The sequence below is a fragment of the Streptomyces sp. NPDC051738 genome (assembly GCF_044453205.1).
In the GTDB taxonomy this organism is placed as follows: domain Bacteria; phylum Actinomycetota; class Actinomycetes; order Streptomycetales; family Streptomycetaceae; genus Streptomyces.
The window spans coordinates 271,925-360,979 of sequence record NZ_JBITCM010000004.1; the positions used below are offsets into that span (position 1 = coordinate 271,925).

General features: G+C 71.2%; 78 protein-coding genes and 2 pseudogenes (1 of these 80 running past the window's edge). 27 read left to right on the forward strand and 53 right to left on the reverse strand.

The annotated features are described in order from the left end of the window. On the forward strand, positions 1-1,295 hold the 3' portion of the coding sequence (locus ACIA8X_RS11915) for an ABC1 kinase family protein (protein WP_393448432.1). Its footprint begins 76 nt before the window's first position; only the last 1,295 of its 1,371 coding nucleotides appear in the window; the start codon falls outside the window, past its left edge; it ends in the stop codon at positions 1,293-1,295. Between the two features lie 6 nt (positions 1,296-1,301). Here ACIA8X_RS11915 and ACIA8X_RS11920 read toward each other — a convergent pair whose 3' ends face one another. The 5 genes from ACIA8X_RS11920 to ACIA8X_RS11940 form a co-directional block, all read right to left on the reverse strand. Then, on the reverse strand, positions 1,302-1,511 hold the full coding sequence (locus ACIA8X_RS11920) for a hypothetical protein (protein ID WP_393448430.1): 210 nt from the start codon (positions 1,509-1,511) through the stop codon (positions 1,302-1,304). A 136-nt stretch (positions 1,512-1,647) separates the two neighbouring features. Next, complete coding sequence (locus ACIA8X_RS11925) at positions 1,648-1,971, reverse strand: hypothetical protein (protein WP_393448428.1); 324 nt, start codon at positions 1,969-1,971, stop codon at positions 1,648-1,650. Beyond that, positions 1,968-2,336 carry a WhiB family transcriptional regulator gene (locus ACIA8X_RS11930; RefSeq protein WP_093906735.1) on the reverse strand — a complete coding sequence of 123 codons (369 nt, stop codon included), beginning with the start codon at positions 2,334-2,336 and terminating at the stop codon, positions 1,968-1,970. The genes ACIA8X_RS11925 and ACIA8X_RS11930 overlap by 4 nt, the downstream gene beginning before the upstream one ends. Positions 2,337-2,510: 174 nt before the next feature. After that, the gene (locus ACIA8X_RS11935) at positions 2,511-2,837 is read right to left on the reverse strand and encodes a hypothetical protein (RefSeq protein ID WP_393448426.1); all 327 of its coding nucleotides are present in this window, start codon (positions 2,835-2,837) and stop codon (positions 2,511-2,513) included. 165 nt (positions 2,838-3,002) lie between these two features. Beyond that, entirely contained in the window at positions 3,003-5,201 is a 2,199-nt protein-coding gene (locus ACIA8X_RS11940) for an ATP-dependent DNA helicase UvrD2 (protein WP_393448424.1), read from the reverse strand. Between the two features lie 187 nt (positions 5,202-5,388). On the opposite strand from ACIA8X_RS11940, the gene ACIA8X_RS11945 reads away from it, so the two are divergent. After that, on the forward strand, positions 5,389-5,631 hold the full coding sequence (locus tag ACIA8X_RS11945; RefSeq protein WP_093906738.1) for a mycoredoxin: 243 nt from the start codon (positions 5,389-5,391) through the stop codon (positions 5,629-5,631). A gap of 44 nt (positions 5,632-5,675) precedes the next feature. Here ACIA8X_RS11945 and ACIA8X_RS11950 read toward each other — a convergent pair whose 3' ends face one another. The 6 genes from ACIA8X_RS11950 to ACIA8X_RS11975 form a co-directional block, all read right to left on the reverse strand. Next, positions 5,676-6,314 carry a class I SAM-dependent methyltransferase gene (locus ACIA8X_RS11950; protein ID WP_399458249.1) on the reverse strand — a complete coding sequence of 213 codons (639 nt, stop codon included), beginning with the start codon at positions 6,312-6,314 and terminating at the stop codon, positions 5,676-5,678. Positions 6,315-6,324: 10 nt separating this feature from the next. Next, positions 6,325-7,269, reverse strand: coding sequence for an NAD(+) diphosphatase (gene nudC / locus ACIA8X_RS11955; RefSeq protein WP_393448420.1), 945 nt, complete (start codon positions 7,267-7,269; stop codon positions 6,325-6,327). Between the two features lie 156 nt (positions 7,270-7,425). Further along, on the reverse strand, positions 7,426-8,829 hold the full coding sequence (locus tag ACIA8X_RS11960) for a dipeptidase (RefSeq protein ID WP_393448418.1): 1,404 nt from the start codon (positions 8,827-8,829) through the stop codon (positions 7,426-7,428). Positions 8,830-8,839: 10 nt separating this feature from the next. Continuing rightward, complete coding sequence (locus ACIA8X_RS11965) at positions 8,840-12,340, reverse strand: UvrD-helicase domain-containing protein (protein WP_393448416.1); 3,501 nt, start codon at positions 12,338-12,340, stop codon at positions 8,840-8,842. A 114-nt stretch (positions 12,341-12,454) separates the two neighbouring features. Further along, the gene (locus ACIA8X_RS11970; protein ID WP_393448414.1) at positions 12,455-15,826 is read right to left on the reverse strand and encodes an ATP-dependent helicase; all 3,372 of its coding nucleotides are present in this window, start codon (positions 15,824-15,826) and stop codon (positions 12,455-12,457) included. Between the two features lie 257 nt (positions 15,827-16,083). Then, positions 16,084-16,491, reverse strand: coding sequence for an MGMT family protein (locus ACIA8X_RS11975; protein ID WP_393448412.1), 408 nt, complete (start codon positions 16,489-16,491; stop codon positions 16,084-16,086). Between the two features lie 186 nt (positions 16,492-16,677). On the opposite strand from ACIA8X_RS11975, the gene ACIA8X_RS11980 reads away from it, so the two are divergent. From ACIA8X_RS11980 to ACIA8X_RS11990, 3 genes are all read left to right on the forward strand, one after another. Then, on the forward strand, positions 16,678-19,467 hold the full coding sequence (locus ACIA8X_RS11980; protein ID WP_393448410.1) for a lysylphosphatidylglycerol synthase domain-containing protein: 2,790 nt from the start codon (positions 16,678-16,680) through the stop codon (positions 19,465-19,467). Positions 19,468-19,592: 125 nt separating this feature from the next. Then, positions 19,593-21,140 carry an alpha/beta hydrolase gene (locus tag ACIA8X_RS11985; RefSeq protein ID WP_393448408.1) on the forward strand — a complete coding sequence of 516 codons (1,548 nt, stop codon included), beginning with the start codon at positions 19,593-19,595 and terminating at the stop codon, positions 21,138-21,140. 134 nt (positions 21,141-21,274) lie between these two features. Continuing rightward, entirely contained in the window at positions 21,275-22,822 is a 1,548-nt protein-coding gene (locus ACIA8X_RS11990; RefSeq protein WP_393448406.1) for an alpha/beta hydrolase, read from the forward strand. Positions 22,823-22,905: 83 nt separating this feature from the next. Here ACIA8X_RS11990 and moeZ read toward each other — a convergent pair whose 3' ends face one another. The 12 genes from moeZ to ACIA8X_RS12050 form a co-directional block, all read right to left on the reverse strand. After that, the gene (gene moeZ, locus ACIA8X_RS11995) at positions 22,906-24,084 is read right to left on the reverse strand and encodes an adenylyltransferase/sulfurtransferase MoeZ (RefSeq protein ID WP_399458250.1); all 1,179 of its coding nucleotides are present in this window, start codon (positions 24,082-24,084) and stop codon (positions 22,906-22,908) included. A gap of 63 nt (positions 24,085-24,147) precedes the next feature. Further along, complete coding sequence (locus ACIA8X_RS12000; protein WP_393448402.1) at positions 24,148-24,936, reverse strand: spherulation-specific family 4 protein; 789 nt, start codon at positions 24,934-24,936, stop codon at positions 24,148-24,150. Then, entirely contained in the window at positions 24,924-25,919 is a 996-nt protein-coding gene (locus tag ACIA8X_RS12005) for an NAD-dependent epimerase/dehydratase family protein (RefSeq protein ID WP_393448401.1), read from the reverse strand. The genes ACIA8X_RS12000 and ACIA8X_RS12005 overlap by 13 nt, the downstream gene beginning before the upstream one ends. A gap of 225 nt (positions 25,920-26,144) precedes the next feature. Continuing rightward, positions 26,145-27,494: a hypothetical protein gene (locus ACIA8X_RS12010; protein ID WP_399458251.1), complete on the reverse strand. Its 1,350-nt coding sequence runs from the start codon at positions 27,492-27,494 to the stop codon at positions 26,145-26,147. Next, on the reverse strand, positions 27,491-29,209 hold the full coding sequence (locus ACIA8X_RS12015; protein WP_399458252.1) for a DUF3492 domain-containing protein: 1,719 nt from the start codon (positions 29,207-29,209) through the stop codon (positions 27,491-27,493). The genes ACIA8X_RS12010 and ACIA8X_RS12015 overlap by 4 nt, the downstream gene beginning before the upstream one ends. Positions 29,210-29,448: 239 nt before the next feature. Further along, positions 29,449-31,152: a dipeptide ABC transporter ATP-binding protein gene (locus tag ACIA8X_RS12020; protein ID WP_399458253.1), complete on the reverse strand. Its 1,704-nt coding sequence runs from the start codon at positions 31,150-31,152 to the stop codon at positions 29,449-29,451. After that, complete coding sequence (locus ACIA8X_RS12025; protein ID WP_399458254.1) at positions 31,149-32,138, reverse strand: ABC transporter permease; 990 nt, start codon at positions 32,136-32,138, stop codon at positions 31,149-31,151. The genes ACIA8X_RS12020 and ACIA8X_RS12025 overlap by 4 nt, the downstream gene beginning before the upstream one ends. Continuing rightward, a complete protein-coding gene (locus tag ACIA8X_RS12030) occupies positions 32,135-33,121 on the reverse strand; it encodes an ABC transporter permease (RefSeq protein ID WP_393448391.1) in 987 nt (328 codons plus the stop codon). The genes ACIA8X_RS12025 and ACIA8X_RS12030 overlap by 4 nt, the downstream gene beginning before the upstream one ends. Before the next feature lie 4 nt (positions 33,122-33,125). After that, positions 33,126-34,844: an ABC transporter substrate-binding protein gene (locus ACIA8X_RS12035; RefSeq protein WP_393448389.1), complete on the reverse strand. Its 1,719-nt coding sequence runs from the start codon at positions 34,842-34,844 to the stop codon at positions 33,126-33,128. 194 nt (positions 34,845-35,038) lie between these two features. Next, complete coding sequence (locus tag ACIA8X_RS12040) at positions 35,039-35,131, reverse strand: Ms4533A family Cys-rich leader peptide (protein ID WP_323377644.1); 93 nt, start codon at positions 35,129-35,131, stop codon at positions 35,039-35,041. 56 nt (positions 35,132-35,187) lie between these two features. Then, the gene (locus ACIA8X_RS12045; protein WP_399458255.1) at positions 35,188-37,008 is read right to left on the reverse strand and encodes a DUF3152 domain-containing protein; all 1,821 of its coding nucleotides are present in this window, start codon (positions 37,006-37,008) and stop codon (positions 35,188-35,190) included. 8 nt (positions 37,009-37,016) lie between these two features. Then, positions 37,017-38,054 carry an alpha/beta fold hydrolase gene (locus ACIA8X_RS12050; protein ID WP_393448385.1) on the reverse strand — a complete coding sequence of 346 codons (1,038 nt, stop codon included), beginning with the start codon at positions 38,052-38,054 and terminating at the stop codon, positions 37,017-37,019. A gap of 271 nt (positions 38,055-38,325) precedes the next feature. Here ACIA8X_RS12050 and ACIA8X_RS12055 point away from each other — a divergent pair, with 271 nt between their 5' ends. The 4 genes from ACIA8X_RS12055 to ACIA8X_RS12070 all read left to right on the forward strand — a co-directional run bounded on the left by ACIA8X_RS12055 (position 38,326) and on the right by ACIA8X_RS12070 (position 40,264). After that, positions 38,326-38,550 carry a hypothetical protein gene (locus tag ACIA8X_RS12055; protein WP_393448383.1) on the forward strand — a complete coding sequence of 75 codons (225 nt, stop codon included), beginning with the start codon at positions 38,326-38,328 and terminating at the stop codon, positions 38,548-38,550. 232 nt (positions 38,551-38,782) lie between these two features. Then, complete coding sequence (locus ACIA8X_RS12060; RefSeq protein WP_393448381.1) at positions 38,783-39,424, forward strand: TetR/AcrR family transcriptional regulator; 642 nt, start codon at positions 38,783-38,785, stop codon at positions 39,422-39,424. Between the two features lie 136 nt (positions 39,425-39,560). Further along, complete coding sequence (locus tag ACIA8X_RS12065; protein ID WP_019754243.1) at positions 39,561-39,788, forward strand: DUF3107 domain-containing protein; 228 nt, start codon at positions 39,561-39,563, stop codon at positions 39,786-39,788. Between the two features lie 206 nt (positions 39,789-39,994). Further along, positions 39,995-40,264, forward strand: coding sequence for a hypothetical protein (locus ACIA8X_RS12070; RefSeq protein WP_093906757.1), 270 nt, complete (start codon positions 39,995-39,997; stop codon positions 40,262-40,264). 200 nt (positions 40,265-40,464) lie between these two features. On the opposite strand, the gene ACIA8X_RS12075 is transcribed toward ACIA8X_RS12070, so the two are convergent. Continuing rightward, positions 40,465-41,220 (reverse strand): ferritin-like fold-containing protein, encoded by a 756-nt coding sequence (locus tag ACIA8X_RS12075; protein WP_393448378.1) that lies wholly within the window; start codon positions 41,218-41,220, stop codon positions 40,465-40,467. A gap of 309 nt (positions 41,221-41,529) precedes the next feature. Between ACIA8X_RS12075 and ACIA8X_RS12080 the strand changes: the two genes are divergently transcribed. Both ACIA8X_RS12080 and ACIA8X_RS12085 read left to right on the forward strand, forming a co-directional pair. Further along, entirely contained in the window at positions 41,530-44,283 is a 2,754-nt protein-coding gene (locus ACIA8X_RS12080; protein WP_393448376.1) for a DEAD/DEAH box helicase, read from the forward strand. Between the two features lie 222 nt (positions 44,284-44,505). Next, the gene (locus tag ACIA8X_RS12085; RefSeq protein WP_393461931.1) at positions 44,506-45,411 is read left to right on the forward strand and encodes an alpha/beta fold hydrolase; all 906 of its coding nucleotides are present in this window, start codon (positions 44,506-44,508) and stop codon (positions 45,409-45,411) included. Positions 45,412-45,497: 86 nt separating this feature from the next. On the opposite strand, the gene ACIA8X_RS12090 is transcribed toward ACIA8X_RS12085, so the two are convergent. Then, complete coding sequence (locus ACIA8X_RS12090; RefSeq protein ID WP_393461929.1) at positions 45,498-46,391, reverse strand: NYN domain-containing protein; 894 nt, start codon at positions 46,389-46,391, stop codon at positions 45,498-45,500. Between the two features lie 219 nt (positions 46,392-46,610). Here ACIA8X_RS12090 and ACIA8X_RS12095 point away from each other — a divergent pair, with 219 nt between their 5' ends. Then, positions 46,611-46,763, forward strand: a complete 153-nt coding sequence (locus tag ACIA8X_RS12095; RefSeq protein ID WP_393461927.1) for a hypothetical protein — start codon at positions 46,611-46,613, stop codon at positions 46,761-46,763. A 77-nt stretch (positions 46,764-46,840) separates the two neighbouring features. On the opposite strand, the gene ACIA8X_RS12100 is transcribed toward ACIA8X_RS12095, so the two are convergent. From ACIA8X_RS12100 to ACIA8X_RS12110, 3 genes are all read right to left on the reverse strand, one after another. Next, the gene (locus ACIA8X_RS12100) at positions 46,841-47,446 is read right to left on the reverse strand and encodes a MarC family protein (RefSeq protein ID WP_393461925.1); all 606 of its coding nucleotides are present in this window, start codon (positions 47,444-47,446) and stop codon (positions 46,841-46,843) included. An 84-nt stretch (positions 47,447-47,530) separates the two neighbouring features. Beyond that, positions 47,531-48,388: a PHP domain-containing protein gene (locus ACIA8X_RS12105; protein WP_393461923.1), complete on the reverse strand. Its 858-nt coding sequence runs from the start codon at positions 48,386-48,388 to the stop codon at positions 47,531-47,533. A gap of 191 nt (positions 48,389-48,579) precedes the next feature. Beyond that, the gene (locus tag ACIA8X_RS12110; RefSeq protein ID WP_393461921.1) at positions 48,580-49,221 is read right to left on the reverse strand and encodes a DUF6758 family protein; all 642 of its coding nucleotides are present in this window, start codon (positions 49,219-49,221) and stop codon (positions 48,580-48,582) included. A 124-nt stretch (positions 49,222-49,345) separates the two neighbouring features. Here ACIA8X_RS12110 and ACIA8X_RS12115 point away from each other — a divergent pair, with 124 nt between their 5' ends. After that, positions 49,346-50,590 (forward strand): MFS transporter, encoded by a 1,245-nt coding sequence (locus tag ACIA8X_RS12115; protein ID WP_399458256.1) that lies wholly within the window; start codon positions 49,346-49,348, stop codon positions 50,588-50,590. Between the two features lie 41 nt (positions 50,591-50,631). Here the strand turns inward: ACIA8X_RS12115 and ACIA8X_RS12120 are convergent, their stop codons facing one another. Next, entirely contained in the window at positions 50,632-51,216 is a 585-nt protein-coding gene (locus ACIA8X_RS12120) for a suppressor of fused domain protein (RefSeq protein WP_393461917.1), read from the reverse strand. 507 nt (positions 51,217-51,723) lie between these two features. On the opposite strand from ACIA8X_RS12120, the gene ACIA8X_RS12125 reads away from it, so the two are divergent. Beyond that, complete coding sequence (locus tag ACIA8X_RS12125; protein WP_393461915.1) at positions 51,724-52,839, forward strand: magnesium and cobalt transport protein CorA; 1,116 nt, start codon at positions 51,724-51,726, stop codon at positions 52,837-52,839. Positions 52,840-52,862: 23 nt separating this feature from the next. Continuing rightward, positions 52,863-53,375 (forward strand): hypothetical protein, encoded by a 513-nt coding sequence (locus ACIA8X_RS12130; RefSeq protein ID WP_399458257.1) that lies wholly within the window; start codon positions 52,863-52,865, stop codon positions 53,373-53,375. Between the two features lie 36 nt (positions 53,376-53,411). On the opposite strand, the gene ACIA8X_RS12135 is transcribed toward ACIA8X_RS12130, so the two are convergent. Continuing rightward, the gene (locus ACIA8X_RS12135; RefSeq protein WP_393461911.1) at positions 53,412-54,164 is read right to left on the reverse strand and encodes a hypothetical protein; all 753 of its coding nucleotides are present in this window, start codon (positions 54,162-54,164) and stop codon (positions 53,412-53,414) included. Positions 54,165-54,410: 246 nt separating this feature from the next. Here ACIA8X_RS12135 and ACIA8X_RS12140 point away from each other — a divergent pair, with 246 nt between their 5' ends. From ACIA8X_RS12140 to ACIA8X_RS12150, 3 genes are read left to right on the forward strand one after another with little or no spacing between them, the layout of a single operon-like run. After that, a complete protein-coding gene (locus ACIA8X_RS12140) occupies positions 54,411-55,706 on the forward strand; it encodes a magnesium transporter MgtE N-terminal domain-containing protein (RefSeq protein WP_393461909.1) in 1,296 nt (431 codons plus the stop codon). Next, complete coding sequence (locus tag ACIA8X_RS12145) at positions 55,696-56,292, forward strand: DUF1003 domain-containing protein (RefSeq protein WP_399458258.1); 597 nt, start codon at positions 55,696-55,698, stop codon at positions 56,290-56,292. Before ACIA8X_RS12140 ends, ACIA8X_RS12145 begins: the two co-directional genes overlap by 11 nt. Positions 56,293-56,335: 43 nt before the next feature. Further along, positions 56,336-57,469: an Mrp/NBP35 family ATP-binding protein gene (locus ACIA8X_RS12150; RefSeq protein WP_393461905.1), complete on the forward strand. Its 1,134-nt coding sequence runs from the start codon at positions 56,336-56,338 to the stop codon at positions 57,467-57,469. Between the two features lie 94 nt (positions 57,470-57,563). On the opposite strand, the gene ACIA8X_RS12155 is transcribed toward ACIA8X_RS12150, so the two are convergent. The 5 genes from ACIA8X_RS12155 to sigE form a co-directional block, all read right to left on the reverse strand. Next, positions 57,564-58,232 carry a hypothetical protein gene (locus tag ACIA8X_RS12155; RefSeq protein WP_393461903.1) on the reverse strand — a complete coding sequence of 223 codons (669 nt, stop codon included), beginning with the start codon at positions 58,230-58,232 and terminating at the stop codon, positions 57,564-57,566. A 248-nt stretch (positions 58,233-58,480) separates the two neighbouring features. Next, complete coding sequence (locus ACIA8X_RS12160) at positions 58,481-58,930, reverse strand: sec-independent translocase (RefSeq protein WP_393461901.1); 450 nt, start codon at positions 58,928-58,930, stop codon at positions 58,481-58,483. A 269-nt stretch (positions 58,931-59,199) separates the two neighbouring features. Further along, positions 59,200-61,014, reverse strand: coding sequence for a trypsin-like peptidase domain-containing protein (locus ACIA8X_RS12165; protein WP_393461937.1), 1,815 nt, complete (start codon positions 61,012-61,014; stop codon positions 59,200-59,202). Between the two features lie 883 nt (positions 61,015-61,897). Then, a complete protein-coding gene (locus ACIA8X_RS12170) occupies positions 61,898-62,884 on the reverse strand; it encodes an anti-sigma factor family protein (RefSeq protein ID WP_393461899.1) in 987 nt (328 codons plus the stop codon). Beyond that, positions 62,881-63,579, reverse strand: coding sequence for an RNA polymerase sigma factor SigE (sigE, locus tag ACIA8X_RS12175; RefSeq protein ID WP_093906778.1), 699 nt, complete (start codon positions 63,577-63,579; stop codon positions 62,881-62,883). Before sigE ends, ACIA8X_RS12170 begins: the two co-directional genes overlap by 4 nt. Before the next feature lie 235 nt (positions 63,580-63,814). On the opposite strand from sigE, the gene ACIA8X_RS12180 reads away from it, so the two are divergent. Next, positions 63,815-64,513, forward strand: a complete 699-nt coding sequence (locus tag ACIA8X_RS12180; RefSeq protein WP_393461935.1) for an O-methyltransferase — start codon at positions 63,815-63,817, stop codon at positions 64,511-64,513. Positions 64,514-64,593: 80 nt separating this feature from the next. Here ACIA8X_RS12180 and ACIA8X_RS12185 read toward each other — a convergent pair whose 3' ends face one another. Beyond that, entirely contained in the window at positions 64,594-64,761 is a 168-nt protein-coding gene (locus tag ACIA8X_RS12185; protein ID WP_003966491.1) for a DUF3117 domain-containing protein, read from the reverse strand. Between the two features lie 377 nt (positions 64,762-65,138). On the opposite strand from ACIA8X_RS12185, the gene ACIA8X_RS12190 reads away from it, so the two are divergent. Further along, positions 65,139-65,942 (forward strand): enoyl-CoA hydratase/isomerase family protein, encoded by an 804-nt coding sequence (locus ACIA8X_RS12190; protein WP_393461897.1) that lies wholly within the window; start codon positions 65,139-65,141, stop codon positions 65,940-65,942. A gap of 92 nt (positions 65,943-66,034) precedes the next feature. Here ACIA8X_RS12190 and ACIA8X_RS12195 read toward each other — a convergent pair whose 3' ends face one another. Beyond that, entirely contained in the window at positions 66,035-66,622 is a 588-nt protein-coding gene (locus tag ACIA8X_RS12195; RefSeq protein WP_393461895.1) for a DNA-3-methyladenine glycosylase I, read from the reverse strand. Continuing rightward, on the reverse strand, positions 66,619-66,972 hold the full coding sequence (locus tag ACIA8X_RS12200) for a DivIVA domain-containing protein (RefSeq protein ID WP_393461933.1): 354 nt from the start codon (positions 66,970-66,972) through the stop codon (positions 66,619-66,621). Before ACIA8X_RS12200 ends, ACIA8X_RS12195 begins: the two co-directional genes overlap by 4 nt. 145 nt (positions 66,973-67,117) lie before the next feature. On the opposite strand from ACIA8X_RS12200, the gene folP reads away from it, so the two are divergent. Continuing rightward, positions 67,118-67,978, forward strand: coding sequence for a dihydropteroate synthase (gene folP, locus ACIA8X_RS12205; protein ID WP_393461893.1), 861 nt, complete (start codon positions 67,118-67,120; stop codon positions 67,976-67,978). 360 nt (positions 67,979-68,338) lie between these two features. Here folP and ACIA8X_RS12210 read toward each other — a convergent pair whose 3' ends face one another. Together ACIA8X_RS12210 and dapE are read right to left on the reverse strand one after the other, a co-directional pair. Beyond that, complete coding sequence (locus ACIA8X_RS12210) at positions 68,339-69,097, reverse strand: TIGR00730 family Rossman fold protein (protein WP_393461891.1); 759 nt, start codon at positions 69,095-69,097, stop codon at positions 68,339-68,341. Positions 69,098-69,231: 134 nt separating this feature from the next. Continuing rightward, complete coding sequence (gene dapE / locus ACIA8X_RS12215) at positions 69,232-70,311, reverse strand: succinyl-diaminopimelate desuccinylase (RefSeq protein ID WP_393461889.1); 1,080 nt, start codon at positions 70,309-70,311, stop codon at positions 69,232-69,234. A 116-nt stretch (positions 70,312-70,427) separates the two neighbouring features. Between dapE and ACIA8X_RS12220 the strand changes: the two genes are divergently transcribed. Both ACIA8X_RS12220 and ACIA8X_RS12225 read left to right on the forward strand, forming a co-directional pair. Beyond that, a complete protein-coding gene (locus ACIA8X_RS12220) occupies positions 70,428-71,411 on the forward strand; it encodes a heavy metal transporter (protein ID WP_393461887.1) in 984 nt (327 codons plus the stop codon). A gap of 346 nt (positions 71,412-71,757) precedes the next feature. Continuing rightward, on the forward strand, positions 71,758-72,243 hold the full coding sequence (locus tag ACIA8X_RS12225) for an ATP-binding protein (RefSeq protein ID WP_393461885.1): 486 nt from the start codon (positions 71,758-71,760) through the stop codon (positions 72,241-72,243). Positions 72,244-72,426: 183 nt separating this feature from the next. On the opposite strand, the gene ACIA8X_RS12230 is transcribed toward ACIA8X_RS12225, so the two are convergent. Beyond that, on the reverse strand, positions 72,427-73,521 hold the full coding sequence (locus tag ACIA8X_RS12230) for a bifunctional succinyldiaminopimelate transaminase/glutamate-prephenate aminotransferase (RefSeq protein WP_393461883.1): 1,095 nt from the start codon (positions 73,519-73,521) through the stop codon (positions 72,427-72,429). Positions 73,522-73,656: 135 nt separating this feature from the next. Continuing rightward, positions 73,657-73,977, reverse strand: a complete 321-nt coding sequence (fdxA, locus tag ACIA8X_RS12235) for a ferredoxin (RefSeq protein ID WP_019058397.1) — start codon at positions 73,975-73,977, stop codon at positions 73,657-73,659. 140 nt (positions 73,978-74,117) lie between these two features. On the opposite strand from fdxA, the gene ACIA8X_RS12240 reads away from it, so the two are divergent. Together ACIA8X_RS12240 and ACIA8X_RS12245 are read left to right on the forward strand one after the other, a co-directional pair. Then, positions 74,118-75,140, forward strand: coding sequence for a GNAT family N-acetyltransferase (locus tag ACIA8X_RS12240; RefSeq protein ID WP_393461881.1), 1,023 nt, complete (start codon positions 74,118-74,120; stop codon positions 75,138-75,140). A 32-nt stretch (positions 75,141-75,172) separates the two neighbouring features. After that, positions 75,173-76,024 carry a tetratricopeptide repeat protein gene (locus tag ACIA8X_RS12245; RefSeq protein WP_399458259.1) on the forward strand — a complete coding sequence of 284 codons (852 nt, stop codon included), beginning with the start codon at positions 75,173-75,175 and terminating at the stop codon, positions 76,022-76,024. 99 nt (positions 76,025-76,123) lie between these two features. On the opposite strand, the gene ACIA8X_RS12250 is transcribed toward ACIA8X_RS12245, so the two are convergent. The 9 genes and pseudogenes from ACIA8X_RS12250 to ACIA8X_RS12290 all read right to left on the reverse strand — a co-directional run bounded on the left by ACIA8X_RS12250 (position 76,124) and on the right by ACIA8X_RS12290 (position 84,004). Then, complete coding sequence (locus ACIA8X_RS12250) at positions 76,124-76,738, reverse strand: response regulator transcription factor (protein WP_393461877.1); 615 nt, start codon at positions 76,736-76,738, stop codon at positions 76,124-76,126. After that, positions 76,735-77,901 carry a sensor histidine kinase gene (locus ACIA8X_RS12255; RefSeq protein WP_399458260.1) on the reverse strand — a complete coding sequence of 389 codons (1,167 nt, stop codon included), beginning with the start codon at positions 77,899-77,901 and terminating at the stop codon, positions 76,735-76,737. Before ACIA8X_RS12255 ends, ACIA8X_RS12250 begins: the two co-directional genes overlap by 4 nt. After that, entirely contained in the window at positions 77,898-78,638 is a 741-nt protein-coding gene (locus ACIA8X_RS12260; RefSeq protein ID WP_399458261.1) for an ABC transporter permease, read from the reverse strand. The genes ACIA8X_RS12255 and ACIA8X_RS12260 overlap by 4 nt, the downstream gene beginning before the upstream one ends. Continuing rightward, positions 78,635-79,069 (reverse strand): hypothetical protein, encoded by a 435-nt coding sequence (locus ACIA8X_RS12265; RefSeq protein WP_399458262.1) that lies wholly within the window; start codon positions 79,067-79,069, stop codon positions 78,635-78,637. Before ACIA8X_RS12265 ends, ACIA8X_RS12260 begins: the two co-directional genes overlap by 4 nt. Positions 79,070-79,149: 80 nt before the next feature. After that, positions 79,150-79,521: pseudogene (locus ACIA8X_RS12270) on the reverse strand (ATP-binding cassette domain-containing protein); the annotation flags it as partial. 209 nt (positions 79,522-79,730) lie between these two features. After that, on the reverse strand, positions 79,731-82,256 hold the full coding sequence (locus ACIA8X_RS12275; protein WP_393461869.1) for a hypothetical protein: 2,526 nt from the start codon (positions 82,254-82,256) through the stop codon (positions 79,731-79,733). Positions 82,257-82,415: 159 nt separating this feature from the next. Then, complete coding sequence (locus ACIA8X_RS12280; protein ID WP_393461867.1) at positions 82,416-82,817, reverse strand: DUF6113 family protein; 402 nt, start codon at positions 82,815-82,817, stop codon at positions 82,416-82,418. Next, a complete protein-coding gene (mshB, locus tag ACIA8X_RS12285) occupies positions 82,814-83,764 on the reverse strand; it encodes an N-acetyl-1-D-myo-inositol-2-amino-2-deoxy-alpha-D-glucopyranoside deacetylase (RefSeq protein WP_393461865.1) in 951 nt (316 codons plus the stop codon). Before mshB ends, ACIA8X_RS12280 begins: the two co-directional genes overlap by 4 nt. Positions 83,765-83,809: 45 nt before the next feature. Beyond that, positions 83,810-84,004, reverse strand: a complete 195-nt coding sequence (locus tag ACIA8X_RS12290) for a hypothetical protein (protein WP_030048865.1) — start codon at positions 84,002-84,004, stop codon at positions 83,810-83,812. Positions 84,005-84,180: 176 nt separating this feature from the next. Here ACIA8X_RS12290 and ACIA8X_RS12295 point away from each other — a divergent pair, with 176 nt between their 5' ends. Continuing rightward, the gene (locus ACIA8X_RS12295; protein WP_399458263.1) at positions 84,181-86,298 is read left to right on the forward strand and encodes a prolyl oligopeptidase family serine peptidase; all 2,118 of its coding nucleotides are present in this window, start codon (positions 84,181-84,183) and stop codon (positions 86,296-86,298) included. Between the two features lie 148 nt (positions 86,299-86,446). On the opposite strand, the gene ACIA8X_RS12300 is transcribed toward ACIA8X_RS12295, so the two are convergent. Next, positions 86,447-87,499, reverse strand: coding sequence for an ABC transporter ATP-binding protein (locus tag ACIA8X_RS12300; protein WP_393461861.1), 1,053 nt, complete (start codon positions 87,497-87,499; stop codon positions 86,447-86,449). Continuing rightward, positions 87,492-88,466, reverse strand: a complete 975-nt coding sequence (locus ACIA8X_RS12305; RefSeq protein WP_399458264.1) for an ABC transporter ATP-binding protein — start codon at positions 88,464-88,466, stop codon at positions 87,492-87,494. Before ACIA8X_RS12305 ends, ACIA8X_RS12300 begins: the two co-directional genes overlap by 8 nt. Positions 88,467-88,783: 317 nt before the next feature. Between ACIA8X_RS12305 and ACIA8X_RS12310 the strand changes: the two are divergent. Then, positions 88,784-89,055 (forward strand): annotated as a pseudogene (locus ACIA8X_RS12310) (hypothetical protein); the annotation flags it as partial.

An 89,055-nucleotide genomic window follows, 5' to 3' on the forward strand; every position in this document is an offset into this window, starting at 1 on the left:
CGACCTGGGGGCTTGGCAAGCGGATCGTCGGCGAGTCCGCGGAGATCGTCGGCCGTGAGCTGCAGCAGCGCACCGCCGAGCAGATGTTCAAGGTGCTCGGCGAGCTCAAGGGTGGCGCGATGAAGTTCGGCCAGGCCCTTTCCGTGTTCGAGTCCGCCCTGCCCGAGGAGATCGCCGGCCCCTACCGCGCGGCGCTCACGAAGCTGCAGGAAGCGGCACCCCCGATGCCGACACGCACCGTGCACACGGTGCTGGCGGAGCGGCTCGGCGAGGACTGGCACGACCTGTTCCTGGAGTTCGAGGACAAGCCCGCCGCGGCGGCCTCGATCGGCCAGGTGCATCGCGGGGTGTGGCACGACGGCCGCGAGGTGGCGGTCAAGGTCCAGTACCCGGGAGCCGGCGAAGCCCTGCTGTCCGACCTGAACCAACTGAGCCGATTCGCCCGCCTGTTGGGCCCGTTGATCCCCGGCATGGACATCAAGCCGCTGATCGCGGAACTCAAGGACCGGGTCTCCGAGGAACTGGACTACGGCCTGGAGGCACAGGCCCAGCAGGCGCACGCGGAGGAGTTCGCCGACGACCCGGACGTCGTCGTGCCTGCGGTGGTCCACCATTGCGATCAGGTCCTGATCACGGAGTGGATCGAGGGCGTACCGCTCTCGGAGGTGATCTCGAACGGCACCCAGGAGCAGCGCGACCGCGCCGGCCAGCTCCTGGCCCGCTTCCTCTTCTCCGGCCCGGCCCGCACCGGCCTCCTGCACGCCGACCCGCACCCCGGCAACTTCCGCCTGCTGCCGGGTGGCCCGGACGGCGAGGACGACTGGCGGCTCGGCGTGCTGGACTTCGGCACGGTCGACCGCCTCCCGGGCGGCCTGCCGACTCCCATCGGTGACTCCCTGCGGATGACCCTGGACGGCGAGGCCGACACCGTCTACGAACTCCTGCGCACGGAGGGCTTCGTCAAGGAGTCAATAGACCTGAACCCCGACGCCGTCCTCGACTACCTCCTGCCGATCATCGAACCGGCTCAGGTCGACGAGTTCACCTTCACCCGCGGCTGGATGCGCAGCCAGGCCGCCCGGGTGGCCGACCCGCGCTCCCCCGCCTACCAACTGGGCAAGCAGCTCAACCTGCCCCCGGCGTACCTCCTCATCCACCGCGTGACGTTGAGCACAATCGGCGTGCTGTGCCAGCTGGGCGCGACGGTACGACTGCGCGAGGAACTTCAGGAGTGGCTGCCGGGGTTCGCACCGGAGGAGCTGACGGACGAGGAGGAGTCGGCGGCAGAGGCGTGAGCCTGGCTACCACCAGGCCGAGTCCAGTCGCCCCTCGATCGCTCTGAGGTTCTCTCGGGAGCAGGTGTCGCAGAAGTAGTGGCGGACGCCGTTCTCCACGGAGCAGGTCCAGGTGGGCTGCGGGACGTTGGCCCGGGTGCCGCACCCGGCGCACACGAGGGGCTGGGGCTCCGTGGAGGAACCGCCGTTGTCACTGCCTCCGGGAAGACTCGTCACCCGGCGACGATAGCGCCGCCACCGCCTGATCTGTGGGCACAACGCACCGCGGGGGCCGGTCCGTACAAACGGACCGGCCCCCGCGAGGAGCCACCGCCTCCCGGATCGGGAGGTCATCGTCTGGTGGTGTGGTCGGTTACTGCATGACCGCCTTGGCGAGTGCGCGGCGGGCGCGCATCGAGGCGCGCTCGGCCCGGCGCTGCATGCGGCGAGCGGTCACCACATGCCCGGCCCGGCGTTCCCGCTGGGCCTCCTGCTGTTGCTCGTGCATATGCGCACGTGCCAGGGCTTCTTGGATGAGTTGCATCTCTCGGTTCCTGTTCTGACGCGAGTCGTTCGCGCCACGTGTGGTGAAGTCTTCAGGCGCGGAGCCTGCGAGCTCGTGGGTGGACGGCTTCATCGGGGCCTGCTTCTGGGGGTCGTGCGTGAAAGGGCGGTCGATCGTTCCTGTGATGTTCATGCCGTGACCGGGTTCTTGCGCGGGCGGCCACGCGGCCGCTTCCGGGCGACGACAACTCCCTGGACGAACAGTTCGCCACCCCAGACGCCCCACGGCTCACGCCGCTCCTTGGCGCCGGCGAGGCAGGCCTCGACCAGCGGGCAGGTACGGCAGAGGGACTTGGCGTACTCGACGTCCGCCGGCGACTCGGCGAAGAAGACCTCCGGGTCGTAGGAACGGCAGGGGACGGGTACGCCGAGGTTCTCGATGGCGTCGTCGAGCGCGGTGAGCGCAGTGAGCGGAGTCAAGGTGGAGTCCTCCGTGAGGCCGGGCTTGGGGATCACGTCTGAAGGCGGTACGGACGGGGCGTGCGCTTCGAGTTGCACGGTTCGTCTTCCTCGTCTGTTCGTTCCGGTCCTGTAGGACCGGGTGGCGGTTGGTACCGGGTCTTTCCTTGCCCGAGGCGCCTTCGCTCCGTCATCCCCGTTGGGGGACAAACAGAAGGGCCGCGGATCCCGGATGGGGTTCCGCGGCCCTGAAGGCGCCGGCCTGATCGACTGTCAGGCTGGATCACTCCAGGGTTCTGGCCCACGGAAGGCCCACATCTGGTGGTGCTGCGTCGTCTGCTTCCGGAATCCGGCACCGGTCGCCGTGAAGGCATAGGCCTGCGCCTTTGCCTCTACTGCCGCTTCCAGTGCCTTGGTCGGTCGCTCATTGCGCTCACGGACGGGAAGGCCCGCGAGAGACAGGGAGGACGCCGGACGCACGGCACGGATGCCGGACAGACCGGTGCCCGGGTTGGAGGCGCCGAGCAGGCACAGCGAGGCGACGACCGAGCGATCGGTCATTTTGACGATGCTGATGGAGCTGCTGTTGATGCTGATCACTGGACTCGCCTCCTCTCGGCGTCTCGGGGGACTGGGGTGAACCAGTCCGACGGGTATGCAAGTAGAACACGGAATTGGGGCCTCCGAGAAGGCCTCCGTTCCCGTGGCTAAGAACCTATGGGGATTGCTGGGGCATGCGCAAACTATTTTTTCGACGAGTTCGAATCATTCCCCGTCGGCGCCCTCCTCAAGCTCCTGGCCTGCGCAGATGGCCAGGACATCGGCTCCGTAGCGCTCAAGCTTGCGGCTGAGGACACCGGGGATGCGGGAAAGCTCAACCGGACTGTTGGGCTCCGCCTCTGCGATGGCCATCAGGGTCCGGTCGGTGAAGACGCAGAAGTCCGGCTGCCCGCTGAGCCGCGCCTGGACCCCGCGCCACTCACGAAGGCGTTCGTAGAGACCCTCGTCCATGTCGGAGGGGCAGTCCTCGCAACGCATCAGCTTCATCTCACCGGCGTCGGTGAGGGTGCGCCCGCAGACGCGACAGCGGGCCGGTGTGCGCTGTGTCCGTCTCGGGGCGGCGTCCGGTCTGCTCGTGAAGCCGCGCTCGACGCCTCCGGCACTGCCGCCGGCGGCGGCTCGTCCGGCGGTGCCGGACGAGCCGGGGCGCAGGCCGTTGAGGAAGCGACTCGGACGGCGATTGGGCCGACCGCCGGGCGCGCGGGTGAGCGCCCAGGAGACATGGAGGTGCTGCCGGGCTCGGGTGACACCGACGTAGAGGAGGCGGCGTTCCTCCTCGATCTGCTCGTCCGTCTTCGCGTAGGTGATCGGCATCATGCCCTCGGCGACGCCGACCAGGAAGACGACGTCCCACTCCAGGCCCTTGGCCGAGTGCAGGGAGGCGAGGGTGACGCCCTGGACGGTCGGGGCATGCTGGGCGTTCGCCCGCTCGTCGAGTTCCGCGACGAGGTCGGCGAGGGTGGCGCCGGGTTTGGCGGCGGCGAAGTCCTGGGCGAGGTTCACCAAGGCGGCCAGCGACTCCCAGCGCTCTCTGACCGCGCCGGAACCGGCCGGTGGCTCGGTCGTCCAGCCCTCCCCCGACAGCACGGCACGAACCTGTGAGGGCAGGTCGACGGCGTCGTCGAGGAGCGAGTCGTTGCCGCCGAAGCGGGCCGCGCCGCGCAGGGCGATGCCCGCCTTGCGCACCTCTGGACGGTCGAAGAACCGCTCGGCGCCCCGCAGCTGATAGGGGACGCCCGCGTCGGCGAGGGCCTGCTCATAGGTCTCGGACTGGGAGTTCGTACGGAACAGGATGGCGATCTCGCTGGCCGGAACGCCGGCATCCATGAGTTCCCGAATGCGACGAGCGGCGCCCTCGGCCTCGGCGGGCTCGTCGGTGCACTCGGTGTAGAGGGGTTCGGGGCCGGGGGCACGCTGGGAGATCAGCTCCAGCCGATGGTCGGCGGCGCGACCCCGCGCCTGGGCCAACAGCCCGTTGGCGAGATGGACGACCTGGGGCGTGGAGCGGTAGTCGCGGACCAGCTTGACGACGGTGGCGCCGGGGTGGCGGGTGCGGAAGTCGAGCAGATGGTCGGGGGTTGCTCCTGTGAACGAGTAGATCGTCTGGCTGGCGTCGCCGACCACGCACAGGTTGTCCCGCTCACCGAGCCACAGCTCCAGCAGTCGCTGCTGGAGCGGGCTGACGTCCTGGTACTCGTCGACCACGAAGTGCTGGTACTGGGAGCGGACCTGGTCGGCGATGTCGTGCCGGTCCTGCAGGATGCCGACGGTGAGCAGCAGGACGTCCTCGAAGTCGATGACCGAGCGGTCCCGCTTGAGGTCCTCGTAGACGTTGTAGAGCTGGGCGATCTCGGCCGGGTCGCGGGGTGCTGTGCGGTCGGCCTTGGCGGTGGCGAGGGCGTAGTCGGCGGGGACGGTCTGGGTGACCTTGGACCACTCGATCTCGGCGGTGACGTCCCGCAGCTCGTTCCGGTCGAGGCGGATGTGGCAGGCGGCGGCCGCGTCTGCGACTAGCTGGATCTTGCGGTCGACGAGCCGGGGCATGGAGCCGCCGATCGCTTTCGGCCAGAAGTACTGGAGCTGACGCAGGGCGGCCGAGTGGAAGGTGCGGGCCTGCACTCCGCCGGCGCCCAGCTGGCGGAGCCGACCGCGCATCTCTCCGGCGGCACGGTTGGTGAAGGTGACGGCGAGCACGGTGGAGGGCTGGAGGATTCCGGCGCGCACCCCGTAGGCGATGCGGTGGGTGATCGCCCGGGTCTTGCCCGTACCGGCGCCCGCGAGCACGCACACCGGTCCGTGCAGGGCGGTGGCCACCTCGCGCTGCTCGGGGTCGAGCCCTTCGAGCACCGCGTCGGCAGAGTCCGGTGCCTGCGGGAAGAGGGTGGAGTGCGTTGCTGCTGTCACACCGCCATGCTGCCAGGTCGCCGGAGACGGCTGTGCCGGTTGTCCACAGGCAGGCACTGATAGTCGTACTAATGCGGCAGGCGTCACGTGCCGGGCATACCCCGGGTGGGAATGGCGCCCCGGTCGCGTACGTTCCCTGTCTGGACGACCTGTTCCCCCCCCGAGCCATCAGAGGAGCGCGCGAGACATGCAGGGCACTGTGACGATGTACAGCACCACGTGGTGCGGTTACTGCCAGCGGCTGAAGAAGCAGCTGGACCGCGAGGGCATCGCGTACACCGAGATCAACATCGAGCACGACCCCGAGTCCGCCGCGTTCGTCGAGAAGGCGAATGGCGGAAACCAGACGGTCCCGACGGTGCTCTTCGCGGACGGTTCGACGCTGACGAACCCGTCGCTGGCGCAGGTGAAGCAGAAGGTCGGCGCGTAACCGCACCGCGCGTGCGGTTCCCGGAAGGCGGTCCCTGAGGCGTTTCAGGGGCCGCCTTCCTGCTGTCCGCCCGGTGTGTCCGGGGCATCCGGCGCGTCCCACACCAGCGTGTAGCGCCACAGCAATCGGCGCCGGAAGCGGCAGCCGGGCAGCAGGCTGCGGGCGGCCCTGCGGGCCTCGCCCCAGTGCAGGGCCGAGCCCTCGACGGGCATGCCGGTCGGGCCCGATTTGCCACCGCGCAGCCACCTGGCCAGCAGGCTCGGAAGCACTCCGCAGCCACTGACCACCCAGTCCAGGGCGGTCTTGTTGTACGCCATCCCGACGATCACCAGTCGACCGCCCGGCACCAGCAGCCGCCGCAGGGCGCGGATCGCGTCCTCGAACGGCGCGTGGTGCACGACGGCTACGGCACTGACGAAGTCGTACTTGCCCTCGGGGAGGGTCGCCTCGTGGAGGTAGTCCGCCTCCAGGAACGTGACGTTCCCGGGCGTCTGCGCGCGTGCCTGCCGGATCATCTCCGGTGAGCGGTCCACGCCCGTCACGGACGCGGCCTTCGCCGCGAGCTTGCGGGCGAGCAGCCCGTCCCCGCACCCCACGTCCAGCGCCTCCCGGCAGCCGTCCGGGACGGCGTCGAGCACCACGGGGTGGTAGTGGACGTTGTGGTTCCAGTACGGGTCGGGCATGCCCGTCCTCTCAGACGAAGCTCCTCGTGGGCAACGGCTTGCCGTACCAGAGCTCGATCAGGCGGGCCGCGATCGAGATGCCGTACGGCGGCAGGACCTCGCCGGAGTCGAAGGCGGCGCGCAGTTCCTCGCGCGAGAACCAGCGGGCCTCGTGGATCTCGTCGCCGTCGACATTGACCTCGGTGGAGGTGGCGCGGGCCATGAAGCCCAGCATGAGGCTGGACGGGAAGGGCCAGGGCTGGCTGGCGACGTACTCGACCTGGCCGACGGTGATACCGGCCTCCTCGAAGACCTCGCGGCGCACCGTCTGCTCGATGGACTCGCCGGGCTCGACGAAGCCGGCGAGCGTCGAGAAGCGGCCCTCGGGCCAGTGGACCTGACGGCCGAGGAGGATGCGGTCGTCCTCGTCGGTGACGGCCATGATCACTGCGGGGTCGGTGCGCGGGTAGTGCTCGGCGCCGCAGGCGGGGCAGCGGCGGATGTGCCCGGCCGCGGCGATCACGGTGCGCTCGCCGCAGCGGGAGCAGAAGCGGTGGGTGCGCTGCCAGTTCTCCAGGCCGACGGCGTGCACCATCAGGCCCACGTCGCGCGGCGACAGCAGCAGACCCGCCTCGCGCAGGCCGGCCGCGCGCGCGGACTGGTCGATACGGCCGGGCAGCGCGTCCTTCTGGAGGGCGAAGTAGCTGACGCCGTCATCGTCGATGCCGAGGAAGTAGCGGTGCGCCTCGGTGAGGGGGGCCTCGAACGAGGGGGTCATGACGAGTTCGGTGCGCCCGTCCGCCGTCTCGTCGATGAGGACCTGGCCGCCGGAGACCACGAAGCAGCGGGTCGTGGGGTGGCTCCACGCCGCCGCGAGCCAGGCTTCGTCGAGCCGGTGGTGGGCAGCGCGGTCGATGCCGCTCGGGGCGGTGAGCGAGATGGGGCGGTCGGCGGTGTGGTCGGTCCAGGTGGTCACGGGTGCTTCCAACTCCCCCAGTGGAACGGTGTACTTCGGTGGGCGGATCGGCGGGACGTGGGACGGGAGACGACCGGGTGCGGCAGGGCTCGCCGGTGCGGGACGGCCTTCTCAGTGTGCCCCGCGCGCGATGCCGCTCCGGACGACTGCGGTGACTCAGGGCGCATGGCGCCAGTTGGCGGCGAGGTCGCCCCACAGGTATGCGCTGGTTTCGACGCCCTTGAGGAGGAGGTCCAGCTCGACCTTCTCGTTCGGGGCGTGCCAGCCGTCGGAGGGGACGGAGATGCCTAGGAAGAGCACGGGTGCGCCGAGGACGTCCTGAAGGTCGGCGGCGGGTCCCGAGCCGCCCTCGCGCGTGAAGCGGACGGGGCCCTCGAAGGCACGGCCCATGGCGCGTACGACGGACTGCAGGGCGGGGTGGTCCAGTGGCGTCAGACACGGGCGCGTGGCCCCGCTGAACGTGATCTCACAGCGGATCCCGGCGGGAACCTGGTCGGCCACCCACGCGCGGGCGGCCTTCTCGATGTGGTCGGGGTCCTGTCCCGCGACCAGCCGGAAGGAGAGCTTCACCATGGCGGAGGACGGGATGATCGTCTTGCTGCCGGGGCCCTGGTAGCCGCCGCCGATCCCGTTGACCTCGGCGGTGGGCCTGGCCCAGATGCGCTCCAGGGTGGTGTGCCCGGCCTCGCCATGGGTGGCGTAGGACTTGGCGGTGCGCAGCCAGCGCTGCTCGTCGAAGGGCAGCTCGGCGAAGAGTTCGCGCTCGCGGTCGGTCAGTTCCACGACGCCGTCGTAGAAGCCGGGGATCGCCACGCGCGCGTGCTCGTCGTGCAGGGCGGCGACCAGGCGGGCGGCGGCGGTGGCCGGGTTGGGGACGGCACCGCCGAAGGAGCCGGAGTGGATGTCCTGGTCGGGGCCGTAGAGGTGGATCTCACACTCGGCGAGGCCGCGCATGCCGGTGCACACGGTGGGGGTGTCCGCGGACCACATGCCGGTGTCGGACACGATCACGGCGTCGGCCGCGAGCCGCTCGGTGTGCGCTTCGACGAGCGTGCGGAAGTGCGGGGAGCCGGACTCCTCCTCACCCTCGATCAGCAGCTTCAGGTTGACGGCCGGGGCGGTACGGCCCGTGGCGGTGAGGTGGGCACGGACGCCGAGTGTGTGGAAGAACACCTGACCCTTGTCGTCGGCCGCCCCGCGCGCGTAGAGACGCCCTTCGCGGACCACGGGCTCGAAGGGCTCGCTGTCCCAGCCGTCCTCGCGGGCGGCGGGCTGCACGTCATGGTGGCCGTAGACAAGCACCGTGGGCGCCTCCGGGTCTCCGGAAGGCCACTCGGCGAAGACTGCGGGCGCACCCGGGGTCGGCCAGACCTCGGTGGTCGGGAAGCCCGTCTCCTTGAGCTTGGCGGCGAGCCAGTCGGCGCTGCGGCGTACATCGGGAGCGTGGTCGGGCTGGGCCGACACGGAGGGGATGCGCAGCCACTCGGCGAGCTCGTCGAGGAAGGCGGCACGGTGCTGCTCGATGTACGTGCGGACGGCGCTGTCCGGGGTCTGGCTCATGGTCACGAGCCTATCGGCCCGCACCGACATCCTGGTTGGGCGATTCCTCACAGTGCGCCTGTGCGTCCGGCTCCTCGGTGAGCAGCCGCTCCAGTGCGGCCCGGTCCGGGAGGTCGCCCGGGCGAACGGCCTCGCCGCCGCGGACGTACAGGAACACGGCGTCGACCGACTCCAGGGGAACGCCCTGCTGCTCGGCCCAGGCGAGCCGGTAGAGGGCGAGCTGGAGCGGGTCGGCGGTGCGGGTGCGGTTGGTCTTCCAGTCGACGATCTCGTACGTCGCCTCGTCGCCGTCGCCCTCCTTGTAGACGGCGTCGATACGGCCCCGTACGACGCGGCCGGCGATCGCCAGCTGGAACGGGGCCTCGACCCGGTACGGCGTGCGGTGCGCGTACTCGGTGCGCTCGAAGGCGTCCTTGAGGGCCTGTAGGTCGCGTTCGTCGGCGATCTCGGCCTCGCTGCCGGGCAGGTCCTCCGGCTCCAGCATGGGCAGCGTCAGCTCTTCGAAGCGGGACTCGACCCAGGCGTGGAACCGGGTGCCTCGACGTGCGGCGGGTTGTGGGGGGCGCGGCATGGGGCGCGCGAGTTCCTGCGCGAACCCGTCCGGGTCGGCGGCCAGCCGCAGCAGTTGGGACGCGGTCAGCGACGCGGGCAGGGGGACGTCCGTGACGCTCGCGCGGGCGCGCAGGAGCTCCCCGGTGAGGGCGTCGAGGTCGCGGTCCCAGGAGGCGATGGTTCTGGCCTCCTCGGGGGTGAGGGGTTCCGGTTCCGTTGGATGAGGGCGGGCGGGAGGCTCCGGGGGTGCGGCCTGGTGCGGGATGGCCGGGCGGTCCGGGCCGTCCGGGCGGTCGGTGGTCCAGGAGTCCCAGTTTTCGTCGTCTTCGAAGGGGGCGTCCTTGTCGGAGAAATCCTCGGGGAGTGGTTCGTCGTCCTCCGGCGGCGGGGGCCAGTCCGGGTCGTCGTACTCGTCCGGGTCGTGGGTCGCGGCGGCGGGGTGGCCGTCGTTGTGGGAGGCGAGGCTCTCCAGGTGCGCCAGTACCGTCTCCGCGGCCGCGCGGCGCCGGGCCAGGGCGGCCTCATCGAGGGGCAGGGGCCACACCTGGTCGGCGGTCTGCTGATGCAGGACCGGGTTTTCCTCGTCCTCGGCGGGCTCGTCTGCCCAGGCCTCGATCTCGCCGTACCCGGCGGCGCAGTGGTCGTACAGGGCCTGCAGGAAGTCGGAGGGGCCGCGGGGCTTCTTCTGGGTCGCGCCCCACCAGTGGCCGGACCCGAGGAGCAGGGAACGGGGGCGGGTGAAGGTGACGTAGCCGAGGCGGAGTTCCTCGGTGTGCTGGTGGTCCTTCATGGCCTCCTGGAAGGCCTTCAGCCCGCGGGAGTCCCAGGAGAGGACGTCGGGGAGGGTGTCGGTGTCGCCGCGCAGCTCGTGCGGCAGCACCTTGCCCTGGGCGGTCCACTTCTCGCGCCCCTTGGTGCTGGGGAAGGTGCCGGTGACCAGGCCGGGGACGGCCACGACGTCCCACTCCAGGCCCTTGGACTTGTGCGCTGTGAGCACCTTGACGGTGTTCTCGCCGCCGGGGAGGGCGTTGTCGAGCCCCTTCTCGTACTGGGCCGCGGTGCGCAGGAAGCCGAGGAAGGCGAGCAGGGTCGCCTCGTTGTCGCCCGCCGCGAACGAGGCGGCGACGTCGAGGAAGTTGAACAGGGTCTCGCGGCGGCGGGCGGCCAGGGCGTGCGGGGACGCCGAGAGCTCCACCTCCAGGCCGGTGACGGCGAGGACACGATGCAGGACGTCCATCAGCGGGTCGGACAGGGAGCGGCGCAGGTCGCGCAGTTCGGTGGCCAGGCGGGCGAACCGCACGCGCGCGTCCGGCGAGAAGGGCAGCCCGTCCTCGTCCCCGCCGCCCTCCAGGGGCGTCTCCAGGAACGTGTCGAGGGCGTCCGCGAGCGAGATCACCTCGGCGGGGTCGACCCCCTCGACGGCCTCGGCGAGCCGGCGGTCCGGGTCGTCGTCGCCGTCCACGCGCGCGTGGGACACCAGCCGCCGTGCGCGGCGCCCCAGGAGGGCGAGGTCGCGCGGGCCGATGCGCCAGCGCGGGCCGGTCAGCAGACGGACCAGGGAGGCGTTGGCGCCGGGGTCCTGGAGGACCTCGCACACGGCGACCAGGTCGGCGACCTCGGGGAGGTGGAGCAGCCCCGACAGGCCGACCACCTCCACGGGCACGTCCCGGGCGACGAGCGCACCCTGGATCTCGGCGAAGTCGGTCGCCGTACGGCACAGGACGGCGATCTCGCCGGGCGCCTTCCCTGTGTGCACGAGGTGGGCGATGGAGTCGGCGATCCAGTCCATCTCCTCGGCATGAGTGGGCAGCAGTGCGCAGCGCACCGTGCCGTCGCGCTCGGCGCCGGGGGCCGGGCGGAGGGCCTCCACGCCCGCGTGCATGGCTCGCAGGGGCTCCGCGAGGCCGTTGGCGAGGTCGAGGAGGCGCCCGCCGCTGCGGCGGTTCTCGCTGAGCGCCTGACGGTCGGCGGGGCGGCCGTCGGTGTGGGCGAAGTGCTCGGGGAAGTCGTCGAGGTTGGCGACGGAGGCGCCGCGCCAGCCGTAGATCGCCTGGCAGGGGTCGCCGACGGCGGTCACGGGGTGGCCGGTGCCGTCCCCGAACAGGCCTGCCAGGAGGACGCGTTGGGCGACGGACGTGTCCTGGTACTCGTCCAGGAGGACCACCCGGAACTCGTCACGCAGGACGCGGCCCACCTCGGGGATCCGGGCGAGCTGTGCCGAGAGCGCGATCTGGTCGCCGAAGTCGAGGAGGTCGCGCTCTCGCTTGGCGGCCCGGTAGCGGACCACCAGCTCGGCCAGTTCGCGGCGTGCTGCGGCCGTCTCGGGGACCTTGCGCAGATCGGCGTTGCTGAGCTTGGCGCCTTGGAGGGTGAGCAGCAGCTCGGCGTCGTACGCGCGCAGTGCCTCGGGCCGTACGAGGTGCTCGGAGAGCTCGGCGTCGAGGGCGAGGAGGTCGCTGACCAGGTCGGCGAACGAGCGGGTGAGGGCCGGATACGTGCCCGGGGCCTCGCGCAGCACGCGCGCGGCGAGCTGGTAGCGGGTGGCGTCGGCGAGCAGCCGGGAGGTGGGTTCGAGGCCGATGCGCAGGCCGTGGTCGGTCAGCAGGCGGCCGGCGAAGGCGTGGTACGTCGAGATCACCGGCTCGCCCGGCGGGTTGTCCGGGTCGATGACGTCGGGGTCGGTGACACCGGCCTTGATGAGCGCCTTGCGGACGCGCTCGGCGAGTTCGCCGGCGGCCTTGTTGGTGAAGGTCAGGCCGAGGACCTGTTCGGGAGCGACCTGGCCGGTGCCGACCAGCCACACCACGCGTGCCGCCATCACCGTCGTCTTGCCCGATCCGGCTCCGGCCACGATCACCTGCGGGGCGGGCGGCGCGATGATGCAGGCCGTCTGCTCCGGAGTGAACGGGATGCCGAGGAGCTCCTTGAGCTGCTCGGGATCGGTGATACGGGCGGGCACATCGGAGAGGCTAGCGGCGGGCACTGACAGTGGATGCCGGATCACCTTGCGGGCCGGAAGAAGCGCAGGTCAGCACGGGTGGTGCGATCGGTCACTCCGGTTACGGACGATGCGTTACTCAATCACGTGCCGTCCCTCGGGCCGCGCGCTGCACGACGCCCGGAACGAGCAGTGTGTGCAGTGCTGGCCCGCGGTGGGTGCGAACCGTTCGTCGAGGACCTTGCCCGCCGCCGTGGCCAGCAGGTCGCCGACCCACTCCCCCTCCGGGCCGTCCAGGGACGCCTGCCCCTGCACCTTGGGCAGCGTCTCGCCGCCGTCCCGTTTGGCGGCGCCCTGACGGAGCTGGACGAGTTCGGCGCCGCCCGGCTCGGGTCGTACGCCGTCGAAGGCCTCGTCGACGGCACCCTCGCGGACAGCCAGCTGGTAGACGGCGAGCTGCGGGTGGCGGGCCACCTCGGCGGAGCTGGGTGCCTGCTTGCCGGTCTTGAAGTCGACGACGTAGGCGCGTCCTTCGCCGTCCGTCTCGACGCGGTCCATCTGGCCGCGGATACGCACCTCGACGTCACCCGCTTCGAGGGTGACGTCGAAGTCGTGCTCGCTGGTCACCGGTGTGCGCCCCGCGCGGTCCATCACGTGCCACTTCAGGAAGCGTTCGAGCGCCACGCGCGCGTTGTCCTTCTCCTGCGCGGACTTCCACGGCGCGTCGAAGGCGAGCGCGTTCCACACGGAGTCGAGGCGTTCCATTAGGACGGCGAGGTCGGCCGGGGTGTGCCCGGAGGCGACCTCGTCGGCGAGGACGTGCACCACGTTGCCGAAGCCCTGGGCGGCGGTGGCGGGCGCGTCGGCCTTCACCTCGCGGCCCAGGAACCACTGCAGGGCGCAGGTGTTGGCGAGCTGGTCGAGGGCGCTGCCGGAGAGCACGACAGGCTGGTCGCGACTGCGCAGCGGCACCTTGGACTCGGTCGGCTCGAACATGCCCCACCAGCGGTAGGGGTGTGCGGACGGGACCAGCGGACGGCCGTCCTCGTCGGCGAGTGAGGCGAGCCGGGCCAGTCGGCGGGCGGCGGCCTCCCTGAGGGTGTCCGACACACGTGGGTCGACCGTCGTGGCCCGCAGTTCGGCGACGAGCGCGGCGACGGACAGCGGGCGGCGCGGGCGGCCCGTCACGTCCTTCGGCTCCGTGCCGAGTTCGGTCAGGAAGCGGGAGGGCTGGTCGCCGTCGTCGGCCGGGGCCTTCACGGCCGTGACGACGAGGCGTTCACGCGCGCGTGTGGCCGCGACGTAGAACAGGCGACGCTCCTCCGCCAGCAGCGCCCCCGGGGTGAGCGGTTCGGCGAGTCCGTCGCGGCCGATACGGTCGGCCTCCAGGAGGGAGCCGCGGCGGCGCAGGTCCGGCCACAGGCCCTCCTGGACGCCCGCCACGACCACGAGGCGCCATTCCAGGCCCTTGGATCGGTGCGCGGTCATCAGGCACACGGCGTCCGGGCGTACGGCACGCCGCGTGAGGGTGTCGGCTGCGATGTCCTCGGCCTCGATCTCCGCCAGGAAGTTCAGGGTGCCCCGGCCGCCGGTGCGCTCCTCCGCGCGGGCCGCCGTCGCGAACAGCGCGCATACGGCGTCCAGGTCGCGGTCGGCGTTGCGGCCCGCCGCGCCGCCACGGCGAGCGGTCCGCTCCAGGCGCGCGGGCCACGGCGTGCCCTCCCACAGGTCCCACATCGCCTCCTCGGCCGTGCCGCCGCCCGCGAGGCGTTCACGGGCCTTGCGGAGCAGCGCCCCGAGGCGCTGGGCGCCACGCGCGTACGTGGGGTCGTGCACGGCGAGCCGCTCCGGCTCGGCCAGTGCCCGCGCGAGCAGCTCGTCCGAGGGCGGCGGCAAGGGGTTGCCCCCGGCCCGCTCCTCGTCACGCAGGGCCCGTCCGAGGCGACGCAGGTCGGCGGCGTCCATGCCGGCGAGGGGCGAGGCGAGCAGGGTCAGGGCGGTCTCGGTGTCGAGCCAGGAGGTGGCGGGCTCGTCCGTTGAGTCGTCGCCGGGGTCGCCGTCCTGCGGCTGTACGTCGTCCCCCTCGGGTTCGCGCCGTACGCCCCCGTCGGCCACCTCGGCCGTGGCCACCGCCCGCAGTGCCGTCAGCAGTGGCGCCACCGCCGGCTCATGCCTCAATGGCAGGTCGTCGCCGTCGATGTCGAGGGGCACGCCGGCCGCCGTGAGCGCCCGGCGCACGGTCGGGATCGTGCGCGACCCGGCACGCACGAGCACGGCCATCTCGCCCCACGGAACGCCGTCCTCCAGGTGCGCCCTGCGCAGGATGTCGGCGATGTTGTCCAGTTCGGTGCCGGGCGTCGGGTAGGTGAAGACCTCGACGCGGCCGCCCTCGCGGACCGGGGCGAGCTCTCGGTGGGCCCGTACCTTCTCCGCGGGGAGCCGGGTCAGCGGCATGCGCTGGGCCAGCAGCCGGGTCGCAGTGAGCAGGGCGGCGCCGGAGCGGCGGGAGGTGCGCAGGACCTCGACGGGCGCGGGACGGCCGTCCGCGCGCGGGAAGGCCTGCGGGAACTCCAGGATGCCGTTCACGTCGGCGCCCCGGAACGCGTAGATCGACTGGTCGGGGTCGCCGAAGGCGACGAGGGTGCGGCCCTCGCCGGCGAGCGCGTGCAGCAGCCGTACCTGGGCCGGATCGGTGTCCTGGTACTCGTCGACGTACACGGCGTCGTACTGCGCCGAGAGCCGCTGGGCGGTCCCCGGGTGGCGGGCGAGGAGCACCGCGCGGTGGACCAGTTCGGCGTAGTCGAGCACGCCCTGCATGTCGAGCACGTCGAGGTACTCGGCGAGGAACGAGGCCGCAGCGCGCCAGTCCGGGCGGCCGATGCGGCGGGCGAAGGCGTCCAGGGCGTCGGGGGCGAGGCCGAGCTCGCGGCTGCGGGCGAGGACCGCGCGGACCTCGTCGGCGAAGCCGCGGGTGGTCAGGCAGGCGCGCAGGTCGTCCGGCCAGCGGACGTGCGCGAGGCCGAGCCTTTCCAGGTCGGGCTGGCCCGCGAGGAGTTCCCGCACGGTCACGTCCTGCTCGGGGCCGGACAGCAGCCGCAGCGGCTCCACGAACAGGTCGCTGTCCTGGTGGGCGCGGACCAGGGCGTAGCAGAAGGAGTGGAACGTGGTCGCCTGGGGCGCGCGTGCCGCCCCTATGCGCAGTGCCATGCGGTCGCGCAGCTCCACGGCGGCCTTACGGCTGAAGGTCAGCACCAGGATGCGCTCGGGGTCGCCGCCGCGGGCGATGCGCGCCGCCACGGACTCGACGAGCGTGGTGGTCTTTCCGGTGCCCGGGCCTGCGAGAACGAGCAAAGGGCCGGCCGCGTGGTCAACCACCGAACGTTGTGCGGCGTCCAGACGAGGGGGAGCCACCTGAACCGGAGGGGTACGCACCAGCCGGTAAGCGCCACGGGTCCCCTGTCGCACCTGGGGGTGCGACAGGCGCCTGGTGGAGGAAGAGGAGCTCACGTGGTTCGCCGGTCCTGGTGGGTGTGCTGATGGGTCGCCCTACGCCCGTGGAGGGCGGTGGCCGCGGGGTGAAGGCGACGCGCGCAGCCGACGCTACGCCGATGGATGGTGCGGAAGCAGGGCTTCCGGTTCATCCCTCGGGGCACTCGTGCCACGTGCGTCCCTCACCTCACGAACGTACGTCATGTCACGGACGTGCCCCGTTTCCCCCGTACGGATCACAGGTCACACCGAGGGCCGTCGGATGGCGGAAGCTGTCAGGTGTGACCTTGTGCGCGTTCGCCGCCGTCCCACCGCGCCCGCCTCATGTCGAGGCGCGGCAGGTGGCCCTCGGCGGTCCTGCTCGCCTCCTTCAGGGGCGTGCCCTCCGCGCGGTAGTGCTCCAGCGCTCTCAGCTCGTGGCCCGGCAGCAGGACCCCGTCCGCGCGGACCACCCGCCACCACGGCACGGCTCCCCCGTAGAGGGCCATCACCCGGCCGACCTGGCGGGGTCCGCCCTCCTCCAGCCACTCCGCGACGTCCCCGTACGTCATGACGCGCCCCGGCGGGATCAGTTCGGCGACCTCCAGGGCCCGCTCGGCGTACTCCGGCAGCGCGTCCGCGTGCGCCGGATGGGCGTCGTCGTACTCCGGGCGGGTGTCGTCCGGAAGGCTCTCCTCGCTCATCCGGCCCATCCTGCCCCACCCCACCGACAATGTGACGCGCTCGCCACTGTGCGTATGCCTCGCCCCGCGGCGGCGCTTCGGGCAGACTGTGCGCCCCCGCATTTGCACCCTGATGCCCCCGTGTGTCGGTGGGGCATGCCACCATCGTGCGGGCGGTGACTGGTGATACGAGATCAAGAAGAGACGATGAAGCAGCAGGGTGTGCACCCGGAGGACGCGGAAGGCACCTCTGACGCTTCGTCGCGCCCTGACACCGCGAACGCCGACAAGTTGGACACCGGCGACAGCGACGACGGCAAGAAGGACGAGGCCGCGAAGGGCGCCGGCACGGGCGACGCCGGCCGGAAGGCCGTCGAGGGCAAGGCCGGGTACGACCTGGACGAGGCGCAGGTCGACGAGGTCGAGGGCGACGAACCGCTGCTCCCCGCGCGCGTGCACCGTCCGTCCGACCTGATGCGGCTCCTGGTGGGCGTGCTGGGCATCGCCCTGCTGCTCGCGATCGCCGCGTTCGCGCACGGCACCACCTCGGGGCTCGAGCAGGACATCAACAAGGGCACCGGACAGGCGCCCGACGTGTTCAGCAAGATGGCCGGGCTGGTGTCCAGCATCGCGATCCTCCTGGTGCCGGTCGCCTTCGCGATCGAGCGGCTGATCAAGCGGGACGGGCTGCGCATCGCCGACGGCGTCCTCGCGGCGGTCCTCGCGCACGGTGTGACCCTCGCCACGGACCTGTGGGTCGCGCGTGCCGCCCCGGAGTCCATCCGGGACGCGCTGACCCAGCCCTCACCCGGCGACATCGGATCCCTCACCGACCCGGTGCACGGCTATCTCGCCCCGGTCATCGCGTACATGACCGCCGTGGGCATGTCCCGCAGACCCCGCTGGCGTGCGGTCCTGTGGGCGGTCCTGGTCCTGTACGCCTTCTCCATGCTGGTCACCGGCTACACCACGCCGTTCTCGATCGTGCTGACGCTGCTGATCGGCTGGACCGTCGCCTACGGCACCCTGTACGCGGTCGGCTCGCCCAACGTCCGGCCCACGGGGCGCACGCTGATGGCGGGCCTCAGGCACGTCGGCTTCCGCCCGGTGAGCGCGGCCCGCGAAGAGCTCTCGGAGGAGAGCAGCGACCGCGGCCGGCGCTACTTCGTCACCCTCGAGGAGGGTCCCCCGCTCGATGTGACGGTGGTCGACCGGGAGCAGCAGGCACAGGGCTTCTTCTATCGCGCGTGGCGCAATCTGACCCTGCGCGGCTTCGCCACCCGCAGCAGCCTCCAGTCACTGCGGCAGGCCCTGGAGCAGGAGGCGCTGCTCGCCTACGCGGCCATCGCGGCCGGCGCGAACGCTCCCAAGCTGATCGCCACCTCCGAGCTCGGCCCGGACGCCGTGATGCTCGTCTACGAGCACACCGGCGGACACACCCTGGACTCGCTGCCGGAGGAGGAGATCACCGACGATCTGCTGCGCGGCACCTGGCACCAGGTCAAGGCGCTGCAGTCCCGGCGCATCGCGCACCGCAGGCTGGTGGGTGACGCGATTCTGGTGGATCGTTCCGGCAAGGTGATCATCACAGATCTGCGCATCGGTGAGATCGCGGCCAACAATCTGCTGCTGCGCATGGACATCTCCCAGCTGCTGGTGACGCTCGGCCTGCGGGTCGGCGCCGAGCGCGCGGTGGCCACGGCGGTGAGTGTGCTCGGACCCGACGCGGTGGCCGACTGTCTGCCGATGCTGCAGCCGATCGCGCTGAGCCGCTCCACGCGCGCGACGCTGCGCAGACTCGCCCGGGAGCGCGCCGAGCGCGAGCGCGAGGCGGTGCTGGAGGCCTCCCGGCACGCCAAGCAGGCCCGCAGCGAGGAGGCCACGGGCGACGCCGGGGGCGCACTCGACAAGCCGGACAAGAAGACCGTACGGGCACAGGCGCGGGCCGATAAGCGAGCCATCGACGAGGCCCTGGACGAAGCCCGCGAGGAGGACCTGCTCACACAGATCCGCCATGAGGTGCTGCGGATCAGGCCGCAGGCGCCCGTCGAGCCGGCCCGGCTGGAGCGGGTGCGGCCGCGCACACTGATCAGCTTCATCGCCGGCGCCATCGCCGCGTACTTCCTGCTGACGCAGCTCACACACATCGAGTTCGGCCCGCTCATCTCCAACGCCCAGTGGGGCTGGGTGGCCGCGGCCGTGCTGTTCTCGGCCGCCAGCTACGTCGCGGCGGCGATGGCGCTGCTGGGGTTCGTGCCCGAGCGGGTGCCGTTCCGGCGGACCGTCGCGGCGCAGGTCGCCGGGTCGTTCGTGAAGATCGTCGCGCCGGCCGCGGTCGGTGGCGTCGCCCTCAACACGCGCTTCCTGCAGCGCTCGGGAGTGCGGCCGGGGCTCGCGGTGGCGAGCGTCGGCGCGTCGCAGCTCTTCGGGCTCGGCTGCCACATCCTGATGCTGCTGGCCTTCGGCTATCTCACCGGCACCGAGAAGACGCCGTCGCTGTCGCCGTCCCGGACCGTGATCGCGGGCCTGCTGACGGTGGCGGTGCTGGTACTCGTGGTGACCTCGGTGCCGTTCCTGCGGAAATTCGTCGTCACGCGCGTGAGGTCGCTGTTCGCGGGCGTCGTGCCGCGCATGCTCGATGTGCTCCAGCGTCCGCAGAAGCTGATCACCGGCATCGGCGGCATGCTGCTGCTGACCGCCTGCTTCGTGATGTGCCTGGACGCATCGATCCGGGCCTTCGGCAGCGGGGGGACCTCGCTCAGCCTCGCCAGCGTGGCCGTCGTCTTCCTCGCGGGCAACGCGCTCGGCTCGGCGGCCCCGACCCCGGGCGGCGTGGGCGCCGTGGACGTGACCCTGACCGTCGGTCTGATCGCCGTGGGCCTGCCCAGCGAGGTCGCCGCGCCCTCGGTGCTGCTGTTCCGAATGCTGACGCTGTGGCTGCCGGTACTGCCGGGCTGGCTGGCCTTCAACCACCTGACCCGCAAGGGCGCGCTGTAGGGCGGGGCGGCGTACGGGGAGCCCGGCGCCGTACGGTGTAAGGGCACGGAAGAGGTGAGGCTCGGCGGTACCTCGTACGGCCCACGCCCCGAGCGCCCCACCAGGTACGACCGCAGGATGGGAGCATGCCGAACCCGCCCCGGATGCGCGCCGCTGCCCTGACCGCCACCGCCCTGCTAGCGGCCTCCCTGCTGGCGGGCTGCAGCGACGACGACCCCGGGGACGAGGATCTGACGGCTCAGGAGCTGAGCTGGAAGGACTGCCCGGCCGCCTCCCAGGCGCAGGGCGGCGGGGGCAGTCCCTCTCCTCTGCCGGACGCCGGCACCTGGCAGTGCGCCACCATGAAGGCACCCCTCGACTGGTCCGAGCCCAAGGGCGACACGATCGGCATCGAGCTGATCCGCGTGAAGGCGAGCGGCGACCAGAACCGGCGCATCGGCTCACTGATCTTCAACTTCGGCGGGCCCGGCGCCTCGGGCGTCACCACGCTGCCCGCCGCCGGCGACGTGTACGAGAAGCTGCGCACCCGCTACGACCTGGTGAGTTTCGACCCGCGCGGGGTCGGCCGCAGCAAGCCCGTGCTGTGCGAGAGCGACCAGCAGCTCGACGCCTACTTCCAGCAGGACGCGACGCCGGACGACGCCGCCGAGCGGACCGAACTGCTGGACAGCACCCAGCAGTTCAACGAGGCGTGCGAGAAGAACTCCGAGGAGATGCTGCCGCATGTGCGCACCACGGACGCGGCTCGCGACCTGGATCTGATGCGCCAGGTCCTCGGCGACGACAAGCTGTACTACTTCGGCATCTCCTACGGCACCGAACTCGGCGGCGTCTACGCCCACTTGTTCCCCAAGAACGTGGGACGGGCCGTCTTCGACGCGGTCGTCGACCCCACGAAGAACCCCGAGCAGAGCTCGCTCGCGCAGGCCAAGGGCTTTCAGCTGGCCCTCGGCAACTTCGCCGCGGACTGCGCCTCAAAGGCCGAGGGCTGCCCGATCGGCGCCACCCCCCAGGGCGTCAAGGACCGCATCGCCAAGCTGCTGAAAGACCTTGACAGCAAACCGATCCAGGGCGTCTTCCCGCGCGAACTGACCCAGTCCGCCGCGACCTCCGGCATCGTGCAGGCCCTGTATTCGAAGACTCTCTGGGACTTCCTCACCCAGGCCCTGACGCAGGCGTACGACGGTGACGGCAGCTCCCTGATGCTGTTGGCCGACTCGAGCAGCGGCCGCAGTGAGAACGGCGAGTACAGCAATCTCGTCCCGGCCAATGTGTCGATCAACTGCGCCGACGACAAACCCCGCTACACAGCCGAGTACGTGGAGCGCAGACTGCCCGAGTTCCGGGCCGCCTCGAATCTGTTCGGCGACGCCCTGGCCTGGTCCATGCTCAGTTGCACCGACTGGTCCGTGGCGGGCGCCGCCGACCATCCCGACGTGAGCGCACCCGGCTCGGCGCCGATCCTCGTCGTGGGCAACACGGGCGACCCGGCCACGCCGTACGAGGGCACGCGGAGCATGGTGCAGGCGCTGGGCAAGGGGGTGGGAGTCGAGTTGACGCTCAAGGGGCAGGGACACGGGGCGTACAACAGCAAGAACAAGTGCGTGCAGGACGAGGTGAACGGCTATCTGCTGGACGGGAAGGTGCCGACGGCAGGCACGGTCTGCTCCTGAGGCATGCCGAAAGCCGAGCAAAGCAGCAGGTCAGAGAGTTATCCACAGGCTGTCACGGCTTTTTCGTGATCTGCCTACTATGGCCTGAACGCCATCCGCGGCATGGAGCGGAAGGCCTGCGAGGGGGAACTGACATGGCACGTTTCGTAGGGTGGACGGCCCTGACCGCCGCCGCCGCGCTGCTGGTGACGGGCTGTAGCGGCGGCTCGTCCGACGGCGACAAGTCCGGCGGGAGGGCGAACAGGCCGAGTGCATCGGCCACGTCCACCGACTCGACGACTCCCCTGCCCTCCTCACTGACCTCGCAGAAGCTCGACTGGGGGCGCTGCAAGGCGACCGGGGGCTCCCCCGCACCAGGCGGCGAGTGGCAGTGCGCGACGCTCAAGACCCCGCTTGACTGGGCGAAACCGGACGGCAGGACGATCGACCTCGCGCTGATCCGCGCCAAGGCCACCGGCGACGACCGCATCGGCTCGCTCCTGTTCAACTTCGGCGGCCCCGGCGGCTCAGGGGTCTCCACCCTGCCGTGGTACGCCTCCAGCGCGTCCGAACTGGGCGAGCGGTACGACCTGGTGAGCTGGGATCCGCGCGGGGTGGGCGCGAGCGAGGGCGTCCGCTGCCGCAGCGACAAGAAGATCGAGGCGTCCGAGTCCGTGGACATCACGCCGGACACCACGGCCGAGGAGACGGCGTACTTCCGGGACGCCGCCGACTTCGGCAAGGGCTGCCAGAAGTCCGCCGGCAAGCTGATGGCGCATGTGTCGACCACCGACACCGCCCGCGACATGGACCTGATGCGCCAGGTCCTCGGCGACCGGAGGACGCACTACTTCGGCATCTCCTACGGCACCGAACTCGGCGGTGTCTACGCCCACTTGTTCCCGAAGAACGTGGGGCGCCTCATCCTGGACGCGGTCGCCGACCCGAGCGCCGACGCGGAGGGGCACGCGGAGAACCAGGCCCGGGGCTTCCAGCGCGCGCTCGACAACTACCTCAAGTCCACCGGCCAGGACCCCGAAGAGGGCTCGCAGAAGATCGTGGACCTGCTGAAGCGGATCGACGCGAACCCGCTGCCGGCGTCCTCCAGTCGGAAGCTCACGGAGACACTCGCGCTCACCGGCATCATCAGGCCGCTGTACAGCGAGGCGAGCTGGCCGACGCTGACCAACGCCCTGGCGGCGGCGGAGCAAGGAGACGGCTCGGAACTCCTGGCACTCGCCGACGACTACAACGACCGCGACGCCTCGGGGCACTACACCACGGGGACCCACTCACAACGGGTCATATCGTGCCTGGACGACAAGCAGCGGCCGACGGTCGAGGAGACGAAGAAGCTGCTGCCGCGATTCGAGAAGGTCTCACCCGTGTTCGGACCCATGCTCGGCTGGGACACGGCCGGCTGGTGCCACGACTGGCCGGTGGCCGGGGAGTACGACACCCCGGAGGTGAGCGCGCCGGGTGCGGCACCGATCCTGCTGGTCGGCAACACGGGCGACCCGGCGACGCCCTACGAGGGCACCCGGAGGATGGCGGACGAACTGGGCAAGGGCGTCGGCGTGATGATCACTTGGAAGGGCGAGGGCCACTCCGCGTACGGGAAGGGCAGCGACTGCGTCGACTCCACTGTGAACGCGTATCTGCTGCGGGGGACGGTCCCGAAGGACGGCAAGGTCTGCTCATGACGACGGCGGGGGCCTCGGGCACCCATGGTGCGCGAAGCCCCCGCCGCCGGAGCGAGGCCCGCCTCACGGGCGGGGCCGGCTGCTCAGTAGACCGGCTTGTCCGGCTCGATCTGGTTGACCCAGCCGATCACACCGCCGCCGACGTGCACGGCGTCGGCGAAGCCCGCGGACTTCAGGACCGCGAGAACCTCCGCACTGCGGACACCCGTCTTGCAGTGCAGGACGATCTTCTTGTCCTGGGGGAGGCTCTCCAGGGCGGTGCCCATGAGGAACTCGTTCTTGGGGATCAGCTTTGCGCCGGGGATCGAGACGATCTCGTACTCGTTGATCTCGCGGACGTCGATGATCTCGATGCTCTCGCCGTCGTCGATCCACTCCTTGAGCTGCTTGGGAGTGATCGTGGAGCCGGCGGCCGCCTCCTGGGCCTCCTCGGAGACGACGCCGCAGAAGGCCTCGTAGTCGATGAGCTCGGTGACGGTCGGGTTCTCGCCGCAGACCGCGCAGTTCGGGTCCTTGCGGACCTTGACCTGGCGGTACTGCATCTCCAGGGCGTCGTAGATCATCAGGCGGCCGACCAGCGGCTCGCCGGTGCCGGTGAGGACCTTGATGGCCTCGGTGACCTGGATGGAGCCGATGGACGCGCACAGCACGCCCAGCACGCCGCCCTCGGCGCAGGAGGGGACCATGCCCGGCGGCGGGGGCTCCGGGTAGAGGCAGCGGTAGCAGGGGCCGTGCTCGGACCAGAAGACGGAGGCCTGACCGTCGAAGCGGTAGATCGAGCCCCACACGTACGGCTTGTTCAGCAGCACGCAGGCGTCGTTCACCAGGTAGCGGGTCGCGAAGTTGTCCGTGCCGTCGACGATCAGGTCGTACTGGCTGAAGATGTCCATCACGTTGTCGGCCTCGAGCCGCTCCTCGTGAAGGACCACGTTCACGTACGGGTTGATGCCCAGGACGGAGTCGCGGGCGGACTCGGCCTTGGAGCGGCCGATGTCGGCCTGGCTGTGGATGATCTGGCGCTGCAGGTTCGACTCGTCGACCTCGTCGAACTCCACGATGCCGAGCGTGCCTACGCCCGCGGCGGCCAGGTACATCAGCGCCGGCGAGCCCAGGCCGCCGGCGCCCACAGCCAGCACCTTGGCGTTCTTCAGCCGCTTCTGCCCGTCCATCCCTACATCGGGGATGATCAGGTGGCGGGAGTACCTGCGAACCTCGTCTACGGTGAGCTCGGGGGCGGGCTCGACCAGGGGTGGCAGCGACACGGGGACTCCGTTGGTCGGTCGATCACTACATTTGTTCTCTCCGTAACAGTGCCATGGGCTTTTTCATTCCGAGACACCTGTTCCGATCCGCGAGACGATTTCGTCCCAGTAGCCGGGCAGCGTCTCCCACGGGTCGCTGCGGCCACCGCGGTCCGTGCGGTCGGTGAACCAGATCGTCGAGGCGCCCTGCCAGCGGGCGATGCGCAGTGCCTCGTCGAGGTGGCCGAGGGGCACACCGTGGACGAAGTGGCAGAAGCGGTCGGGCGGGTAGTCAGCCGTCCACTCCGCCACCTGCGACCAGCGGTAGTCGCTCCAGGAGCCCCGGAAGGTGACCAGTTGGTCGGCGCACTCGGCGTAGCCGGGGTGCGGGTGGGTGCCATGGCCGAGGACGATGTGGGCCTTGTCACGCAGCGCGCGGAGCGAGGTGGCCGTGCGGCGGATCTCGGGCAGCGCGGCGCTGTCGGTCGGGCAGCGGTCCAGGAGGAAGCCTTCGACCCGGTACCAGTCGAGGTACCGGTGCGCCTCGGAGATCACCTCCCCGAAGGCACGCGCGCCCGCGGCCGTGCCGACATGCGCCGTGCCGAGGCGGGCCGTGTCGAGATGGCCGAGGACACGGACTCCCGCGGTGCGGAGCCGTTCGACGGCCTGCAGACAGTGCGGGTCGGGGCGGGCACCGGGGCCGTCGGCGACGTTCAGAACGACCCACTGCACCGGAGTGCCGGGGCGGGTGAGTTCGCCCCATTCGGTGGGGGCGAGAAGGGGGTGTGCGTAGCCGGGGATGCCCAGGCCGGTGCGGAGGTCTGTGCTCGATGTGGTCGGTGTGATCGGTGTGGTGCCGGTCAGATACGGCATGCCGCCTCCATCCAGATGTCACCGAGGGACTCTTCGAGGTTGATGCGGGGGCGCCAGCCGAGCCGGTCGCGTGCGGTGCGCACATCGGCCTGCTGCCAGCTGCCGCAGCCGTCCGGGTACGGGTACGCGGCCGGGGAGGCATGTCCCGGATGGGCCGCGTGTCCCACGTGGGACATGTGGTCCGAGTCACCGCGCGGGTGGCCGATGGTGGGCCGCAACGGGCCGGGCGGGCCGTCGAGTTCATGGAGGGCGCCGCCGTATCCGGCCACCCGGGCGAGGACCGCGGCGGCGTCGCGGAGGCGGACGGCGCGGCCGGAGCCGATGTTGATGACGCCCTGCGCCGCGGAGAGGGAGGCGGCGTGGACGGCGCGGGCCACATCTCGGACGTCGATGAAGTCGCGCTGGGCGCCGAGGCCGGTGAGTTTGAGCTCGCCGTCGCCGGACTGCATGGCACGGCGCATGGCCTCGGCGAGGCGGCCGAGAGGGGAGCCGGCGGGGGTGCCGGGACCCGCGGGTGAGAAGACCCTCAGGACGACGGCGTCCAGGCCGGAGCCCAGGACCAGTTCGGTGGCGGCGAGTTTGCTGACGCCGTACGGGCCGCCGGGGCGGGGGACGGAGTCCTCGGCCGTGGAGGAACCGGGCTGGCTCGGGCCGTACTCGGCTCCGCAGCCGATCTGGACGAGGCGGGCGCCGCAGCCGCTGCGCCGCAGGGCCTCGCAGACGGTGGCGACGGCGACGGTGTTGTGGCGGGTGAGTTCGCGGGCGCCGCCTCGGGTGGCGCCGGCGCAGTTGATGACGACGCCGGGATGGACCGCGTCGAGGAAGCGCGTGAGGGCGCCGGGGCTGCCGGACGCGAGGTCGAAGCGGACGTCGGCGTCGTCACCACGGCCCAGCGCGGTGAGTTGGACCGCGGGGTCGGCGAGGAGGCGGTCGGCCACGAAGCGGCCGAGGTAGCCGTTGGCTCCGATCAGCAGAACTCTCATCGGCCGGCTCCCGTTGCCGAGCGGTGGTCGGGTCGGGAGGTGATCATTTGGGGTTCTCCTTCACAGGCTTCAGGGAGAGGGAATTCAGGAAGAGGACTTCAGGAAGGGGGACTTCGGCGGGTGTGTGGGCGCGTATGCCTGCGGCGGCCCGTGACGCCGACGGGACGTGCGCGTAGCGCCTGACGGCGTGATGGGGGTCGCGGCCCGATGGGGCCTGTCGGCGGGTCACCACGGCTGGTCCTGCGTTGCGTGTGCCGACGCCCTCGTGAGGGTGCGTGTGGCGTGGAGCAGGAGGGTCAGCGCGCCCGCGCCGCAGGCGATGGTGGGGACGGCGACCGGACCCCATGTGTCGATCAGCGCCTGTACGGGAGTCGCCAGCCAGGCGCACCCCGGGAGGCGGGCTGCGAAGAGGGCGGCCAGCGCCGTTGCCTCGGCTGAGGCCGCCGCCGTGAGGACGAGTGCGGGGGCGTGAGTGAAGCCGTGCGTGGTGAGGAGGCGGGCGAGGAACAGGAGGGCGCCCAGGGTGAGGGTCTGAGGGTAGGCGGCCGACTGGTCGAGGGCGGTGGTGGTCAGGGTCAACAGGGCTGTCAGGGCGCCGAGATAGAGCGCGACGGTGCCCAGGAGGAGGGGCTTTACGGAGGTGGCGAACTCCCCCAGGCCTCGGCTGGCCGAGAGTTTGCAGCGGGCCCGTACGGCGAGGAGGTGGGCGCACCAGGCCGCGGGGGCGCAGGAGAGGGTGAGGGCCAGGACGGGGACGGTGGCGAAGGGCCAGGAGCCGTCGGTAGTGCCGGTGGGCAGGGCGTCGGGGCCTCCGTTGGCGGCTGCTCGGAGGAGTCCGTCGCCCAGGAGGGCGTAGGCGATGAGCCAGGAGGTCCGGGTGGCCGTCGGGTTCGTGCGGTCCGTGGCGGCGAGCGGGCCTCGGGCCAGGGCCGCGCGCAGGGCGAGGGCCACGGCGAGGGCTCCTACAGCGGCCGCGATCAGGCGGGACTGGCCGTGGGTGAGGTGCAGAGCGGTCATCGCCGCCGCGCACGAGGCTCCGGGGAGGAGGGTGAGGAGAAGCCAGTCGGCGCGGGCGCGGGGAGTGGTCAGGGGCGGGACGCCGGTCGGTGTCTCGGCGTCCCGGGGCACTCGGGCGTACATCTCCTCCGCCAGCGAGAAGACGTCCCGGTGCAGGAAGCGTGCGGCGGTGCGGTCGGTGACGCCGTGGGCTTCCAGGCCCGCGGCGATCTCCAGGGGGTCCACCGCGCGTTCGCACAGCTCGCGGTGGCGATGCATCAGCGCCTTCACGGGGTCGGCGCCGGTGCGACGGGTGGCGGCCGGCCGAGAACCGGCGCCGGCCGGCTCAGTGGCGGTGGTGGAGCGCTTGTCGGCTCCGGCGACGGTTGGCTCCTTCGCAGTGAAGGCCCCGTCGGCTCCGGCGGCAGCGGCAGCGGCAGCGGCAGCGGCAGCGGCGTGCGTATCCGCTCCGTTTTCGCGTGTGTGCGGCTCTGCCCCGAGCCACTCCCCCGACCGTTCGTCCCATGCTCCGGGGCTGGTCGGGGCCCCTGGACGGTCCAGTCCTCCGAGGCCGCTCATCGCGCTCCCTCCGTCGCGGGCAGCGCCGTGGCGCGTACAGGACCTGCCGTCGGGCGGGCCGGGCCGCCGCGGGCCACCAGGCGAGCCGTGCGCTCGGTCCAGCGGCCGGGGACGTGGGCCTCGGCGGGGACGGCGAAGGGCAGGGGAGCTCCGGCATCGTCCAGGACGACTCGGCGGACCGGTGTGCGCGAGACGATCTCCAGGTAAATGCCGTGAAATGCCGTGACGTTCTGCTCGACGGTGAACAGTTCGAGCGCACGCGCGCGTGCGGCCGCGCCCAGGCGCTCACGGCGCTCGGGGTCGCGCAACAGCGCCACGCAGGCCTCGGCGAGCGCCCGTGGGTTGCGCGGCGGTACGACGAGACCGGTACCTCCGATGACCTCCACCACCGCGCCGACGTCGGTGGACACCGTCGCGCGACCGCAGAGCATGGTCTCGACCAGCCCGATCGGGAAACCCTCGACGACGCTGGACAGGACGGTCACGGCGCCCGAGGCGTAGGCGTCGGCGAGGGTCGGGATCTCCGGGCCGCCGATCTCCTCGAAGGAGACGGGGTTGTCGCCGACCCGGTGCGGGCCCTCCGCCTCGTCGGGGAAGAGCTGTGCGGCCAGCGCCTTGCAGTGGCCGAGGTAGGCGGCGCCTTCGGGGCCCGAGGGGCCGGCCGAAGTGCCGACGATCCGCAGGCGGGTCTTCGGCTCCTCCTTGCGGACCTCCGCGAAGGCGTGGAGCAGCGACACCAGGTCCTTGGCGGGTTCGACCCGGCCGACCCAGACGAGCGTGTCCGGGTCCGCGCACTCCGGAGCCTCGCCGACCTCCGCGAAGCGGGCGGCGTCCATGCCGGGGTAGACCGTGCGGAGTTTCTCGCGGTCGGCACCGCAGCGCTCCTGCCAGCGGCGGGCGTGGCCGTTGCCGGGGGTGATGAGGGTGGCCCGGGCGTAGGTCTCGGCGGCGAGCCTGCCGTGGAAGGCGGCGAGCAGGGCGCGCACGGCGGGCGAGGCCCCGTTGGCGGCCAGGTAGTGCGTGCGGAGCCGGACGCCGTACTCGGTCAGCAGCAGCGGTACGTCGCAGAAGTGGTGGGCGAGCAGGCCGGGCAGGGCCGCGGAGCCTCCGGACGCGGCGTGGCACAGGTCGACCGAGCCCAGGCCGTCGTCCTCGTACCAGTCGAGCGAGAGGGGGCGCAGGGCGCGTTCCACATGCGCGGTGACGGCCAGCAGATCGGGGACGCGCGCCTCGCGCGCCGCACTCAGCGCACCGCGCGCTCGACAGGCGCGCTCCAGGGCGCGTACGGCGGCTTCGGAGCGGAGCGCTCCCACCAACCCGCCTTCGTCGCGGGCAAGTTCGGCGAGTCCGTACAGCGCGTTGCCGAAACGGTCCGCCTCAGTGGCCGACGCGTCCTCGGAGGCCGCGGAACCACCCATGGCGCCGCCCGCGCAGAGCACGGCCACCAACTCGCCGTAGCACTCGGCGAACCGCCGGCGCGCACGCCGCCCGTACCCGACCCCGTCGTCCTCCGCCATCCACAGAGGCGCCGTACGCACCCTGCCGACCTGCGGTGGCAGCGGGACCCAGCCCTCGGTCTCCTGGCGCTCGCTGCGGCTGAGCGCGTAGATGTCGAACTCGTGCTGTGCGAGCCCGCGCACGAGCCGGTCGCACCAGAGCCTGGCGTCACCGCTCACATACGGATAGCCACCCTCCGCAATCAGTCCGATGCGCACGAGCACACCCCCGATCTCCCATAAGGGAGCCGCCGTTCCCCCGGCGGCTCACAGCGGGACGAACGTAAGCGGACAAGACGGTGGCGCGACGGACGGTTGTCCATCGCGCCACCAAAAGGGGTGAACGGTCGTAACTTTCCCGTGCGGGTCGCGTTCCGTCGCGCTAGGAGATCAAACGCGCACGGATCGTCACACATGAACGGCCGTCACACGCCGTCACATATGAACGCCCCGGACGGTCACACCACGGCCAACTCCCGTCGCGCGGCCCGCCGCTGGGCCGCGATCCGTGGGTCCAGTGCCGGTACGGCGGCCAGGAGCTGCTTGGTGTACGGGTCCTGCGGGTTGTCGTACACCTCGTCGGCGGGCCCTTCCTCGACGATCCGCCCGCGCCTCATCACCGCGACCCGGTCGCTGACCTGCCGTACGACGGCGAGGTCGTGCGCGACGAAGACGAGCGCGAGTCCGAGTTCGCGCTGCAACTCGCCGAGCAGGGCGACCACCTGGGCCTGCGTGGTGACGTCGAGCGCGGAGACGGGCTCGTCGCAGACGATGAGGCGCGGCTCGGCCGCGAGTGCCCGCGCAATGCCCACGCGCTGGCGCTGGCCTCCGCTGAACTCGTGCGGGTAGCGGTCGTAGTGCGCGGGTTCCAGCCCCACACGCTCCAGCAGTTCCCGCACCCGCCCCCGGATGCGCTCTTCGTCGCGATTCCCACGCGCGCGGAGCGGATCGGCGATCGACTCGCCCACGCTGCGGCGGGGGTTGAGGGAGGAGACGGGGTCCTGGAAGACCATCTGCACCGCGGGATTCACGCCCACGCGCGCGTGGCCGTCGTAACGGACCTCGCCCGCCGTCGGCTCCAGAAGGCCGACCAGCATGCGTCCCAGCGTCGTCTTGCCGCTGCCGCTCTCTCCGACGATCCCGAGGGTCTCGCCGCGGTGGATCGCCAGCGACACGTCGTCCACCGCCGCGAACGCCCGCTTCCCGCGCCCGAATTCACGCCGGAGGCCGCTCGCCTCCAGGACGACGTCCGCCGACGCCTCGCCCGGCCCGGAAACGTCGCGAGGCGCATCCACACGCGACACGTCCACGCGGGACACATCACCTCGCGACACGTCCGCACGCGACACATCGCCTCGCGGCACATCCACACGCGGGACCGCGCCGAGCAGTTCGCGCGTGTACGGCTGCGCGGGCGCCCCCAGTACGTCGGCGACCGGACCGTGCTCCACCGCCCGCCCGTGCCGCATCACCAGCACCTCGTCGACGCTCTCGGCGGCGACGCCGACGTCGTGCGTGACGAGGAGGAGCCCCATGCCGGTCTCCTCGCGCAGCCTGTGCAGCAGGTCGAGGATCTGGGCCTGGACGGTGACGTCGAGCGCGGTCGTCGGTTCGTCGGCGATCAGCAGGTCGGGCTCGCAGGCCAGCGCCATGGCGATGAGGGCACGCTGGCGCATGCCGCCGCTGAACTCGTGCGGGCGGGAACGGGATCGGCGTAGCGGGTCCGGAATTCCAACCCTGTCCAGCACTTCCACCACACGCGCGCGTGCCGCTCGTCGCGAGGCACGCGTGTGCACGCGATACACCTCGGCGATCTGGTCCCCGATCGCGTAGTACGGGTCGAGGGACGACAGCGGGTCCTGGAAGACCATCGCCGCCTTGCCGCCGCGCAGCCGCCGCAGCGAGTCCTCCGGCGCCTGCTGTACGTCCACGCCGGCCACCTCGATCGAGCCGCCGACCCGCGCGCCCGTGCCGCGGTGCAGCCCGAGCAGGGCCGAGGCGACCGTGGACTTGCCGGAGCCGGACTCACCGACGAGCGCGAGGGCGGCGCCCCGCTCCAGCCGGAAGGAGAGCCCGTCGACGGCGCGCAGGTCTCCGAAGTCGACCGTCAGGTCGGTCACTTCGACGAGGCTCCCGGCGGGAGCCTTCCTGTCGTCACTCATGCCAGCACCACCCGTCGGTCGGCCACCGCGTACAGCACGTCCGCGACGGCGTTGGCGGCGACCACGAAGAATCCGATGACCAGGACCATTCCGACGACGACGGGAAGGTCGACCACGTTGACCGCGTGGACCAGTTCCTGTCCGATGCCGGGCAGCCCGAAGAGGGTCTCGGTGAGGACCGCCCCGCCGACGGCGCTGCCGAAGTTGTTGGCGTTGAGCGCGATGACCGGCGCGAGGGCCCCGCGCAGCGCGTGCCGTCCGATGACCGACCGCTCGCCGACGCCGTAGGCCCGGAAGGTGCGGATGTGGTCCTCGGCGAGCGTCTCCAGCATCGAGGCGCGGGTCAGCCGGGCGATGGCCGCGGCCTCGATCAGGGCGAGCGACACCCAGGGCAGCAGCAGGTTCCACGCCCACTGTTCGGGATCGTCGGTGAAGGCGACGTACTGCGGGAACGGCAGCAGTTGCAGCTGCCCGCAGACGACGATCATCAGGACCAGGCCGATGACGAATACCGGCGTGGCCACGCCGGCGAGCGTGATGCCGGTCAGCAGCCGCTCGGTGAGACGGCCGCGTCGCCATGCGGACAGCACGCCGGTGCCGACGCCGAGGATCAGCCACAGCACCATGGCGCCGAACACCAGCGACAGGCTGACCGGCAGCTTCGCCAGGATCAGCGCGGTGACCTGCTGGTCGCTCTGGTACGAGAGGCCGAGGCAGGGCGCCGAGCAGTGCTGCACGGAGGTGCCGGTCGAGTAGTCCTGGCCGGCGACCAGGCCCTGGAGGAAGTCCCAGTAGCGCGCGTACAGAGGGTCGTTCAGGTGCAGTTGCTCGGCGACCTGCTGCACCTGGGCGGGCGAGCAGCGCGGGCCGCAGGTGATCTGGGGGACGTTGCCGGGGGTGACGTAGAAGACGACGTAGACGATCACCGAGATGGCGAGCAGGGTGACGACGGCGCCCACAACTCGGCGTACGAGGAAGCCGCTCATGCCTTGGCCTCCCTCTTGCGTCCGGTGCCGACGCGCAGCCGGGACGCCGCGCGCGGGTCGAGCGCCGTGCGTACGCCGTCGCCGAGGACGGTGAGGGCGAGGACGGTCACGAAGAGCGCTCCGGCCGGCAGCAGCAGGTACTGCGGGGCGGCCTGGTACCAGACGTCGGCGGCGGTGAGCATCTGCCCCCAGGACGGCGTCGGCGGCTTCACGCCGACGCCCAGGAAGGACAGGGCCGCCTCGATGGTGATATTGGTCGGCACGAGCAGTGCCGCGTACGTGATGACGGGCGCGGCGATGCCGGGCAGCAGCTCACGGCGGGCGATCCGCCAGGTGCCCCAGCCGCTGAGCCGGGCCGCGGCGACGTAGTCCAGCCCTTTCAGGGTGAGCGTCTGAGCGCGCACGATCTTCGCGATGGTGCCCCATGCGATCAGCCCGATCACCAGCGCGACCAGCACGGGCCGCGGGAAGCTCGACGGCACGATCGCGAGCAGCGCCAACGCCATGATCATCAGCGGCATGGCCACGATGACGTCGGTGAACCGGCTCAGCACCTGGTCGAGCCAGCGGCTGCCCAGCGCGGCGGCGACGCCCACCACGACGCCGATGGCGACCTGGAAGACGGTCGCGGCCAGCGCGACCCCCAGGGAGACCCGGGCGCCGTACACGAGCCGCGCGAACAGGTCCCGCCCGGTCTGCGGTTCGACGCCCAGCCAGTGGTCGGCGCTCACTCCCCCGAACGATCCGATGGGCACTCCGCCGCGCGCGGAGTCCACCAAGGAGGGGTGATACGTGGTCGGGTCCTGGCCCTCGATCGCGGTGAGCAGCGGCGCGGCGAGCGCGACCAGGACGAGCAGCGCGACGACGACCGCCGCGACGAGGGCGGCGCGCTGCGTCCGCAGCCGGCGCCAGAACAGACGGGCCCCCGAGGCCCCCGGGGCGGACACCCCGGGAGCCTCGACGGCGAGAACTGCCTCACTCACGGCGCTACTTCACCGCGACCTGGGAGATGTCCAGCACACCGGTCCAGTCGCTGATCACGACGTTCTTGATGTCGTTGCCGACCAGCCGCTTGTAGACGGGGTGGAACAGCGGCACGGTCAGCGCCTGCTCGCCGATCTTCTTGTCCAGCGCGCCCCACCGCTTGGCGGCGGCGTCAAGATCGGTCAACTTGTTGATCGCGTCGATCTCGGCATTGACCGACTTGTCGTCGAGCAGACCCGAGTTGTAGTTCGCACCGTCCTTGACGATCTGCCGGCCGTCGAAGATCGGGGCGAGGAAGGGACCGCCGGAGGGCCAGTCGGCACCCCAGTGGGCGAGGAAGAAACCGGGCTCGGCCTTCACGTTGTGGATCTTGTCGGAGTAGTCGTTGTCCTCCAGACCCTGCAGCTTGACCGTGATGCCGGCCTTCTTCAGCGCGTCCTGGATCGCGGTCGCGATCTCGGGGCTGGTCTCGAAGTCCTGGGCGTTGGAGTGGGTCAGGGTGACGGTCAGCCCGCTTGCGTAACCGGCCTCCTTCAGCAGCTCCTTGGCCTTGGCCGGATCACCGGCCTTGCCCGCCGGGAAGTGGTCGTACGCCGTGTAGCCGAAGGACTTCTGGTTCGGCAGGAAGGTGGTGGCGGGCTCGGCCAGCGCGGACCCGCCCGCGGCGTTGACCACGGACGACCGGTCGATGGCGTACGAGATCGCCTGCCGCACCTTGGCGTTGTCGAACGGCTTGATCGTCGGGTTGAACGCGATGTAGTTGGTGTAGCCGAAGTGCCCGGTACCGACCCGAGCGGCCAGCTCCTGGTCACCGGTGACCTTGGCCAGCTCGGCCGGCCCGAGGTTGGTGTCCGTGGTGACCGCGGCCGCGTCCGCGCCCTGGGACGAGGACAGCCGCTGGTTGATCACGGACGAGTCGAGCCCGGACCGTACGTCGATCTTGTCGGGGTACGCCTTGCGCTCGGCGTCCGTAGAGGCGGACCAGTACTTATTGCGCTCCAGGACGACCCGCTCGCCGTCGTTCTCGTTCGTGACGACCTTGTACGGCCCCGACGAGATCGGGTGCTCCTCGTACTTCGTGCCGGTGTCCTTGCCCTTCGGCACGGGCGCGAACTGCGTCTGCGTGGCCAGGAGGGGGAACTCGCCCTCGGGCTTGTTGAGACGGAAGACGATGGTCCGCTCGTCCGGCGTCTCGATCGCCGACAGGCCCTTCTTGTCCTTGTACGGCCCCTGGTAGTCGGCCGCGCCGACCAGCCAGCTCCTCAGGTAGGAGGGGCCGCCGGACAGTTCGGGCGCGAAGGAGCGCTCGATGCCGTACTTGATGTCGGCCGAGGTGATCGGGGTGCCGTCCTCGTACTTCAGGCCCTCCTTGAGGGTGTACGTCCACACGGTCGCGTCCTTGTTCGGGCGCCCGGTGTCGGTGGCGAGGTCGGGGACGACCTCGGCGCCGGCGGCCCCGTTCTCGCGGTTGCGGGTGGTGAGCGTACGGAAGACGAGCGAAGGGACGTTTCCGCCGCCGGAGGTGTACAGGCGGGCGGGGTCGAAGTCCTGCTGCGGATTGCGGTTCAGGACCGTGAGCGTGCCGCCCTTGTGGGGCGTGGAGTCGCCGCCGGCACTCTTGGCATCGTTGTCGTCAGGCCCGCAGGCGGCGGCGCCCGCTGCCACGACCAGGCTGACGGTTGCCGCGGCCACGCGGCGCGCTATGACGGACGGTTGACGCATCGGAGACGACCTCTCGGAATGACGAGTCTCGAATGGAGAGACACATTGACGCGGAGTGAGACAGGGAAGGGCAGACATCCGCCCAGGCGTCAGGTCGTCGAAACCCCTGAACGACCCACGGGATCAGAGACCCGTCGGCGATTCACAGGAGTGGCAGGAAAGAAGATCGCGACGCGAACGCCAGGCGGCGGACGTCAGCGACAGTGAATGTCGGCCACGCACAGAGCGGTCACACCAATGAGCGCCAGCTCGATGGCGGCGCGAGAGGAGGTGTGACGGGTCGACATGTGCAGAAATATGTACGAACACGCTGCACATGTCAATGTGACGTGTGAGGCATCCGTCAACTCCCGGGATACGCCCAGGGATTGGCCCGACAGTGGATCCCGTCGTGGTCGAGGAACTTGGTCTGCTGCTGCATGACGGGCGCGAGATCGCCGTCCTTGTCGCAGGTGACGTGGTTGAAGCCGAGCCGGTGGCCGACCTCGTGGTTGATCAGCATCTGCCGGTACGCGTGCATCTGATCACCGTAGGTCTCCGACCCTTGCGCCCACCTGTAGGCGTTGATCATCACGCGCTCGGTGGCGGCCGAGTCGCACGAGACGTTGTCCTCGGTGGTGTCGAGCCCGGACTTGGCGCACCACTCGGCGGTGGTGCCGGGGCTGGCCAGGGTGATCACGAAATCGGGCTTGCCGGAGTAGATGCGCTCGAAGGTGCGGGCGCCGTTGTGGGCCCAGCTCCGGTCGTCGTTGAGGGTCTTCTGCACGGCCTCGGCGAAGAGTTCGCCGTCGAGCCCGAGCCCCTGCTCCACGTCCACGCGATAGGTGAACTTCTCCCCCGTGCCGGGCCCCTTGGCGATCCCCTGGATCGCGTCGAACTTCCCCGAGCCCTTGAGTGTCGCGCTGAGCGCGTACTTCTCGCCCATCGCCTGCTCGTACGTCAGCGGCGTCGCGCTCGGCGAACCGGACGGCGTCGGCAGCCCGCCCTCGCCCGAGGCCGGGTCACGGGCGTCCCGCTCCTGGTCGGTGGCGGACTGCGACTGTACGTCGCTGTCGTCCCGCCCCTGCGCGACCTGCCCGGCGACCACGACGGCCAGCACGGTGACGACGGCGGCGGCCGCGATGCCGGTGAAGGCCCGGCCCTTGGCACCCTTCGCCGGCACGGGCTCGCCGGTCGGCGGGGCGTCGTCGTCGCGGTCGGTGTCATTCGGGACGCCCACACCGGTCTCGGGGTCCCAGTCGGTGACGGAGCCGTACGGGTCGGCGGCGTGCGCGGATTCGGACGTACGGGGCGCGAAGACGTCGACGTCCTCACCGAAGGCGTCGACGTAATCCTGCCGAGGCCCTTCGGACGGCGGCGCCTGCCGGGGCCGCGGCAGGGGAACGCCGGTCCCGGGCGGAGCACCGGCCGGCCCGGGACCGCCCGGGGCAACCCCGACCCGTCCCCTCAACTCGCCCCAGCCACCACCGGGTTCACGCTGCTCGGGGTGGCCGCCGCGTATCAGAGGGGTGCCGTGGGCGGGGGTGCCGTCCGGGAGACGGGGGACGCCGTGGGCGGGGGTGCCGTCAGGAAACCGCGGAACGCCATGCGCGGGCGTACCGTCGGGCAGCCTCGGGAAGCCATGCGCGGGCGTGCCGTCAGGGAACCTCGGGAAACCGTGGGCAGGCGTCCCGTCCGAAAATCTCGGGAAGCCATGGGCGGGCGTCCCGTCAGGAAACCCTGGGAACCCATGCGCAGGCGTCCCGTCGGGCAGCCGCGGTACCCCCTGCGCGGGGGTGCCGTTCGGGAAGCCACGCCCTCCGTACGCCGGTGCCCCACCCGTCGGCATCCCCTGCCGACCGGGCACCTGACCCGGCACCCGGCGACCGCCGGGCCCACCTGGCTGCCCGCCGGGGCCACCTGGCCCGGCTTGCCCACCCGGCCCTCCCGGCCCACCGGACTGCGGCCAAGCTCCCTGGCCCGCCCCTGACGCTGCACCCGGCCGGAAAGCCGGAGCCCTGCCAGGGCCCGGCCCAGGCTCCGGCCCTGGTCCCTGTCCCGGCACGGACGGTCCGCGCCGATCCGCGCCCACCTCCGGCGACTGTGCTCCCCGAGAGCCCTGCCGTGCAGTTGTGTCCGCGGTGTCGCGCTTGGCGGCGGAGCCGCGGCGGCTGTGGCGTCCCACGTCGCGCCTCAGCTCCCCGCGCTCTCGGTGACGGCGTCCTCGCCCGCGTTCCGGACCGCGGCCTCGCCCGCGACCTGCCGGTCGGCGTCCGGCTCCCCCGCTTCCGCGAGGAGGTCCTGGAACGCCCGGGCGACCACCTCCGGGTACTCCATCATCGCCACGTGCCCGGCCTCCGGCAGGCTCAGCAGGCGGGAGTCACGGAAGGTGCGCGCGGCCTTCTGGCACATGCGGTACCCGACGAGCTGGTCCCGGCCGCCGTAGATGAGCAGCGTCGGTGCCAGCACCCGCTCGGCCTGGCGCCACAGCGCGTGCTGGCCGCTCAGCGTGTAGGCGTTGACCAGTCCGCGCGCGGAACGCGTCAGCGCGTCCCAGAAGTACGGCAGTCGCAGTCGCCGTTCCATCTCCTCGACCGCGTTGCGCAGCCCTTCGGACGACACCCGTCCGGGGTCGCCGTAACACAGGTGCAGCACGCCACGGACCCGCTGCTCGGCCGTCCACTGCTTGGTGAAGCGGGTGAAGAGCGTCGTCACGCCGGGCACCGCGAGCAGGGCCGTGGGTACGGCGGTGCGCTGGACGCGGATCTCCGGCAGCGCGGGAGACACCAGGGTGAGCGTGCGGACCAGGTCGGGGCGCACCGCGGCGACCCGCGTCGTGACCGCGCCGCCGAGCGAGTTGCCGAAGAGGTGGACGGGGCCGCGATCGGAGGCGTCCAGATAGCGGATCACCGCGCGTGCGTGCGCGGTGATCGAGTAGTCGCCGTCGTCCGGCGGTGGCGAGTCCCCGAAGCCCGGCAGGTCGACGGCCTCGCCGTCGACCTGGCCTTCGAGCTCCTGCATCAGCGCCGACCAGTTCTGCGAGGAGCCGCCGAGTCCATGGACGTACAGCGCGGGCGGAAGCCCCTCGCGCGCGGGCGGTCTCGAACGCACCGTCAGCGTGATCCCCGGCAGCCCGACCGATCGAAGCCGCTCCCCCTCGGCGACCCTGACGGTCGCCACCTTGGGGAGCACATTGGCGGCCGACACGGACGGCAGCTCGGTCGAAGACATGCGGCAATGTTACGAGACGATCACGTCATGGTTCATGTGTTCGCCATCACAACTCGGCACGTACATGGCAAACATTCGGCCACGCGGAGCCGCCCGAGTCGCCCGCAAATCCCATGCAAATCTCCCGCAAATCGCCCGCAGATACCCCGCGGATCGCATAGCGTCCCGAACCGGTGTCTCCTAGGCTCGTACGCAGGGCACCCGTATGTGGACCCCTGCTTCACCCAGGGACGTTGTGCCCCACGGGGACGTTCTAGGAAGGGAGCCCGCCATGGCCGTCGATCCCACCGACCCCGAGACATTCGCGGACGGCGACACCGAGGAAGCCCAGGAGTTCGACGTCGAGGCCCCCGCGGCCGACGCTGCCGAACAGCAAGCCGACATCAGGCCCGACCGCGACGACCGGCCGACCGGCGCGAACCAGGACCGGGCCAACGAGGCCGATCTGATCGAACAGGCTCGCGTCGTCTCCATCGACGAGGACGACTACCGGTAGGCGACTACCGGCGACATGGGCTCACTTGTGGGGCTGTTGAGCAAGAAAGTGGTGCCGTTGAGCAGGAAAGAGACCGCTTGCTGCCCGCTTCACCCCGGTTTCAAACCTTCTGTGCGACTTTCGTCACTGTCCGGTCCGTGAAATTCTGCGCTCGCACCGCGCACACCCGGGTTACCGAAAAGTACGATGGCGACGCGGCGCACACCGCATGTGGACGACATTGGGAGGCGGCGTGACAGCCATCGAGCAGACAGAGGCGGCACGCCCGCGGGGCACTCGCCTGCCGCGCCGTGCCCGACGGAACCAGCTTCTGGGCGCCGCCCAGGAGGTATTCGTCGCGCAGGGCTACCACGCTGCCGCGATGGACGACATCGCCGAGCGCGCCGGCGTCAGCAAGCCGGTGCTCTACCAGCACTTTCCGGGCAAGCTCGATCTTTATCTCGCACTGCTGGACCAGCACTGCGAGTCCCTGATCCAGGCCGTACGCAACGCGCTCGCGTCGACGACCGACAACAAGCAGCGCGTGCGGGCGACGATGGACGCGTACTTCGCGTACGTCGAGGACGACGGCGGCGCCTTCCGCCTGGTCTTCGAGTCGGACCTGACGAACGAGCCGGCGGTGCGCGAGCGCGTCGACAAGGTCACGAACGAGTGCGCCGAGGCGATCTGTGAGGTCATCGCCGAGGACACCGGCCTCTCGCGCGCGGAGTCGATGCTGCTCGCCTCCGGCCTCGGCGGCCTCGCCCAGGTCGTGGCCCGCTCCTGGCTGCACAGCGACCGCAGCGTGCCGCGCGACCAGGCGGTGCAGTTGCTGACGTCCCTGGCATGGCGCGGCATCGCGGGCTTCCCGCTGCACGGCACCGAGCACCACTGAGGACACGTTTGTTCCCATCCGCTGTTCGCTCCTGGCGTTCTCGGGCGGAGGGTTTACGTCCCCTCACCGGGCTAATGTGTGCTGGGTACGGCGCGTAAAGGTCGCGCACTTCACTGACCGTCGGAGGGACATAGCCGTGGAGGTCAAGATCGGCGTGCAGCACGCGCCCCGCGAGATCGTTCTGGAGAGCGGTCAGAGTGCCGAGGAGGTCGAGCGGGCGGTGTCCGAGGCGCTGGCCGGGAAGTCTCAGCTGCTGAGCCTCGTGGACGAGCACGGCCGCAAGGTCCTGGTCCCGGCCGACCGTCTCGCGTACGTGGAGCTCGGTGAGCCGGCCCCGCGCAAGGTGGGCTTCGGCGCGCTGTAGAGAGCGGCGGCAGCAGACAAGACGGGAGGGGCCCGGCGACTCATGGTCGCCGGGCCCCTCCCGTCTGCGTCTTCGTCCCCGCCTCCGCCCCCGTCTCCACAGATGGCTCACAAGTCGATCACACAGGAGGATTGCATTCCGCAGGTCAGGGGTATGACGGGCTACGACCGTTTCGAGCAGGTCGGCCATGTGGGAGGGACCCCAACATGCTCTTGGAAGCGCTCAGCTCCGCGATCCTCGGCCTCGCGCTGGCCTTGGCCGCAGCCCACCGCATGCCGCACCGCCTGCCCACCCGCTCCCTCGTCCTGCCGACAGGTGTCGCCGGCGCCCTCTTCGGCGCCTTCATCACGCACACCGCACTGGACTTCGGCAACCTCTTCGTGATCCTCATCGGCTCGGCGGTCGTCTCCGCCGCCTCTCTCTCCCTGCTGGTACGCCCCGCGGGAAGACTGAGCCGACACTCGGCGACCGCGTAGACCCTGGGAACGACCGGTCGCCGGAGGCCTGACGCCCACTTCTCGGCGCCGGGGCTTTTCAGCCCGTCCGGCGTTTGAGGACGAGGCCCTTTCGGGGCCGACAGCGGGGGTCTGGGGGCGGCAGCCCCCAGAAGCACCCGGGGTCGAAGGGGCAGAGCCCCTGGAGGACGGGACGGGTAGGGGCGGCGGGGGCGAGAACCCTACGCCGCCAACCCCAGCGCGGCCATCCGCTTGGTGTGCGCCTCAGTGATCCGCGAGAACATCCTCCCGACCTCCGCGAGATCGAACCCGTCCGCGACCCCACCCACCAACATCGTGGACAACGCATCCCGGTCGGCGACCACCCGCTGGGACTGCGACAACGCCTCGCCCATCAACCGCCGCGCCCACAGCGCGAGTCGCCCACCCACACGCGGATCGGCATCAATCGCGGCCCGCACCTTCTCCACGGCGAACGACGCATGCCCCGTGTCATCGAGGACGGCCAGCACCAGCCCCCGCGAGTCCGAGTCGAGCCGAGCCGCGACCTCCCGGTAGAAGTCACTGGCGATCGAGTCACCGACGTACGCCTTGACGAGCCCCTCCAGCCAGTCCGACGGCGCCGTCTGCTTGTGGAACCCGTCCAGCGCGGCGACGAACGGCTCCATGGCCTGCGTCGGCTCGGCCCCGATCTCGGTCAGCCGGTCCCGCAGCTTCTCGTAGTGGTGGAACTCCGCCGACGCCATCTTCGCCAGCTCCGCCTTGTCCGCCAGCGTCGGCGCCAGCTTGGCGTCCTCCGCCAGCCGCTCGAACGCCGCCAGCTCCCCGTAGGCGAGCGCGCCGAGCAGGTCCACGACAGCGGCCCGGTACTGCGGATCGGCGGAGGCCTGCGCCCAGTCCTGGGCGGCGACCCCGGTGTGTTCGACGGTGGAGTCAGCGGTGTCAGCGGCGTCAGGGGTGTTGTCAGGCGTCGTCATGAAGCGCACAATAGCCCGCTCACCGTGTCACGGAAGTCCCTGGTCAATCACTGTGACGCCGACTACGTGACCAATTCGGCCATCGCATGTGCGCGTTTCCGGGGTATGGTGGTAATGCGCCCGCTGAGTACCTAGACGTATTCGACGGGCCGCACGTTAGAGGATGCCCGGTCGGTGGCCCGATCGGCTCCGACCCGACAGCCCTCCCCGTCCGTACGGCACTCTGCGTACGGAGCCCGGAGGGGGACACCCTCAGCGGTACGAGCGCTAGAGCGTCGGCAGTGGTCCCGTGCCTTACGGCCTGACCGTATGGCAGCCGACGTCCCCCGGCACGGTCCGTCAAAGACCCCCGCGCTCGCCTCGCACCGCGCACACAGAAGAGGCAGCACCCTGACTACGACTTTCCGAGAGCTCGGAATCCTTCCCGAGACCGCCGAGGCCCTTGAGGCCGTCGGCATCGTCACCCCCTTCCCCATCCAGGAGATGACCCTCCCCGTCGCCCTCTCCGGCACGGACGTCATCGGCCAGGCCAAGACCGGCACCGGCAAGACGCTGGGCTTCGGCCTCCCGCTCCTGGAGCGCGTCACCGTCCCCGCCGATGTCGAGGCCGGGCGCGCCAAGCCCGAGGACCTCACCGACGCCCCGCAGGCGCTCGTCGTCGTCCCCACGCGCGAGCTGTGCACGCAGGTCACCAACGACCTGCTGACCGCGGGCAAGGTACGCAACGTCCGCGTCCTCGCGATCTACGGCGGCCGGGCCTACGAGCCCCAGGTCGAGGCCCTCAAGAAGGGCGTCGACGTGATCGTCGGCACCCCGGGCCGGCTGCTGGACCTCGCGGGCCAGAAGAAGCTCAACCTCAAGCACGTCAAGGCACTCGTCCTCGACGAGGCCGACGAGATGCTCGACCTGGGCTTCCTGCCCGACGTCGAGAAGATCATCAACATGCTCCCGGCCCGGCGCCAGACCATGCTGTTCTCGGCGACCATGCCGGGCGCGGTCATCGGCCTCGCGCGCCGCTACATGTCGCAGCCCACCCACATCCGCGCCACCGCGCCGGACGACGAGGGCGCGACGGTCGCGAACACCGCGCAGTTCGTCTACCGCGCGCACAACATGGACAAGCCCGAGATGGTCGCGCGCATACTGCAGGCCGACGGCCGGGGACTGGCCATGGTCTTCTGCCGCACGAAGCGCACGGCGGCCGACCTCGCCGACCAGCTCCAGCAGCGCGGCTTCGCCTCCGGCGCGGTCCACGGCGACCTCGGCCAGGGCGCCCGCGAGCAGGCGCTGCGCGCCTTCCGCAACGGCAAGGTGGACGTCCTCGTCTGCACCGACGTCGCCGCGCGCGGTATCGACGTCGAGGGCGTGACCCACGTCATCAACTACCAGTCCCCGGAAGAGGAGAAGACGTACCTGCACCGCATCGGCCGTACGGGCCGCGCGGGTGCGAAGGGCATCGCGATCACCCTCGTCGACTGGGACGACATCCCGCGCTGGCAGCTGATCAACAAGGCGCTGGACCTGAAGTTCAACGACCCGCCGGAGACGTACTCCACGTCCCCGCACCTCTTCGAGGAACTGAGCATCCCCGCGGGCACCAAGGGTGTTCTGCCGCGCTCGGAGCGTACGCGCGCCGGGCTCGGGGCTGAGGAGCTGGAGGACCTCGGCGAGACCGGCGGGCGCGGTGCGCGCGGTCGCGGTGGCCGAGGCGGCCGGGACGACTCCCAGGCGTCGTCGGACCGCGAGCGCACGGCGCGTACGCCGCGTCGCCGCCGCCGTACGCGCGGCGGATCCACGCTGGACGGGACGCCGGCGCCCGCCGCCGGTGCCGGCGCTCCGGAGGAGACCGCCGAGACCGTCACCGCGCCTCGCACCCCGCGTCGCCGCCGCCGCACCCGTGCCGGGGCGACGGCGGAGCAGGCCCCTGCCGTGACGGCCACGTCCGCGGAGGCAGCCGTCGCGACGGCGGAGGGTCCGTCCCTGGACACCCCCGAGGAGACCTCGGCCAAGCCGCGCCGCCGCCGGACGCGCAAGTCGGCGGAGCCGCAGGCGACTTCGGCCGACGCCGTGGCAACGCCGGTGACGGAGTCCGCGAACGCCGCGAAGGTCGCGGAGGCCGTCCAGGCGTCCGAGGCTGCCACGGCTCCGCAGGCCACCGAGCCCGAGGAGGCCCCGGCCGCCAAGCCGCGCCGCCGCACCCGCAAGGCGACGGCGACGGCGGAGACCGCGGTCACCACGGCCGAGGGCACCACGGAGACCGCACAGCCGACTCCCGAGGCCGCCGAGACCAAGCCGAAGGCACGCCGCACGCGCAAGGCGACCACCGCCGCGGAGGCCGCGGTCGCCACGGCCGAGGGCGCCACAGAGGCCGCCGAAGCCGCGCCGAAGGCACGCCGCACACGCAAGGCAACCGCCGCAGCGGAGACCGCCGTCGACACGGCCGAAGCCGCCGAGGCCAAGCCCAAGGCGCGCCGTACCCGCAAGACCGCGGCGTCCGTCGAAACCGCCGACATCCCGGCCCAGACGGCCCAGGAGCCGGAGGCGGCCGAGGCCAAGCCGAAGGCGCGCCGTACGCGCAAGGCGACCGCCGCCGCGGAGACCGCCGTGGACACGGCCGAGGCCGTGGAGGCCAAGCCCCGCCGTACGCGCAAGGCCGCCGCCACCGCCGAAGCCGCCGTGGACACCGCCGAGGGCACGGAGGCCAAGCCGCGCCGTACCCGCAAGGCCGCCGCGACCGTCGCGGAGCCGGAGGCCGCCGAGGCCAAGCCCCGGCGCACCCGCAAGGCGACGGCCACCGCCGAGTCCGCAGTGGACACGGCCGAGGCCACCGAGGCCAAGCCCAAGGCACGCCGCACCCGCAAGACCGCGGCGTCCGTCGAAACCGCCGACATCCCGGCCCAGGCCACCAAGGAGCCAGAGGCGGCCACAGAGGCTCCCGCCCCGCGCCGCCGTACCCGCAAGGTGGCGGCGACCGTGGAGGCTGCCGACGGCACGGCAGAGGCACAGCCCAAGGTGCGCCGTACCCGCAAGGCCACGGCTGCCGCGGAGTCCACGGAGGGCTGATCTCACGTACGACGGCCCGGTCCCTCACCGTGTGTGGGGACCGGGCCGTCGGCGTTGCCGGCCCGCTTCATCCAGCCCGTCCGGCGTTTGAGGACGAGGCCCCTTAAGGGCCGAAGCGGGGGTCTGGGGGCGGCAGCCCCCAGGGACGGGACGGGTAGGGGCGGCGGGGGCGAGAACCGCCCTACAGCAACCCCCCACCGACCCACCCGCTACCCTCCCCCCGTGACCACCCAACCCGCCTCCACGCCGCCCCCGAACGCCCGCGCCTACCCCCTCCACACCCCTCGCGGCACCTTCGCAGTCGTCGACCACCCCGCCGCCCCCGGCGTCCAACCGCGAGGCGTCGCGCTGCTGCTCCCCGGATTCACGGGCAGCAAGGAGGACTTCACGCTCATGCACGAGCCGCTGGCGGAGCGCGGCTACCGCACCGTCGCCATCGACGGACGCGGACAGCACGAGTCGGACGGACCGGAGGACGACGAATCCGCTTACACGCGGAGCGAGTTGGCCCAGGACGTCCTCGCCCAGGCGGCAGCCCTCGGCACGGACGACACCCCTCTCCACCTCCTCGGCCACTCCCTGGGCGGCCAGATCGCCCGCGCGACCGTGCTCCTCGACCACGCGCCGTTCCGCTCCCTCACCCTCATGGCATCGGGCCCCGCCCAGATCTCCGACTCCCAGCAGCAGCGCGTGAAACTGCTGCGGGACGCGCTCGCGGTGATGACCATGGAGGAGACCTGGGAGGCGATCCTCGCCATGGGACCGCCGGAGGAGGTCGGCGGCCCGGCACGCGGCATCGGCGGCCCGGACCTGCTGCGCCGGCGCTGGCTCGGCACCAAGCCCGCCCAACTCATCTCCACGGGACGCCAGTTGTGCACGGAACCGGACCGGGTCGACGAACTCGCCGCCCTCCCGCTCCCGTTCCACGTCCTGTCGGGCGCCACTGACGACACCTGGCCGGTTCCGGTCCTCGACGACATGGCCGCACGACTGAAGGCCCGCCGCACGGTCATCCCCGGCGCCGAACACTCCCCCAACGCCGACCAGCCCCTGCGCACGTCCCAGGCCGTCGCCGACTTCTGGAACAGCGTGGACGGCGCCCCCGCCCAGTCCGAGCAGAACGGCTAGTACCGCGCCTGAACCAGCACTGCGACCGAACTAGTCCTGCGCTAGCACCGCGCCCGAACCATTACTGCGCCAGCACCGCGCCCGAACTAGTACTGCGCCTGAAGATGCTCCCAGAACCCGTCCCGCAACGCCCGCCGCAGATCCGCCTGCCCGCGCAGCGAGTACTGCAGCAGCCCCTCGGCCTCCACCAGCAGGTCCTGGTCCACCGAGCCGGGCAGGTACGGGTGCCCGGGCAGCAGCTCGACCAGCGACTCCCGCCCTCGCGCCGCGAGCCACTTCGCCGCGATCTGCGCGCCGACGAACCGTACGTCCTCACGCGTCGGCCGAGCGCCGGCCACCTCGTATGCGGCGTTGGTGCGGCGGGAGACGTACGGCTTGAAGAAGTCGAGGTCGAGGGTGCGCTGGCTGTCGACCTCCCAGAGCAGGGGCTCGGCCTGGTTGCGGCCCTCCGGCGCCTCGATGCCCCACAGGTGCACCCGCGCGCCGTACCCCTGCGCGGCCTCGACCGCCGACACCAGGTCCTCGTCCCCGCCGAGCAGGGCCGCGTCGCTGATGGCACGGTGCCTGGCCAGTGACTCCAGGTCGGTCCGGATCAGCGAATCGACGCCTTTCTGCTGGTTGTTGGCGTTGAGGTTGCCCAGGCGGACCTTCACATCGGGGAGCTCGGCGATCGACTGCTGCTCCGCCGTGTGGATACGGCGCCGCGCACCGTCGTACCAGTAGACCCGCAGCAGCCTGCTGTCCGCGAAGATCGTGCGCGCCCGGTCGATGAGCGCCTCGATGAGCCCCTCGGCGTCCAGATCGAAGGCCCGGCGGTCCTCCGTCCCGGCGACCAGCCGTCCCGCGGCGGCGTACAGGTAGCCCGCGTCGACGAAGATCGCATGGGTCGAGGGCGTCTTCGCCACCTCGGCGAGCATGCGTTGCAGCAGCTCGTTGGTGTGGTCGATGCGGGCGGCGAGCGCCGCGAGGTCGTCGTTCATCGGCTCCATTGTCCTGGCGGTCACGCTGCGAACACAACCGGTCCCGGTCAGTCTCGCCTTGATCCCTCGGCAACCACTTACCGGTCAGTAGTTAGCCGTTCGAAAAATTTCTTTAGCGTAGGGAATGTTTGTAACACGCAACCCGTTGAGTAGGTGTGTAACCCAGTAGTTCTCCCCAGCAGTACTCATCGGGAGGATGACCAGACGAAGGGAGAAGCCATGCGCTTCGAGATCATGCGACTCGACGAGACCGACGGCACGCCCGTGGACAGCACCGTCGTGGACGCCGCCTCCGTCAATCGGATCGTTCAGCAGGCCGCCGCGATCGGTCAGCGGCTGTGGATCCGTCCGGCCGAGGCCTCGGCCTCGTAGGACGCGGATCCCCGCGGAAGCTTCAGGGCCCCGTACGGCTACGACGCCGTTCGGGGCCCTTGCAGTGTCCGGGGGCCTCAGCTCCCCTGAATGACCTGCGTGACCCCGTTGATGATCTGCTGCACGGCGATCGCCGACAGCATCATGCCCGCGAGCCGCGTCACCAGGACCACGCCGCCGTCCTTGATGACCCGGATGATCAGCAGCGAGTACCGCATCACGATCCACAGCACGACATGGATGGCGAGGATCGCCGACCACACCGACACCTGCATGGCCATGCTGTCGGCCTTCTGCACGGCGAGGATGACGGACACGATCGCACCCGGCCCGGCCAGCAGCGGCATGCCCAGCGGCACGAGGGCGACGTTGACGTCCTTGGTCTGCTTCGGCTCGTCCGTCTTTCCGGTGAGCAGGTCGAGCGCGATCAGCAGGAGTAGCAGCCCGCCCGCGATCATCAGCGCGGGGACGGAGACATGCAGGTAGTCGAGGATCTGGTGGCCCAGCAGCCCGAAGACCGTGATCACACCGCCCGCCACACAGACGGCCTGGAAGGCCATCCGCTTCTGCACCTTGACCGGCCGGCCGGAGGTGAGCGCGAGGAAGATCGGGGTGATCCCGGGGGGATCCATGATGACGAAGAGGGTCAGGAAGAGGGAGCCGAAGACGGCGAGATCGAACATGGGTGCCTTGCGGAGAAACGGAACGAACGGGACGCGAGAGTGAGGGCGAGAGTGCGACGGGGTGAAGCGGTAACGGGGTGAGCCTCAGGCCCCGCCGGTCCCCGGCACGGGGAACGCCCCGCTGGCCCGCCGCGTGATCTCCCCGTACACCTCGGGGTCCGTCGTGTACTCACCGAGCACACAGGTCTTGCGGCTGCCGTGGTAGTCACTGGACCCGGTGACCAGCAGCCCGAGCTCCTTCGCGAGCCCGCGCAGCCGCGCACGTGTGTCGGGTTCGTGGTCCATGTGATCGACCTCGATGCCGTCGAGCCCGGCGGAGGCCAGCTCGGCGATCGCGGACTCCGGCACCGTACGGCCCCGCTTGCTGGCGGCCGGGTGCGCGAAGACGGCGACGCCGCCGGCGGCCTTGATCAGCCGGAGCGCCTCGAACGGGTCGGTCTCGTGCTTCTCCACGAAGGCCCGGCCGCCGTCGGCCAGCCAGTCCTCGGTGAAGGCGTCACCCACGGTCGGCACGACCCCGAGCTCGACCAGCGCGGACGCGACATGCGGCCGGCCGACGGACCCGTCACCGGCGATCCGCAGCACCTGCTCCCAGGTGACCGGCACGCCCAGCGCGTCGAGCTTGGCGATCATGCCCTTGGCCCGCGGCACCCGGTCGTCCCGCACCAGCTCCCGCTCGGCGAGCAGCGCGGGCTCCTCCGGGTCGAACAGGTAGGCCAGCATGTGCATGCTGATGCCGTCGATTCGGCAGGACAGCTCGGCACCGGTGACGAGGGTGAGCCCCTGCGGCAGCGCCGCGATCGCCTCGGCGTGGCCACGGGTCGTGTCGTGATCGGTGAGCGCCACCACGTCCAGCCCGGCCGCGGCGGCGTTGCGCACCAGCTCGGCCGGGGTGTCCGTGCCGTCGGAAGCGGTGGAGTGGGTGTGCAGATCAATGCGCACGACGCGGACTCCAGTCGGGGACGGCACGGGTGGGGACGCTCAAGGATAACCGGAATTTCAGCAATCCCTGTCACACCCGAAACCGGCAAGCGCCCCCTACCGACAACGCCCCAAGGGGCGCGGGGAACTGCGCGAGCAACCCACGACCACCGGCACCCACCACTCAGCCGCACGCCCCGCCCCAGTAGCCGCTACGGCCCAAGCAAGCGCGGCGACAACGCTCCGCAGGGCAACAGCTCCATCTCCGCCCCGGCGTCCCGCAAATCCGTCAGCACGAGCTCGTCGTACATCAACAACCCCGACTGCTCGGGCCACACGACCGCCCACAGCCACATCCCGAGCGCCTCCCCCGCGAACACGGCACGATCGTCGGGCGTACCCGAGACGTGCCACAGCGGTGTCGGACGCCCTGCGGCCAGCACCTTGGCCTGCGGCGGTTTCTCGACGTTCATGTACGGCCCCGGATCCGGCCCGTCGGTACCCGCGTAACGCGCACCGAGGCCGACGCCGAGTTCCTCGGCGACCAGGATCATCTCGCCCATGCCGCCGAGCGGCCCTGGCCCGGAGCAGGCCACGGCGGTCGCGCGGCCGCCGCTGCGGTCGTCGCCCGCGCTGGCGACACCCGTGAACAGCCAGCCGATCGGCAGCGGCCACGGCATCCACACCGGCACCTGCGTGCGATGCACGACCACACCGAGGGCCTCGACGCTGGGCGGGATCACAGGCTGCACCGGATGCACGGTGCCGTGCACATCGCATTGCCAGGTGTCGGCGAAGAGTCCGGGAGCCCTGACCCGGCCACCACACTTCGGGCAACTGGGTTCGCCCCTCATAGGGCTCCACGGTCCTACCCGTTCCGCGCCACGTCAAGGACGATCACCCGTCCGGACGGATCCCGCCCGCCGAGGGAGCCGACCGGGCTTTACATCGTTAGCCTACCTAACTTAATATGTGTATATGCCATCTACTTCTCTGCGGCAGCCGAAGGCCGTGTGGGCGACCGCCGGAGCGTCCGTCGTCGCCTTCATGGGCATCGGACTCGTCGACCCGATCCTCCCGTCCATCGCGAGCGGCCTGAACGCCACACCCGGCCAGGTCTCCCTGCTCTTCACCTCCTACTTCCTGATCACCGCGGTGGCGATGCTGGTCACCGGCTTCGTCTCCAGCCGGATCGGCGGCCGCAGGACCCTTCTGCTCGGCCTGGCCCTCGTGGTCGTCTTCGCCGGGCTCGCGGGCACGTCCGGATCGGTCGGCGAACTGGTCGGCTTCCGGGCGGGCTGGGGGCTCGGCAACGCGCTCTTCGTCTCCACCGCCCTCGCCGTCATCGTCGGCGCGGCGGCCGGCGGCAGCGCCGCGGCGATCCTGCTCTACGAGTCCGCCCTCGGGCTCGGCATGGCGTGCGGGCCGCTGCTGGGCGCGCTGCTCGGGGACGCCAGTTGGCGCTACCCGTTCTTCGGTACGGCCTTCCTGATGGCCGTCGGCTTCCTGTGCATCGCGGTGTTCCTGCAGGAGCAGCCGAAGCCCGCCCGCAAGACCTCGCTGCTGGACCCGATCAGGGCACTCGGCCACGGCGGCCTTGCGTCCGCGGCGGTCTCGGCGTTCTTCTACAACTACACGTTCTTCACGGTGCTGGCCTTCACGCCGTTCGTGCTGGACATGAGCCCGTACCGGTCCGGCGCGGTGTTCTTCGCCTGGGGTCTGCTGCTCGCCGTGTTCTCGGTGATCGTGGCGCCTCGCATGCAGAGGCGGTTCGGTTCGCTGACGGTGCTCGGCGGCTCGCTGGTGCTGCTCGCCGTGGACGTGCTGGTCCTCGGCTACGGCGACCACACCACCGCCGTGGTCTGCACGATCCTGTCCGGCGCGTTCATCGGCGTGAACAACACCGTCTACACGGAGCTGGCCCTCGGCGTCTCGGATGCCCCGCGCCCCGTGGCGAGCGCGGGCTACAACTTCGTGCGCTGGTTCGCGGCGGCGGCCGCGCCCTTCTTCGCGCCGAGGATCGAGGAGTGGACCGGCAGTCTCCGCGTCCCGTTCGTGGTGGCGGCGGTCACGGCCGTGGCGGGCGCGCTCGTGGTCGTCGTACGGCGGAAGTCGCTCACCCTCCCCCACTCTCGAATTCGCTCGAGCGGGGGGACCCCCATGGCCGAGGAACTGGAGACGAAGCACGCGACCGAGGACAGCGTCACCGTGTTCGCCAACTGACGCTTTTCAGCCACCGGTTGGTGAGGTTCCTCACGCGTGGGTCACTCCAGCGGGACGGACGTACGGGCGGGATCCCGAAGGTCCGTCCCGTTCGTCAGCCAGCGCTCCTGGAGGGCCTGGGCGCCGTGCACGCGCTTCCAGGCGGCCTCGTTCGGGGTCATGGGGAGCAGCGGCAGGAAGTGCACGGGGTCGGCGGGCGCGTCGAGTTCCAGGTCCTCGACCAGGCCGCCCGGCTCGGCGACCAGGACCGAGGTGAACGGGGCGCCCGGCCACAGCGGCTCACCGACGTCCAGGGAGGCGCCCGGGGCCACGATCACGCCCTCCACCTGCGGGGACGCGGCGAGAACGGCGAGCGGGCGGAGCACCTTGTCGGTGTCGGCGAGGCCCGAGCGGACCGAGAGGACCAGCTCCGCGCGGGCGCCCCTGACCGGGTCGGCGACCACCGCGGTGGGGTCGTTCATGGGCTGCGCGGACATGCCGAGCGTGGCGTAGCGAACGACATCGCCGTCCTGGAAACGGAGCACCTCGATGCGGTCCGTACCGAGGAAAGTGACCGCCGCGCGGGCGTCCGGTTCGCCCAGCGCGGAGCGCAACCGGGCCTCGACCAGAGGGAGAACATCAGCCATGCGGCGAGCATAGAACTCGTCAGTACCGGGCAAAGCAGCGCCTTGACACTTCAGTCGGCTGATACTCTTGCCCGGTGTTCGGGACAGCATGCAGAAGCGTTGCGATCGAGTCCCAACGCCTGGTTTGACTCCCCTACGGGGAACCCCGAACGGGGTATGGAACGTCCCTCACGAGGGACCGGCCGGAGGAGGTGGGGCTGTCATGGATCGAAGTCGACCGTGCAGTACCACTCGCTCTTCCCGCCACTGATGTAGCTGATTCGGCTGTTCCGGCTCCGGCTGACCGCCGCCTTTCACGCTCGCGTCCTCACACGGAAGAGCACTTCGTTTCGCTTTGCCTGATCGGTCTGATCTGAATCAGCAACGAAGCCCATCACCGCGACGGTGCGGTGCTCCCCGCTTTGTGGACGTGCCAAACATCCTGAGGTCAGGACGTCCCCATTCCGGGCAGTTCCAACCGTCCTGCGGTTCTCCACGCTTCGTTGCCCGTCGCGAAGGAGCCTGCTCATGTCGATGATCCGCGACCTGCGTGCCGTGGTCCGCCCGTCCCGCGTCTCACTGCGCAAGGACAACGGCAGCTACGACACCACCCGCGACCCCGGGACGCCCTCGGCCGTCGTCGACTGCGCCGTCTACCGGCACGGCGCCCGGGTCGAGACCCCGAAGCCCCTGACCCCGCACGAGGCGATGCGCCAGGTGCGCCGGGACGGCGGCTTCGTCTGGATCGGTCTGCACGAGCCGACCGAGGCCGAATTCGCCGGTATCGCCAGCGAGTTCGGGCTGCACCCGCTGGCCGTCGAGGACGCGGTGCAGGCGCACCAGCGCCCCAAGCTGGAGCGCTACGACGACTCGCTCTTCACCGTCTTCAAGACCATCCACTACGTCGAGCACGACGAACTCACCGCCAACAGCGAGATCGTCGAGACCGGCGAGGTCATGTGCTTCACCGGGCGGGAGTTCTTCATCACCGTCCGGCACGGCGGGCAGGGCTCGCTGCGGGCGCTCAGGCACCGCCTCCAGGACGACCCCGAGCTGCTCGCCAAGGGTCCGTCGGCCGTGCTGCACGCCATCGCCGACCATGTCGTCGACGGGTACATCGCGGTCGCCGACGCGGTGCAGGACGACATCGACGAGGTGGAGACCGAGGTCTTCTCGCCGGGACGCAAGGGCTCGCCGCGCGGTACGGACGCGGGGCGGATCTACCAACTCAAGCGCGAGGTGCTGGAGTTCAAGCGGGCGGTGGCGCCGCTGATGCGGCCCATGCAGCTGCTGAGCGAGCGGCCGATGCGGCTGGTCGACCCGGACATCCAGAAGTACTTCCGGGACGTCGCCGACCACCTGGCCCGGGTGCAGGAGCAGGTCATCGGCTTCGACGAGCTGCTGAACTCGATCCTCCAGGCCAACCTGGCGCAGGCGTCCGTCGCGCAGAACGAGGACATGCGAAAGATCACCTCGTGGGCCGCGATCATCGCCGTACCGACGATGGTGTGCGGTGTGTACGGGATGAACTTCGACTACATGCCTGAGACGCACTGGAAGTTCGGCTACCCGGTGATCATGACCATCACGGGCATCATCTGCCTGGGCATCCACCGCACCCTGAAGCGCAACGGCTGGCTGTGACGGTGCCTGGATAAGCTGGGCGCATGACAAGCGAGCTGCTCGACCAGGCCCTCGTCGAGGAGGCCACCAAGAAGTCCGGCCTCATCTGGGTCAAGGGACCTGGTCACCCGGCCCGGGCGCTGTGGCATGTGTGGCACGAGGGTGCGGCGTGTGTCATGGGCGACGGTCCGGGCGAGCAGCCGCTGCCGGGGCTGGTCGACGGGGGCGCGGCCGAGGTGACGGTCCGCAGCAAGGACAAGGGCGGCCGGCTGGTCTCCTGGTCCGCGAAGGTCGTCGAGCTGACGTCCGGTACCGAGCGGTGGGACACGACGGTCGGCGAACTCAAGGGCAAGCGCCTCAACGCCCACGACGGCGAGGCGATGCCCGAGCGCTGGGCCCGCGAGTGCCGGGTGATCCGCCTGGAGCCGACGGGCGCGACGGCGCCCCTGCCCGACGGCAACCTCGCCGAGGCGCCGTTGCCGACGTCGGCGACGACCCGGCAACCGATTCCGGCAGGACTGCCGAAGCTGCTGATGAAGCGGCGCAAGCGGAAATAGCTGAAGCCGCGCAGGCGGAGGCAGCCCGCTCGGCGCCTAGGACGTCGGCAGCTGCTTGCCGTAGTCCACCGTCTCGCCCTTGGCCGGCTCCTTCAGGGCGAAGTCCTTGCCCCAGGAGGAGAACGTCAGGGTGCCGCCGCCACCCGCCCGGACCAGGCGCAGGGGGTACGGGGTGCCCTCCAGGGAGACGTCGAGGGTGCCGCCGGAGCCTTTGTCGCCGGTGATGCGGATGACGCGGGTGCCCGCCTGCTCGTGGTGGCCGTCGGTGGCCAGCGCGCCGTGCAGGGTCAGCAGGCCGTCGAGGAGTACGTCCTTCTCCGTGAAGCCGCTGAACTTCTTGTACGACGGGTCGCCCTGCGGCACCTTCACGAACTTGCCGTCCAGCTTGTCCACGGCCGCGGCGTCCGTCTTGCCGCCCTCGGCCGCACCCGCATCGCTCCAGAAGCCGGCGTCGGCCTTCAGATACAGCCGCTCACCGATCCGCAGCAGCTGGAACGTCCCTCCCTGCGACGTGACCGATCCCGTCGCCCCGTCGTCCTTGAGCTGCATGTCGAGCTTGTAGGTGCGCCCGCTGGTCACCACGTTCCCCGAGAGGCGCACCGCGTCGGCGGAGTCCGCGGCCGTACGGGTCTTGCGCTGGATCTCGGCGGCCGGCAGCTTGCCGACGCCGTTGGTGCCCTCGTCGGGGTCCGCACTGCATCCCGTCAGCCCCGCTCCCGACACGACCAGGGCGCACACGGCGCTCACCAGCGCGCCCCGGCGCGCACGACCCTGGGGAATCGCAGTCACAGGTGGGGCTGCCTTTCTGTTGTGGGACCTCAGCGGCGTACGGCAGCGTACCGGGGCCTCACAGCCCAGGCGGAGCCAGTCCGTCCGTACCGCTCACCAGGGCATATCGGATCCGGACGGGCTAGCCTGAAGCCCACCCGAGCGGGCAATTCGGATATGCGGCCCAGCCCACGGACCCGCACCAGCACCAGCACCAGCACCAGCACCAGCACCACGGCACACCCCGCACGCAAAGGAGCCGCAGCGATGGCAGCCGGCGCTCCCCGGATCTTCGTCTCGCACCTCGCCGGCATCGCCGCCTTCGACCCGAACGGCGACCAGGTGGGCCGCGTCCGCGATCTGGTCGTCATGCTCCGCGTCGGCCGACGACCCCCGCGGGTGCTCGGCCTCGTCGTGGAACTGTCCACCCGGCGCCGCATCTTCCTGCCCATGACCCGCGTCACCAGCGTCGAGTCCGGCCAGGTCATCACCACCGGCGTGCTCAACGTCCGCCGCTTCGAACAGCGGCCCACCGAGCGCCTCGTCTTCGGCGAGCTCCTCGACCGGCGCGTCACGCTCGTCGAGAGCGGCGAGGACGTCACCGTCCTCGACCTGTCGGTGCAGCAGCGTCCGGCCCGCCGGGACTGGGAGATCGACAAGGTGTACGTGCGCAAGGGCGGCAGGAGCGGCGCCTTCCGGCGGGCCAAGGGGGAGTCGCTGACCGTCGAGTGGTCCGCCGTCACCGGCTTCTCCCTGGAGGAGCAGGGACAGGGCGCCGAGAGCCTGCTCGCCACCTTCGAGCAGCTGCGCCCCGCCGACCTCGCCAACGTCCTGCACCACCTCTCCCCCAAGCGCCGCGCCGAGGTCGCCGCCGCCCTCGACGACGACCGCCTCGCCGACGTCCTCGAAGAGCTCCCCGAGGACGACCAGATCGAGATCCTCTTCAAGCTGAAGGAGGAGCGCGCCGCCGACGTCCTGGAGGCCATGGACCCCGACGACGCGGCCGACCTGCTCGGCGAGCTGCCCACGGAGGAGCAGGAGCGGCTGCTGAGCCTGATGGAGCCCGCCGACGCGGCCGACATGCGCCGTCTGATGGCGTACGAGGAGCACACGGCCGGCGGGCTGATGACCACCGAGCCGATCATCCTGCGCCCGGACGCCACCGTCGCCGACGCGCTCGCCCGGGTCCGCAACCCCGACCTGTCCCCCGCGCTCGCCGCCCAGGTCTACGTCTGCCGCCCGCCCGACGAGACGCCCACCGGCAAGTACCTGGGCACGGTCCACTTCCAGCGCCTGCTGCGCGACCCGCCGTACACCCTGGTCAGCGCGTTGCTCGACGAGGCTCTGGAGGCCCTGGCCCCGGGCGCGGAGCTGCCGGTGGTCGCCGGGTTCTTCGCGACGTACGACATGGTGGCGGCGCCCGTCGTCGACGAGTCCGGCTCGCTGCTGGGCGCGGTGACCGTGGACGACGTACTGGACCACATGCTGCCCGACGACTGGCGGGAGACGGAGTTCCACCTGGACGAGGACACGGGCGAGGAGGTGGCCACCCATGGCTCATGAACGCGAGGGCACACGCGAGCGCATGCCCTCGGGCGCCACCGCGACCTCCCGGGCGCCCCGCACACGCCTCGACCAACCCCGGCCGCCGCGCCGCCGGGTCCTGCCCGAGTGGGATCCGGAGGCCTTCGGACGGCTCTCGGAGCGCGTCGCCCGCTTCATCGGCACCGGACGGTTCCTCGTCTGGATGACGGTCGTGATCATCGTCTGGGTGCTGTGGAACATCGCCGCACCGAGCGACCTGCGCTGGGACGAGTACCCGTTCATCTTCCTCACCCTGGTCCTGTCCCTGCAGGCCTCCTACGCCGCCCCGCTGATCCTGCTCGCGCAGAACCGGCAGGACGACCGCGACCGGGTCAACCTCGAACAGGACCGCAAGCAGAACGAGCGGTCGATCGCCGACACCGAGTACCTGACCCGCGAGATCGCCGCCCTGCGCATCGGGCTCGGCGAGGTCGCCACCCGTGACTGGATGCGCTCGGAGCTGCAGGACCTGACGAAGGAGCTGGAGGAGCGGCACAACGGCCACCGCGAGCCCGGGGTATTCCCGGCAGATCGGTCGCGCGGACGTGACGTAGACGACCGCTGACGGGCTTTCCGGGGGATGGCCACCGCGCCGTACCATCGTCCTTATGGCTACGGAAGACGCGGTGCGTGAAGCACTGGCGACAGTGAACGACCCCGAGATCAACCGTCCCATCACCGAACTCGGGATGGTCAAGTCGGTGGAGATCGGCGCGGACGGAGCGGTCGCGGTCACCGTGTACCTGACGGTCTCCGGCTGCCCGATGCGCGAGACGATCACGCAGCGTGTGACGGACGCGGTCTCCGGGGTCGACGGCGTCACCCGCGTCGACGTCACGCTCGACGTCATGAGCGACGAGCAGCGCAAGGAGCTGGCGAACGCCCTGCGCGGCGGCACCGCCGAGCGCGAGGTCCCCTTCGCCAAGCCCGGCTCGCTCACCCGCGTGTACGCGGTCGCGTCCGGCAAGGGCGGCGTCGGCAAGTCCTCGGTGACGGTCAACCTGGCCGCCGCGATGGCCGCCGACGGCCTCAAGGTGGGCGTCGTCGACGCCGACATCTACGGCCACAGCGTGCCGCGCATGCTGGGCGCCGACGGCCGTCCGACCCAGGTCGAGAACATGATCATGCCGCCGTCCGCGAACGGCGTGAAGGTCATCTCCATCGGCATGTTCACGCCGGGCAACGCCCCGGTCGTGTGGCGCGGCCCGATGCTGCACCGCGCGCTCCAGCAGTTCCTGGCGGACGTGTACTGGGGCGACCTGGACGTCCTGCTCCTCGACCTCCCGCCGGGCACCGGCGACATCGCGATCTCCGTCGCCCAGCTGGTCCCGAACGCCGAGATCCTGGTCGTCACGACCCCGCAGCAGGCGGCGGCCGAGGTGGCCGAGCGCGCGGGCTCCATCGCCGTCCAGACCCACCAGAAGATCGTCGGCGTGGTCGAGAACATGTCCGGCCTGCCCTGCCCGCACTGCGACGAGATGGTCGACGTCTTCGGCACGGGCGGCGGCCAGTCGGTCGCCGACGGCCTCACCCGCACCACCGGTGCGAACGTCCCGGTCCTCGGCAGCATCCCCATCGACGTCCGCCTGCGCGAGGGCGGCGACGAGGGCAAGCCGGTGGTCCTGACGGACCCGGACTCCCCGGCGGGCTCGGCGCTGCGGGCGATCGCCGGGAAGCTCGGTGGACGGCAGCGCGGCCTGTCGGGCCTGTCGCTGGGCATCACGCCGCGCAACAAGTTCTGATTCCCGTACGACGATTTCCTGTACGACGATGGGGGCGCCGTCCGTTGAGACGGCGCCCCCATCGTCGTAAATCCGACTCGTGGGCGAGACAGACCTAGGCGTACGCCGAGATGTCCTTGATCACGGCGAAGCCCAAACCGTAGGCGCTCATGCCCTTGCCGTACGCCCCCACGTGCACCCCCTCCTGAGTCGAGCCGGCCAGTACCCAGCCGAACTCGGACTCGCGGTAGTGGAAGGGCGTCGGCACGCCGTCCACCGGCAGGGAGAGCGTCGACCAGTCCGGACCGTCGAGGTCGTCGGCAAGAGCCCACGCCGTCTCGGTCTGCTGGTCCAGCCAGTCGTCCCGCAGCGAGTGATCCATCTGCCCCGGCCACGTGAACGACAGCAGCCCCACCCCCGCGAGCCACGCCGCCGACGACACCGACGTCGCCTCCAGCAGCCCCGTACCGTCGGCGCTCCTGCGGGACGGATTCGCCGCGACGGTCACCACGACCGCGAACTTCTCCCGGTCCTCCGACGCCTCGTTCCGTACGGAGGGCTCGTCACCGTGTCCGATCGATCCGTGTTCCACGGCCCCGTCGGCCGCCGTGCCGACCTGCATCAGCCAGCGCGGCCCCGTGAAGGCCTCGTCGAGGCCGTACCACGGGAACGGCGCCAGCAGGTAGCCGTCGACCGTGCGCCGGGCGGAGGGGACCTGCTGCCCGTTCTCCTCGGCCGGTGCCTGCGCGACTGCCCGACTCGTCGTCTGACTCGTCGTCTCCATGTGCCCGGACGCCTCCTCGCTCTAGCCGGACCAGCCGGCCCGCCCCCCTTCGGGCGGCCCTTCTCCTTCAGGCACGGCCCGCACAACAACTCGGCAGCATAGCCACACCGCTACGAGCAGCAGGGAAACCGCCCGGCGCGCGGGGCGCGCAGGGGGCGTGTTCAGGCCGCGTGCGACCCGGGCGGAGTATGAGAAGCGTCACGTACGAGCGGTGTTCCGCGCCCGTGTTCGTACGGCGTTCGGACGGCTCAGGTGGCGTCCGCGTCGAACGGCGGGCGGTCGTCGCGGGGGTTCTCGGGCTTCTTCGTCATGTCGATGCTGCCGCCGGAGGAGCCGGAGGAGGACGACGAGGAGGAGGACGCGGACGACTCCGACTCACGGCTGTGGACGGCGTCGGTGACCTCGGCCATCTCCTTCTTCAGGTCGAAGCCGTTGCGGATCTCCTTGAGCCCCAGTTCGTCGTTGTCCATCTGCTTGCGGATGAACGTCTTGGGGTTGAGGTCCTCGAACTCGAAGTCCTTGAACTCCGGGCCGAGCTCCGACCGGATGTCCTGCTTGGCGCTCTCCGAGAACTCGCGGATCTTGCGGATCGTCCGCGTGGCGTCCTGGATGAGCTTCGGGAGCTTGTCCGGACCGAAGACGAGCACGGCGAGGACGATGAGCGTCACCAGCTCGAGCGGTCCTATGTCATTGAACACCTGAAGCTCCTTGCGATGTCCGCGGCCCTCGGCTCTCGGCCCTCGGTGGTCAATTGCGGGTCTTCCGTGGTCCGGGCCGGATCCACGGTACCCGGCGATCCGCTACGACCGGTACTGTCCCGAGGCCTCCGAATGCGCGTGGGCGTGGGGTTTTCCGGGTTGTTTGCCTTGTCAGGGCCCGTGTGGGGCGGTGACACGGGGTGCGCTGTGAGGTTTCTGTGAGTCCGGCCCCTCGTTCGGTCGCCGCTCATTTCCCGCCCAGTTCCCGCTCAGCTCCCGCTTGAGGAGCCCAGTGTCAGGGAGATCGTGATCTCCTTGCCGGCGCGTTCCAAGGTCAGTTCGAGCTGGTCACCGGGGCGGTGGGCACGGGTCTTGACGATGAGTTCCTCGCCGGAGTGGACGCGCTGGCCGTCGACCTCGGTGATGACGTCGCCCGGCTTGATACCGGCCTTGTCGCCGGGACCGCCCTCGGTGACCGCGGGGCCGCCGTCGCCGCCCTTGGTGCCGACGCGGGCACCGTCGCCGGTGTAGTCCATGTCTAGGGTGACGCCGATCACCGGGTGGGTCGCCCTGCCCGTGTTGATCAGCTCCTCGGCGACGCGCTTGGCCTGGTTGACCGGGATGGCGAAGCCGAGGCCGATGGAGCCGGACTGGCCGCCGTCGAGGTCGGAGCCGCTGTCGGCGGAACGGATGGCGGAGTTGATGCCGATGACCCGGGCCCGGGCGTCGAGGAGGGGGCCGCCGGAGTTGCCGGGGTTGATGGGCGCGTCGGTCTGCAACGCGTCCACATAGGACACGTCGCTCCCGTCGCCGCTCTCCCCGCCGGCCGTGATGGGCCGCTCCTTGGCGCTGATGATGCCGGAGGTGACGGTGCCCGCCAGGTCGAACGGGGCGCCGATCGCGACGACGGGGTCGCCGACCCGGACGTTGTCGGAGTTGCCGAGCGGCAGGGGCGTGAGCCCCTTGACGCCGCTGACCTTCACGACGGCGAGGTCGTAGCCGCCGTCCCGCCCGACGACGGTGGCTTTGGCGGTGTCTCCACTGTGGAAGGTCACCGATATCTCGCCGTCGTCCCCGGCGGGCTCGACGACGTGGTTGTTGGTGAGGATGTGGCCCTGGTCATCGAGCACGAACCCGGTCCCGGTGCCCTGCTCCTCGCTCCCGCTCACATGCAGCGTCACGACACTGGGCAGGGCACGAGCGGCGATCCCGGCAACACTGTCCGGCGCCCGCCCACTGGACTCGGCCCCGGCCTGCGGCAGCTCCAGCTCCCCCACACCACCGTTGCGCTCGAGATACGCCCCGACAACACCGCCGACCCCTCCGGACACAAGCGCGATCAACAGGACCCCGACGAGGATCACCTTCTTCCCCCGCTTACGCCGCTGCTGCTCGGTGACGACCGCGGCGCCGTTCTGCTGGAGGGGGGCGGCGGGGTGGGGGGTGGAGGACCAGGGATCGTAGTTCTGCCAGGGGGTGGTGGGGGGTGCTGGTGACGACAGGGTCGGCTGGGCCGGGGAGATCCGGGCGAGGGTGTCGGCCGCCGGGGGTGCCGCCTGAGCGGGGATTCCGGGGGCTGATGCGGGGACGGGAGCGTCAGAGGTCGGGGGCGGTACCGGAGCGGGTACGCCGGCTGTCGGGGCCGGGGTCGGAAGGCCGGGGGGCGAGTTCGGTGGCGCAGCACTCACGCCGCCCGCTGGCGCCGGAGCCGCAACGCCGGGAGCCGAGTTCGGCGACGGAGCGCTAACGCCGCCCGCCGGGGCCGCCGACGGCACCGGCGTGCCGTGGGCTGCGGTCGGGGCGCTGTGCGTCGGGGTGGGCGGACCGGGCGGGAGTGGCATCGGTACGGCCGTGCCGTGCGCGGGCGTGGTCGCCGGGTGCTGTACCGGAGGGGCGGGCGCCCAGGGGCCGGGCTCGCCGTAGGGCGGGGTGCTGTAGGGGTCGGGGTCGTGCAGGGGCTTGGGGCGCGCGCCGGTGGGCTCTGCGGGAACGTCGACCGGCCCGGCGTCCTCGGCGCTCCCCGCAGCCGCGCCGCCGTCACCCCCCGACGGGGCATCAGCGGGTACCCCACCCGGCCGCGCCAGCTCGAAGTCGCCCCCGGCGGACGCCACGTCACCAACACCGCGACTCACAACAGGCCGAGCAAGCTCAAAGTCGCCCTCGACCGAAACCACGTCGCCCCCGCTGCCGCCCGCACCCGGCAGAGCAAGCTCGAAGTCACCCTCGGTCCCAGGGGAAGCCACGTCACCGCCACTGCCACTGCCACCTGCCGCAGGACGGGAAAGCTCGAAGTCCCCCTCGGCCGAAGCCACGTCGCCCGCCGCACGCGCAGCGGGCCGTGCCAGTTCGAAGTCGCCGTCCGTCGCGCCACCGAGGCCCCGCTCGCCGGTGCTCACCGGCGCCGTGAGCGCGGTCGCGGTCGCGTCCGATGTGCCCGGTGCCGTCGCGCTCGTCTCGTCCGGCGTCGGCTCCGTGTCATCCGACTGGGCCGACGGCTCCTGCGGCCGAGGTCGGTTCCACCACTTCGCCTTCGCGGGCTTCCCCTCGTTCATGCTCTGCTTCCTGCTCGCTGCTGACCGTTGCTCGAGTAGGACGCTTCGCAGTCCGCCGTATCCGAAGGGACCCGGCAGGGGTGCGGCCGGGCAGCCCCGGCCGATCGGACGTCGTTCCGCAGCCGCGACGACGACGGGCTCCGGACGGCGATCCCGCGATGACCTGCCGGCTTCCCGACCCTGGTTCCTCGGCAGGCCGCCACCGGGACCGTCCCGGCGCCCGAATGCCTACTCAACTCTGCGCTGTCGCACTCAAGTTCCCTCAGGAAACCGGCGACCTCGTCATGCTCCCTCCCCCATCCGGCACGCGGCGTCAACGGCGGCCGCGGTTCGTCACTCCGCGCCCGGCCGTCGGGCCAGGGCGCGGCCCACCCCGGATTCAATCAGGTTCGTGGGCCGCTGCGCAGAGGCCGGGTCAGGGACCGGTGGCGGGAGAGATGGAGGGGGATGTGGAGGGCGATGACGTCGCGTCGGGGACGGGTACGGCGAGCAGGTCGGGGGGCGCCGTGATCGCGGGGGTCGTTGAGAACGAGGCCAGGGTGAGCGGCGGGGTCGCGCTGAGCGGGCGTATGAGCGGGGACATGGCGGCCGCGCCGGCCACCACGGGTGCCGTCAGGGTGTGCATCTCCTGGTCGGCCGCGTGCTGGGCCGGCATCCCGGGCAGGAGGGGCGCCGACACCTCGGACGGGGCCACCGGGGTCGCCAGCGTCTGCTGGCCCTGCCCCTGTGCGAGCAGCGGGCCGACTCCACGGCGGCGCTGGTTGTCGGGTGCCGTCGCGGCACCGGTGCCCTGCGTCCGCGCCGGCGTCGCATTGCTGCCGCCCGAGCCGCCGCGTGCCTCCGTGTCGGTCGGCGCGGTCGTCGTGACACCGCCCAGCGAGATGGCCGCCAGGGACACCGCGCCCGCCGCGACCAAGGCGAACCGCATACGGGAGGACCCGGAGCGATCCGCGTCCTGACGGCCCACGGGATGGGTGCGGAAGCCGCGGTCGGAGCCGGGAAGCGCGGAGCCGTGCGAACGCGACGGGACGTATCCGAACTCGAAGCGGTCGCTACGGTTCACCCCGAACACCCCGGTGGTGCCCGGCCGTCCGGACAGTCCGCCGAATCCGCCCCCGCCCAGCGGCGAGCCGCCGCCGTCCAGGTCACCTCCGCCGGGGAGGCCCTGAAGTCGGGCGAGGAAACTCTCGGAGGGAGGCGGCGGGGCCGCCTCCGCGAAGACGTTCTTCAGTCGGCGCTGGGCGTCGACCTCGGCCTTGCACCTGGCGCACGTCGCCAGGTGGGCCAGGACACGCTCGCGCGTCTCATGACCGAGCTCTCCGTCGACAAGGGCGGAGAGTCGGTCGCCAAGGTGCTGCTCGGCCAGGAGCCGTTCGGCGGGGTTGGGTCGGGAGCCACTCACGCGGTCGCGCCCCCTCCCCCCAGAGCGGCCACACGCGGCACGAAGGAGCGGCGCTCGGCGCGCGCCTCCGGGGAGCGGTGGGCGAGGGCCTTGCGCAGCTGCGAGCGGCCACGGTGGATACGGGACCGGACGGTGCCGAGCTTGACGCCCAGGGTCGCGGCGATCTCCTCGTACGACAGCCCTTCGATGTCGCACAGGACGACCGCGGCGCGGAACTCGGGCGCGAGGGTGTCGAGGGCCTGCTGGACGTCCGCGTCGAAGTGGGCGTCGTTGAAGACCTGTTGGGGTGTGGGCTCCTTGCTGGGCAGCCGCTCGGCGGCGTCGTCGCCCAGCGCGTCGAAGCGGATGCGCTGCTTGCGGCGGACCATGTCCAGGAAGAGGTTGGTGGTGATGCGGTGCAGCCAGCCCTCGAAGGTGCCCGGCGTGTACGTCGACAGGGAGCGGAAGACGCGGACGAAGACCTCCTGGGTGAGGTCCTCGGCGTCGTGCTGATTGCCGGTGAGGCGGTACGCCAGGCGGTAGACGCGGCCGCTGTGCGTGCTGACGATCTCCTCCCAGGTGGGCGGAGTCCACGCCTGCCCGTCCGCGTCGGTGGAGAAGGTCGCGGTCTGGGCGAAGTCGCCGGCGTGGCTGTGGTCAGCGGTGTCGTTCACGGATTTCGGCCTGCCCGCCGATCCGAGAAAGCGCCGCAGCACTCCTCCCCGATCCACAGGCGCAGCCGCACCTCCCCTGTCGGCTCTGGTGGTGTCCAGTGGAGCCCCTACCATAGCCACCTCGCCCGTTAGCTCCGGATAAGCGGTTTTACGAGAATTTGATCTGGGCTGATGGGGCTGGTGGGCCTGCGTCAGCACTTGCTCGCGGTCACGCTCGTCATCGTGATCCAACTGTGTCCCCCCGCTCGTCTTCCCACCCCTCTAAACGCCCGGTCCCATCTGCGGGTTCCCGCCCGTAACGGATACAGTCACGCCCAGGCAACCACGGGGACAGGAGAGGGCCATTACCGGCAACCGGCAGACGAGCTGGGCGTTCGCCGACGCCTACGTCGCCGAGGACGAAGTCCTGCGCTGGGCCCGCGACCGGGCCCGTGAGGCGGGGCTGCGCTCGGTGTCGCCCGGCACGGGCGCCGCGCTGCGGATGCTGGCCGCCTCGGTGGACGCGAAGGCGGTGGCGGAGATCGGCACCGGCACCGGCGTCTCCGGCATCCATCTCCTGCACGGCATGCGCCCGGACGGCGTCCTGACCACGGTGGACCCCGAACCCGAGCACCAGCAGTTCGCCCGCCAGGCCTTCCGCGCCTGCGGCTTCGCCAGCAACCGCGCCCGCTTCATCCCGGGCCGCGCCCTGGACGTGCTTCCCCGCCTCGCGGACGCCGGCTACGACCTCGTCTTCTGCGACGGCGATCGGCTGGAGTTCCTCGACTATCTCGCTGAATCGTTGCGCCTGCTGCGTCCGGGTGGCCTGGTCGTCTTCGAGGGCGTCTTCGCCAACGGCCGCACGGTGGACTCGGGCCCGCAGCCCACCGAGGTCATACGCATCCGCGAGCTGCTGCGCGCGGTGCGCGAGAGCCAGGAGCTGGTGCCGTCGCTGCTGCCGGTCGGGGACGGCCTGCTGTGCGCGGTCAAAAGATAGCCGCAGACATACCCCGACAAACAGCGACCCCGGCACCATGTGCGATGCCGGGGCAGCCGAAAGGGTAGGGTCGCTTCCGCTCAGCCGACGACCTTCTTGAGGGCATCGCCGAGTGCATCGGCCTCGTCAGGGGTCAGCTCGACGACGAGCCGACCGCCGCCTTCGAGCGGAACGCGCATGACGATGCCCCGCCCCTCCTTGGTCACCTCGAGCGGGCCATCGCCCGTCCGCGGCTTCATGGCCGCCATGCTCGTTCCCCTTCCTGAAACCAGCTCATAGTCAAAGCCGACGGCCCCATGGAGGGCACGCGCGTCTGGCATGAGACCCGCGACACCGGCATCGAACACATTGCTTCCAAGCCATTATCCCGCATCTCAGGACCCGATGACCAACATCAGTCGGCATCGCTTGGGCAACGCGCGCGAGCAAAACCACTCAATTCGGCGATGTGACTGCGATACTGCGCCACCGCACGCGCTTGGACCGAACGGAACCGGACGCGAATTCTTTGACGCAGGTCACACGTCCGGTCAGGGCCGTTGTCGGTGATCTCCGCCATGCTGTCCTTCAGACAGGCGCGTACCGACGAGTACGCACCGATCCGCGACACCGGAGGGGATACACCATGGCCGACACCGTGCTCTACGAGGTGAGCGACGGACTGGCGACGATCACGCTGAACCGCCCCGAGGCGATGAACGCGCTGAACATCGAGGCCAAGGTCGCCCTGCGGGACGCGGTCCAGGCCGCGGCGGGCGACGACGCCGTACGGGCCGTGCTGCTGACGGCGGCCGGAGAGCGGGCGTTCTGCGTGGGGCAGGACCTGAAGGAGCACATCGGGCTGCTGATCTCCGACCGGGAGACGGGTTCGGGGCACACGATGAGCACGGTGCGGGAGCACTACAACCCGATCGTGAAGGCCTTTACGTCCATGTCGAAGCCCGTGGTGGCCGGGGTGAACGGGGTGGCGGCCGGGGCCGGTTTCGGGTTCGCGTTGGCCGCGGACTATCGGGTCGTGGCCGACACGGCCGCCTTCAACACGTCGTTCGCGGGGGTCGCGCTGACCGCGGACTCCGGGATCTCGTGGACGCTGCCGCGGGTCGTCGGGCCCGGGCGGGCCGCCGACCTGTTGCTCTTCCCGCGGAACATCAAGGCGCAGGAGGCGTACGAGCTGGGCATCGCGAACCGGGTCGTGCCCTCGGCCGACCTGCGCGAGGAGGCTGAGAAGGTGGCGCGGGCGTTGGCCCAGGGGCCGACGGTGGCGTACGGGGCCCTCAAGGAAGCGGTGGCGTTCGGGCTGTCGCACTCCTTGGAGGAGACCTTGGAGAAGGAGGACGAGCTGCAGACTCGGGCGGGGTCGTCTGAGGACCATGCGATCGCGGTGCAGGCCTTCGTCAACAAGGAGAAGCCGAAGTACTTGGGCCGGTGAGCTAGGGGCGGTAGCGCCGTCGGGGGCTGCGGGTGTGTGGGGGCTGATCGCGCCCACGCGGCGGAGCCGCATATCGATACAGCCCCGCGCCCCTAAAGGGCGCTTCTCGCCACGCAGGTTTCCAGGTGGTCGTCCACCAGACCGCACGCCTGCATCAGGGCGTATGCCGTCGTCGGGCCCACGAAGCGCAGGCCCCTCTTCTTCAGGGCCTTGGACAGGGCCGTCGACTCGGGCGTGACCGCCGGGACATCCGCCAGGGACTTCGGGACCGGGCGGGTGCTCGGGTCGGGGGCGTGGGACCAGATCAGCTCGTCCAGGTCGTCCGGGGCCCAGTCCGCCAGTACGCGTGCGTTGGCGATGGTCGCGTCGATCTTGGCGCGGTTGCGGATGATGCCCGCGTCGGCGAGGAGGCGGTCCTTGTCGGTGTCCGTGAAGGTCGCGACCTTGGCGATCTCGAAGCCCGCGAAGGCGGCGCGGAACCCCTCGCGGCGGCGCAGGATCGTGATCCAGGACAGACCCGACTGGAAGGCCTCCAGGCTGAGGCGTTCGTAGAGCGCGTCGTCGCCGTGGACCGGGCGGCCCCACTCCTCGTCGTGGTACGTCACGTAGTCCGGAGTGGACAGGGCCCAGGGGCAGCGCAGGGCGCCGTCCGGGCCGGCGAGGGCCGCGCCGTCGCTCACGGCCGGTCCTCGGGGGCGGGCTTCTCCATCGGCACCCGGCCGCCGGGCGCCGCCTGGGCGCCGGCCAGGGCGGACTCCAGGTCGGCGATACGGGCGTCGCGCTCGGCGAGCTCGGCGCCGAGGCGGCTGAGGGCGTCGTCGACGTCGGACATGCGGTAGCCGCGGGCGGCGAGCGGGAAGCGGAGGCTGTCGATGTCGGCGCGGTTGACGGGGCGGTCCGGCGGCAGCGGGTCCTGCAGGCGCTCGGGAGCGGCATCCGGCAGCGGGCCGTCACCGTCGCCGCCGCCCACCACGGCGAGCGTCACCGCGGCGACCACGACGGCCAGCGCGACGACCAGGAACAGGAACATAACCATCGCTGTGGCCCCCATGGTCCGTTAATGCGTGCGGTCGAGTGTGTCAGTGTCCGATCGTGCCATGCGACTCTGACAGTTAGGGTCGCAGGCGGCCGTATGCAGGCGACTTGCCAGGACGTACTAGGAGAGGTCACAGGGGATGCTCAGGCTGGGCACGCGTGAGTTCGATCCACACGAGCCGGTGATCATGGCGATCGTGAACCGGACCCCGGACTCCTTCTACGACCAAGGGGCGACGTTCCAGGACGAGCAGGCCCTCGCGCGCGTGGAGCAGGCCGTGGCGGAGGGGGCGGCCATCATCGACATCGGCGGCGTCAAGGCCGGGCCGGGGGACGAGGTGACCGCCGAGGAGGAGGCGCGGCGGACCGTCGGGTTCGTGGCCGAGGTGCGGCGGCGGTTTCCGGATGTCGTGATCAGCGTGGACACCTGGCGGGCCGAGGTCGGGGCGGCGGCGTGCGAGGCGGGGGCGGATCTGCTCAACGACGCGTGGGGTGGGGTGGATCCGGGGCTGGCGGAGGTCGCCGCGCGGTACGGGGTGGGGTTGGTGTGTACGCATGCGGGGGGTGCGGAGCCTCGGACTCGGCCGCATCGGGTGGCGTACGACGACGTCATGGCCGACATTCTGCGGGTGACGGTGGGGTTGGCCGAGCGGGCGTTGTCGCTGGGGGTGCCTCGGGAGTCGATCCTGATCGACCCCGGGCACGACTTCGGGAAGAACACGCGGCACAGTCTTGAGGCGACTCGGCGGTTGGGGGAGATGGTGGAGACGGGGTGGCCGGTGCTGGTGTCCCTGTCCAACAAGGACTTTGTCGGGGAGACGTTGGACGTGCCGCTGAAGGAGCGGGTGGTGGGGACGTTGGCTACGACCGCGGTGTCCGCGTGGTTGGGGGCGCAGGTGTATCGGGTGCATGAGGTGGCCGAGACGCGTCAGGTTCTGGACATGGTCGCGTCGATCGCTGGGCACCGGCCTCCGGCGGTGGCGCGGCGGGGGCTGGCGTAGGGCCCTTTTCTCGCCCCCGCCGCCCCTACCCGTCCCGTCCTCCAGGGGCTCTGCCCCTTCGACCCCGGCCCGCTTCTGGGGGCTGCCGCCCCCAGACCCCCGCATCGGCCCTGAAGGGGCCTCGTCCTCAAACGCCGGACGGGCTGAAATGCCGGGGCCGGCGTCGAGAGCTCGCCCTCGCTCCACCTAGACGCCCCCTGCGGGTGGGTGGGGGCTTGGGACGGTGCGACCTCGGCCTCAAACGCCGGACGGGCTGGAATGCCTGGGCCTGCCCGAGACATCGCCCTCGCTCCACCAAGACCCCCCTCGGGTGGGTGGGGGATCGGGACGGCACGACCGCTGCCTCCAGCGCCGCGCGTGCTAGCGGCCCGCCTCCTTCGACACCAGTGCCACCGCCTCCTCCACCTCGTCCGTGACGTGGAACAGGAGCAGGTCCTTCTCCGAGGCCTTGCCCTGGGCGATCAGGGTGTTCTGCAGCCAGTCGATGAGGCCGCCCCAGTACTCGCTGCCGAAGAGGACGATCGGGAAGCGGGTGACCTTCTGGGTCTGGACCAGGGTGAGGGCCTCGAAGAGTTCGTCGAGGGTGCCGAGGCCGCCGGGGAGGACCACGAAGCCCTGGGCGTACTTGACGAACATCATCTTGCGGACGAAGAAGTACCGGAAGTTCAGGCCGATGTCGACGTAGGGGTTGAGCCCCTGCTCGAAGGGCAGCTCGATGCCGAGGCCGACCGAGATGCCGCCCGCCTCGCACGCGCCCCTGTTCGCCGCCTCCATGGCGCCGGGGCCACCGCCGGTGATCACCGCGAAGCCGGCCTCGACCAGGCCTCGGCCGAGGCGCACTCCGGCGTCGTACTCGGGCGTGTCGGCCTTGGTGCGTGCCGAGCCGAACACGCTGATGGCCGCCGGGAGTTCGGCGAGGGTGCCGAAGCCCTCGATGAACTCCGACTGGATGCGCAGCACTCGCCAGGGGTCCGTGTGGACCCAGTCCGACGGACCGCCCGCGTCCAACAGCCGCTGGTCGGTCGTGCTCGCCGTCACCTGGCCCCGCCTCCGCAGGACCGGTCCCAGACGCTGTTCCGACGGTGGCTGCTTCTTCCCCTCGGGGTTACCGGTAGCCATGTGCGCTCCCTCCACTGCGGGGCCTGCGGGTCTTGCAGGTCGTTCCGCCTCAGCGTAGATCCAAGCGGGTTACAGACGGGGGACGTGAGCATGACCGCCGTGCAGCACGGCCTGGGCGGTTGCCCGGCTCGGTCCTACGCCGTGAGCCACGTCCGCAGCCGTTCCTCGCCCGCCAGGATCTTCGCCGTCTCCACCCGCTCGTCCCGCTTGTGCGCCAAGTGCGGGTTGCCGGGGCCGTAGTTGACCGCCGGGATGCCAAGGGAGGAGAAACGTGAGACGTCCGTCCAGCCGTACTTCGGGCGCGGGGTGCCGCCGACCGCCTTCATGAACGCCGCGGCCGCCGGGTGGGAGAGGCCCGGGAGCGCGCCGCCGCTGTGGTCGTCCACCACGAACTCCTCGACCCCGCAGTCGGCGAAGACCTCGCGGACGTGCGCGATGGCCTCCTCCTCGGTACGGTCCGGGGCGTAGCGGAAGTTGACCGTCACGACGCACTCGTCGGGGATGACGTTGCCCGCCACGCCGCCCGAGATACCGACCGCGTTCAGGCCCTCCCGGTACTCCAGGCCGTCGATCAGGGGGTAACGCGGTTCGTACGACGCCAGCCTGGCCAGGATCGGGGCCGCCGCGTGGATCGCGTTCGAGCCCATCCAGCTGCGCGCGGAGTGGGCGCGCTCGCCCGTCGTCTTGAGCAGGACCCTCAGCGTGCCCTGGCAGCCGCCCTCCACCTCACCGTCCGACGGCTCCAGCAGGACCGCGAAGTCGCCCTCCAGCCACTCGGGACGGTTCTCGGCGACGTGCTTGAGGCCGTTGAGGTCGGCGGTCACCTCTTCGTTGTCGTAGAAGACGAAGGTGAGGTCGCGGTTCGGGGCCGGGACCGTCGCCGCGATGCGGAGCTGGACGGCCACGCCCGACTTCATGTCGCAGGTGCCGCAGCCCCACAGGACGCCGTCCTCGTCCAGCCTCGACGGGACGTTGTCCGCGATCGGCACCGTGTCGATGTGGCCGGCGAGGATCACACGCTCCGCACGCCCCAGGTTCGTCCGCGCCAGGACGTTGTTGCCGTACCGGTCGACCGTCAGGTGCGGCAGGGCGCGCAGCGCGGTCTCGATGGCGTCCGCGAGGGGCTTCTCCGTGCCGCTGACGGAGGGGAAGTCGACGAGCCGCGCGGTGAGCTGCGCGGCGTCCAGCGTGAGGTCAAGAGAGGTGTCGGCCATGGTGCCGACCCTAACCCGCCGGGCCGAGGGCCTGTCGGCCCACTTTTCCCACACAGCCCGTACTCCTTTTCCCACACAGCCCATACTCCTCAGTAACCTCGGCTACCTTGTAGGGCGTGCCGAAGTCGTCCCCCTCTCCGAAACGTCGTGGCCGCCTCCTGCGTCGCGGGGCGGCCTTCGTGGTCCTGCTCGCCGTCACGGGATACCTCGCGGTGCAGTACGTCACCGGAGGCCCGGGGGCGCCGGGCTGCGCGGTCGTCTCGGACGACGGCGCCGGCGCCGGCGCCCGCTACGAGTTCACCCCGGAGCAGGCGGTGAACGCCGCGACGATCGCCGCCGTCGGCACCGGGCGCGGGCTGCCCGAGCGGGCCGTGACGATCGCCCTCGCCACCTCGCTTCAGGAGTCGGGGCTGCGCAACATCACCCACGGCGACCGCGACTCGCTGGGCCTGTTCCAGCAGCGGCCCTCGCAGGGCTGGGGCACCGAGCGGGAGATCTTGGACCCGATCTACTCGGCGGGCATCTTCTACGAGCACCTGGTCAAGGTCCGCGGCTATACGGAGTTGCCGCTCACCGTCGCCGCCCAGCGCGTCCAGCGCAGTGGCTATCCGGAGGCGTACGCCAAGCACGAGCCGGACGCGACGCTGCTCGCCGCCGCCCTCACCGGACGTTCGGCCGCGACGCTGACCTGCGAGGGGGTCCCCGGGGGCCCGTCGGCCGGTGGCGCGGACTCCGTACGGGCCGCGCTCGTACGGGACTTCGGGCAGGACGCGCTCCAGTCGGCCGCCGACGAGGTGGGCTCCGCGAAGGCCACGCCCACGCCGACTCCGTCGGTGATCGAGAGCGACGGGCAGACCGTTGTGCTGCCCGTGACTCCCGGCAAGGGCTCCGGCGCCGGGCGCAGTGTCCGCGAGCGCGGGTGGCAGCTGGCCCACTGGGCCGTGGCCAACGCCTCCGACCTGCACATCCAGCGGGTGTCGTACGCCGGGCGGGAGTGGACCGCCGGGAACACCGACAGCCAGTGGCGTGCGATCGTCGGGCAGGGCGCCTCGGGGGCGGGCGGCGGTCTTGACTCGGTCCGGATCGTCATGACCCACTAGCACGCGCAGCCGTTCGGGAACCCACCCTCACGGGTTACCCGGGGTGCCGGCCGACGACGACGTGCGCGGGATTTTCCGCAGTGACCCTCATATCCGTCAAAGGCCTTGAGAACAAAGGGCTGTAAGGATTCGGCACGCTTTCCGGCGGGACGCGATTTGACCGTTTTTATCCGCAGGCGATAATGCGACGCATTGCCAACTCTTTACGTTGCGCCGCCGCAACCTTCCCGGGCTTCGAGCGGTAGTCACTGCGTCCGAGCCCGGAGATCAACAGCCAGTCGGTCAACTGCCGGGCGTGGTTGGACACTTCATCGTTCTCATCCGACTTACCCGTCGAAGGAGCATCATGTCCCTCCCCCTGACCCGCCGGATCGCCCGTGCCGCGCTGCTCGTCGCTGCGGGAGCGGCTGCCGGGGTCGGTGCGGCCGGCTCCGCCAGCGCGGCCCCCGAACTGCCCGACGCCTCGAAGGTCGGCGGGCTGAGCGCCGTCGACAACACGAGCGTCGTCGAAGGCGCGGCTCAGAACGCCACCGGGCTCGCGAGCGGTGCCGTCGACACGGCGGTCGACAAGGCGCTGCCGACCGCCACGAAGGCCAGTGGCACGGTGACCAAGACCGGCGGCAAGGCCGCGACGAAGGCGAAGAAGGCCGTGCCGGCCGCCGCCAAGGCCGGCAGCAAGGTCGCGAAGAAGGCGACGCCCGCGGCGCAGGAGACCGCGGGGGGCGTGGCCGGGTCGGTCGGGACCGTCCTGGGTGACGCGGCCGGGGCGGCGACGCAGGGTGGCGTGCCGAAGACCGGGTCGCTGCCGGTGCAGGCGCTTCCGCTCGGCTGACGGTCGCTGCGCGTGGCTTGAGCCGCCGACGGGGTCCAGGGAGTTTCCTGGACCCCGTCGGTTTTTGTGTGCCTGCGTCGATACGTCGGCAGGGGCCGGGGCGGGTTCGGGCCGTGCCCGGCGCTGCAGGCTGTGCCCACCCGTTCCGCCCTGCGGAACGACTGCCCACAGCGGTGGCGGTCCTTACGCCAGGCGCTGCACCGCAGCGGCCACCCTCTCGTCCGTCGCCGTGAACGCCACCCGTACGTGCTCGGCGCCTGCCTGGCCGTAGAAGTCGCCCGGGGCCACCAGGATGCCGAGGTCGGCGAGGTGGGCGACCGTGGTCCAGCAGGACTCGGACTTCGTGGCCCATAGGTAGAGGCTGGCCTCGCTGTGCTCGATGCGGAAGCCGTGGCGCTCCAGGGCCTCGCGGAGGGCTCCCCGGCGGGCGGCGTAGCGGTCGCGCTGGACGCGGACGTGTTCGTCGTCGCCGAGGGCCGCGATCACCGCCGCCTGCGTCGGCGCCGACGTCATCATGCCGCCGTGCTTGCGGATCTCCAGGAGGGGGCCGAGGACGGCTGGGTCGCCGGCCAGGAACGCGGCGCGGTAGCCGGCCAGGTTCGAGCGCTTGGAGAGGCTGTGGACGGCGACGATGCCCTCGTACGAGCCGCCGTTGACGTCGGGGTGCAGGACCGAGACCGGGTCGGCCTCCCAGCCCAGCTCCAGGTAGCACTCGTCGGAGAAGAGCAGCACGCCGTGCTCGCGGGCCCAGGCGACGGTCCGGGTGAGTTCCTGCTTCGACAGGACCTTGCCCGTGGGGTTGGACGGGGAGTTCAGCCAGAGCAGCTTCAGGTTCCGCGGGTCCAGCTCGGTCGGGTCGTCGTAGACCTCGTACTCCGCGCGGGCCAGACGCGCGCCCACCTCGTACGTCGGGTAGGCCAGCCGCGGGTAGGCCACCTTGTCGCCGGGGCCCAGGCCCAGCTGGGTGGGGAGCCAGGCGACCAGTTCCTTGGAGCCGACGATGGGCAGGACGTGGCGGTGGGTGACCTCGCGGGCGCCCAGGCGACGCTCCACCCAGCCCGTGATCGCGTCGCGCAGCGCCGGGGTGCCCCAGACCGTCGGATAGCCCGGGGAGTCCGCCGCGTCGATCAGGGCCTTCTGGATCAGCTCGGGGACCGGGTCGACCGGCGTGCCGACGGAGAGGTCGACGATGCCGTCCGGGTGCGCGGCGGCCGTCTTCTTGTACGGCTCCAGCTTGTCCCAGGGGAAGGTGGGGAGGCGGTCGGAGACTGCGGACACGGTGTCTGGCTCACTTTCTCGTACGGCACTCGTACGGCCCTCGTTCGGCACTCGTACGGCAAACGCCTCGGCCCCGTACAGCGATCAAGGTGATCGAGCCGTACGGGACCGAGGCGGCGCGGGTGCGGGCCGCTCTTACTGGTTCTGCGGCGGCAGCGCGGCGACGAAGGGGTGGTCGCGCTCGATCAGCCCCAGCTTGCTGGCACCGCCGGGAGAGCCGAGCTCGTCGAAGAACTCGACGTTAGCCTTGTAGTAGTCCTTCCACTCCTCTGGAGTGTCGTCCTCGTAGAAGATCGCCTCGACCGGGCAGACCGGTTCACAGGCACCACAGTCGACGCATTCGTCCGGGTGGATGTACAAGGACCGGGAGCCCTCGTAGATGCAGTCGACCGGGCACTCCTCGATGCACGCCTTGTCCTTGACGTCGACACAAGGCTGCGCGATGACGTAGGTCACGCTGTCGTTCCTCCTCGATAGGGCGCCGGCGGGCCTCCACAGGCTCCGCCGCCTGGCGCGCGGGAGCGCGGCGTCGTCGATGCCCGCCTCTAGTATCTCCGTTCTTGGGCATGATCCGAACAGGAGGGGTGAACTGACCTGTGGAAATCTCTGCACACGGGCGCCTCGAGGTCCGAATCACCGCTGCTGACGTGGGTAAACGAGTTTCCGTGCGGCGCTTGAGCGATCCTGGAGTTCCGGGTGAGAAGTTCACCGACACGGTGGGTGTTCTCGCATCATGGGACGACGGTGTGCTCCTGATCACACGGAGGAGTGGCGAGACCGTCCACATTTCGGAATCTTCGCTGGTCGCGGGCAAGGTGGTGCCCGCCGCCCCGGCCCGGCGCCGGGGACCGGCAGCCTCGTACGAGGAACTCGCGCACGTCGCCACGCGCGCGTGGCGGCCGGTGGAGAGCGAGCGGCTCGGCGAGTGGGAGCTGCGGGCCGCGTCCGGGTTCACCCGCCGGGCCAATTCGGCACTGCCCCTGGGCGACCCCGGGCTGCCGCTGCCGGCCGCGCTCGATGCCGTACGGCGCTGGTACGGCGACCGCGAGCTCCCCGCGTACGTCCAGACCGCGACCGGCGCCGAGGGCACGCAGGAGCTGCTGTGCGCGGAGCTGGAGCGGCTGGGGTGGGTGCGGGAGGTCTCGGCGGAGATGTGGATCGGGGCGTTGGCTCCGATCGCCGACCGGGCCGAGGATGCCGCGGTGGTGCTGTCCCGGGAGGCGGACGACGCTTGGCTCGGGCGGTATCAGCGCAAGGGGGTGAGCGAGGTGGCCCTGAAGGTGCTGGGAAGCGGGTCCTCGGTGTGGTTCGCGACGGTTGCCGGTGCGGCGGGTGACCCGCCCGCCGCGATCGGGCGGTGTGTCGTGGACGGGCGGTGGGCCGGGTTCGCCGCCGTCGAGGTGGATCCGGCGCTGCGGCGGCAGGGGCTGGCCACCCGGGTGATGGGCGCGCTGGCCCGGCGGGCCCTGGACGAGGGGGCGTCGGCGGCGTGGCTGCAGGTCGAGACGGAGAACGCGGGGGCGCGGGGGCTGTACGCCGGGATGGGGTTCGCCGCGCATCACGCGTACCACCACTATCGCGAGCCGGAAACGCCGGGCACGACCGGCGCCCGACGGTAGTACCGATCGCCGTGAAAGGGCACGAGCCAGCTATGCGTCCCCCCTATCCCCCACCGCCCGAGCGCTCCGCCGAGCTGCGGCGGCGGTTCGCCGAAGAGGCGCGGTCCGAGCGGCCCGACCTGTCCGCGCTGTGTCTGCTGGTGGGGGCCGAGGCGGACGGGGCGCTGAACGAGGCGGGCATGGACGCGGCGCAGGTGGAGCTGGACGCGCTGGCCGGGCAGCTGCCGTTCCGGCCCGGCGGGCCGCGATCCTGGGCGGTCGCGCTGCGGGAGCTGCTCGGGGAGCGGTACGGGTTTCACGGCTCCGGCGCGGACTATCAGCGGCTGGAGTCGTCGTTGCTGCACGAGGTGCTTCAGCGGCGGCGTGGGTTGCCGATTCTGTTGTCGGTCGTGTGGATGGAGGTGGCGCGGCGGGCGGGGGCGCCGGTGTACGGGGTCGCGCTGCCCGGGCACTTCGTGGTGGGGTTCGGGCCGACCGACGACCAGGTGCTGGCCGATCCGTTCGACGGTGGGCGGGTGTTGACGGGGGGCGACGCGGAGTTGCTGGTGGCGGGGGCCACGGGGGCGCCGTTGCAGCCGTCGATGCTGACGCCGGCCGATCCGTTGGACGTGGTGCTGCGGATTCTGAACAACATCCGGGCGTGGGCCGCGGCTCGGCCCGAGCGGACGGATGTGGCCTTGTGGGCGGTGGAGTTGTCGCTGTTGCTGCCGTCTCATCCGGCTCGGTTGCGGTTCGAGCGGGCGCAGTTGCTCGTTCAGCGGGGTGACTTCGTCGATGGGGCCGTGGAGTTGGAGGAGTACGCGGAGTTGATCAGTGCGGTGGATGAATCTGCTGCGGCTCGGGTTCGGGAGCAGGCGCAGGCTGCGCGGGCGATGCTCAACTGATGGGGCGGGTCGCCTAATCGCCGTAGGGGGTTCTGTTGTCTTGCGACTGCGGGTGCTTCGTGGCTTGTCGCGCAGTTCCCCGCGCCCCTAAAAGGGGCGCTACAGCCACCCCTTGTCTCGTGCGACCCGTACCGCCTCCGCCCTGTTGCGTGCCGCCAGTTTCTGGATCGCCGTCGACAGGTAGTTGCGGACCGTTCCCTGGGACAGGTGCAGGGTCGTCGCCAACTCGGCGTTGGTCGAGCCGTCCTCCGCCGCCCGCAGCACCTCTCGCTCGCGGTCGGTCAACGGGTTGGCGCCCTCAGCCAGGGCCGCTGCCGCCAGGGTGGGGTCGATGACGCGCTCGCCCGCCAGTACCTTGCGTACCGCCTCGGCCAGTTGGGCCGCCGGGGCGTCCTTGACCAGGAAGGCGTCGGCGCCGGACTCCATCGCGCTGCGGAGGTAGCCGGGGCGTCCGAAGGTGGTGAGGATGACCAGCTTCACGGCCGGCAGTTCCGTGTGCAGGAGCGCCGCCGCCTCGATGCCGGTCGCGCCCGGCATCTCGATGTCGAGGAGCGCCACGTCCACGTCGTGCTCGCGGGCCGCCGCCAGGACCTCGTCGCCGCGGGCCACCTGGGCGACCACCTCGATGTCGTCCTCCAGGCCGAGCAGTGCGGCGAGGGCCTCACGGACCATCGACTGGTCCTCGGCGAGGAGGACCTTGATCGTGAGGCTCATGTCGCGGATCCTACGTGGGCCGAAGCCGCCACCGGGACGCGGGCGGTGAGGCGGAAGCCGTGCCGGGTCCCGCCCGCCTCCAGGGTGCCGCCGGCCTTCGTCAGGCGTTCCGTGAGGCCCGTCAGGCCGTGCCCGGGGCCGCTTCCCTCACCGCCGGAGCCGTCGTCCTCGACGCAGAGTTCCAGGACGGGCCCGTCGAGGGTCTGGCGGCGCTGGAGTTCCACGGTGCAGCGCCGGGCGCCGCTGTGCCGTACGACGTTGGTGACCGCCTCGCGCAGTGCCCAGGCGAGGGCCGTCTCGCTGTCCTCGGGGACGCCCGTGAGGTCGGGGTCGGCCGGGAGTGCGGCGACCACGTCGGCCGCCGTGAGGGCGACTTCGGCGCCGGCCAGTTCCGCGGCCAGGCGCGGGCGCCGGTAGCCGGAGACGGCCTCCCGCACGTCGACCAGGGCCTGGCGGCTGACCTGCTCGATGTCGGCGACCTGCTGGGCCGCCTTGTCGGGGTGGCCGGGGAGCATACGGCCCGCGAGTTCGCTCTTGATGGTGATCAGGGACAGGGAGTGGCCGAGCAGGTCGTGCAGATCGCGTGCCAGGCGCAGGCGCTCCTCGTTGGCGGCCAGTTGGGCGACCGTGGCGCGGGCCTCGCGCAGTGCGACGGTCGTGCGGACGAGTTCGCGTACGCCGGTCATGGCGAAGCCGCCCAGCAGGGCCGGGATCAGCAGGCCGGCCAGGAAGGCCTTGCCGCCCGGGGTCGCGAACGCGATCACGCTCATCAGCGTGCACGTGGCCGGGATCGTCCAGCGGGCCATGCGCAGCGGCAGGGCCGCGCCGGACGCGATGGAGACGTACACGAACAGCACCAGCCACTCCCGGCCCAGGGTGAGCGCCAGGACCGTCGACTGGGCGGCGAGGACACCGAGCGAGGCGAGGACGACGCTGTTGCGTTCGCCTCGGCCCGTGCGGAAGAGCAGCAGCATGTACCAGGTGACGAACGCCGCGAGGCCGATCCAGCCGAGGATCCGCACGCCCGTGCTGTGACCGCCGTGCAGCAGGTCGCCCGCCGGTGCGCTCAGGTACACCAGCCAGATTCCGGTCCACAGGAGCTTGACGAAGCGTTGCCTGCGATTCTCCGGACGCTTTCCGATGCCGACGCCTGTGCCGCTCACGCCTTCAACGTGTCCTTCCGGTACAGCCAGGCCGCGCCGCCGGTGAACAGGGCGAAGAAGACGGCGAGGACGGCGATGTCCCCGGCATGGGGGGTCTGGCTCTGCTCGATCGCCTGCCCCAGGGCAGCGTACGCGTGCGTGGGCACCCACTCGGCGATGTCCTGCAGCCAGGTCGGGAAGGTCGTCGTCGGCATCCACAGGCCGCCGAGGATGGACAGACCGAAGTAGGTGATCATCGTGATCGGACGGACCGAGTCGCCGCTCGCGAGGTAGCCGAGGGCCACGCCGAGCGCGGCGAAGACGAGGCTGCCGGCCCAGATCGCGCCGGTGAGGGCGAGCCACTGCCAGGCGTCCAGCCGTACGTCCTTCACGACCGCGGCGACGACGAAGACGATCACGATCGACGGCAGGCTCACCACGGCCGAGCCGGCCGTCTTCGCGAGGACGTAGCCGTGCCCGGGCAGCGTGGTCAGCCGCAGCTGCCGTACCCAGCCGCCCTCCCGCTCCTTGGCGATGCGTTCGCTGTTGCCCATCAGGACGGCTGTCAGGGCGCCGAAGGAGGCCATCGAGACCATCATGTAGGTCGGCAGGGTCAGGCCCGTGCCGTCGACCTTCGAGGTGCTGTCGGCGCTGCCAGCGATGAGCAGGAAGAGGATCGACGGGTAGAGCACGGAGAAGAACAGGAACTTCCGGTTGCGCGGGGCGCGGGTGAGTTCCAGCTTGATGAGACCGTTCATGACTGGCGCGCCTCCTCGGCGGCGGTGATGGCGACGAACGCCTGCTCCAGGCCGAGCCCGGCGACTTCGAGGTTGCGGGGGTAGAGACCGAGGCCATAGAGGGCGTGGACGGTCGCGTCGGCGTCGGCGGACTGGATGCGCACGGTGTGGCCGGACACGTCGAGGTGGGTCAGGAAGGGCAGCTCCCGCAGCGCGGCCTCGTCGACCGGGCCGTCGGCGGCCAGTTCGAAGGAGATCCTGCGCGCCCCCGCCTTCGCCTTGATCTCGGCCGCCGTGCCGTCGGCCAGCAGCCGGCCCCGGTGCAGCACCAGCATCCGGTCGGCGATGGCGTCGGCCTCCTCCAGGTAGTGCGTGGCGAAGAGGACCGTACGGCCCTGGTCGGCCTGTTCGCGCATGGTGGCCCAGAAGGCCTGGCGGCTGGTGACGTCCATGCCTGTGGTCGGCTCGTCCAGGACGATCAGACCGCTGTCGCCGGCGGTCGCGAGGGCGAAGCGGACGCTCCCCCAGTGCCTTAAGGGCCTGGAGGGACCCCCAGGGCCTGGCCGCCGGAGAGCTTGTCGACCTTGCGGTCGGCGATCTGCGCGACGCCGGCCCGGGAGAGGACCTCGGACACCTGGTACGGCCGCGGATGCAGATCGCAGGCCAGCCGCACCAGCTCGCCCACGGTCACCTCGTCCATCAGCCCGCCGCTCTGCAGCATGGCGCCCACCCGCCCGGCGACGATCGCCTCGCGCGGGCCGGTCCCGAAGACCCGGACCGTACCGCTGTCGGGCCGCTTCAGGCCGAGCAGCAGATCGAGCGTGGTCGACTTGCCGGCTCCGTTGGGCCCCAGCAGGGCCACCGTCTCCCCCGGGTGCAGCGCGAGCGTCAGCCCGTCGACGGCCCGTACGCTCCCGTAGCTCTTGCTCACCTGGTCGAACCCGACCACCGGGGTCGTCGTGTTCACCGCTGTGGTTGTCATGCGCTCCAGGGTGGCCGCGCGGGGGCGGGGCCCGGCAGTGTCGGCGGTCCTGAGTGCCGGATGACAGATGTCACACGACGACGAGGGGGCACCCGGCGAGTGCCGGGTGCCCCCTGGTCCGAGCCGCTGCGCTAGCTCGGGTTGGTGTCGATGGTGACGGTGCGCTCCGCCGCCGTCTTGGCGCGAAGGGCCTTGCGCAGGGCGGAGGCGACGTCCTGCGGCAGGATGTCGCGCTTGCCGCTCGCGCCGTTGATCTGCACGCCGTCGAAGGTGGCGCCGTACGCCGTCTTGAGCGCCGCGAGGTCGTACGTCTCCACGAGCTTGCCGCTGACGGCCTTGGCGCCGAGGATCTTCGGCAGTGACAGGGAGCCGAACTGGATGCTGTGTGCGGCGTCCGTCTGGATCGTGACCTTGTTGGCCATCGCCGGCTTGGCGAACTCCTTCATGAACCGGTCGACCTCGGCGTTCGAGATCGTCGGCTGCTGGGTGGTCGTCGGGACCTGCACCGCGGCGGACGTGCCCGTCTCCACCTGGGTGCGGTACGCCTCCTCGACCGCCGTGGTCGACTTGGCGACGTCGATGCCCTTGCCCGCCTTGCCGTAGACGGCGACGGCCTTGCCGGACTTGAAGGTCACCGTGCCTTCGGTCACCGAGCCGGAGCCGCCGGAGGCCTGCTCCAGAGCGGCGTGCAGCTTCTCCTCGTCCGTGGGCATGACCGGGTCGACGACCCGGTGGTTGCCGAAGAGGGAGCCGATCACCGAGACCGGGTTGTAGTCGCTGGTCGCGGCCTCGCTGACCGTCTGCTGCATGTCGAACTGCAGCCCGGCCTTGTCCGGCTCCAGCGTGACGGTCTCGCCGCCCACCGACAGCTTCAGCGGCTTGTTGACCTGCTCGTCGAAGGCGTCGTTGAGCTTCTTGACCGCTTCGTCCCGGGTGCCGCCGCCGATGTCGACGCCGAGCACGGTCGTGCCCTTGGGCACGTCGGAGTGGGCCATCAGCAGGCCGGCGCCGTAGACGCCGCCCGCGAGGACGATCACTCCGCCGCCGATCAGCGCCAGCTTGTTGCGGCCCTTCTTCTTGGGCGCGCGGGAGGCCGGGGCGTCCGACGCGTCCGGTTCGGGCAGCTTGGGGGGCGTGTGCGGCGCCGGGGCGTCGGTGGCGCCGGGGCCGAAGGGGCCGCCGGTCTGGGCGCCCGGGGGGATGATCGGGATGCCGCTGGTGACGGTGTGGCTGGACACGTTGTCGGCGACGCCGCCGTAGTGCGGGGTGCCGGGCTCGGGGGCCGGCTTCTGCGGCGTGAGGATCGCGGTGTCGTCGCTCAGGCCACCGCCGGGGCCGAGGCCCGCAGCGTGGGGGGAGCCGCCGGGACCGGCGGGGCCGGAGGAGATGCCGGAAGCACCGAAGCCACCGGGGCCACCCGGGCCTGCGGAACCACTCGGACCGGCCGGGCCGCCGCCGATGCCGCCGCCGGGACCGCCGGGCCGGCCGGGGCCGGAGAAGACACCGGTGGCACCCGAACCGCTCGGACCGGCGGAACCGGAGCCGCCCGGACGGCCGGAGGCACCGGGCCCGCCCTGTCCGCCACCGGCGATCGGCGACACCGCCGGACCGTCGCCGGTGACCGGACCGGTCGTCGGGCCAGCGGGACCCTGGGGGCCGCCACGGCCGTGCGAGCCGCCGTAGTCCGGCCCGTTGAAGTCACCGGAGCCGTCGAAGCCGTTCGGGGCGTTGAAGTCGTTGGAGGCGCCGAAGCCGTTCGGGGCGCTGAAGTCTGCGGAAGGGTCGAAGGGCGAGCCGCCGCCCTGGGCGCCGAAGCCGTTCGGGCTCTTGGGGCCGCCCTGCGCACCGAAGCCGTTCGGGCCGCCCTGACCGTTCTGGCCGCCGCCGTTCTCCGAGAAGTACGGCAGGTCATCACGGCGCACCTCGCCGCCGGGACCTGAACCGTTGCCCGGCGAGGCCGCCGCCAGCGCCTCGGTCACGTCGAAGGAACCGGTGCCGCCGCCGTGCCCGGGAGCCACGGGACCGCCGGTCGCGCCGGGGAGCCCCGGGCCCTTCGCGGCGCCGGGGCGGGAGCCGCCGGGCACGCTCATCGAACCGACCACACCACCGGGCCGACCGGCACCCGGACGCGCACCGCCGGGCGCACCGGCACCGCCGCCGGAAGCCCCGGCACCCGCGCCACCGGGAGCGCCGCCCCCGGGGCCCGAACCGCCGGGCAGACCGGCTCCGTTGGTGGACGGACCGCCCTGACCGCCCTTGCCCGGCGAGGACTTGCGGGGCGCGAACCAGTCGCTCGTCTTCTCCTCCGCCTGCGCCGTGGGCTCGGCCGGAGGCTCGACGATGCCCGTGGACGTGGCGGTGGGAGCGGCCGGCGTCGGCGGCGGCTCGGTGTCCGGGGCGGACCCGGCACCCTCGGCCTCGGCGACGGGCGTGCGCACGACGACCGGCGGAATGGGCCGCGACCCGGGGATGTTGATCCGGATCCGGGTCGTCAGCGTGGTCTCGGTCTTTCGTTCCTCCGGCTGCGCGGCCGAACGGCCCGCGTCCGCACCGCTGTCGGAAGCCATGGGGGTCCCGTACGGCGGCGTGCCCGAGGGGTATGCGGCTCCGCCGTGCCCGTTGGGCCCGGAGGACGGAGTGTCAGTTTCACGACTCAAGGCAGGTTCTCCCGGTTGGCTCCGCCGCCGTTTCGACCCCATTGCTCCGGACGGCTCGGCGGCGCGCACCACCATACTGGCCACTTCTGGCCCGCATCCCACGACCGCCTGGGAAACCCACACGGGACTCGCACGAGTGCGTCGTGGAGAAGTGGTACGTCACTTGGCAAGTCGGACGCCGTCACCGTCCGGTTGCCGCACAGGTGCAAGGGTGGCGCAGATCACAGCCACCGCCATGCCACCGAGGAGGAAGAGGTACGAGGCGGCGCCCGTGCCGAAGAGGAAGTCCCCTTCGGGGCGGCTGGCGGTGAGGAGAATGACGGCGATCATCCAGCCGCCGGCGGGTGCGACCGCCCCGCCCCGGCTGCCCGTCGCACGGCCACCGCCGAGGCAGAGCCCGGCCTCGCCGGCGAGCGCGAGCAGCAGGCCGCCCGGGAACCACGCGGGCTGCACGAGCGCCCCCGCCACCCCGACCACGGCGCCGAGCACGAAGAGCCCGAGGAAGGCGAGGGCGCGCAGGCCGGAGGGCCGCTTCAGTGGCTGGGCGAGCATCGAGCTCATGACGCCTCCCCGAGAGCGACACCGGCGAACAGATCGGACTCTCGGTCGTCCTGTGTCCTCCCCCAGCCTTCGGCCGGGGGGACCCCCATCTCGCTTCGCTCGCCGCTCACCAACTCGTAGTACTCGGTGGTGAAGAGGGGTTGCGCGAGTTCGTTGGAGAGCGCGAAGTACCGCTCGCCCGGCGCCACGTCGATCTGTGTGGCGTGCGCCCGCATCGCGGCGGCCTTGGCGGCGGCGTACGCGGTGCCGTCGATCACGGTCGTGATCCGCTCGTCGTCGATCACGCCCGGCACGTCGTCGACGGTGGCGGCCTTGGCGAACGGCAGTCCGGGCAGATCCGCCTGAAGCAGGGCGAAGGCATCCACGGCGACCGTGCGCGGCACGCGGTTCCAGTAGATCTTGGGGATCCGCCACCCCGCTGCCGCCGCCAGTTCGGCCGCGCGCGTGGCTATGCGGTGGGCCTGGATGTGGTCCGGGTGGCCGTACCCGCCGTCCGGGTCATAGGTGACGAGGACCTGGGGGCGTATCTCCAGGATCACCTCGACGAGAGCCCGGGCCGCGTCGTCGACGTCGGTCCGCCAGAGGCAGGCCGGGTCGTCGTTGTCGGCGATGCCCATCATCCCCGAGTCCTCGTAGCGGCCCTTTCCGCCGAGGAGACGGAAGTCCTCGACGCCGAGCTCGCGCATCGCGGCAGTGAGCTCGGCCAGACGGTGTTCGCCCAGCTCGGTGCCGGTCAGGTGCTGGAGCTCGGGGGGAATGACCTCGCCGTGCTCACCGAGGGTGCAGGTGACCAGGGTCACCCGGGCACCCTCGGCCGCGTACTTGGCCATGGTCGCGCCGTTGTTGATCGACTCGTCGTCCGGGTGCGCGTGCACCAGGAGCAGACGCCGAGCGGAGCGAGATGGGGGTCCCCCCGGCCGAAGGCTGGGGGAAGGTGGTTCCGTCATGGACCCCACCCTACGAGGCGGCACCGACAGCGGCGCGCCCGCTGCTCAGAACTTGATGCCGCCGATCATGCCCGCGATGTTCGTCGTCAGCTCACTGATGGTGGGAGCGATGGTCGAGGACGCCAGGTAGAACCCGAGCAACATACAGACGACCGCATGACCCGCCTTCAATCCTGATTTCTTGATCAGCAGGAAGACGATGATCGCCAGCAGCACCACCGCCGAAATCGAGAGTGCCACGGCGGCTCACCTCCAAGAATCCCAAGGGCGGGGGGTCGGACTATGGGGGCAGATAAATCCATACAGCAGCCAGCAGGTTCATACCCACTATGCGGTTGTGATCATAACTATCCGGGCGTGCGCATCGATCGGCGCACAGCCGCACAAGGGGGCGCACTGGCCAATATGGTCAGGGCATGACGACCGAGCCTGTCTCCTTCCCCCGACGGCACGCCCGCACCCAGCGGTTCACCCTCGGCGCTCCGCGCGCGTTCACCGTGGCGCCCGACGGCAGCCGCGTCGCGTTCCTGCGCTCCACCTCCGGTACGGATCCGGCGAGTTCGCTCTGGGTCCTCGACACGGCGGACGGCGAGGAGCGCATGGCGGCCGACCCGCGCGCCCTCCTGGGCGGCTCCTCGGAGGACCTCTCGCCCGAGGAACGGGCCCGGCGCGAACGCAGTCGCGAGGCTGGCGCGGGCATCGTCGCCCAGGCCACCGACAACGCTGTCGAGTTGGCGTCTTTTGCCTTGTCAGGGCGGCTTTTCACGGCCGAGCTGCGAGCCGGCACGGCGCGTGAACTCCCGGTCCCCGGGCCGGTGATCGACCCGCGCCCCTCCCCCGACGGACGGCACATCGCGTACGTCGCGCAGGGCGCCCTGCGGGTGGTGGGCGCCGAGGGCGAGGGCGACCGTGCGCTCGCCGAGCCGGAGTCGGACGGGGTCACCTATGGGCTGGCCGAGTTCATCGCGGCCGAGGAGATGGGGCGTTCTCGGGGCTTCTGGTGGGGCCCGGAGTCGGACTCGCTGCTGGTGGCGCGCGCGGACGACACCCCGGTGCGCCGGTGGTGGATCGCCGATCCGGCGCGCCCGGAGAGCGAGCCGCAGCGCGTCGCGTACCCGGCGGCGGGGACCGGCAACGCGGACGTCCGGCTGTTCGTGATCGGCCTGGACGGGATCCGCACGGAGGTCGCGTGGGACCGGGCGCGCTACCCCTATCTGGCACGAGTGCACTGGTCAGCGGCGGGTGCGCCGCTGCTGCTCGTCCAGGCGCGGGACCAGCGCAGCCAGTTGTTCCTGGCCGTGGACCCGGCGACGGGGGCGACCCGGATGGTGCACGCGGACGAAGATCCACAATGGCTGGAACTTTTCGCCGGCGTGCCCTGCTGGAGCCCCTCCGGGCAGCTCGTGCGCATCGCCGACGAGGGGGGCGCACGGGTACTCACGGTGGGCGAACGCCCGCTGACGGGACCGCAGTTGCATGTCCGTGCGGTGCTGGACGTCTCCGACGACGACGTACTGATCTCGGCGTCGGCGGGCGAGGGCGCGGCGGATCCCGGGATCGGCGAAGTGCATGTGTACCGGGTGAACGAGCTGGGCGTGGAGCGTGTGTCGCAGGAGCCCGGCGTGCACGCGGCGGTACGTGCCGGGGGCGTGACGGCGCTGGTGTCCCACACCCTCGACCGGCCCGGGTCCCAGGTCCAGGTCCTGCGCGACGGAAAGCGGGTTGCGGCGGTCCGGTCGCATGCCGAAGATCCCGGTTTGACCCCGCGCATCACCCTCACCCAAGGGGGCGCACGCCGCATCCCGTGCGCCGTGCTTATGCCTCGGGACTACGCCGGTGACACCCCGCTTCCGGTTTTGCTGGATCCCTACGGGGGACCGCACGGCCCCCGGGTGGTCGCCGCGCACAACGCCCACCTGACCTCGCAGTGGTTCGCCGACCAGGGGTTCGCCGTGGTCGTCGCGGACGGGCGCGGTACGCCGGGCCGCTCGCCCGCCTGGGAGAAGGCGGTCCACGGGGACTTCACGGTCTCCCTCGACGACCAGGTCGACGCGCTCCAGGACCTCGCGAAGTCCCACCCCCTCGATCTGTCCCGGGTGGCGATCCGCGGCTGGTCGTACGGCGGCTGGCTGGCGGGCCTCGCGGTGCTGCGCCGCCCGGACGTCTTCCACGCGGGCATCGCGGGGGCGCCGGTCACGGACTGGCGCCTCTATGACACGCACTACACGGAGCGGTACCTGGGCGACCCGGCCGGGCAGCCGGAGTCGTACGCGAAGAGCTCGCTCGTCACCGACGACGGTCTGTCCTCCGCCGCCGAACCGCACCGCCCGCTGATGATCGTGCACGGCCTGGCCGACGACAACGTGGTCGTCGCACACGCCCTGCGGCTGTCCTCCGCCCTCCTGGCCGCCGGCCGGCCGCACGAGGTGCTGCCGCTGTCCGGGGTGACGCACATGACCCCGCAGGAGCAGGTCGCGGAGAATCTGCTGCTGCTTCAGGTGGACTTCCTCAAGCGGTCGCTCGGGCTCGCCTAGACAGCAACGGACCGGGGTGACATGGCGCACCCCGGTCCGTTTACGGCACCCGCACGGCCGTACGCTGATCAGCCTGACGCGTCCGTATATCGGGATCGGGTCGGCGAAGTTGCCTGCTTGTTAACGCGGTTCGGGTGTGTTTGTACGGCTATGGCGTCGGCTCCGGCAGGACAGCCCTCTTCTCCTCCGCGAAATGGCAGGCCGAGTCGTGCGCCGCGGGCCCGGTCGGATCGCCTCCGAGGTGGGGCGGCACCGCGAGCTTCGGTACCTCCTGGGCGCAGCGTTCCTCGGCCTTCCAGCAGCGGGTGCGGAAGCGGCAGCCGGAGGGGATGTTCGTCGGGGACGGGACGTCGCCGGTGAGGATGATGCGCTCGCGGTGGGCGCGGGCCTCCGGGTCGGGGACGGGGACCGCGGAGAGCAGCGCCTGGGTGTAGGGGTGCGTGGGGTGGTCGTAGATCTCGGCGTCCCTGCCGATCTCCACGATCCGTCCGAGGTACATCACGCCGACCCGGTCGGAGATGTGCCGGACGATCGACAGGTCGTGGGCGATGAAGACGTAGGAGAGGTCGAACTCGCTCTGGAGGCGGTCCATCAGGTTGATGACCTGGGCCTGGACGGAGACGTCCAGCGCGGAGACGGGTTCGTCGGCGACGATGACCTCCGGGCGCAGGGCCAACCCCCGGGCGATGCCGATGCGTTGGCGCTGGCCGCCGGAGAACTGGTGCGGATAGCGGTTGATGTACTCGGGGTTGAGGCCGACGACGTCCAGCAGCTCCTGGACCTTCTTGCGCCGGTCGCCCTTGGGGGCCGCCTCGGGGTGGATCTCGTACGGCTCCCCGATGATGTCGCCGACCGTCATGCGGGGGTTGAGGGAGGTGTACGGGTCCTGGAAGACCATCTGGATGTTGCGCCTTACGGCCTTCAGGGCGCGGCCGGAGAGCCTGGTGATGTCCTCGCCCTTGTACTTGATCGAGCCCGCCGTCGGTCGTTCGAGGTTGACCAGCATCCTGGCGACCGTCGACTTGCCGCAGCCGGACTCGCCGACGATGCCGAGGGTTTCGCCGCGGTGGAGCGTGAAGTCGACGCCGTCTACCGCCTTGACGGAGCCGACCTCTTTCCTGAAGAGGACGCCCCGGGTGAGCGGGTAGTGCTTGACGAGCCCGCTCACCTCCAGAATCGCCTCCGCCGCCTCTTCAGCCATTGAGGCACTCCCTCCAGAAGTGGCAGGCGCTGCCGCGTACTTCGTCGACCTCGCCCAGCGGCGGCACGTCGGTGCGGCACACGTCCCTGGCCATCGGGCAGCGGGGGTGGAAGGCGCAGCCCTGCGGGATGTCCATGAGGTTGGGGGGCAGGCCCTTGATGGCGTAGAGCTCCTGCCCCTTCTGGTCCAGGCGTGGGATGGAGTCCAGCAGGCCTCGGGTGTACGGGTGGGCGGGCGCCTTGTAGATGTCGTGGACCGGCGCCGACTCGACGATGCGGCCCGCGTACATCACGGCGATCCGGTCGGCCACGTCCGCGACCACGCCGAGGTCGTGGGTGATGAGGATCAGCCCCATGGCGTACTCGCGCTGCAACTCCGCGAGCAGCTCCATGACCTGGGCCTGGACGGTGACGTCGAGGGCGGTGGTGGGCTCGTCGGCGATGATGAGGGCCGGTTCGAGGGCGAGGGCCATCGCGATCATGATGCGTTGGCGCATGCCGCCGGAGAACTGGTGCGGGTACTGCTTGACGCGCTCCTTGGCGGCCGGGATGCGCACGCGGTCCATCAGCTCGACGGCCTTCGCGCGGGCGTCCCTGCGCGACATCCCCCGGTGCACGACGAACATCTCGCCGAGCTGGTCCCCAACGGTCAGCACGGGGTTCAGCGAGGACAGCGCGTCCTGGAAGATCATCGCCATCTCGGCCCCGCGGACCTTGCGCCGCTCCTCTTCCTTCAGCTTCAGCAGGTCCCGCCCCTGGAAGAGGATCTCGCCCCCGGCGATCCGCCCCGGCGGCACGTCCAGAATCCCCATCACCGCCTGCGCGGTCACCGACTTCCCGGACCCGGACTCCCCGAGCACCGCCAGCGTCTCCCCCGCGTCCACGCCGTAACTGACCCCGTTGACCGCCTTGGCGACCCCGTCCCGAGTCCGGAACTCCACATACAGATCACGCACTTCGAGCAACATGCCGCGACCTCACCTCACCTTCGGTTCGAGGGCGTCGCGCAGGCGTCGCCGAGATGATGAAGGCCGCCGCCGTGACCCCGCGGCCACCGGAAGGGCAACGGGCACGGCGGGACCACCGCCCCCGCATCGGCGTCCCGGGGCACGACGTCGGGTCCGGCAGGGGCCGCCACCTGGGTGCCGAGTCGCTGGAGGCCGGGCCATTCCGCACCTCGCACCGCGAACCCACGACTCCCTCGCCTCGCGGACGCCCGCCAGGACCCCCGCCTCCGCACCGGCGTCCCGGGGCCGAGCCCACCCGCACCTCGCACCGCGAACGCATGACGCCCGCACCCCGCCCCCGCACCGAGGACGCCACGCACCGCGACGCCGAGGCGATGAAGACCGCAGCGGCAACCGCAGGACAGCGGGCGGGCACCGGAGGGACAGCGGGCACTCGACAGGACCCCCGCCCCCACCCGTCCCCCGAGGCCGAGCCCACCCGCGCCCCGCACCGCGAACCCATGACGCCCGCACCCCGCCCCCGCACCGAGGACGCCACGCACCGCGACGCCGAGGCGATGAAGACCGCAGCGGCAACCGCAGGACAGCG

Excerpts from the sequence above, each read along its gene's own strand:
- ACIA8X_RS12055 (WP_393448383.1), top strand. The coding sequence starts at position 38,326 with ATGGCCGTCGATCCCACCGACCCCGAGACATTCGCGGACGGCGACACC.
- ACIA8X_RS12200 (WP_393461933.1), bottom strand. The coding sequence starts at position 66,972 with ATGTTCCTGTTCCTGGTCGTCGCGCTGGCCGTCGTGGTCGCCGCGGTG.
- ACIA8X_RS12050 (WP_393448385.1), bottom strand. The coding sequence starts at position 38,054 with ATGTCTTCGACCGAGCTGCCGTCCGTGTCGGCCGCCAATGTGCTCCCC.
- folP (WP_393461893.1), top strand. The coding sequence starts at position 67,118 with ATGCTCAGGCTGGGCACGCGTGAGTTCGATCCACACGAGCCGGTGATC.
- ACIA8X_RS11985 (WP_393448408.1), top strand. The coding sequence starts at position 19,593 with ATGCCGAACCCGCCCCGGATGCGCGCCGCTGCCCTGACCGCCACCGCC.
- ACIA8X_RS12260 (WP_399458261.1), bottom strand. The coding sequence starts at position 78,638 with ATGAACGGTCTCATCAAGCTGGAACTCACCCGCGCCCCGCGCAACCGG.
- ACIA8X_RS11990 (WP_393448406.1), top strand. The coding sequence starts at position 21,275 with ATGGCACGTTTCGTAGGGTGGACGGCCCTGACCGCCGCCGCCGCGCTG.
- ACIA8X_RS12070 (WP_093906757.1), top strand. The coding sequence starts at position 39,995 with ATGCTCTTGGAAGCGCTCAGCTCCGCGATCCTCGGCCTCGCGCTGGCC.
- ACIA8X_RS12120 (WP_393461917.1), bottom strand. The coding sequence starts at position 51,216 with ATGGCTGATGTTCTCCCTCTGGTCGAGGCCCGGTTGCGCTCCGCGCTG.
- ACIA8X_RS12280 (WP_393461867.1), bottom strand. The coding sequence starts at position 82,817 with ATGAGCTCGATGCTCGCCCAGCCACTGAAGCGGCCCTCCGGCCTGCGC.
- ACIA8X_RS11945 (WP_093906738.1), top strand. The coding sequence starts at position 5,389 with ATGCAGGGCACTGTGACGATGTACAGCACCACGTGGTGCGGTTACTGC.
- dapE (WP_393461889.1), bottom strand. The coding sequence starts at position 70,311 with ATGGCCGACACCTCTCTTGACCTCACGCTGGACGCCGCGCAGCTCACC.
- ACIA8X_RS12000 (WP_393448402.1), bottom strand. The coding sequence starts at position 24,936 with ATGCCGTATCTGACCGGCACCACACCGATCACACCGACCACATCGAGC.
- ACIA8X_RS12090 (WP_393461929.1), bottom strand. The coding sequence starts at position 46,391 with ATGAACGACGACCTCGCGGCGCTCGCCGCCCGCATCGACCACACCAAC.
- ACIA8X_RS12305 (WP_399458264.1), bottom strand. The coding sequence starts at position 88,466 with ATGTTGCTCGAAGTGCGTGATCTGTATGTGGAGTTCCGGACTCGGGAC.
- ACIA8X_RS12265 (WP_399458262.1), bottom strand. The coding sequence starts at position 79,069 with ATGGACGTCACCAGCCGCCAGGCCTTCTGGGCCACCATGCGCGAACAG.
- ACIA8X_RS12145 (WP_399458258.1), top strand. The coding sequence starts at position 55,696 with ATGGCTCATGAACGCGAGGGCACACGCGAGCGCATGCCCTCGGGCGCC.
- ACIA8X_RS12040 (WP_323377644.1), bottom strand. The coding sequence starts at position 35,131 with ATGTCGACCCGTCACACCTCCTCTCGCGCCGCCATCGAGCTGGCGCTC.
- ACIA8X_RS11980 (WP_393448410.1), top strand. The coding sequence starts at position 16,678 with ATGAAGCAGCAGGGTGTGCACCCGGAGGACGCGGAAGGCACCTCTGAC.
- ACIA8X_RS12100 (WP_393461925.1), bottom strand. The coding sequence starts at position 47,446 with ATGTTCGATCTCGCCGTCTTCGGCTCCCTCTTCCTGACCCTCTTCGTC.
- ACIA8X_RS12075 (WP_393448378.1), bottom strand. The coding sequence starts at position 41,220 with ATGACGACGCCTGACAACACCCCTGACGCCGCTGACACCGCTGACTCC.
- ACIA8X_RS12005 (WP_393448401.1), bottom strand. The coding sequence starts at position 25,919 with ATGAGAGTTCTGCTGATCGGAGCCAACGGCTACCTCGGCCGCTTCGTG.
- ACIA8X_RS12190 (WP_393461897.1), top strand. The coding sequence starts at position 65,139 with ATGGCCGACACCGTGCTCTACGAGGTGAGCGACGGACTGGCGACGATC.
- ACIA8X_RS11960 (WP_393448418.1), bottom strand. The coding sequence starts at position 8,829 with ATGAGCCAGACCCCGGACAGCGCCGTCCGCACGTACATCGAGCAGCAC.
- ACIA8X_RS12225 (WP_393461885.1), top strand. The coding sequence starts at position 71,758 with ATGTCCCTCCCCCTGACCCGCCGGATCGCCCGTGCCGCGCTGCTCGTC.
- ACIA8X_RS11950 (WP_399458249.1), bottom strand. The coding sequence starts at position 6,314 with ATGCCCGACCCGTACTGGAACCACAACGTCCACTACCACCCCGTGGTG.
- ACIA8X_RS12125 (WP_393461915.1), top strand. The coding sequence starts at position 51,724 with ATGTCGATGATCCGCGACCTGCGTGCCGTGGTCCGCCCGTCCCGCGTC.
- ACIA8X_RS12210 (WP_393461891.1), bottom strand. The coding sequence starts at position 69,097 with ATGGCTACCGGTAACCCCGAGGGGAAGAAGCAGCCACCGTCGGAACAG.
- ACIA8X_RS12010 (WP_399458251.1), bottom strand. The coding sequence starts at position 27,494 with ATGAGCGGCCTCGGAGGACTGGACCGTCCAGGGGCCCCGACCAGCCCC.
- ACIA8X_RS12115 (WP_399458256.1), top strand. The coding sequence starts at position 49,346 with ATGCCATCTACTTCTCTGCGGCAGCCGAAGGCCGTGTGGGCGACCGCC.
- ACIA8X_RS12155 (WP_393461903.1), bottom strand. The coding sequence starts at position 58,232 with ATGGAGACGACGAGTCAGACGACGAGTCGGGCAGTCGCGCAGGCACCG.
- ACIA8X_RS12035 (WP_393448389.1), bottom strand. The coding sequence starts at position 34,844 with ATGCGTCAACCGTCCGTCATAGCGCGCCGCGTGGCCGCGGCAACCGTC.
- ACIA8X_RS12295 (WP_399458263.1), top strand. The coding sequence starts at position 84,181 with ATGACGACCGAGCCTGTCTCCTTCCCCCGACGGCACGCCCGCACCCAG.
- ACIA8X_RS12020 (WP_399458253.1), bottom strand. The coding sequence starts at position 31,152 with ATGAGTGACGACAGGAAGGCTCCCGCCGGGAGCCTCGTCGAAGTGACC.
- mshB (WP_393461865.1), bottom strand. The coding sequence starts at position 83,764 with ATGACGGAACCACCTTCCCCCAGCCTTCGGCCGGGGGGACCCCCATCT.
- ACIA8X_RS11925 (WP_393448428.1), bottom strand. The coding sequence starts at position 1,971 with ATGAACATCACAGGAACGATCGACCGCCCTTTCACGCACGACCCCCAG.
- ACIA8X_RS12140 (WP_393461909.1), top strand. The coding sequence starts at position 54,411 with ATGGCAGCCGGCGCTCCCCGGATCTTCGTCTCGCACCTCGCCGGCATC.
- ACIA8X_RS12130 (WP_399458257.1), top strand. The coding sequence starts at position 52,863 with ATGACAAGCGAGCTGCTCGACCAGGCCCTCGTCGAGGAGGCCACCAAG.
- ACIA8X_RS12110 (WP_393461921.1), bottom strand. The coding sequence starts at position 49,221 with ATGAGGGGCGAACCCAGTTGCCCGAAGTGTGGTGGCCGGGTCAGGGCT.
- ACIA8X_RS12080 (WP_393448376.1), top strand. The coding sequence starts at position 41,530 with ATGGCAGCCGACGTCCCCCGGCACGGTCCGTCAAAGACCCCCGCGCTC.
- ACIA8X_RS12150 (WP_393461905.1), top strand. The coding sequence starts at position 56,336 with ATGGCTACGGAAGACGCGGTGCGTGAAGCACTGGCGACAGTGAACGAC.
- ACIA8X_RS12250 (WP_393461877.1), bottom strand. The coding sequence starts at position 76,738 with ATGAGCCTCACGATCAAGGTCCTCCTCGCCGAGGACCAGTCGATGGTC.
- ACIA8X_RS12300 (WP_393461861.1), bottom strand. The coding sequence starts at position 87,499 with ATGGCTGAAGAGGCGGCGGAGGCGATTCTGGAGGTGAGCGGGCTCGTC.
- ACIA8X_RS12095 (WP_393461927.1), top strand. The coding sequence starts at position 46,611 with ATGCGCTTCGAGATCATGCGACTCGACGAGACCGACGGCACGCCCGTG.
- ACIA8X_RS11975 (WP_393448412.1), bottom strand. The coding sequence starts at position 16,491 with ATGAGCGAGGAGAGCCTTCCGGACGACACCCGCCCGGAGTACGACGAC.
- ACIA8X_RS12185 (WP_003966491.1), bottom strand. The coding sequence starts at position 64,761 with ATGGCGGCCATGAAGCCGCGGACGGGCGATGGCCCGCTCGAGGTGACC.
- ACIA8X_RS12245 (WP_399458259.1), top strand. The coding sequence starts at position 75,173 with ATGCGTCCCCCCTATCCCCCACCGCCCGAGCGCTCCGCCGAGCTGCGG.
- ACIA8X_RS12025 (WP_399458254.1), bottom strand. The coding sequence starts at position 32,138 with ATGAGCGGCTTCCTCGTACGCCGAGTTGTGGGCGCCGTCGTCACCCTG.